71 protein-coding genes, 1 tRNA gene and 1 pseudogene (1 of these 73 running past the window's edge) are annotated in these 106,674 nt (G+C 52.6%); 46 read left to right on the top strand and 27 right to left on the bottom strand.

Annotated features, from left to right (window positions below; all coding sequences use genetic code 11):
- The 3 genes from SH668x_RS18705 to SH668x_RS18715 form a co-directional block, all read right to left on the bottom strand.
- Positions 1-911: the 5' portion of a hypothetical protein gene (locus SH668x_RS18705; protein ID WP_437186585.1), read on the bottom strand. Its footprint begins 154 nt before the window's first position; the window shows 911 of its 1,065 coding nt (coding positions 1-911); it begins with the start codon at positions 909-911; its stop codon lies off the left edge, out of view.
- Between the two features lie 102 nt (positions 912-1,013).
- Entirely contained in the window at positions 1,014-1,598 is a 585-nt protein-coding gene (gene lspA / locus SH668x_RS18710; RefSeq protein ID WP_437186586.1) for a signal peptidase II, read from the bottom strand.
- 102 nt (positions 1,599-1,700) lie between these two features.
- Positions 1,701-2,786, bottom strand: a complete 1,086-nt coding sequence (locus tag SH668x_RS18715; RefSeq protein ID WP_437186587.1) for a vWA domain-containing protein — start codon at positions 2,784-2,786, stop codon at positions 1,701-1,703.
- A gap of 233 nt (positions 2,787-3,019) precedes the next feature.
- Between SH668x_RS18715 and SH668x_RS18720 the strand changes: the two genes are divergently transcribed.
- Both SH668x_RS18720 and SH668x_RS18725 read left to right on the top strand, forming a co-directional pair.
- Positions 3,020-3,361 carry a hypothetical protein gene (locus SH668x_RS18720; protein ID WP_437186588.1) on the top strand — a complete coding sequence of 114 codons (342 nt, stop codon included), beginning with the start codon at positions 3,020-3,022 and terminating at the stop codon, positions 3,359-3,361.
- Positions 3,362-3,515: 154 nt separating this feature from the next.
- Complete coding sequence (locus tag SH668x_RS18725; protein WP_437186589.1) at positions 3,516-6,470, top strand: MMPL family transporter; 2,955 nt, start codon at positions 3,516-3,518, stop codon at positions 6,468-6,470.
- Between the two features lie 86 nt (positions 6,471-6,556).
- On the opposite strand, the gene SH668x_RS18730 is transcribed toward SH668x_RS18725, so the two are convergent.
- The 5 genes from SH668x_RS18730 to SH668x_RS18750 form a co-directional block, all read right to left on the bottom strand.
- Positions 6,557-7,282, bottom strand: a complete 726-nt coding sequence (locus SH668x_RS18730) for a DUF1559 family PulG-like putative transporter (RefSeq protein ID WP_437186590.1) — start codon at positions 7,280-7,282, stop codon at positions 6,557-6,559.
- A gap of 76 nt (positions 7,283-7,358) precedes the next feature.
- On the bottom strand, positions 7,359-8,318 hold the full coding sequence (locus SH668x_RS18735; RefSeq protein WP_437186591.1) for an aldose 1-epimerase: 960 nt from the start codon (positions 8,316-8,318) through the stop codon (positions 7,359-7,361).
- 181 nt (positions 8,319-8,499) lie between these two features.
- Positions 8,500-9,384: a hypothetical protein gene (locus SH668x_RS18740; RefSeq protein ID WP_437186592.1), complete on the bottom strand. Its 885-nt coding sequence runs from the start codon at positions 9,382-9,384 to the stop codon at positions 8,500-8,502.
- A gap of 345 nt (positions 9,385-9,729) precedes the next feature.
- Positions 9,730-10,881: a BON domain-containing protein gene (locus SH668x_RS18745; RefSeq protein WP_437186593.1), complete on the bottom strand. Its 1,152-nt coding sequence runs from the start codon at positions 10,879-10,881 to the stop codon at positions 9,730-9,732.
- Between the two features lie 344 nt (positions 10,882-11,225).
- A complete protein-coding gene (locus SH668x_RS18750) occupies positions 11,226-11,750 on the bottom strand; it encodes a hypothetical protein (RefSeq protein ID WP_437186594.1) in 525 nt (174 codons plus the stop codon).
- A 184-nt stretch (positions 11,751-11,934) separates the two neighbouring features.
- Between SH668x_RS18750 and SH668x_RS18755 the strand changes: the two genes are divergently transcribed.
- A complete protein-coding gene (locus SH668x_RS18755) occupies positions 11,935-12,315 on the top strand; it encodes a hypothetical protein (RefSeq protein WP_437186595.1) in 381 nt (126 codons plus the stop codon).
- 24 nt (positions 12,316-12,339) lie between these two features.
- Here the strand turns inward: SH668x_RS18755 and SH668x_RS18760 are convergent, their stop codons facing one another.
- Both SH668x_RS18760 and SH668x_RS18765 read right to left on the bottom strand, forming a co-directional pair.
- Positions 12,340-13,122 (bottom strand): hypothetical protein, encoded by a 783-nt coding sequence (locus SH668x_RS18760; RefSeq protein WP_437186596.1) that lies wholly within the window; start codon positions 13,120-13,122, stop codon positions 12,340-12,342.
- 116 nt (positions 13,123-13,238) lie between these two features.
- On the bottom strand, positions 13,239-15,425 hold the full coding sequence (locus tag SH668x_RS18765) for a hypothetical protein (RefSeq protein ID WP_437186597.1): 2,187 nt from the start codon (positions 15,423-15,425) through the stop codon (positions 13,239-13,241).
- Between the two features lie 470 nt (positions 15,426-15,895).
- Between SH668x_RS18765 and SH668x_RS18770 the strand changes: the two genes are divergently transcribed.
- Positions 15,896-18,901, top strand: a complete 3,006-nt coding sequence (locus SH668x_RS18770) for a hypothetical protein (RefSeq protein WP_437186598.1) — start codon at positions 15,896-15,898, stop codon at positions 18,899-18,901.
- A gap of 267 nt (positions 18,902-19,168) precedes the next feature.
- Here the strand turns inward: SH668x_RS18770 and holA are convergent, their stop codons facing one another.
- A complete protein-coding gene (gene holA, locus SH668x_RS18775) occupies positions 19,169-20,185 on the bottom strand; it encodes a DNA polymerase III subunit delta (RefSeq protein WP_437186599.1) in 1,017 nt (338 codons plus the stop codon).
- Between the two features lie 164 nt (positions 20,186-20,349).
- Here holA and SH668x_RS18780 point away from each other — a divergent pair, with 164 nt between their 5' ends.
- The 5 genes from SH668x_RS18780 (at position 20,350) to hisD (ending at position 28,503) form a co-directional block, all read left to right on the top strand.
- Positions 20,350-21,657, top strand: a complete 1,308-nt coding sequence (locus SH668x_RS18780; protein WP_437186600.1) for a hypothetical protein — start codon at positions 20,350-20,352, stop codon at positions 21,655-21,657.
- 238 nt (positions 21,658-21,895) lie between these two features.
- Positions 21,896-22,831: a ketopantoate reductase family protein gene (locus SH668x_RS18785; RefSeq protein ID WP_437186601.1), complete on the top strand. Its 936-nt coding sequence runs from the start codon at positions 21,896-21,898 to the stop codon at positions 22,829-22,831.
- A 415-nt stretch (positions 22,832-23,246) separates the two neighbouring features.
- Positions 23,247-25,133: a DNA primase gene (dnaG, locus tag SH668x_RS18790; RefSeq protein WP_437186602.1), complete on the top strand. Its 1,887-nt coding sequence runs from the start codon at positions 23,247-23,249 to the stop codon at positions 25,131-25,133.
- Between the two features lie 34 nt (positions 25,134-25,167).
- On the top strand, positions 25,168-26,847 hold the full coding sequence (gene rpoD / locus SH668x_RS18795) for an RNA polymerase sigma factor RpoD (RefSeq protein ID WP_437186603.1): 1,680 nt from the start codon (positions 25,168-25,170) through the stop codon (positions 26,845-26,847).
- Between the two features lie 294 nt (positions 26,848-27,141).
- Entirely contained in the window at positions 27,142-28,503 is a 1,362-nt protein-coding gene (hisD, locus tag SH668x_RS18800) for a histidinol dehydrogenase (protein WP_437186604.1), read from the top strand.
- Between the two features lie 41 nt (positions 28,504-28,544).
- Here hisD and SH668x_RS18805 read toward each other — a convergent pair whose 3' ends face one another.
- The 6 genes from SH668x_RS18805 to cutA all read right to left on the bottom strand — a co-directional run bounded on the left by SH668x_RS18805 (position 28,545) and on the right by cutA (position 33,886).
- Complete coding sequence (locus tag SH668x_RS18805) at positions 28,545-29,849, bottom strand: ABC transporter ATP-binding protein (protein ID WP_437186605.1); 1,305 nt, start codon at positions 29,847-29,849, stop codon at positions 28,545-28,547.
- A gap of 74 nt (positions 29,850-29,923) precedes the next feature.
- On the bottom strand, positions 29,924-30,763 hold the full coding sequence (locus SH668x_RS18810) for an ABC transporter permease (RefSeq protein WP_437188585.1): 840 nt from the start codon (positions 30,761-30,763) through the stop codon (positions 29,924-29,926).
- Between the two features lie 243 nt (positions 30,764-31,006).
- On the bottom strand, positions 31,007-31,993 hold the full coding sequence (gene argF / locus SH668x_RS18815; protein ID WP_437186606.1) for an ornithine carbamoyltransferase: 987 nt from the start codon (positions 31,991-31,993) through the stop codon (positions 31,007-31,009).
- Positions 31,994-32,178: 185 nt separating this feature from the next.
- Positions 32,179-33,153, bottom strand: a complete 975-nt coding sequence (locus tag SH668x_RS18820; protein WP_437186607.1) for a 3'-5' exoribonuclease YhaM family protein — start codon at positions 33,151-33,153, stop codon at positions 32,179-32,181.
- Between the two features lie 205 nt (positions 33,154-33,358).
- Positions 33,359-33,431, bottom strand: a tRNA-Lys gene (locus SH668x_RS18825).
- Positions 33,432-33,559: 128 nt separating this feature from the next.
- Complete coding sequence (gene cutA, locus SH668x_RS18830) at positions 33,560-33,886, bottom strand: divalent-cation tolerance protein CutA (RefSeq protein ID WP_437186608.1); 327 nt, start codon at positions 33,884-33,886, stop codon at positions 33,560-33,562.
- A gap of 152 nt (positions 33,887-34,038) precedes the next feature.
- Here cutA and SH668x_RS18835 point away from each other — a divergent pair, with 152 nt between their 5' ends.
- The 7 genes from SH668x_RS18835 (at position 34,039) to SH668x_RS18865 (ending at position 40,187) form a co-directional block, all read left to right on the top strand.
- Positions 34,039-34,629, top strand: a complete 591-nt coding sequence (locus SH668x_RS18835) for a 50S ribosomal protein L25 (protein WP_437186609.1) — start codon at positions 34,039-34,041, stop codon at positions 34,627-34,629.
- Between the two features lie 59 nt (positions 34,630-34,688).
- On the top strand, positions 34,689-35,267 hold the full coding sequence (gene pth, locus SH668x_RS18840) for an aminoacyl-tRNA hydrolase (RefSeq protein WP_437186610.1): 579 nt from the start codon (positions 34,689-34,691) through the stop codon (positions 35,265-35,267).
- A gap of 48 nt (positions 35,268-35,315) precedes the next feature.
- Positions 35,316-35,720, top strand: a complete 405-nt coding sequence (gene rpsF, locus SH668x_RS18845; protein ID WP_437186611.1) for a 30S ribosomal protein S6 — start codon at positions 35,316-35,318, stop codon at positions 35,718-35,720.
- A 198-nt stretch (positions 35,721-35,918) separates the two neighbouring features.
- The gene (locus SH668x_RS18850; protein ID WP_437186612.1) at positions 35,919-36,437 is read left to right on the top strand and encodes a single-stranded DNA-binding protein; all 519 of its coding nucleotides are present in this window, start codon (positions 35,919-35,921) and stop codon (positions 36,435-36,437) included.
- Positions 36,438-36,528: 91 nt separating this feature from the next.
- A complete protein-coding gene (rplI, locus tag SH668x_RS18855; RefSeq protein ID WP_437186613.1) occupies positions 36,529-37,041 on the top strand; it encodes a 50S ribosomal protein L9 in 513 nt (170 codons plus the stop codon).
- Between the two features lie 237 nt (positions 37,042-37,278).
- Entirely contained in the window at positions 37,279-38,634 is a 1,356-nt protein-coding gene (gene dnaB, locus SH668x_RS18860) for a replicative DNA helicase (RefSeq protein WP_437186614.1), read from the top strand.
- Between the two features lie 233 nt (positions 38,635-38,867).
- Entirely contained in the window at positions 38,868-40,187 is a 1,320-nt protein-coding gene (locus SH668x_RS18865) for an outer membrane protein assembly factor BamB family protein (protein ID WP_437186615.1), read from the top strand.
- Positions 40,188-40,236: 49 nt separating this feature from the next.
- On the opposite strand, the gene SH668x_RS18870 is transcribed toward SH668x_RS18865, so the two are convergent.
- Both SH668x_RS18870 and SH668x_RS18875 read right to left on the bottom strand, forming a co-directional pair.
- On the bottom strand, positions 40,237-42,549 hold the full coding sequence (locus SH668x_RS18870; protein WP_437186616.1) for a DNA translocase FtsK: 2,313 nt from the start codon (positions 42,547-42,549) through the stop codon (positions 40,237-40,239).
- A gap of 296 nt (positions 42,550-42,845) precedes the next feature.
- Positions 42,846-46,067 (bottom strand): annotated as a pseudogene (locus SH668x_RS18875) (excinuclease ABC subunit UvrA); the annotation flags it as partial.
- A 97-nt stretch (positions 46,068-46,164) separates the two neighbouring features.
- Here SH668x_RS18875 and SH668x_RS18880 point away from each other — a divergent pair.
- The gene (locus SH668x_RS18880) at positions 46,165-46,668 is read left to right on the top strand and encodes a hypothetical protein (RefSeq protein WP_437186617.1); all 504 of its coding nucleotides are present in this window, start codon (positions 46,165-46,167) and stop codon (positions 46,666-46,668) included.
- A gap of 92 nt (positions 46,669-46,760) precedes the next feature.
- On the top strand, positions 46,761-50,678 hold the full coding sequence (gene hrpA / locus SH668x_RS18885) for an ATP-dependent RNA helicase HrpA (RefSeq protein WP_437186618.1): 3,918 nt from the start codon (positions 46,761-46,763) through the stop codon (positions 50,676-50,678).
- Positions 50,679-50,754: 76 nt separating this feature from the next.
- On the opposite strand, the gene SH668x_RS18890 is transcribed toward hrpA, so the two are convergent.
- The 3 genes from SH668x_RS18890 to SH668x_RS18900 form a co-directional block, all read right to left on the bottom strand.
- Positions 50,755-53,226: a heavy metal translocating P-type ATPase gene (locus SH668x_RS18890; protein WP_437186619.1), complete on the bottom strand. Its 2,472-nt coding sequence runs from the start codon at positions 53,224-53,226 to the stop codon at positions 50,755-50,757.
- 132 nt (positions 53,227-53,358) lie between these two features.
- Positions 53,359-54,585 carry a TlpA family protein disulfide reductase gene (locus SH668x_RS18895; RefSeq protein ID WP_437186620.1) on the bottom strand — a complete coding sequence of 409 codons (1,227 nt, stop codon included), beginning with the start codon at positions 54,583-54,585 and terminating at the stop codon, positions 53,359-53,361.
- Between the two features lie 317 nt (positions 54,586-54,902).
- Positions 54,903-56,123: a phosphoglycerate kinase gene (locus SH668x_RS18900; RefSeq protein WP_437186621.1), complete on the bottom strand. Its 1,221-nt coding sequence runs from the start codon at positions 56,121-56,123 to the stop codon at positions 54,903-54,905.
- A 354-nt stretch (positions 56,124-56,477) separates the two neighbouring features.
- Here SH668x_RS18900 and SH668x_RS18905 point away from each other — a divergent pair, with 354 nt between their 5' ends.
- Positions 56,478-57,968 carry a leucyl aminopeptidase gene (locus SH668x_RS18905; RefSeq protein ID WP_437186622.1) on the top strand — a complete coding sequence of 497 codons (1,491 nt, stop codon included), beginning with the start codon at positions 56,478-56,480 and terminating at the stop codon, positions 57,966-57,968.
- A gap of 95 nt (positions 57,969-58,063) precedes the next feature.
- On the opposite strand, the gene SH668x_RS18910 is transcribed toward SH668x_RS18905, so the two are convergent.
- Entirely contained in the window at positions 58,064-58,468 is a 405-nt protein-coding gene (locus SH668x_RS18910; RefSeq protein ID WP_437186623.1) for a thioredoxin family protein, read from the bottom strand.
- Between the two features lie 221 nt (positions 58,469-58,689).
- On the bottom strand, positions 58,690-59,043 hold the full coding sequence (locus SH668x_RS18915; RefSeq protein WP_437186624.1) for a gamma-glutamylcyclotransferase family protein: 354 nt from the start codon (positions 59,041-59,043) through the stop codon (positions 58,690-58,692).
- 85 nt (positions 59,044-59,128) lie between these two features.
- Here SH668x_RS18915 and SH668x_RS18920 point away from each other — a divergent pair, with 85 nt between their 5' ends.
- From SH668x_RS18920 to SH668x_RS18960, 9 genes are all read left to right on the top strand, one after another.
- Positions 59,129-59,557, top strand: a complete 429-nt coding sequence (locus SH668x_RS18920; protein WP_437186625.1) for a hypothetical protein — start codon at positions 59,129-59,131, stop codon at positions 59,555-59,557.
- A 71-nt stretch (positions 59,558-59,628) separates the two neighbouring features.
- Positions 59,629-60,156, top strand: a complete 528-nt coding sequence (locus tag SH668x_RS18925) for a hypothetical protein (RefSeq protein WP_437186626.1) — start codon at positions 59,629-59,631, stop codon at positions 60,154-60,156.
- 89 nt (positions 60,157-60,245) lie between these two features.
- On the top strand, positions 60,246-61,376 hold the full coding sequence (locus SH668x_RS18930) for a DUF1559 domain-containing protein (RefSeq protein WP_437188587.1): 1,131 nt from the start codon (positions 60,246-60,248) through the stop codon (positions 61,374-61,376).
- Between the two features lie 82 nt (positions 61,377-61,458).
- On the top strand, positions 61,459-62,589 hold the full coding sequence (locus tag SH668x_RS18935; RefSeq protein ID WP_437186627.1) for a hypothetical protein: 1,131 nt from the start codon (positions 61,459-61,461) through the stop codon (positions 62,587-62,589).
- 288 nt (positions 62,590-62,877) lie between these two features.
- The gene (locus SH668x_RS18940) at positions 62,878-63,759 is read left to right on the top strand and encodes a polyprenyl synthetase family protein (protein ID WP_437186628.1); all 882 of its coding nucleotides are present in this window, start codon (positions 62,878-62,880) and stop codon (positions 63,757-63,759) included.
- On the top strand, positions 63,760-65,694 hold the full coding sequence (gene dxs, locus SH668x_RS18945) for a 1-deoxy-D-xylulose-5-phosphate synthase (protein ID WP_437186629.1): 1,935 nt from the start codon (positions 63,760-63,762) through the stop codon (positions 65,692-65,694).
- Positions 65,695-65,929: 235 nt separating this feature from the next.
- Positions 65,930-66,748 (top strand): DUF1338 domain-containing protein, encoded by an 819-nt coding sequence (locus tag SH668x_RS18950; RefSeq protein ID WP_437186630.1) that lies wholly within the window; start codon positions 65,930-65,932, stop codon positions 66,746-66,748.
- 375 nt (positions 66,749-67,123) lie between these two features.
- Positions 67,124-69,193 (top strand): hypothetical protein, encoded by a 2,070-nt coding sequence (locus SH668x_RS18955; protein WP_437186631.1) that lies wholly within the window; start codon positions 67,124-67,126, stop codon positions 69,191-69,193.
- Positions 69,194-69,240: 47 nt separating this feature from the next.
- Positions 69,241-70,536 (top strand): glycoside hydrolase family 15 protein, encoded by a 1,296-nt coding sequence (locus tag SH668x_RS18960; RefSeq protein ID WP_437186632.1) that lies wholly within the window; start codon positions 69,241-69,243, stop codon positions 70,534-70,536.
- An 85-nt stretch (positions 70,537-70,621) separates the two neighbouring features.
- On the opposite strand, the gene SH668x_RS18965 is transcribed toward SH668x_RS18960, so the two are convergent.
- Both SH668x_RS18965 and SH668x_RS18970 read right to left on the bottom strand, forming a co-directional pair.
- Positions 70,622-73,816 carry an efflux RND transporter permease subunit gene (locus SH668x_RS18965; protein ID WP_437186633.1) on the bottom strand — a complete coding sequence of 1,065 codons (3,195 nt, stop codon included), beginning with the start codon at positions 73,814-73,816 and terminating at the stop codon, positions 70,622-70,624.
- 66 nt (positions 73,817-73,882) lie between these two features.
- Positions 73,883-75,298, bottom strand: coding sequence for an efflux RND transporter periplasmic adaptor subunit (locus tag SH668x_RS18970; protein ID WP_437186634.1), 1,416 nt, complete (start codon positions 75,296-75,298; stop codon positions 73,883-73,885).
- 715 nt (positions 75,299-76,013) lie between these two features.
- On the opposite strand from SH668x_RS18970, the gene SH668x_RS18975 reads away from it, so the two are divergent.
- From SH668x_RS18975 to ahcY, 15 genes are all read left to right on the top strand, one after another.
- Positions 76,014-78,032, top strand: coding sequence for a hypothetical protein (locus tag SH668x_RS18975; protein WP_437186635.1), 2,019 nt, complete (start codon positions 76,014-76,016; stop codon positions 78,030-78,032).
- Positions 78,033-78,523: 491 nt separating this feature from the next.
- Positions 78,524-79,435, top strand: coding sequence for a DUF58 domain-containing protein (locus tag SH668x_RS18980; RefSeq protein WP_437186636.1), 912 nt, complete (start codon positions 78,524-78,526; stop codon positions 79,433-79,435).
- The gene (locus SH668x_RS18985; RefSeq protein ID WP_437186637.1) at positions 79,432-81,456 is read left to right on the top strand and encodes a BatA domain-containing protein; all 2,025 of its coding nucleotides are present in this window, start codon (positions 79,432-79,434) and stop codon (positions 81,454-81,456) included. The genes SH668x_RS18980 and SH668x_RS18985 overlap by 4 nt, the downstream gene beginning before the upstream one ends.
- A complete protein-coding gene (locus tag SH668x_RS18990; RefSeq protein WP_437186638.1) occupies positions 81,453-83,666 on the top strand; it encodes a hypothetical protein in 2,214 nt (737 codons plus the stop codon). Before SH668x_RS18985 ends, SH668x_RS18990 begins: the two co-directional genes overlap by 4 nt.
- A gap of 146 nt (positions 83,667-83,812) precedes the next feature.
- The gene (locus tag SH668x_RS18995; protein ID WP_437186639.1) at positions 83,813-87,073 is read left to right on the top strand and encodes a hypothetical protein; all 3,261 of its coding nucleotides are present in this window, start codon (positions 83,813-83,815) and stop codon (positions 87,071-87,073) included.
- Between the two features lie 175 nt (positions 87,074-87,248).
- The gene (locus SH668x_RS19000) at positions 87,249-88,097 is read left to right on the top strand and encodes a hypothetical protein (protein WP_437186640.1); all 849 of its coding nucleotides are present in this window, start codon (positions 87,249-87,251) and stop codon (positions 88,095-88,097) included.
- Between the two features lie 143 nt (positions 88,098-88,240).
- Positions 88,241-88,933: a hypothetical protein gene (locus SH668x_RS19005; protein WP_437186641.1), complete on the top strand. Its 693-nt coding sequence runs from the start codon at positions 88,241-88,243 to the stop codon at positions 88,931-88,933.
- On the top strand, positions 88,930-89,988 hold the full coding sequence (locus tag SH668x_RS19010) for a squalene--hopene cyclase (RefSeq protein WP_437186642.1): 1,059 nt from the start codon (positions 88,930-88,932) through the stop codon (positions 89,986-89,988). Before SH668x_RS19005 ends, SH668x_RS19010 begins: the two co-directional genes overlap by 4 nt.
- Positions 89,989-89,992: 4 nt before the next feature.
- On the top strand, positions 89,993-93,037 hold the full coding sequence (locus SH668x_RS19015) for a TlpA family protein disulfide reductase (RefSeq protein WP_437186643.1): 3,045 nt from the start codon (positions 89,993-89,995) through the stop codon (positions 93,035-93,037).
- Positions 93,038-93,332: 295 nt separating this feature from the next.
- On the top strand, positions 93,333-94,169 hold the full coding sequence (locus SH668x_RS19020) for a glycosyltransferase family 2 protein (protein WP_437186644.1): 837 nt from the start codon (positions 93,333-93,335) through the stop codon (positions 94,167-94,169).
- Positions 94,170-94,370: 201 nt separating this feature from the next.
- Positions 94,371-95,441, top strand: coding sequence for a dTDP-glucose 4,6-dehydratase (gene rfbB, locus SH668x_RS19025; RefSeq protein ID WP_437186645.1), 1,071 nt, complete (start codon positions 94,371-94,373; stop codon positions 95,439-95,441).
- A gap of 35 nt (positions 95,442-95,476) precedes the next feature.
- Complete coding sequence (gene rfbD / locus SH668x_RS19030; protein WP_437186646.1) at positions 95,477-96,355, top strand: dTDP-4-dehydrorhamnose reductase; 879 nt, start codon at positions 95,477-95,479, stop codon at positions 96,353-96,355.
- Positions 96,356-96,483: 128 nt separating this feature from the next.
- Positions 96,484-98,859 (top strand): DUF1592 domain-containing protein, encoded by a 2,376-nt coding sequence (locus SH668x_RS19035; protein WP_437186647.1) that lies wholly within the window; start codon positions 96,484-96,486, stop codon positions 98,857-98,859.
- Positions 98,860-98,886: 27 nt separating this feature from the next.
- A complete protein-coding gene (locus SH668x_RS19040; protein WP_437186648.1) occupies positions 98,887-100,203 on the top strand; it encodes a DUF1552 domain-containing protein in 1,317 nt (438 codons plus the stop codon).
- Positions 100,204-100,510: 307 nt separating this feature from the next.
- Entirely contained in the window at positions 100,511-101,839 is a 1,329-nt protein-coding gene (gene ahcY / locus SH668x_RS19045) for an adenosylhomocysteinase (protein WP_437186649.1), read from the top strand.
- Positions 101,840-102,022: 183 nt separating this feature from the next.
- Here ahcY and SH668x_RS19050 read toward each other — a convergent pair whose 3' ends face one another.
- Positions 102,023-102,886 carry a radical SAM protein gene (locus tag SH668x_RS19050; RefSeq protein ID WP_437186650.1) on the bottom strand — a complete coding sequence of 288 codons (864 nt, stop codon included), beginning with the start codon at positions 102,884-102,886 and terminating at the stop codon, positions 102,023-102,025.
- Positions 102,887-103,419: 533 nt separating this feature from the next.
- Between SH668x_RS19050 and SH668x_RS19055 the strand changes: the two genes are divergently transcribed.
- The 3 genes from SH668x_RS19055 to SH668x_RS19065 all read left to right on the top strand — a co-directional run bounded on the left by SH668x_RS19055 (position 103,420) and on the right by SH668x_RS19065 (position 105,709).
- Positions 103,420-104,190: a PIG-L deacetylase family protein gene (locus SH668x_RS19055; RefSeq protein ID WP_437186651.1), complete on the top strand. Its 771-nt coding sequence runs from the start codon at positions 103,420-103,422 to the stop codon at positions 104,188-104,190.
- A gap of 328 nt (positions 104,191-104,518) precedes the next feature.
- Positions 104,519-105,184 carry an adenylyl-sulfate kinase gene (gene cysC / locus SH668x_RS19060; RefSeq protein ID WP_437186652.1) on the top strand — a complete coding sequence of 222 codons (666 nt, stop codon included), beginning with the start codon at positions 104,519-104,521 and terminating at the stop codon, positions 105,182-105,184.
- 213 nt (positions 105,185-105,397) lie between these two features.
- On the top strand, positions 105,398-105,709 hold the full coding sequence (locus tag SH668x_RS19065; protein ID WP_437186653.1) for an HU family DNA-binding protein: 312 nt from the start codon (positions 105,398-105,400) through the stop codon (positions 105,707-105,709).
- The last annotated feature ends 965 nt before the right edge of the window (positions 105,710-106,674 follow it).

The following is a 106,674-nucleotide window of genomic DNA, read 5'->3' on the forward strand; positions in this document are numbered from 1 at the left end:
CGCGCCGCGAGCACTTCATGCTCTGGATAGACATACGGGAGCCATAACCCTTCAGCTGCCGACCGTCGATGATCCCCCTGAACTTCATACGCACAAGAAAGGAGATATTGTGGACCGCTTCGTAATTCAGGGCGCATCAATTGAATCTCTTTCCGCCACGACTCCATACTGAGCGGATCGGCATCCCGTTTCGCGATCTGAAGACGCCATAGCTGTGTCTTGCCATAAGCCGACAACACTGGATTCACATCACGGGACAGCAGCGCCAAATTTGACTCTGCTTCCCGTTGGTACGTCGGATCAAAGAGGAGAAGACTCGCCCCCAGCATTCGTTCAACTTGACGTTCCGATTTCAACCACGGAATCATCTCCTGACGAATGCGATCACTCACCGTCTGCGGCGCCCAAACCAAGGGAGCAATGCCCCAATGTCTCGTCAGAGGATCGCTGATGGCAATTTCTCGAAAGCTCTGCAGGGCACTGCTCAAATCGTCTTGCCGCAGAAAGCACTTCACGAGCATCGCCAGAATCTCGCGCTGAACCCATTGTCTCGGTTCGACTTTGAGGGCTTCCTGAAAACTGACAATTGCTTCCGTCGTCTTTCCTTCCTGAAACTCTTCCAGTCCCCGCTGATGTGCAGGAACATACTTCGTCTCGATTCCAGAGATGACCGAAGATGCGAGACGTTGTGATCCCGTTGTGCTACGAAAGATCAGGTCGCGGCCGGTGTAGTCGACAACTTCCCCGACGATGATGACAGGTCCAGATGCTCCTTCGGGGATGTAAGTAACGCGATCCTCAGCCACGCAAAGTGAAGCAATGAACAACGGCACAAGCTGTGCAAAGAACCGCCAGAAGCGACCTCTCTGCATCGACAGTGCAAGTTGGGGAGCAGCAGTCTGCATCTTCATTCTGCTCGAAGCTGTTTACTAGTGATTTAATTCCCCTGCACAGCGGCTACCGGGTACGATTCCATCGAATACGCAATGTCACCGGCGCTGTAACGTGCTGGCTCACTCGACTGTGGTCGGTTGAGAACTTGTCGTCCCGGGATCAGTCTGTTGTGTTTTCCCCGGTACTTTGGATCGTTCGCCAAAGATTAACGGAATGGCCATCAGGATGAATCCCCCCGTGATTGCCATATCCGCAATGTTGAAAATCCCGGTGCGAACGCCGCCAATCCCGAGATTCAGAAAATCGACAACGTAACCAAAACGGATTCGGTCAATCAGATTCCCGACTCCTCCCACGACGATGAGGGCAAGGGGGAGAAAAGTTGCAAAGTTCACAGATCTTCCAGCGAGCAGATAAGCCGCAAGCCCCAGAAGTACCAACCCGTTCAATACAGTCAGGATGACAAACCGTGCTTCGTCTGGGAAATTGGAAAACAAACTCAGAAACGCTCCATGATTCTCCGCGTACTGAATGCGGAAAATGTCTCCGAGATAGGACCAGGGGGGATGGTCCTGAATCGGCTTCAAATAGCGAATCGCGTAGAACTTGCTGACCTGATCAAGACCGACGCCAACAAGTGACAGTCCCAGCAGCCACGCAATACGCGATGCAAACGAAAGATCTTTGGTAGTCGCGCCTGACATGAAATCGGGGTTCCTGCTGGTCTCAAACTGTTGCGATTTACTGGCGGACACCCTCTAAGGAAGCTGCCTCAACCGACTAGGATACAGTGAATCGAGTGATTCTCAAAAGCCCGCTTTCAGATCCCGGTACACATACTTCCCAGAATTTTGCTCTGAAAGCGTTCTAAGAAAATTTGCGGACCCAACAAGCTTCGGTTCAGCTCCTCTGCCAAACTGAATGCAGTGGATGGACGCTTTGCTGCGATTTTCTTTACGAATCTGCGCCAGGTCAGCAGCGCTCAGTGCATTGTCAGTCGTTCCATCGGTCAACACATAAACAACGTCTGGATTGAACTTCAGTGCTTCCAGAATCGCGGGAAGATGATTCGTTCCGCCAGCCGGCGTCACCTCCCTCAATTGATCACTGACGAGTAGCCGTTGAGGGTCTGTCCCGCGGAAGACGTCGTATTTCCCTCGCCGGGTGTTCAGCACCACGTGCTCGTTATTATAAAAAATGACCTGAAAATACTGGTCAGATGTGAGCAGTTGCAGGCTTGCGAGTAATTCCAGCTTGGCAGCGTCCAATGCACGCTGTTCCGCCATGCTGAAGGAGCGATCGATCACATAAACGAACTTCTTGCCGACCGCTTCAATTCCGTGAAAGCGAGTTCCACCGCCCGTTCCAATTCCCTTGTCGGGTCCTCCAGTTCCAGACTGACCGCCCCCACGTCCTCCACTGACACTTCCATTCCCGGGAAGAGAAGGGCGTACAAGGCTGTTCATTAAAACGTCTTGAGATCCGATGGACGGTCCTGTCCCGATCACGGCTCTGGGCTGAGACACATCGGGCAAACTGAGCGGAACAGGTGGGGTCAGTGAGAGATCAGGCTGCGGAGTAATCTCAGCAATGGAGTTCTGCCGGTTTGACGAATCCGACGCGACTTCCGAACCGGAATTCTCACCCCCCTGATTTCCCGAATCGCCGCCGCCAGCGATCTGCCGGATCCCGACGGACCGAAACGGTTCTCCACTCTCCCCTTTTACCTTCGCACGACAACTGGGAAGCTGCGACAGAATGACAATCAAGACCGCCAAAAAAACATGAAAGACGATCGACCCCATCCAGGTCGGAATGAGCAGCCAGCTTGGCGCGGAATTGACTAGAGCGGTTTGCTGCGTCGGCAAGTGAGGCGCAGGGGACGAAGACATGAATGTAGTTCCTTTTCCCAAGTCTATCCGGCACTAGAAATCAGGGTCAATACGAGGGAACAGGACAAACAAAACACGAAGAAAGGGAAGAATAAATTAAATGGGAACTTCCGAGAGAAAGAGGCGACTGTGAAATATTGCCGATTTCCAATCGCTCAGGCGCGTTCACAAAAAGGAGTTCTTCCACCGCCCCCGCAGATCTTTTATGCTCCAACACCTCAAATGGAAGCAGCATGATCCCAACACACGGAATCCGATTTGACCAGACGCAGTTCTGGATCACCCACAGACGACGTGAGTACGGCCCGTTCGATTACGATTGGAGCCCGGACATGCAGGGATTGGAGTTGCTTTATCAGGGAATCAAGTTCGGAGAAGTCTGCACCGAAGGGGAGTTGTTTGCAGACATGCGTGAGTTTCGCCTCCCGCTGCGAGTCGTCGAAGTCGCTTGTGTCGTCATGGGATGCATCGTTATGGGGGTCGGGGGCGGCTTCAGCGAAGAGGAGCGCAAAGGAATTCTTGTTGATACACTACACGAATTCGATTGCGGTCGATTTGCCCCACGCATTAACTGAATGAATTTCTCCATCAATCGACGCGACATGGAATTCCGTCGATTCAACCCGTTTCTCCCTTGAGACGGACGGAAGAACTGAGTTACCATCAAATCAATGGTTCTCAACCCAATTCGATTGAGCGGTCCTCAGGATGAGGACAAGAAGACCTTTCATGGAACGGACGCCTGGCCACAATGAAGAGAAGGGACTGCTTCGGCGTCTCATTCATAATCTGACTGTGGCAGTCATACGACGCCCCGTCGCGACGATTACATTCTCTCTTATTCTCGGTCTGGTCAGCGTCGGCTTCACCGCCAGATTTCTCACGTTCAAAACAGACCGCGCCGATCTCATCGATTCCGGTGCCGACTTCCACCAACGATGGCACAACTTCAAGAATCTGTTCGGTGACGACTCGGACATTGTCGTTGTTGTCGAAGGGGATCGAGAAGAAGTGATTCAGCCAGCCATGGATTGGCTGGGACAACGTCTTGAATCTGAGCCCGACCTCTTTACTCGAGTTCTCTACAAAGTCGACCCCAGTGGACTGCAATCCCGGGGACTTCAATATCTGAGTCCTGTTGAACTTGAAAAAGCAAACCAGCGACTGGAAATGTACGGTCCAATTCTCGCCGGTCATTGGAATCGCGCAGGACTCGAATCGTATTGCCGACGCCTTGCGGACTACATTAACGTCACCCATGCCAATGGGTCCGAAACAGAACATGCAGGTGCGGTTTCGCAAGCCCGTGCACTCGTGCATAGCCTGTCTAACTTTTTACACGACCCCAACTCGTTCACCTCACCTTGGCCAGAAGTGATCTCCGCGAATGCCTTCCCCGATCGCGAGAAGATGCAGGCGCATTACCAACTCACTCCGAGTGGAAAGATGGGGTTTGTCCTCGCTCTTCCTCGATCCGGGGCTGACAACTTCTCCGGAAATTCTGCGTCACTGAAAGCTCTCGACGAAATCGTCAACGAAAGCCGTCAGCAATTCCCCGAACTTCGCATCGGCGCGACTGGAATTCCGGTCCTCGAAGCGGAAGAAATGGCCCGTTCTCAATGGGACATGACGATTGCCTCTGTGATTTCGACAATTGGCGTCGCATTAATCATGCTCTTCGGATTCCGCGGATTTCGTCACCCGTTTGTGGGGATGGCGATGCTCGGCATCGGCTTCGCATGGACCGCTGGATACATCACCCTGAGTGTCGGCCACCTGAATATTCTCTCTGTGTCCTTCGCAGCCATTCTGATTGGACTCGGGGGAGACTATTCCATGCACTATCTCTCTCGGTACGTCGAACTTCGACGAGAAGGATACGGGCTGCAGGAGGCAATCCTTCTTTCTGTCGATGAAGTCGGCACGGGAATTATTACAGCTGCAATCTCAACGTCTCTTTCCTTCTTTTGCGCCTCGTTCACAAACTTTCTGGGTGTCGCTGAACTGGGAATCATCGCCGGTGGCGGCATCATCCTCTGCGCAGTTTCAACGCTGATCGTTCTGCCAGCCATGCTGACATTGATCGACGCCAAGATTACCCCTTCAAAGATTCCCAGCCCGTTCACGGGAGTCATGCTGCGAAATGTGATCAACCGATATCCGCGAGTCGTCACATGCATCTGCCTGGCAATTGTGGTCGGGATCGGGTCACAGGCATTCATCTGGAAAGATGGATCGCTGCAATCCCGAGTCAAATATGACTACAACCTGCTGAACCTGCAGGCCAAAGGGCTCGAAGCCGTTGATCTGCAGGAACGCATCTTCGCCGAAGCCAATGGCTCACTTCTCTTTGCAGTCTCAATTGCGGATTCCCCGGACAATGTTCGACTGCTGAAAGAGAAATTCCTCGCTCTGCCGACGGTATCGCGTGTCGAAGATCTCGCGACGTATATGCCCGCTTATCCCGCATCGGAAACCGGGCTGCTCGTTCAGGCCATCAATGCCCGCCTCAGCCGCCTGACGGATCTCCCCAGAGAGCTTCCTCAACTGAATCCGCTGACACTCGGACAAGGATTAGAAGCTCTATATGAATCATTAAAAGTCCTTCCAGACCCCTCTTCACAAGTCGCAGCGGGGACTCTCGATAACATTCTGAATGCTATTGAGCAGCTATCGCTCGAGCAGCAAATGCAGATCTTTGGTGGGTATCAGCAAGGACTTGTCATGTCGCTGTACAGACAATTCCAGATGCTCGCTTCGATCTCAAACCCCGAACCCGTCTCCCCGGCGGATTTCCCGGAAGCATTCCGCTCCCGGTTCGTTTCTAAAACGGGGGAATGGCTCGTTCGCGTTTATCCAAACTCGCAGATCTGGGACGAAACACCACTCCGCAAATTCGTGGAGGATGTTCGCTCGGTTGACGCGGAAGTCACTGGAACCCCACTCCAGAACTATGAAGCTGCCGGCCAGATGCAGGAGGGCTATATGGTCGCCTCCATGTACGCACTGGCTGCAATTTTACTCGTCTTACTGATCGACAGCCTCGATCCCGGCCCGATGATTATCTCCTTATTATCTCCGTTGGTCGCAGTCGGATTGTGGTTCATTCTCGCACGCGATTCCGGAGTCGAACTCAAGCCGATGTGGATGGTGGGGATGTACGTCCTGATCACCTTCTGCGTGGCCGCCATCTTCGATCACGCCAGCGTCAGGAATACGTTTGTCGCAATGCTTCCTCCTGCACTGGGACTCCTGCTGGTCTTTGGCATCATGGGAATTGCAGGATTGGAGCTGAATCCTGCGAACCTGATTGTTCTCCCCCTGATCATGGGAATCGGCGTCGATGAAGGGGTTCTGGTGATCCACGATTACAGATCCCAGAAAGGGAAATATCTCGTAGGGCCGAGTACGATTAATGCCGTATCGCTCACCACGACGACTTCCATCGTCGGATTCGGAAGTATGCTCATCGCGTCTCACCAAGGGCTTGTCTCCCTGAGCATCGTGCTCACACTGGGAGTGACAACCTGCCTGTTCGTGTCGCTGATCATGCTTCCAGCATTGCTGAAATGGGTCTCACTGAAACGAGAACGCAATCAGCCCGACTCGATGGAAGACGATTCCAATGCCAATTCGGAAGTTCAGATTGTCGTTCCGATGATCCAGACCCGAAACGCAGCGTAACGACAACCAGATCCAAATTCGTTCGCTTCCAACGAATCGATAGACGTCGACCCGTTCCTCTCGAACGGATCACTGCAAGCGACTTGTCATGGGGAAGAGATGCTCAGGAGTTTCTCCACCTGACCCCGTGGAATTCCTCTCCCAAAGACCCGTACAGATCCATCGAGCATCAAGTACTGCGTCGTTCTTGTTCCGCGACTTGATTCCGAGATCCAGCCAGCAACCTCTTCGAAACTCACATCATCCGGGCTCGTCCAGACCACATCAGACTCCGGGTCAGCGACGATCGAAATCGTGTTGGACAGCGTATTGGTCACCTGTTCGTATTGTAGAGGTGTCGTTCCGGGCCAAGCCCCTTTGTCTCCAACGATTGCCAGAGTTTGTGTCGCCCCCACTCTTTTCCCAGGGCGAGGATGCCGGAAGCTTTTTGGAATCTTGTCGATCAGTTTGGAATTGGAATCGCTGTTCCAAGGCTGCGCGAAGTCGTACTCTTGATAGAGCTCATTTTCTCCGAGATATGGAAGAATCAGAACACGCCAGCTATGCATCCGAGTCCCCGACTCATTCGAAACGAACGCCGGCGGCAGTGAATTGTAGTCCTCATGATACTGACGTAACGCTTGACCGATCGTGATCAATTGTTCGCGGGTGGTCCAGCGGATCTTCTCTTCCACTTTCTGCCCCCAGACGTACGCGACAATGGGAGCAACAGTCAACGCGATTAACGAAACCAAGATGACCCAACCCCATCCAGATGAGCGCGGGGCGGGTGATTGATCGTCAGTCGTCGGAGGGAGAGAGGGAGCGTGCATCTCCCAATTCTAGTCTCACGAGCGTCTCATCGCGAACCGTTACGATGGACATGGTCCTGTTCGCAGATTTCGGAAATCAGGCGTATACGGGACTGACCTGCAGCGCACACCATGTTTGAGCAATCTTCCCCGGAGGCAAGACCTTTAACCCTTCGCTGCAGTCCCGACTTTTCAGGTTGATCGCATCCGTAACGCATGTGTACGGTTCCATACAAATCGCGTGACGATCGTTCGGGGTATACACCACCATTTCCCGGAAGTGCTCCGCGTCACAAACCTGACTCAGCTCGATTCCCGCTTTCTCATCGATGATGGACGTTCTGACAGTTCCGCCGTCGGAATGCCAACCGGTGTAGACATTGTCGAACCGCTCGACGCCATAGCGGGCCCCATTGCGAATCGGAGCCTGATTTTCGACAGGGAGTCGGCGACCTGTCGGCAGGTAGTCGACAAGTTCCCATTCTTCGCTCACCAGGGCTGTGGCCAGACAGTCTGTCGGAGCGCTCTGCTCACCAAACGGAAGCCGAAAATAAGCGTGCGTCCCCAGTCCCCAGGGAAGCGGCTTCGTATCCGGGTTGGTAATCCGAAACTGTGTTTCCAAACGGTTCTCTGCGACGCGATAGCGAACATCGATAATGAAATCCGCTGGCCAGCAAGAGAGACGGTCAGGAGCGTCGACGGAAAGGTGAAACTGCCCTGTGACCGATTGCTTGGTCTTTTCAATCACCCGCCACGGGCGATCCAGGCAGAGTCCATGAATGGCGTTCTTGGGATCTGTCGTGATTGGAAGTTCGTATTCCACTTCCTCCCAAGCGAACTTTCCATCCCGGATGCGATTGGGATATGGGAAGAGCAGGGGGATCCCGAAGCTATTCGGCGAAGCATTCCCCGTTTTCACGTCCACAGGCGAGTCGATCACCGAGATCTTTTTGCGATTGATGACCGCTTTGAATTCGAAGCAATTGAACCCCAATTGTGGGGCAATACTCGCTGAGGCACCGCTCTCTGGATCTGTAATGCGAATCGCTTTGATCATAGTGATCGCATTCTATCAGCAACTGCAAAAACCGGCAGTGGGAGACGACGGCGACTCGGTAGATCAGACCAAGTTAAGCAGGGAGGCTCGAAACAACCTCCCATAATCTCCCTATCTTCTCAAACCACCAGACTCACAAGCAATTTGAGTCCGAAAGGCCAGTGGTTCCGACTTGAAGGGACTACCGTAGGATGATCGAGTTCTCGCGGGCATTCTGCTGCGGGGACGCATCCGACTGCTGATCCAGAATTCTTGTGTAAGAAATCAGTGCAGGGTTCCAAGGCGCTGTTGGCAACCAAGGGCCAATCACCTTGTCGTGTTTTGTAAACATGTAGACCGTCTGTTTGTTTCCGGTCGGGTCCATCAACTGGACAGCCTGAGGCAGATAGGTCTCTGGGTTGAGCAAAACTTCTGCAACCCGGTATTCACGTTGCTCAGCGGGCATCTTGGGGTATGCCACAATGTGAATCAGTTTCTTCGGGTCATGAAGTGAGCCGAGTTCGAGCAGGTATCGTTGCTGCATCTTCTTCGAATTCATCCCGAACAAAAACGGGAGTGGACCGTCAGAGATATTCTGTCCCTGAAACTGTGTAGGGATCTGAATCTGATGGTATTCCTTCTTCGCGATGTCGATGTCGCGGATGACTTCCCCGTTACAGATCCAGGATCGCAGCTCATCTGGCTGACACACGTATTCGACATCGGCTCTTTTGAGCTTCTGCCCTTCGACATCTTTGTTCGGTGCAAAATCCATTCGGCCCTTATCGGGACCTTCGAACCAGTACTTCCCGGTTGAGCATTTCGCGACCTGAAACGCCTGATCGTACATGATCCGCTTGAACTCGCCTTTACTGCGTGTCACTTTGGCGGATTGTATTTCCCAGGTTTCCAGAATCTTGGTGAGTTCGGGAGAGAGCCCTACCTGCACGTTCTGATCTGGCAGGCGCTGAACTTGCGGAGCAGGACGTTGATCTTGCGCCTGTGCCCAACTCGATAAGCTGAGACCGCAGACAAGCAACCAGGCTGACGCTCGACTGGTTAAAGTCAGGTTTCGCAACATCGGCACAAATACCTTCCATGTGAAACTGCTGTTCCGAGGGCCCATCCTTGGGACTTCCCTCTCCAGTCGGAGACGAAGACATCTCTACCGGTCGAGGCCGAAACTGAGCCGAAGTCTAATAGCACTTTCAGAACCGTGAAAGATCGGTTTTTTCAAATGTCCGGGCGCGCTATTGGAATCCCTCGAACGTGTTACGTGAAAATCGCACGTTCAGCAGAACAACAAAGTCGTTTTAATTTGTAAGACTTTCATCTATGAAAAGACCTCCCGGCGAACACCGGGAGGTCATTATCATTCGACCGCAAACATAAAGTTCACTGCCTCACTACGTTCCGCTTGTTCCGGCACAAATTAGTGCCAGTTGTGCGGATTCATGAACCACCACCACTTGTCGGTGCGGGAATCAAATTTCAGGCTCCACGAGCCATCTTTCCATTCCAAAGTCGATTTACGCCAGTCAGCAGGAACCTGCGGGTATGGGTAGTACGGTCCGATGTACGGCCACGCACTTGCGTCATACTGAGTTGGGTAAGAAATCGCTGCAGAGTTGTCTGGAGCAGCGTAAGTTGGCCAAGCGTAGTTTGGCAGATTCGGCTGGTTGTACAGATGGTGTCCACCTGTCTGCTGAATGTTGCCGTACTGTGGCATCGGACCGCCTGGGCCTTGTTGTGCCATCATTGCCTGGGCCTGCTGCACTGGCATCCCAGCGAACGCTCCGGGTGGAACCCCTTGCTGAGGAGGTGGTCCGTAACCCTGTGGTGCTTGTGGGTAACCCTGTGGTGGCATGCCGTAACCAGCTGGGACAACTCCGGGCTGGCCCTGCATCTGCTGGGCCACTGGGCGACCATTGACTGTCAGCTGATTGAGAACCTGATTCACACCAGGGACGCTTGATGCTGCCCGGTGAGCTCGCTGCGCCTGCTCAGCACTGTCAACAGCACCGATGAGGCTGGCAACCCCTGCTTTGTAGCGAATCTCAATGTCGTAGCCGTTCAGACCAGCTGAAGTCATCGATTCAGCAATGTTCTGGGCGACAACCTGATTGCTCATTGGCGCAGGAACTTCGTTGTTCACGCGTTGAATGCGAGAATCAACTTTTCCAACCATGGCAGCATTGGTCACCATCGCAGCGTCATGTGCTGCTGAACGCTGTGCGGCTGGAGCAGCCACTGCATCCATCACGACGAGCTTGTTTTCGACGGTCTTCACGCCGGGAACGCTGCTGACAACGCGTGTCACCATCGCTCGCTGAGAAGCATTCTGAATTTGCCCCTTGATGGTGGCAACTCCAGACATACATTCAATCTCGACGTCTTTGTAGACGAGCTGAACTTGTTTCAGAGCTGTGGCAACATCTTGGGCGAGTTGCGCATTCTCTGGGGCGGACATCTGAGCGGCCGCGTTAGCACTCCCAGTCGGGAATTCGCGTGGACCAGCCACCGTGAGACTGGGAACTGCCGCCAGCAGCCCGAGGCTCAAGGCCCATTTCCGTGGCAGAAGCATGGACTTACTCCTTAAGTCGTTGTTGTGTGTTCCCAGTTAGCCTTCAGTTGGAAGACTAAATCAGCTGGTATCTCAGCGAGGAACGGATCGAATGATGTCGTGTTCATCGGTAAGACTGTCCGGCCTGAATGAGTTAATCTGCATTTTTTAGTTGAAACAGTTAATCCGATCACAGCAAATCAACAAAACAGCAAAGACAGGGACTCTGGGGTAAGCGGTTTTTGACCGTTAGAAGACGTCACTGGCCGCACGTTCACAAAAAAAGAGCCGCAGCTCATCCTGAGTTGCGGCTTTTAAAAAACTGCGTTTTGGTTGCAAGTGAGTCCCTTGGCCTGCAAGCCAGATTACTTCTTGTCGTAGTTCACAAAGAGGACCCCCTTACGCTCTGTGACTTTCACAGCGTAGTCCCCGTAGTCGAAAATCGTGCGATTGCGCCGAGGCTGGCACTCCACCGTCTCACATGCACATGGTGGAACGCAGATCTCGATCAGAACTGATTCACAGTGGTCACACGGATTCGGCACTGCCACAATTTTCTTTACGGCACAGGGAGCGATGTTACGCGCCTGGATCACCTTCACTCGTGGATACAAGCCGAGAGTTCCACCATCGCAACTGTCGCAAACAAAGCACCCGGGCTGAACAGTCACAGGAATTCCATGACCTGGAACGACGATCGCTCCATTCACAACGATGTCAGGTTCAGGTTGCAGTGCTCCAAGCTGGGAATGCAACACTCGTGTCGGGACTGGGGCGTACTGCTCGTCTGCTGATACGATTTCGCCGATCGCTGGTGCCACCATCGGTGGACGAGCGAATGCCGTTGTCGCAGATGCGATCACCAACGCCATGGCAAAAAAACGCTTCATGAACTTCTCCCATGAGTACGGATTTTGGTGTGAACCTCGACGATGAGTCTTTGACTTCAAGACTCAATTTTAATAGCCGTCGAGCCCTCACCCCTCCTTGGTAGTGTGAACTTTGAGTCTCACACAATCGGCACAATCATAGTGAAACCAAGGTGTCGCTGACAGTAAACTTGAATAAATCAGGATGAATGGACATCTTTCATTTGAAATTTTCCTCACAATTATTCCACGCAAGCTCACCATTACTTTCACCCTCCCCGTCCTGACAGGACAGGTCACCCAGGATGAAACTGATCTGACCATCAACGGGAAGAGTGACGAGAAAACTGAGCAGTACACCAATCACAGCCGTCGCAACCGGCGGGAGGAGATCGCATCAACGCCTTCAAACTGGATACCATTTGACGATCTCGTTCTGGCGATTGGGATCAGTCCCCACCTCAAAAGCGTACAAGCGGGTTGGGCACGTCGAAGAAAAATTAGGGTGATCGCAAAGCTGCACATCTGTTCCAGGCGACATCGGGAAACGACGCTGATCCTCCCTACTTTTCTGCCTTCACTTTAGGAGCGCCCCGCCCCAACAGAATGGCTAATTTGCCAGTGGCAAAGCGGGAGCCTGAGGGAATTTCACCGCCGGATCGAGTCGTTCCTCAAACTCTTCATGTGGCTCCAGATTGATCGATTCAATCATCTTGCGCACCCAAACTGGGACGACCTGGCTCGATGCTCCCGAATCTCCAGTGGCGAAATCGAGTTCATTCTTCCAATGAAGATGGTCGACTCGCAAACACACCAACACGTCCCCACGCTTTCCTGTGACAACCCCTTCCACCAGATGAAAAACCTGGCTATTTTCCTTCGCAACCTCAAACGTAAAAATGACTTGCTGATTGCCGACCTTGAAGATCTCCTGATGAGTTTGTTGAGGATCCACAATCAGCTCAGTCCCCCCGGACGCCTCTTCCAGCATCGTTTTCCGAATATGCCGCCGAATCGTTTCGTCAGTTGAAAATCGTGTGCTGACTTCCAGCAAGGTTAATACGCCGTCTCCGACATATCGCTGATAGTAGGCGCCTCGCAACCTCACAAGAAACGCAAGGTTCCACTCAATCGCACCTTGCGGTTGAAACACTTCGGGAATTTCGATGTTGATGATTTCCCGAGTCAGCGATTTGGCCAGATCCGGGTTCTCGCTCAGACTGGGGCGGAACCACCACGCTGCAATTCCGCACAGACAGCACGAAATCAGCAGAAGTGTCGTCACAACTCCAACCAGAACAGCCAGAAGCGGCCGAACTTTCGACTCACGATGTTCGTGATTCAGCGCGGTTCGCATCTTCTCGCTGGGCGAAAGTTCCTTCGAGTCACTCATTTGCGGAAAGTTCACATACAGGAAAACAAAAAGACGCTTAACAACACAGTTTTAGTGTGCCGTTAAGCGTCTGGAATTGCGAACGAATAGATCGGAAATCCGATCGATTCCTCACACTATCGCATTGTAATCACCAACCAACCGCCTTCAGCAGTTAGGTCAGTCACAGAAAGTGTGATGATTCTGTCATTAGGAGTCGTGACGTTGAAGCTGCGTTTGACAGACTTCTCTGGCAGAGCGCTCTGGATTTTCTGTCGCATCACATTCGCACGGGCAACCTGAGCTGCCACATTGCTTGGTCGTTCAACAGGCTTCACTCCGACGTTTCCACGGGACAGGACAATCTTGTCTCCTTGAATGGTCGGTGTGAACGGGACGGAAATCACCTGAGTTGGGATATCGTCGCCGTTATCTCGCTTGAGACCAGCTTTGATGAACAGTGTGACGACGCCACCATGGATGGTGAATCGAACAGCGTCCTTTTCAGCGAATACCAGCGTGTTGCCAGCGACTTCAGCGTTTTCTTCAGATGGAGTTGGCTTTGGAATTTCGACAGGTCGGCCGAGAATCTCGGTCAAACGATCCTGCAGCAACAGACGGACTTCATCTTCGGTCATGGTCTGTCCGTTGAGGCCGAGACGATCGAAGGTGTGATTCAGCAACGATTCATGAATTTGAGCCACAATTCCATCGGCAGGAACTGTTGCAACTGGAACTGCTTCAGACCCAGCGAGTTCAGACTTCTCCATCACACGTGCCCAGAGTCGCAACTCTGTGTCAGTTGATGTGAGGGCCATCGTGCTCGGATAGAGATTGTGCTTACGGAGCGGACCATAAGTCTTTGTTTCGAGTTGCTTGGTCGCATTGCCAAGTTGGTCGTTTGATTCTGCTTCAAGCTGAGCACTGACTTGCTGAGTAATCTTCTGAACAGCAGCAGCATTTGCTTGAGGACGGAGCTTGTCTGCTTCTCGAATTGCAATGTTGTTTGCAACGCGACCGAAGATTGGAATTCCGCTGAACTTGGTTGCTGCACCAACGGTTTGGGTGTTGGCGTAAGCAGAAACCCGTCCTGGCTCTCCAAAGAAGTTGTGACCATCAAATGTCACAGTCTTTGATGCAACAAAGCGATGATTTCCAACAGAATGGACAGTCGCTTCGTGAGTCACGCCGTTTGTGTTGGCGTAGACAGAACCGGAAAGATTCAGATTGAATTTCGCGTTGGCACCGCTTGGAAGCAGATCGATCGTCGACACGATATCAGCACACTGATAGCCGTAAATCGATGCCTGCTGAAAGCGATCGCGAATCTGGCTCTGCTCGCGACGTGATTCGGACATGAATCTGTTCAAGAGTCCTTCGGATACAGAGACACGAAGGTTGTAGTTCAAAAAGCTCTTGGACACTGCGCTTGCAACTGCTGCTCCGCCATCTGGTGATTGAGCCTGAACTTCGCTCAGAATCTGGCGAACATTCGCCTCTCCTGAGACTGTTGGTTCGGCGCGGTAAGCGGCAAGAGCTTCAACAAGTTTGGCGTAAAGTGCTGTCAACTGAGCCGGCTGAGCAACTTCTGGCTGAACAGCAGCATCGCGAACTTTGCGGAGTGAATCTTCGACAGCCAAAAATGCTTCCTGGCTGACAAAGTCACGAACTTCAGCTCCATAGCTTTCACGATTTCCGAGCTTGGTCAGGATTTTTTCGACGGTCGCTGGAGCACTTTCATCAGACGCCTGAAGATTCTGCAGATCGTTCAGTTGAATCCAGGAAACCCAGTCAGAGCCGTTGTGATAGCTCTTGAGGAATTCAGCGAGCTGATTGGCGGAGTCGTGCAGGCCAGCAACGGCTGGCTGAAGTCGCTCATCGCGTGCTGCTGATGGTTCGGCAGTCTGAGCATCCAGAATTGCCTTCGCGAGTGTCGCTTCTGGGCTCAGCTTGGAATAAAGGGACTGCAATGGCTTGTGAATGGAGCGATATCGTGCATCAGCGAGCGCTTTCTCGATTGTTTTAACCTTGACCTGAAGTCGGTCGACAGCGGCTCGTTGTTCAGCAACTGGCTTTGAGTGTCCCTCGTAGAAATCCTTGACGAAAGTCCCCGTTTCGAGAGTCCACGCCTTCCAGGTAGGATCAATCGACTCTTCGAGACTCTTGAAATCGTCCTCTGTAAGTCCTTGCGGAGCAGAGGACGGGAAAATGCCGTCCAAGCCAACAGCTCCCGCTGCCGGTTCATAACCCCATGAACTCGAAGCTGCCCAAATAGATAGGCAACTGCAAAGGACTGTCCAAGTCATTGTCTGGCGCGTGCGCATTTCCACTCCAATTTTGATGCAAACCGTAGAGGTGTCAGTCCCTCAGTCCCGGCTCACACGTTCTAAATTTGTATCGACAGACTCATCATCGATTGTCGACACGGGTTGTTTAATCAGACAAGTGAGCCCAAAGTTCCCTAACAGTCGATCGATTCAACCGACAGCGACAATGCAGACAGTGTATTGCCCCCAGATCGTGTATTCAAACACCGAGCAGCGCGAATTCAATTCCATTTCGGCGAATTTCGCCAATTTGCATTCGACTTTACTGGCAAAGCACAATTTTGCTATGACTTGGTTGGCACTTTTGCATTTCGATGTTTTTTAACAGAAAAATGCCTAAAGATTTCTTGCCCCTCAGCCGGGACAAGCCGTCAGCAAAAAGTGTGATCGTTAGATATTCAGCACGCTCAAAATCTGGCAGTTTGAGTGTTTGCAATGAGAACAAAGAGGACGGGAAAGGACTCCCTATGCAGAACCTACTTCTGAAGATTCTGGTTCTGAGTGGCGTAATCGGCGGAAGCTGCTTCGTAGTTTGGCAAGCGCATGACGGCTTATCCAAAGCTGCGAAGAATTCCGCAGTAGAAGGATTCACCCCACTTTCCGAGCGCCCTGACTTAGTGAAGCAAGCAGAAACCGAAAAGGAAGCTGCCCCGGCCTCTTCATGGGATCAGAAGATCCAGCTGACAAGCGGTGAGGCTCCAGCCAAAACCACTGAAGCGCCAGCAGATGCCCCCGCATTCGAGCCGACACTAGCAGAGAAACCCGACAGCCAATCGGGGACGCCAGCAGACGACAGCCCGTTCGCAGGATTTGCGGAGTATGATCAATCTTCCGCTCAAACAGCCAAGATGAGAACGAGCGGCGCCGGGACACAGAATGATTTTCCGGAATCTGGCTTAACACTCCCATCAGTTGCGACGGCAAACGTCGAAACTGACCTTCCAGAACAACAGGAAGAACTTTCTCCGCCGACTCAAGAAGCGGAAGAAAAACAAATCGTCCAATTCTGGGGAGAGGACACCCCAACGCCGGCTGCGACTCCAGCAGCTGCGCCGGCCGAATTCGCAGAACTTCCAGACCAGGAAGTCCAATCCGAAAAGCTTGCCAGCTCTGAAGAACCTCAGAACGAGGGTGTCCTCGACGCATTCGCAGCCGCAACAGACACCGCCCAAGAGGCTGAAGTCGAAAGTGATCCGTTTCTCGCGCTGCAGGCGCCCGCACCAGCGGCAGCTGAAATGCGGTTCGGTCCATCAACGAAATCGGCTCCTGCAGCACTTCCTGAACTCCCAAGCGCAACTCCAATTGACGCTGCGGCCAAAGGGAACGCAGAAGTTGCGGACCGAGATGTTCTTCCGACACCAGCCGCCCCAGGTCGACTCCAACTTGGGTCCAGCGCAATTGAATCCAGCGTCGTTCAAGCTGAGGCAAACGAATCGTCCTCGACTTCCATTGAGACCGTTGGCGGATTTGAAGAGCGTCAGGCTCCTCGTCCTCTCGCAACCCCAGAAGCGGCTCCACTCATGCCGCTTGAGATGCCAGAACTTCCCGCCAGAGGAAAATCCGCGGCTGCTGCTGCACCTGAATTGCCAGCCTCCGGAGAGGCAGACCCCTTTGGAGCTTCGGTCGCCCCAGCACCGCTTCAAGTAAAGGCGGACGATGTCCTCCCAGCGGCTTCACCTGCTCAGACTGAGGGGTCAACTACGTTCGCAACGATGGATTTCCCATCGCTTCCTCCGCAAAAGACCGCCTCTCCTCAACCTTTGCCAGATCAAATTCAGCAGGTTGCGGAACAGGTACCCGCGACGATGCCCCCTCTCCCTCCTGCGGAAGATGTTCTCCCAGAACTCCCCACACCAGTTCCATCATCGACTTCAGGATCGATCCCTGCGAGCACTCCAGCAAATATGGATCAGGATAACCTTCCATCCTTTCCGGGTACCACACCGTCCGGAAACGCGGGCCTCCCTGAGCCAGTCCCACTGACACCACAACCGACTCGATCGAGCTTGCCGACCCTGGATCTCAGCAGTCCCCCTCCCGCTGGATCCATGGCGACTCCAGAACTGCTGAACGGAACCGAACAGTTCGACATGAATGCCCCAAATGGACCGCAGTCACCTGAATTGAAGATCGAGAAGATCGCTCCCAATTCAGCTGAAGTCGGTGAATCGGTGATCTACTCAATCGTGATCCGAAACGTTGGTGGAAGCGAAGCTAAAGATGTCGTTGTGGAAGACCGTATTCCCTTTGGAGCACGCCTTGAGGGAACGATCCCACAGGCGAATCTCTACGAAGGAAAGTTGACCTGGCAACTCGGCACTATTCCTCCGAATGAGGAACGAAAAATCCAGCTGAAAGTGACCCCAACTGAAGCAGGACAGATCGGAAGCGTCGCCACAGTTTCATTCGCATCATCCGTGGCAGCAAGCATTAAAGTAACGTCACCTAAACTCGAAATCAGCATGAGCGGCCCTCAGGAAGGGGTCGTCGGTGAAGTTTTGAACTTCCGGTACACATTGCGAAACGTCGGCCAAAGCCCTGCGAAATCAGTGTTCCTGCGGACAGTCCTTCCTCAAGGACTGGAGCACCCAGGCGGAAGCGACCTTGAGTACGAGAGCGGCGCGATCGCACCGGGATCAGAAAAGGTGATTGACCTTGCGGTACGTGCAGCGACCAACGGCGTTTATACCGTCCACTCGATGGTCACTAATGATGGAAAAATGCACGCAGAAACACGATCTGACGTCAATGTGATCAAATCACGACTTGAGCTTACTCGTACGGGGGCAGAAAATCGTTTTGCCGGACGCCCTGCGACGTTCCAACTCAAAGTGACGAACACGTCAAACGATGTACTCCGCGGAATCACTGTGCAGGAGAAAATCCCCGAAGGGGTAGAATTCCCCGCGATTCAGGGGGGAGGCCGCTACGACACTGCAAATCGACTTCTGACCTGGAAAATCTCAGAGATTGGCCCCGGGCAGGCTGCGGAGATCAACATGATTTACTCTGCGAAGAAAGCCGGCGAATACGCGGGAACTCTCGTCGCAGTGGATGACGCTGGAAATCGCGCGGAACTCCGAACAAATCTGGTTGTGAAAGGATTCGCAGACCTTGCTCCTGATTACACCGCGGAAACACGAACTGTACTTTCCGGAGAGCCGATCACACTCCGATTGAAATTAAAGAACACTGGTTCTGAATCGGCAAAGGGTGTCGTCGCCAAATTCTCTATTCCACAAGGAGTGGAGTTCGATTCCGCGAGCGGACCGGTTTCCTATCAGGTCGTAGGAAACGAATTGGTCTTCGAATCGCTTGAAACCATTCCTGCAGGTCAGGAGGAGCTATTCCACGTTTCACTCCGCGCGACGCAGCCAGGAAACGCAAAGATCACTATGTCGCTTGAAACAAAGGATTACAGCCAGCCGCTCTTCCAGGATCAGGTGATTCGAATTCTAGGATCGGGGAACTAGCCCTTGTTTCAGGGGAGCGTGGTGGCGAACGATGGCAGCAGCACTTTCAAAACCTGTCGTTATCGCCTCCGGAATGCTTCACTTTCATGAATGGCTCCCTAATACGAATTTGTGGAGATTCCGGCCTGCCGGGAGCAATGGGTATCACTGCCTGAACCAGAGTTTTGCTGCAATCGCTGCCACGGCCCCTTGCCAGAGGGGCCGGCAACGAATAAGCGGGAACCCGTCGGCTCTGTGTTACGCCGAAACTCCGTGTTTCTGCGTGTTTCATGCGATCTCAATCGCTGCACCACTCAGCCAAAGGACCAACTGCTCAAGCTGTAACGCTTCCGGGAGTCGACTCCCACCTTTGAGTCCGTAATCTGCATTCGCCAGCGTTTCCAGAATTGCTTCTGCACGATGACGCTTGATTCGGCGAAGGTACTTTTCCGCGGCTGCAACATCACGGGGAAAGACTCCCGCATCCCGGAGCGCCTGCTGGATGTTTCCGCTTTGACGTGACCCTTCGACTGCAACTGCGAACTTTCGAAAGACGTAATTGATCCCCCCCAGAATTTTCGGTGACGGTTCCCCAGCGTAAATCAGTTTCCCGAGTGCCGTGAGCGCCGCGGCCGGGTTTCCATCGCGAATCGCATCGATCATCACCCAAGTCGTTTCCGCGCGCCATCCCCCTACGAGTTTCTCCACGTCGTCCACAGAAATCACTGGAAGATCACCCACGTACGCCACGAGTTTCGACAACTCCTGCTCCAGTAGTCCCATTCCAGTGCCAGCCAGCTCGACCATTCTGCTGGCACCGTCGCGGCCCAGCTTTTTGCCGTACTCATCGGCAGCACGCTGAACGAGCCAGTTTTCCAACTTGATCCCGTCCAGTTCGGAACAATCAATCGCGATGCCATCGGCGTCGACCTTTTTTGCAAGTCGCGTGTTTTTTCTCCACGTCTTCACATCAAGAATCAGCAGGGCGCGACGACTCGGCTTTTCCGCGTAGTTTTCGAGTGACGCACGAAACTCGGTGATGAAGTCGTCAGCGTCTTCGATTAGCACCAGTTTCTTATTGGAGAACATCGACACCTGTTGCAACTCGTCGCGGATCGTTTTGTATTCCAGGTCTTTCCCAGAAAAACGCATCAACCCCAAGGAGTCATCATCCGTTTTTCCCAGAAGATGACGACTCAACAGGGTGAGAGTGGACGATTTGAGATGGCGCTCCGACCCGTGTAAGACCACGAGCGAAGCGGTTTCGACTTCTTTGATTTTGCGTGGGAATTCAATGGCGTGCATGGACTCAGATTGACCCAAAGAAACTAAACGTCGTACATTCCTGCCGCGCCATTGCCATATGGAGCGGCAGGATGAAGATGTACTGTACCAATCAATCGCAGCGTGAAACATCCGACGCTTTAAACATCAGCCTGAATCTCCTTTAGTCGCAGCAGTAAAACGAGATGAGTTCGCTCACCGACCTTCCCATTATTCCCGAGTCGGAAACAGGATACTGTTGTCCCGGTGAGACTCGACCTATTGGAAGAGCGGTTCATCTGGCGCGACTGGCTGCCGGACATCGTGCCTGTTCTCAATGCGTTCACCGAGCAGATATCCAAACGCTGCCAAAGCATATTGCTCAGCGAACAGCCTCTCGCTTATCCCGGACCACGACATCGTTTTTTTCGGCAAACGGGATTCGAGGCATCTACATCAATCAACTGACCCGTCGCCACGTCTCCGAAATCACGGAACGCGTTCTGCAAATTGCTGATGAAGACCGTGCATTCAACAGCGAACTCCCTTATCGCGGCCCACTCAGAGTAGTGACGGGTTACGATTCTCGAACGATGTCAGCCGACCTCGCCGTCGGCATGGTCTATGTTCTCCAGCGATGGGGATGCCGTATCGCTGATGTCGGTCGAGTCAGCCGACCAGCTTTCGATTCCGCTCGTGATCAGCTTCACCCCCACCTTGGGATCTATCTCACCGGAGGAAGCGAACCGCACTCGTGGAGCGGATTAGATCTGATTGATGAGACAGGCCTTCCGTGGAGTTCCCCCGGAAAGCTGGACCTATTGAGAGAGAAACTAGCGTCCCCTTCAAGTCGACTCTCGCGGTCGCAGGGACGGTACGAAGCAGTCAACCTGCAGTCTGACTACGAATCCTCGCTGGAATCGCTGCTACACGGAATTCGACCGCTGCGGCTCGTCATCGCCGCCCCGGATCCGCTTGTACGCGCCAGCCTCAAAAGAGCCTTTGACAACACCTCCTGCAGCGTCCAGTTTCTCGCAGGGAATGTCAGCGCATTCAACGGAATCGACCGACTGCAGAAAACACTTGTCGATGTCCTGTGCGATCAACGAGTCGACGCCGGTTTTCTGATCGGTCACGATGGCCGAGAATGCCGGATATTCGACGAAGGGGGATACGAACTGACGTTACCGGAGACGATCTCGTTGCTACAGCGAGGTCTCCCTGAAACAGATCATCGTGTCTGCATGTTGAATTTCGATTCGGTCAGCGAAGGTGAACTCGCTCACGCGACTCGACTCTCGGGAACAGAGGCAGATCTGCTTCGACATCAACAGGAACACGAAATCCCATTAGCAGTCGATTCTTCTCATCGATTCTGGTTCTTCGGTGAACGTCCCGCATGCGATGCCATTCAGACCATGGCAAGAATGCTGACGATACTGAGTCAGTCGGATCGCCCGGTCTCCAGCTATCGGCGTCAAAAAAAGTCGATCGCTCGAACTCTCGTGCGTTAGCCCCTGTCTCCGGGGCGCGGCGATTGGCGGTATAAACTCATTAAACGCTGCGTTTATCGCCGCCGGAACGCCCGATGCTCGCGAGAGACGCTCTCGTTGACATCATCAGTCCTTACTCGACTTACATTTTACTGCTCGTCATCATGCCGAGGTCGGCGGGTGTGATCAACATCCCCTCTCCGCGGTGGAATCTCGCCGCTCCGAGGGAATGAATTCTTGAGTGAGAAGCGAAACAACAATGAGAATTCTGATTCTCGGTGCAGGGGCGGTCGGCGGCTATTTTGGAGCGAGGCTGATCGCATCGGGAAAGGACGTCACATTTCTTGTGCGGCCCGCCCGTGCACAATTGATTGCCGAATACGGCCTGCGTATCTCCAGTCCATCCGGCGGCGACCTTCACCTTCCTGAGGTCAAAACTGTCGTTGCCAGCAAATTGGAGGGGCAGTTTGATCTGGTCATCGTCACTTGTAAGTCGTACGACCTTGAATCGTCCATGAAGGACATTGCTCCGGCAATTGGACCGGGAACCATCATTCTCCCGCTGCTCAACGGACTTCAACACGTTGAGATCCTTGAACAACGCTTCCCCGCCGCGACTGTCCTGGGAGGATGCTGCTTTATTTCTACTCGAGTTGAAGCTGACCACAGCATTACCCATTTGAGCGACGTTCACAGAATCACGTTCGGTGCCAAATCCTCTGCAGATGAGCAGGCTGCGCGGCGAACCTTTTTTGCTCTATGCGAGTCCGAATTCGAAGTCATCAACAGCGAGAACATTCTTCAGGAGATGTGGGAGAAGTGGATATTCATTGCGTCGATGGCAGGTCTCACCTGCTTGATGCGAGGAACCATCGGTGACGTCGTCGTCAGTGGCGGTGCATGGTTATCAAAATCGCTGCTGGACGAATGCAGCGAGATCGCAGGCCAGAACGGATATCAACCTCGCCCTGCCGCCTACGACTTCGCTTTGGGACACCTCACAAAGGCGAACTCTCCGATCGCAGCGTCCATGCTGGGTGATGTCGAAAGAAACAGCTCAACAGAAGCCCAGCACGTTTTGTTTGATCTGCTGGCCCGAGGGAAGGGGACTGACGAATCGGCTCATCCTCTATTGAGACTCGCGTGGCTCCATCTGGAATCGTATCGAAACAGACGCCTGCGAGAATTCGCCTGAGGGTGAAAGTGACCCTTTGATTCCCCTTGAAATTCGTGGAATCAAGGAGAGCCCATTTTCTCAAAAACCAACTGTCGAGCTTCCCTCGCGCTGGGGCTGGCGACTTGAGGATATTACAGTAAAATTCAGTGCGAATGGTCATAACGGTCTCAGAGACACGCGAACCTCTAACTTCAGCTCCTAATTTCAAGTTCATTCCGATCAAACGGTTGCGTCCTCAAACACTTTCGGGAAACGCGAAGAGAAAATTTGACCGGCACTCCCCAGCGTGTAGACTCCACAAGCTGAATTGTGACATGTCGCGGACAGGAGTATGATACACCTGTTCACTTGCCAAACTGCCACACCGGGGAAACAAATTGTGTTGGCATGTTCTGCGTTTCACTCATTCGTTTTGCTTTGATTCAGGTCACTTGTGTCGTCACAGTTATCTCAGGAATTCCGCGAGACGGTCCGCTCGCAAACGGACTTGGTCAGCCTGATTGGCGAAAGCATCGCCCTTCAACCGCGACACGGCGGGCGACAATACGTCGGCCTCTGCCCATTCCACGACGACCACAGCCCATCGCTGAATGTTTACCCAGATCGCCAAACCTTTAGATGTTGGTCCTGCCAGACAGGTGGCGATTGCTTCACTTACGTGATGGAACGTGAAAAAGTGCCGTTTCCGGAAGCGCTGGAGCTTCTGGCACGACGGGCGAACCTTCCAATTCCGCAGAAGATCGCCAAATTCACGCCAGGCGAGGAAGCCAGCCGCGCCAAGCTTTTGGAGATTCTGCAATGGGCAGAGAATCTTTTTCATAAAGCATTGTTAGAGCTTCCCGCTGCGGAACCAGCCAGACGTTACTTGGCTGAACGGGGATTCACTGACGAAACAATCAAGAAATATCGGCTCGGGTTCCATCCCCCCTCATGGACATGGGTTCTCGAGCAAGCCACGACGAAGTACTCCCCGAAGCTACTTCTGGATGCCAGATTAGTCGGGGAACGCGATGGACGTCATTACGACAACTTTGTCAATCGGGTGCTGTTTCCGATCTGTAATGAACGGGGCCAACCGGTTTCTTTTGGAGGAAGAGTTCTTCCAGGAAGCACAGACCCCGCAAAATACTGGAACGGCCCGGAGAGTTCGGTCTTCCACAAGAGCCGACTTCTTTACGCGATCGATAAGGCGCGAGACGCAATTCGTACTCTCGACCAAGTACTGGTAGTTGAGGGTTATACGGATTGCATCACTTGTCACCAGCACGGCATTCAGAACGTTGTGGCGACGCTAGGGACCGCTCTGACAGATTCGCATGTCACGGCGCTGAAACGGTTTGCAGGTCGGGTCGTATTGATCTTCGACGGCGACAGAGCAGGGCAGGACGCAGCAAGAAAAGCGGTCGAACGATTTCTCGCACAGGATGTCGACCTGCGAATTTTGACATTACCAGACAAACTGGACCCCGCTGAGTACCTCACTGCATACAATGCCGACGAGTTCCAAAAGCTCATGGCACAGGCCCCTGAAGCATGGGAATTCCAGTATCGCGCCGCGCGGGCAGAGCACGGCGCAGAGACGATCCATGGACGCCAACGCATCCTGGAAGAAATGATTGGTTTACTGGCTCAGGTTCCCAACATGACGGGGAGCCTTCGCGAGTCGCTGTTAATTGCAAATCTTGCACAAAGACTCATGGTCACAGAGGAGGTCGTTAGAGAAAGATTGAAGAACGTTCGGGCCGACGGACCGAAGCGATTCCGCACTGAAGAATCAGCAGGACAGCGTCCGGAAATGTCTCGAGAAGTCATGCGAATTCTCGCACGACGATTCACACGAGACGACCGTTTGGAATACGACTTGCTAGAACTGGTGTTGGCGGCGCCGGAGTTTTTCGGCTTCGCAATGGGGACCATTGGAGACCAGCCCCTACGGAATCCTGTTCTCTCGCAGATCATGGAATTCTGTTTGTGGGAGATGGAAGAAAATGGAGAGATCACGCTCGCTGGTCTGTTAAGCCGAGTTGAAGACCAGCAACTGAAAAGCCTTGTGGTCTGGATGGATGCACAAGCGGTGGCAAAGGGAATTGCCAAAAAAGTTCGAGAGAGCGATTTTGACGATGACGGCTGCCCTTTGCTATTGAAGACCTCTCTCGCCAACCTAAAGTGGCGGGAAGAAGAAAAGCGTCAACAGCATTTGTCAGCGCAGTTATCACAGCAACCGGACGGAGCAGGTCAGCTCGATGAAGCCACGGAAGCTTCGCTCAGGCAGGCAGCGGAATTTCACCTAAAAAGAGCCACCAGAAAATCCACCGTTTGAAGCCCGCTGTGCCGGCTTCTATTGGAGAACCAGAATGCATCGTTCGGATGATCGGCTGCGGGAACTGACAGAACTTGGACAGTTGCAGGGATTTCTGACCTTCACGCAAGTGAATGAATACCTTCCTGACGAAGCGGTCAATCCAGACAAGATTGATGCCCTGTTGGTCATGCTTGAAGAACTCGGTCTAACCATTCGGGACGAGAAAAAAGCTGTTCAACAGCCTGTCGTCACCAAAGCAAACGGGAAAGCACCTGCCCCTCGCAAGCTGCAGACCGTCAACCTGAATGGCATTCTCGAAGAGACTGGCGGGGGACGTAGCATTGACGACCCCGTCCGGATGTACCTGTCACAGATGGGCGAAATCCCTCTCCTCACCAGACCGGAAGAGATTTCACTCGCCAAGAAAATTGAAGTAACTCGCAAGCGATTTCGTCGGACGCTTCTGGAGTGTCATTTCATCTCGGTTGATGCGTACGAAACTTTACTGAAGGTGGAACGGGGAGAGTTGCCGTTCGACCGGACCATCAAGATTTCGCTCACGGAGTGCACCGAGCGCGATCAAGTATTGGGGCGCATGCCTCTCAACCTCCGGACTGTGAAACAGATTCTCGATCAAAACCTGATCGTCTTCGCGGAAGCGACCAGTTCAGAGACATCAAAAGACCAGCGGATTCGTTGCGAGCGACAACTGGAAGACCGCCGCCGTAAGGCAGCGACATTGCTCGAAGAAATGAGTCTGAGAACCAATCGTCTCACGCCACTCATTAAGCGTCTTGAACAGATCTCGAAGCGAATGTTGGATCTGCAGGCGGAAATTCATCGGCTTCGTCAGGATCGACAATTCAAAGAACGCCGTGCGAACTATGAGCAGGAACTCGCAGACCTGATGAAAATGACTCTTGAAACGCCAGAAAGCCTGGCGGCTCGAGTTGTCGAGATTCGCGATCGTTATGCAGCCTATGACCAGGCGATGCGTGACCTCTCAGCCGGAAACCTTCGATTGGTTGTTTCGATCGCCAAAAAGTACCGCAATCGTGGCATGAGCTTTCTGGATCTGATTCAGGAAGGGAACACCGGCCTGATGAGGGCGGTCGATAAATACGAGTATCGCCGGGGGTATAAGTTTTCGACCTACGCCACATGGTGGATTCGTCAGGCGATCACGCGAGCAATTGCAGACCAAGCCCGCACAATTCGTATTCCCGTGCACATGATCGAAACGATGTCTCGATTGCGTCGCGTCAGCAAAGCACTGGTTCAGGAACTTGGACGTGAGCCGACAATCGAAGAAGTCGCACAGCGAACCAATTTGAGCGTCGATGAGGCAGCCCGAGTTCTGAAGATGTCCCGTACTCCTGTCAGCCTTGATAAGCCGATGGGGGACAACGACGACACCATGTTTGGTGATTTCCTCGAAGACACGAGTGAATACAATCCGATCAGCCAGGCGACTCAGGAGATGCTCAAGGACAAGATCGACCAAGTCCTGAAGACTCTGACATATCGTGAACGAGAAATCGTCAAGCTCCGATATGGTCTGGGCGACGGTTACACCTATACGCTTGAAGAAGTGGGGCGGATCTTCAAAGTGACTCGTGAACGTGTCCGCCAGATCGAAGCGAAGGCGGTCCGGAAACTTCAGCATCCTGCACGATCCAAGCAGCTGCAGGGCTTCCTTGAACGACTGTCACTATCGCTTGGTCAAAACTGATACGTGACCATCCCAGCACGGGCGCCTTCTCCAACCAGGGAAGTTGCTTGTTAAAAGGGGTTCCTCAAGAGTCTCAACGTGAATTCCGAATCAGGGGTCGCTCATATTCTGGGCTGCCCCTGATTTTCATTTGTAAAGTCAATCACTGACAGGGAATTGTCAGCTGCAACCGTTGAGATCCAAGCCGAATCAAATCACAATGCGGAGAGAAAATTCACAACACGATTCGGGCTACTCAGCGTCCCCGATCGCGATCACATCATTGTGATCTGCTCAACGACTGGAAATAGCGTTATGGCTTTGAAGATTTCGACGATCGACTGTGCACACAGCAACGCTGCTCAACTCTTCGCAGATCTTCGCCAGAAGCTGAGTCCGCAAGGAAACGTCGTCTCCCCCGCTAGCCGTCAACGCACCATTGAACTCTTTGGTGAGCCGCTCACCCCGCAACAGGTTGTCGAGCGAATCTGCCACGATGTTCGTACTCAAGGGCTCCCGGCACTTCTGCATTACACTGCAAAACTCGACAAGAAAGAGCACAGCCCTGAGTCGCTGCGAGTGAGTCTTGATGACCTGAAAGCGGCTCACGCTGCAGTGGACGAATCGTTCCTGAACACGATTCGCGCTATTCGAGATAACATTCTTGAGTTTCAGCAAGCGATCCTGACACACGACGTTTCCATTCAGCGGCGTGTCGATGATGCGCGAGTCGAACTCCGGCAACGCTATCTGCCGTTACGTCGCGTCGGAATTTGTGTTCCCGGCGGCGCAGCCGCCTACCCGTCGACAGTTCTGATGACCGCGGTACCAGCGATGGCTGCCGGTGTTCAGCAGATTGCGGTTGTGGTCCCGCCCACCCAATTCGGCGCCTACAACACCGACATGTTGGCAACGTGCCATGAACTGGGAATCACCGAAGTTTACCGCGTCGGGGGAGCTCAAGCTGTTGCGGCATTGGCCTACGGCGTTGAAGGAATCCCGCGAGTCGACAAAATTGTCGGCCCCGGAAATCTGTTTGTCGCCTTGGCAAAGAAACATGTTTTCGGCGAAGTGGATATCGACAGCATCGCTGGACCAAGCGAAGTTGTTATCCTCGCCGACGAGACCGCAAACCCAGCCTTTTTGGCCAGCGATCTCATCTCTCAGGCAGAGCACAGCCCCGGTTCAGCCGTCCTGATCACGTGGCACGCTCCATTGATTGATCAAGTTCATACGGAGCTTGAAAACCAACTGAGCAAGCTGGAACGTGGTGACCTCGCCCGCACTAGTTTGGAAGACTACGGCGCCATGATACTCGTGCGTGACGAAGACGAAGCTGCCGCGTTCGCAGACGAACTCGCGACAGAACACTTGCACATTTCGACCGATAATCCAGAGCGACTACTGGCCAAAGTCCAGAACGCTGGGGCAATCTTTCTTGGACACTACACACCGGTCGCCCTCGGCGATTACGTCGCTGGCCCGTCCCATGTCCTCCCAACGGGTGGAACAGCACGTTTCGCCAACGGTCTCTGCGCGAACGACTTCCTGAAGCGTTCTTCAATCATCAGTTACAACGAAGCCGCATTGCGATCTGATGCAGAGTTGGTTCAAGCGATGGCAGACAAAGAGGGGCTGACGGCACACCGCAACAGCGTCGACATTCGCCTTCAGTAGTGCGAGCGGGCCGACACGTTCAATTGAGCAATCAACTTCAGTCACTCTTCTGAAACAGGCAAAGCTGCCAGTTCACGTTCAGCCCCCCAAGCGGGTCGGAACAGGCTATCGAAGCCCCGCTTATTCTCGATCGGATAACGTCGACCGAGACCCGTAAAGTTTTCCAATTCGAAAACTAACTCTCCGAGTGGAAGTCGATGAATCGGTTTGTCATTCATCCGATGAACCGTGAACGCGATCCGATAGCGACCGGAGGAGAGAGTCTGCGCAGGAATTCTCCACCGTTGTGTCAATCGGCATGGCTGAATCGTCTCCGCAACTCCGGTTTCAGCGTCGTCGAAAAGAGATAATGCGAGCTCTCCGCCATAGTCGGACAGTAAGCGAAACCCGAAGGCAAGCCCATCTGTCGGCTTGTAGATATCGAGTATCCCGCCGACCTCCAACTCGAGCCCCGCGTCCCAGACATCTCTTCCACCGCTGGGGCGAACCCAGACTTCCTGCAATTGCACCTCATCGTTTCCACTAGGCCCGTGCCAGTGCGTCACGCTGCTTCCACCGGAATTCTTATAGGTCTGAATCACTTGATGAATGGGCCCGATCGACGTCACGTGACCATTCTCGATCAGTACTCCGCGGTGGCAGAGTGAAGCCATCGCAGTCGAATTGTGGCTGACCATGATGATCGTGCGCCCCGAGTTCGTGGAAAGATCTTCCATTCGCTCCAGGCATTTTCGCTGAAACGCAGCGTCCCCCACGGCCAGAACCTCGTCCACGATGAGGATTTCCGGTTCCAGAAACGCTGCGACTGCAAACCCGAGACGAACTCGCATCCCGGAAGAGAATCGTTTGACCGGCGTGTCGACATACATGCGGCAGCCAGCGAAGTCGATGATGTCATCCAGGTGGCGCGCAATTTCATGTCGACGCATTCCGAGTACAGCCCCGTTGAGAAAAATGTTCTCTCTCGCGGTCATCTCGGGGTGCATCCCCGTTCCAACTTCCAAAAGAGAAGCAATTCTCCCCTGAATGCGAATGCGACCTGTCGTCGGGGCTGTAATACGGGATATGAGTTTCAGCAACGTCGACTTGCCCGCACCATTCGTGCCGATGATGCCCAGAATCTCTCCCTCGTAAACGTCCAAATTGACGTCTTTGAGTGCCCAGACGAAATTGGATTTGGAACTCTGGTCGCGGTAATTTGTTTGCCCAATGGGTGCGTGCGGATCTTCTTTCCCACGAACTTTCGCCCACCAGCGATTCAGATCATGACTCAGCGTACCCGTCCCAATTTCACCAAGACGGTAAAGTTTCGACAGATTTCGGATTTCAAGGACTGTTTTCGACATGCTGTTTGAAGACGTTGAAGTCACCTCTGGGGCATTTCACTGAAAGTTACCGCGAACTCCTCTCACCGCAGGAATCACACGGTATCCATGAAGTCCTGCTCCGTTCGATTAAAGATCAATACTCCAGAAAACAAGACCAGCAGAGTGAACAGAGAGGAATAGACCAGTCCAAGTAGAGAAACTTCGCCGACCCCCAGAAATGCATGACGAAAGGCCTCCACAATATGGCTCAGCGGATTCCACCAAAGGATGTTGCGAACAGGTCCGCGCATCTCACTCATTGGGTAAATGATTGGAGTCGCATACAGGAGCAGTTGTACGAGGAACGGGACGACCATATTCAGGTCGCGGTACTTCGTCGTCAAAGAGCTAAGCGTAATCCCGAATCCAAGCCCCATCATTGCCATGAGAAAGGCCAGATAAGGAGTCGCGATCAGCCAGAGATTAGGCGAGATTCGATCGGTAAACAGCAGGTACCACAGATAGAACGCCAGAAACAAACCTAACTGAATCAAGAACTTGATCATTCCGGATATCACGAGCGACAAGGGCATCGCCAGTCGAGGAAAATAAACCTTCCCGAAGATCTCGGCATTCAGAGTGAACGTAATGGATGTACGAGTCAATGTCTCGGAAAAGTAGTTCCAGATGACGATCCCTGCCAGATAAAACAATGGCTGAGGGAGCCCGTCTGTCGAAAATCCTGCGATGTTTCCAAAGACGAGGATGAACATCAGCATCGTCAGCAACGGTTGCAGCACATACCAGATGGGACCAAGAATCGTCTGCTTATAGAGAGTGACCATGTCACGCTGGACAAGCATCAACAACAGGTCCCGATATTCCCAAAGCTGTCGAAAGGGAAGATGAAAGAGACCTCGCCGCGGAAGAATTTCGAGCGTCCAATCGGTCATCGAATCCGGCCAACTGCCAGTCAACGCTGATCGATCGGGTTCAGGCGGATTGTCCGAGCCAGTGGGGGCATCGGTGGAGTGCATTGCTCACCCACTCAATTCTTGGGAATTTGCTGAAATTCTAGGGTCTCCCTTACCAGGGAAAAGAACTCCGATCGAAATGCGACAACTCTCGCTCCAGTATAGGCCTGAAACGAGAGTTGTGGAAATTCATCGACCGAATCAGCGGCAATACAGCTGTGCCTACTTCTTCACCGAGCGTTTTTTCTTTTTCACCGGCTTGGCAGCCCGTGAGGCAACGCGCGACGATTTCTTCGCCTGCTCAAGCAACCAGACCATGACCGCTTTCGCGAGGTGCATGCGGTTCTCGGCTTGTTCAAAAATCACGCTTCGCGGATCATCCATCGCCTCTTCGCTGACTTCGAGTCCACGCCGAGCGGGGAGACAGTGCATGAATTTCACCTTCGAGCCCGCGGCGTCCAACAACTCTCGATTGACTTGGTAGCCAGCAAATTCCTGGGAGCGTTTTTCCTTCTCCGCTTCTTGCCCCATGCTCGCCCAGACATCGGTATAGATGAGGTGAGCCCCTTTAACAGCATCAAGTGCATCGTAGCTCTGCTCGAGCTTCAGCTTGGGGAACCGATCCCTTGCCTTGGCAATGAAGTCGACCGGAAGCTCATACCCTTTCGGAGATGCAACAGTGAGGCTTGCCCCAACATGGCCGCATGCCAGTGCGAGCGACTTTGCGACGTTATTTCCGTCACCGACGTACACAATGCGTTTCTTGGCAGAAGCACCAGCGACTTCTTCCAGAGTCAGGATATCTGTCAGTGCCTGACATGGATGAAAATCGTCCGACAATCCATTGATAATGGGACAGCCAGCGTGCTTTGTAAACGTCTGAATCAGTTCCTGCGAGAATGTACGCAGCACGATGATGTCAGAGTAACTCCCCAGCACGCGAGCGATATCTTCTGGTGTTTCTCGACCGTCTAAGCCAGCTTCCTTCGCATTCAGAAAGATGCTGTGGCCACCCAACTGGTTCATGCCAGCTTCAAAGCTGACTCGAGTGCGCAGTGACGGCTTTTCAAAAACCTGCGTCAGCACCTTACGTTCGCACAAGGGAGCGCGATTTCCCTTTTTGGTCTGCGCCTTCAGCTTGACTGCCAGATTAAGAATGTCGCGAACTTCCGCGCTCGTAAGATCAAAGAGAGAAGTGAGATGCCGCATGAATCAATCTTCCGGTGAAAATAAGCCGGTTTAAATCGACCTGTATAAAAGTTCTACTGAATAGCTTTCGAACGAGAACCCAGAATTGCAAGTTCAGATTCGAATACCAGAGGAATCTGAAAAAAACCAGTGTTTTTGGCCGTCAAAATCACTTCAACTCCAAGCGACCTGAACGGTTAAAACGGCTAGTGAGACCAATCGCCATTCCCACCCTTAAAGAGCTTCCGCTGCATGCTGGCCTGGTAGGGAGTCCAGTTAGACCCTGAGTTCGGGTCCGACTCGATCAGCGAGATGAACTCATTCGTCTTTGCGTCCAAATTATCGAGATGATGCAGTGCAATTGCTTCTGGAGTCATCGGTAGCTTTGGACTGCCGAACTCGTAAGTTCCGTGATGGCTCAAAATCAGATGCTTCAAACGAATTGCCAGTTCCGTTGGGAACGGGCGACCTGTTGTCTGCTCGGTGAGCCGGATCTTGTCGTTGAGCTTTTCAACCCCAATTACAAGGTGCCCGATCAACTGCCCCTCATCTGTGTAGACGAAGGTTGTGTCATAACTAAGTTCCCAGATTTTCCCGATGTCGTGCAGAAAAGTTCCTGCAAGCACGAGATCGTAATCGACCTTCGGGTAGAGAGGAGCGAGTCTCGTGGCACCTTCAGCGAGAGTCAGAATGTGCTCCAGCAGGCCACCGTGAAAAGCGTGGTGCAAACGAATGCCTGCAGGGGCAGCTTTCAACCCCTCGACGATTTCATTGTCACCCAGGAACGATTCAATCAGCGATCGAAGCTCAGGATTCTTAATAGCCATGAGCAACTCAACAAGACGATCAAACTGCTCATCGGTGTTGGCATCACTCTTCGCAACAAAATCGTCTGGCTCCACGCCTTCTGCCAGATCAATACGGGTCATAATGAGCTGCAAGTTCCCCTGGAACAACTGCACCTTCCCTTTGACCTTCACGTAATCACCGGACCGAAGATGCCCTACGGTTGATTCAGTGACATTCCAAAGCAAACCCGAGATTTGACCGGTTTTGTCTCTCAACTGGGAGAGGAGATAGCTGTCACCGTTTCGATTCGCGCGGAGTTGGCGATCACCAAGAAGATAGACTTCTTCAATGTTCTCCCCGTCCTGAAGCAGATTCACGAATCGACGCGACATGGTCCAACCACCCTTGCACTCAGGCGCCACCGTTTTCGACGTGATGGCAACGTCGCCAAAACTAGCGGGGTCGCTGAACATATTGCCCAACGAAACCACAAAAATTCTGACGAATGAAATAGCAATCTACAAAAGCAAGAAACGCCAGAAGCCATTCCAGGCTGCGGCGTTTCATGCACTTCATCAATAACTTCAAACTATTGAGTGCCCCCACAAGGACTCGAACCTTGGACCAATTGATTAAGAGTCAATTGCTCTACCAACTGAGCTATAGGGGCGTCGACTCCCACCTTAGCGGCGGAAATGCGAAGGAACGATTATAACCACAATTTGCGTCCACACAACCCATCGACACTTCCATTTCCCGGAAGTTCACCATAACACGAAAAATTCAGGGCACGCGAATCTAACCATCCATCCTCATCGACTGACGAACCCACATTGCGTACTCCTCGCTCCCTCCCACAATCGGCCAGACCACAACACACGGATTCTCGTAGCTGTGCAATTCACGAACACGAAAGCAAACCGACTCCGCCAACTCTTCAGTGACCTTTAGCAGAACCGGAACTTCCAAATCCTCGCGAAGAACGCCAGCCCACTGATACATCGAAATACAAGGAGACAAAATATTCCCACATGCCACGATTCCCTCGGAGAGCAACTGCTTCAAAACAGCGGCAGCTTCCTCCTGACCTGGAAATGTGACGTAAACCGTTACGATTGAGTGCATTCAGTCGCTTCAAAAAAAGAGAGACTTCGAAGTCTTGAAATCAGAGACGGGAACTACTAACCTTCGGAACTTTCCGCAAATCGGCCGGGGAGAATCCGTCACGATATTGCATTGCGGAAAACCATTGTCAAGAGAGAAGAACAGCCCTTCCCATGTCGCAATTCGTGAAAATCACCGGCACGCCCCGCACATCGTTGGGTTCGACAGCCACTCGCCGCCTGCGTAACGAAGGCCTTGTTCCGTGCAATGTTTACGGACACAAGCAGGCCGCAGCTACAATTTCTGTCACCAGCGACGCAATTACCAGCGTCGTCCGTAGCGGATCCCACGTCGTCGAGCTGGAAGTTGACGGCAAATCAGAAAATGCGTTGGTGAAAGACGTTCAGTGGGACACTTTCAGCACAGGGATCATTCACGTTGACTTCCTTCGCGTCGATGTGAACGAACGAGTCAAATTGGAAGTTCCTCTCGTACTGCGTGGAACACCACTGGGTGTTTTGGCTGGTGGTGCACTCGACATCACTCACCACATGGTTGCGATTGAATGTCGCGCAATCCAAGTTCCAGATTCAATCGCTGTTCGCGTTGCTTCACTGAACATTGGCGATTCTGTTCACGCCCGCGATCTGACAGAACTGCCAGATGGAGTGACGATTCTGACACCTGCAGACGTCGTTTTGATTCACGTGTCGGCTCCTAAGAAAGCCGAAGACGCTGCTCCAGCTGAACCTGCTGCGAGCTAGTGAAGCAAACATGAATTCGACCTGCTTAACGCCGGTTGAATTGTTGCCGGAGCGAAACGGTGAAGATTGTTGTCGGACTGGGGAATCCAGGACGAAAATATGCTGGAACACGCCACAACATAGGTTTCGAAGTTGTGCAGGTTCTGGCCGAGCGGAATTCGGGGGATCGCTGGAAAACCCGTTTTGAAGCCGAAACCGCAGAAATTCAGCTGGGCGGCGAGCCAGTGTTGCTCGTTGCCCCGCAAACATTTATGAATCTCAGTGGACGTAGTGTTCGAAGTGTCGTGAACTTTTTTAAAGTTCCACTCAGCGACCTCATCGTTATCTGCGACGATCTGAATTTAGAGACTGGCCGAATTCGAATCCGTGCAAGCGGTTCCGCGGGAGGCCAAAAAGGGATACAAAACATCATCGACCAGTTGGGAACGAACGAATTCCCGCGGTTGAGGATCGGAATCGGACGCCCGGCGACGACTGCTGAAACGGTCAATTACGTTTTACAGACATTCGCAAAGTCGGAACGACCTGTTCTGGAGCAAGCTGTCGATCGAGCGGAATCCGCTCTTGAAGTATGGGCAGCAGAAGGAATCGGGGTCGCTATGACCCGGTTTAATCGCAGCGAAGACGCGAGCGAGTAGACCAGACAAATTCAATTTGAGAAGAACTTGGTTTGAAGGGGATGTATAGTGGCTCTGCGACTGTATGAGTGCATGTTCTTGCTGGATAGCGGTCGCTATGCGCAGGATCCAAGCGGGACTGAAGCGATTCTTCAAGAGTACTTGGAGCGTTGCAAAGCTGAGATTGTCGCCAAAGCTCCTTGGCAAGAAGGAAAATTGGCTTACGAGATCGACGGTCACCGCAAGGGTTTGCACTACCTCGTCTATTTCAAGATGGACGGATCAGAGGTCGAAAACCTCAACCGTATCTGCAAACTGAGCGATCTCGTGATCCGTAACCTCGTCATTGAGCACGATGAAAAGCTCTTCGACCTGATGATTCAGCAATTGACCGTTGGCGGTGCACATGGCGAAGAAGAGCCATTGCCAGTCGGCGCTCCAAACCCAGTCGGCCGCGACCGGGATCTAGAGTAATTGCTCGTTGGTTGAATTCTCGGGCGGTTTTCTCCAGAACTCCGCCCGACAGGTTTTCTCTCGCACGATCGGGTGAAACTTGTCAGAATTAAAGTCGAACGAGATTCAGGTTCAGCAAGTAGCGGATTGGAATTCTGTCCGTTTTAACGACACGGGATGGTTCGTCTGCGAAAGTTGGCAAGATAACTAGGGACAGTCATGGCAAGTTACAACAAGGTCATCCTGATCGGTAATCTCACTCGGGACCCCGAAGTGAAGTACACGACCGGGGGGACGGCTGTTGCTGAGATCGGCCTCGCTGTGAACCGTACCTGGTTTGACCAGAAGTCAAATGAGCGAAAAGAAGAAACGACTTTCGTCGACGTCACCCTGTGGGGCCGACAGGCGGAGGTAGCAGGCGAGTATCTGGCAAAAGGCCGTTCGGTGATGATCGAAGGTCGTTTGCAACTCGATTCCTGGGATGACAAAGAGACAGGAAAGAAGCGTTCCAAGCTGCGTGTTGTCGGTGAGCAGATGCAAATGCTCGGTGGCCGCGGTGATGGTGGAGGCGAAGGCGGCGGTGGTCAACGTAATGCCGGAAGATCTTCTGGCGGGCGTGGCAACTCCGGAAACTCGAACTCCAACGATTCAGCTGATTCCTACTACGATTCCCCACCGTCGGGGGGTGGCAGATCAGGGGGCGGCTCGAGCTTCTCTGACGAAGACGTCCCGTTTTAGACTGAATTCAAATTTCAACTGATCACAGCCAGGCCCCTTCGGACTGGATAAATTGACCTGAGTGAGTATAGATCGGGTCCAGGAGAGAAACATGGTCGTCCAGCGTAAACACGGACAGAAGATCCGTTCCAAAGATCGTCAGGGTGGAATCGAGCTCCTTCTCGCCGAGAACGTCGAAAGCCTTGGCAAACAGGGCGAAATCGTTCGCGTTAAGCCAGGCTACGCTCGCAATTTCCTCGTTCCGCATGGTCTCGCAACCATCGCGACAGAAGCAAACAAGCAAATGGTCCTTCGCCATCGTAAGCGACAGGAAGAACTTGTTGTTGCTCGTCGTAAAGAACTTCAGCAACTCGCAGACAAGATCAAGTCTTACAGCGTGACTCTCGAGGCCAACGCGACAGACGAAGGTCATCTCTACGGTTCAATCAGTCAGGCTGATATCAGCAAGGCTCTCCGCAAGGCTGGTTACCCTGTGGAAGCTGAACACATCAAGACCGAAGGTCTGATCAAGAGCCTCGGTATGTACACCGTCGTTGTTGAACTGGCACCTGAAGTTGTTACAGAAGTCAAGGTCTGGGTCGTGCCAATGGCAGCGATCAAGTAACTGAACGTGACCGGCCTTTCCGATGTATTTCGGAAACTCGAACAATTTCTGATTCACAACAGAACCCGCTGGAATCTCCAGCGGGTTCTGTTCATTATGGGCGAATGTACTTCTCTGCACGGTCTTGGAGACCCAGTTTCTGGTTGTTTCGGCCTGAGCGTCTAAGAGATTAATTGAGTTGAAAGTTCGTGAACGCTCCCGTATTCCAAGGATTGCTGTTCCGTTCTGGAGTAAGTGATGGCGAGAGAAGCATCTGGTGAGTTTGTCGGGAAGATCCCCCCACAGGATCTCGAAGCGGAAAAGAGCGTGCTGGGAAGTATTCTTTTTTCCAGCGAAGCGTTCGACGAAGTCATCCACCATCTGCAATCCGATTGCTTCTACGCGGACGCACATCGCCGAATCTTCAAATGCGTTCACAATATGTATGAACGCGGGATGCGTGCCATCGACGTCGTGACCCTCGCTCATGAGCTCAAAAAGCAGGGTGACCTCGATGAAATCGGCGGCGCTGCCTACCTCAACGAAATCATGGGAGCGGTCCCGCACGCAGCCCACGCGGACTATTACGCCCGAATCGTTCGCGACAAGTGGATGCAGCGAAGTCTCATTGAAGCGTGCACAGAGTCGTTGAAGGAGGCTTATCACGGCAGCGACGAAGTGTCCGAGATACTCGCGAAAGCAGAACGACGCATTTTCAGCATCGTCGAGAACCAGGAAAACTTCTCGAGTATCGCGATCGACGACATTCTGGACGTGACGTTCCAGCGAATTTTCGAGCGTATGGATATGGAGGACACGGTCAGTGGACTCCCGACCGGTTTTCACGGACTTGATGAATACACATCAGGATTTCAGCCAACAGAACTTATTGTTCTCGCTGCCCGTCCTTCGATGGGTAAAACCGCTCTCGTCTGTAATTTTACGCTCGCAGTTGCGAAGGCCAATAAAGGTTGTCTGCTCTTCAGTCTCGAACAGTCAAAAATGGAGTTGGCTGAACGTCTGCTGTGTATTCATGCCAAGATCAGTGGTCACAAGCTTCGAAAAGGTGAGCTGGACGAATACGACCAGAACACGCTGATGGAGGGGGCCAATGAGATGAGAGCAATGCCGATTTTCATCGACGACGTCGCGGGTCGTACGATGTCACAGATCGCAGCGATATCTCGCCGGTTGAAACGTCGCTCCCAACTCGACATCGTGATTATCGACTATTTGCAGCTCATTGAGGCTGAAGACAAGCAGATGCCTCGCGAACAGCAGATTGCGTCGATCACACGTCGTTTGAAGTTTCTTGCCAAAGACCTGCACATCCCTGTCATCGCACTGGCGCAGTTAAACCGTGGTTTGGAACAACGCGAAGATAAACGTCCGAAGCTCTCCGACCTTCGCGAGAGCGGTGCGATCGAGCAGGACGCGGACATCGTCATGTTTCTGCATCGACCCGAGGCGTACGATCCGCAAGATCGTCCCGGAGAAGCGGATCTCATTGTCGCCAAGAACCGTAGCGGTCCCGTTGGAACGGTGGAACTCGTCTGGTTGCGAGACATGCTGCGATTCGGTGACAAGAGCCCGATCAGCATCGACATTGCCTAATGGGAAACGAGAACACCGAACACTCGCTCCCAGTAGAATCACCCTGAATTGATCTCAGTCGGTTGCTTGAAAGCCATCAGAACCCGCGTCGCGCGATTGCTGCGGTTACCTTCAAGCACTGTGAACTGGACTAATTCACTGGGATTGATGCTCGACAAACCAGGGCAAATTAACGGAAAATAAAGGCTGGCACACCAGACGAGCCCGCCTTGGCAGTTTTCCGGAATCCAAGCATGCCCCGACTCCTCCCCGCGATCCACTTCGTCGCGATGACAGGTTACATCAGTTTGTCATCTGTGGCTGCCGAACCTGTCCAAATGTCTTGGCCCGACCGCTACGGACCGACCTACAGCGGACTCGCTGCCCCTGAGGAGTCCGTCGACCTTCCAGTTCAATGGGATGAAAGATCCGGCGAGAACATCGAATGGAAAATCGCTCTACCGGGATTTGGTCATTCAACACCGGTGATCGCTGCCGGAAAAATCTGGCTGACCTATGCCACTGAGGACGGGACGCAGCAATCCATTCTGTGTCTCGACGAACAGACAGGCGAACCGCTTCACGATCAACTCCTGTTCTCAAACAGCAATCCGGAACCGCTTCACAACAAGGTGAACACATACGCATCCCCCTCCTGCGTGCTGGAAGAGGATGCTGTCTATGTTCACTTTGGAAGTTACGGAACAGCCCGCATTCGACCAGATACCTATGAGGTTGTCTGGCAACGCACCGACATTCCGTGTCGCCATTTTCGAGGACCGGGATCTTCGCCGATTCTCTTTGAGAACCTGCTCATTCTCACCTACGACGGAATCGACCAGCAGTTCGTCACAGCCCTCGACAAGGCAACCGGGGCTACGGTTTGGCGAACAGATCGATCAACGAATTACGATGACCTCGACCAGGACGGCCAGCCTCGAGGGGAAGGAGATTACCGCAAAGCCTACGGAACTCCCGGCCTAAAAGTGGTAAACGGACGGACGCAACTTCTCTCAGTCGGCTCCCGAGCGGCGTTTGGATACGACGCTCTGACCGGTGAGGAGATCTGGACGATTACGCACGATGACTTCAATGCCTCTGCGCGCCCGATCAACTACAAGGAATACGCCCTAATCAACACCGGGTCCGGAAGCTCGAATCTTGTTTGCCTGCGTCTTGATGACACCACGCTAGGAAACGTGGATAAATCGCACGTGAAATGGAATCGACCGAAGCAGAATTCCGACTTATCCAGCCCCATCCTCGCCAATGGCCTCGTCTTCATGATCCTCGGCAACGGCGTGACGGTTTGTGTCGATCCGGAAACAGGTGACGAAGTTTGGAAAGCAAGGATCGGAGGAACTTATGTTGCGTCTCCAGTCTCAGCGAACAATCTCGTCTATTTCACCAGTGAAGAAGGTGTTACCACCGTTGTCCGAGCCTCTGATCGGTTCGAAGAAGTCGCCAGCAATCATCTTGAAGAAGGAATGAGGTCCTCGCCAGCCATCGCTAATGGAGCACTTTTCCTCAGAACCTTCGGACATCTCTACAAGATTTCACAGAAAAAGCAGTAAGCGACACAGCAGGAATCGAGTCGGGGTCCATGACGGGTTGAATCCCGGATCATTTCCGGGAACTGCTCAGCATCTCTTTGCGGTCTTCCCAATCGTCCATCGAGCAAATCACTTCTCGGGACTTCGAGCCCTTATAGTCCCCGACGATTCCATCTTCTGCCATGTGGTCAATCATCCGGGCAGCACGGCCGTAACCAACTCCGAGCGCTCGCTGCAATAACGAACAGCTTCCGCGCCCTTCCCGAATCACCACTTCCACTGCGCGATCATACATGTCATCGCGTTCGCGAGGTCCGTCTCCTCCACTACCGGCCTGCATTGCTGCCTTGGTGGCCTGCTCAATCTCAGCGGAGTAGCGTGTCGGGTATCGACTATAGAAATCGATGATGGAGTTCACTTCATCATCGCTAATGTAAGTTCCTTGAGCACGCGTCAGCGCACTGGTCCCCGGAGCAAGATACAGCATGTCCCCGTTCCCAAGCAGTCGCTCCGCCCCCATTTCGTCGAGAACGACGCGACTGTCCATCCGGCTCGCAACCTGAAAGGAAATTCTCGCAGGGAGGTTGGACTTGATCAGTCCGGTGATGACATCAACTGTTGGTTTCTGCGTTGCTAGAACAAGATGAATTCCCACAGCCCGCGACTTTTGAGCCAGACGGACAATGTGTGACTCCACTTCTTTCCCGGATGTCATGATGAGGTCCGCCATTTCATCCGCGATGATTACGATGTAAGGCATCCGCTCCGGAATGGCATCTGCTTCCGCGTCATCAGGATCAATTTCGAGGCGATCGAGAACCGCTTCCTTTCCGAGAGCGTTGTAGCTGTCGAGATGCCTCACTCCCACTTTTGCCAGCAGGTCGTAGCGTTCTTCCATCTTGTCGACTGCCCAGGCCAACACCGCTTCTGCTTTCTTCATGTCCGTGATGACCGGATTCATGAGGTGCGGAATCTTGGTGTACGGACTCAGTTCGACCATCTTGGGGTCGATCATCAGCATTCGGACATCGTCTGGAGACCGGGTCATCAGAATGGATGAAATGAGTGTGTTCAGACAGACGCTCTTTCCCGTTCCTGTTCGACCTGCGATGAGCAAGTGTGGCATCTTGGCCATGTCGACCACGAGCGGTCGCCCGCTGACATCTTTCCCCAGGAAGAGAGGAATGCGCATTCCCTCTGACTGCTCGCGACAGGCTACGATGAGTTCTTTCAGACGAACAGTCACCTGTTTTTCGTTGGGAACTTCGACGCCAACCGTGTTCTTGCCGGGAATCGGAGACACCACCCGAATCGCCGGGACGCGCAATGCGATCGCAAGATCATCCTGTAGGTTGGTGACCTTTGAAAGGCGGAGACCGCGTTCGAGTTCGAGTTCGTACTGTGTGACGACCGGTCCGGTGTCGATCTCTGTCACTTTGACGTTGAGACCAAACTCGTTGAAGGTTCGCTCCAGAGTTTCCGCCGCAGCCTGTGCCTTCTCCGCCAGAAATTCGAACGGGAACTCCTGTGCTTCTTCCAGAATCTCCATTCCGGGAAGGGGAACACTTCCAATTGGCGGGAGGACGTCGTGTTCTTTCTTCCGAACTTCAGTCGTCGAAGCTGGACTCTGTCGACTTCCGAGCGGGCGATTCACCTTAAACCCGCTCCCTGCCAGTCGGGGAGCATCCGCTTCGCTCTCTGCAGGCACTTGAGGAGGCGCGACGATCGAACGTCGTATAATCGCTGGCGACGATGTCTCGACTTCCACTGGAACTGCGGATCGAACGAGCGCCTCTGGATGTCGCGGCTGGCGATACAGTAATCGAACGGGCCAAAAAAGTACTCGGAATGGCAACGTTACAAACTGCATCACGAGTTTCATGAAGAACGTCTCGGTTGCGAGCATGAGCCCCACGACGAAAAACGTTCCGACGATGACAACCGAACCCACCGTCGAAAAATTATCGGTCAGAAGCACCTTCCCCCAAGCACCAATGTAGCCGCCGCTTCCAATCAAAGGAGACGACGGAAAGTGCGGAAAGAGAATCTGCAGCAGCAGACAGACTGCAATCAGCATCGCAGCGACGCCAATAAAGCGGATCAGCGGATCACGAATCGGGTTACGCGAGAAAAGCCCCATATCGATGAGGACAACGCTCCCCAACACAAACCACGCTCCCAATCCGAATGTAGTAAAGAGGATGTGGGAGATTAAAGCACCCGTCGGACCACAAAGGTTCAAAGGGACAGCGCGCACCGGGTATACGAGCGTCGAAGGGGGATCCGACGCGTCATAGCTGAACAAGGCCAGAGCGGTGAAAACTGTCATCGCGAGGAGGCCAAGTGCCAGCAGGTCAGTTTTGAGACGCTGGTAATCAATCATGTTATTGGGGCGACAATCCCTGCCGCAAAACGCGTCCCAGCTACTGAAATCAAGTCCACCGACTCTGAAGTGGTGTCCATTCCAACCCTAGTAATCCGGGTCGTTCGGGTCGAGCTTTTTTGTTCGACGATATCACTTTTTCAAGACATCGCCGCTGACTTTCGGGGTCTCGCCATTTGCGTAATGTGTGCGAACACAGCAGGGTTGCAGTGGTACCCACAGTTCTTCGGAACCCTCCGCAACTAGCGATTATCCCGAACAATCCGGCATCAGGTGTCGCTGCGACCCTCTAGCTATTACTTCGAAAGTGTGCTGGCAAACTCTTTGAGGAAACTCTTCATCTCTTTCGCTTTCACATGATCTGCCGTGGTGATCTCGATACGAATCGCATCTTGACCACTTCGGTGCGGAAGAATTTCCCGACTTGAGCCAAGACTGGCGATTTTCCCCAAGGCATACTGGCCAGTTTTTGTGTACAGCGACAGATAAATTCCGTCTCGACGTTTCGTTTGCAACTCGACAGCAGTCTCCTTGGAACCTGTGTTTCGATAGGGAACAATTGTTTTGTTCGTCCAATCCGGTTCCAACATCGGAAAATTGGAATCGATCAGTTTGAAGAGTTCTTCGAGGACTTCGACTTTCCAATCAACTCGTTTGGTTGAAGGAAATCCCTTTCGTGAAAGGTGCCACTTTTGACCGAGGACCTTCCAGGGACTGAGGTCTTCAATCGACTGCCCGCTCTTTTCAACCTGCCCCAGATATGCCTTGGCAGCGGTCGTGATGAACTGACGGAATTGAGGCGTGTCGATCTCCTCTTTCCAGTGAACATCCAGAACAACCTCTTGAAATGGCCCCTTTTGCTGATTGACCCGGACGCGATCACTTCGATTGTAAATCTGCAACTCATCCAGCTCGTTGACCGACTTCAATCGAATCTGTTTCTGCAAGGACATTTCCTCAAACGTCCCTTTAGGAACCCTGAAATACATCCGCAAAAGCCACTCGTCTCCGGTCAGTGCATGGAAGAACCAGCCAGTGCCGGACTTCTTCTCAGCGGTCATTTCCACATGCGCCTGATCGTTCCAATTCGCAGGTTTGATTCCCTCGATCTTGCTGATCAGATCGACAACGTAACTCAGCGCAGCTCCTTCCCACCGAACCGATTTCCCGTTGCGAGCAATCCGCTGTTCCGTGTGCCATTTTTTACCGTCGGTCTGCCACGGTGAAGCTGTCGACTTGCCGACGCTGGCGATATCGACATCTCCCTTTTTCTTCTTCGCTGCCTCAGCGACATTGAAGATTTCGAGCTCAGCACGCTCATCGTTTTCGAGAACTGGTTGCAGTAATTCGCCTGTCCAACTTCGGAAATGACTGGTCAGTTCCGAGTCTACTTGGCTCTTCTTACTGGCTTTCCTTTTCACCGGTTTGATTCCTGTCAGATATCGCTGCGACTGGGCGACAACATCTTCCGGAGTGCCGGTTGCTACAATCCACCCGCCACCGGTTCCTGCTTCTGGGCCCACATCCACAATCCAGTCTGCGGTTTTAATCACATCGAGATTGTGTTCGATAACGACGGCTGTGTTTCCCTGTTCGACCAGACTATTGAGCACCTTGAGAAGTTTCGCGATGTCGTCAAAGTGGAGTCCCGTGGTCGGCTCATCCAGAAGATAGAGCGTTCGCCCAGCATTCGGCTTTGCTAGTTCCGCAGCAAGTTTCACTCGCTGCGCTTCCCCGCCGCTGAGCGTTATTGCAGATTGTCCGAGTGTTAAATAATCGAGGCCAATCGCAGCGAGAGTCGCGAGCGGAGCCCGGATTTTGGGGATGTTTTCGAAGACTTCGAGAGCCTTGCCGATGGAAAGATTCAGCAGGTCAGCAATCGAATGCCCCTTGTACTTGACCTGCAGCGTCTCCTGATTATATCGCTGCCCGTGGCATGTGTCGCACTCCACCCAGACATCCGGAAGGAAGTGCATTTCAATCTTTTTCTGCCCCATCCCTTCGCAATCTTCGCAACGTCCGCCCGCCCGATTGAAGCTGAATCGCCCCGGCTTGAATCCGCGTACTTTGGACTCAGGGAGCTTGCTAAACAGTTCACGAATCGGATCGAACACCCCTGTGTATGTTGCGGGATTTGATGCGGGTGTCGCACCAAGTGGTGCCTGATCAACGGCGATCACCCTGCTGATTTGATCGGCCCCTGACATGGAGTCATAAGGACCAGGAATTTCTCCCTGCTTCCGTAGATGACGAATCACCGCTCGCGCCAGAGTTTCCTGAATCAGCGAACTCTTCCCCGATCCAGACAACCCCGTCACGCAGGTCAACGCTCCCAATGGAATTCGAAGATCCACATCTCTCAGGTTGTTTTGTCTGCAGCCAGTCAGTTCCAGCCATGCCCCACCGGGAGGCTCACCATAAGCTTCTTTGACGAGGCTCAAATCGTCGATTGGAGGTGCCTTGTCGACGAGTTGCTGCATCCGGCGACGAATCGGAACGGGAATCGATTTCTGACCTGAGAGATAAGCTGCCGTGAGAGAATCTTTGGGATCGCGGATTAAATCACGAGACGATCCCTCGGCTGTTACGGTTCCCCCGAACCGCCCCGATCCAGGACCGAAATCGTACAGGCGATCGGCCGCCTCGAGGACCTCTCGATCATGCTCCACCAGCACAACTGTGTTTCCAAGGTCGCGCAGTTTTTCGAGTGCTTGAACCAGCTTGCCATTATCACGTGGGTGCAGGCCGATTGTTGGTTCATCCAGAACGTAAAGGACACCTGTCAGCGCGCGGCCAATTTGTCCCGCGAGCCGAATTCGCTGGGATTCTCCGCCCGATAATGTCGGCATGCCGCGATTAAGAGTCAGATAATGTAATCCCACTTCAACCAAAAACGACAACCTGTGAATCGCTTCATTGAGGAGGTCGCCCGCGATTTTCTTTTGTTCTTTATCGAGCTTGATCTGTTTGAGAAATTCCAGCACTTCGACCAGCGGCAATGAACACAATCCGGGGAGAGTCTGCTCGTGGAGTCTCACAGCAGCAGCGTCATCGCGAATCCGTTCCCCATGACAGACTGAGCAGGGGCGTTCGCCCACCAGATCCTGCAATCTCTGTCGGTATGGATACGAGACTCGAGACGCTTCCTCAATCGCGGGATAGATCCCCTTGTACTGCATTGCAATGGGATGTTTAAACCCGGGCAGCGTCACTTGAAACTGCTGTGAGCCTGTTCCCTGCAACACTAAACGCTGCTGGCGCGGTGCCAGCTTATACCACGGCAGGTCGAGCGGCAGATCAAGGTCTCTTCCCATCACCTCAATCAATGCGGAGAACACGGGAGAACTTGCAGGGCGCGGCCAGGCGGCCACCGCACCTTCTCGCAATGTGAGATTCGGGTTGGCCACGATGACACTTTGATTCGTACCAACCTCAGTCCCCAACCCCTCACAAGCCGGGCACCACCCGAGGGGGCTGTTGAACGAAAAGTTCTGCGGCGTCAGTTCTTCAAAGCTGCGTGACATAAAGAAAACTGTTCGCTCTTCTCGGTGAAAGGGTGCAAGATCTCCAACCAGAAGTTTAACAACGTGTGAACAGACGGACAGTCACGAACCAATGAAACGAATCCCACGTCGACCAGCGGTTCAATTCAATCAACCGTCAAGGATGCTTGCCCCACACCGCTACGACGAACTCAATTCCTCTCACCACGACCCCAATGTTCGTAACACACTATGCAATAGAACCTTACACACAACACAGACCACTCAACAAGACACCAATGACAAACTGACCATTCCACTTTGGTATTTTGAAGAGAAAATGCCAAAGTGGAGCATTCACGCGGTGCAACGCTGCCGTCAGTTCAGACAACTCCGAGAAGATTACCTGCGAAGAGTGACGAACCCGACAGCCCGGACACATCCACTCATTGAAAGTCTCTTCAGGTCCCCGATGGTCAGTATCACCAAGGCTGCCCGCGACTTCGAAGTCTCATACAAAACAGTCCAAAGGGAACTCGACAAGTTGGTACAGATCGAAATTCTCCAGGAAACCCCCAACTGGTACCCCAAAGTGTATGTCGCCCATGAAGTTCTCTCGATCGCCTTCGGGAATTGATCGACTTCCTCACAACACGTCATCGGTCAGCGAAACGTGATTCATGTGAACCTGTTTTCTTCTGAGTGCGTCCCCTCTAAACTGGGGATCCAATGACAGAACCACAGCCGCTATCTCTGGAGGAACTTGCCGCCCGCATTGAAAAGACGATGCTTACGGATCGTCACCGGCTGCGCAAGTCCTATTCGAGCATTCTGCACTTCAAAAAGCAGAACAAACCTTTCGACAAAAGTTTGGAAAAGCTGACGGGCGACCTAGATCGGTCGCACCAGCGGTATCTAAGACGCGCCGAGTCCATTCCTAAGCTGAAATACGACGATCAGCTTCCGATTTCTGCTCGCAAACAGGAAATCATCGACGCTGTCCAGAAGCATCAGGTCATTGTGGTTTGTGGAGAAACCGGGTCTGGAAAATCAACGCAACTCCCCAAGATCCTGCTGGAAGCTGGACGTGGCATTGCCGGGATGATTGGACATACTCAGCCACGTCGAATTGCAGCCCGAAGTGTTGCTGATCGAGTCGCTGAAGAACTGGAATCCCGAGTCGGCGATCAGGTCGCGTTCAAGATTCGATTCACGGATACGAGTTCGCAGAAAACGCTCATCAAGTTAATGACAGACGGGATCCTGCTGGCGGAAACTCAGTCAGACCGATTTCTCAATCAGTACGACACCATCATTATCGATGAAGCCCACGAGCGGTCGCTGAACATCGATTTTCTGATTGGCTACATCAAGCGAATTCTTCCAAGTCGTCCAGAACTCCGGGTGATTATCACCTCAGCAACGATCGATGCCACTCGTTTTGCGACATTCTTCGGAACGGAAGAACGCCCTGCGCCTGTGCTGGAAGTCTCCGGGCGCACATACCCGGTTGAGATACGATATCGCCCTCCTGTTGTTGATGAAGAAGAAGGGGACAGCGAGGTCGACTGGCAACGGGCTGCTGCCGATGCCTGTGAAGAACTGATCATTGAAGGACCGGGAGACATTCTCGTCTTCATGCCGACCGAACGGGACATCCGGGAAACCGCCCGAGTCCTTGAAGGTCGCAAATTAAGCAGCAAGAGCGAACCGATCGAGATACTGCCGCTCTTCGGCAGGCTTTCCGAAAAAGAACAACATCGAGTTTTCGAGAAGCATCATGGACGTCGCATTGTGATTGCGACCAACGTGGCCGAATCATCATTGACGGTCCCGGGAATTGTCTACGTTGTCGACCCCGGAACTGCTCGGATCAGCAGATTCTCCGCTGCGTCACAGGTCCAGAGACTTCCGGTAGAATCCATCTCGCAGGCGAGCGCCAATCAACGGGCAGGGCGGTGCGGTCGTATCTGCCCGGGAATCTGCGTTCGACTCTATTCCGCCGAAGATTTCACATCTCGCGATGCATACACTCCGCCGGAAATTCAACGCACGAATCTGGCGTCTGTGCTGCTGCAGATGAAAGCCCTGAATCTCGGGAGCATCGAAGATTTCCCGTTTCTCGAACCGCCTAGCCCTGCTGCGATTCGTTCCGGATTAAAAACGCTATTCGAATTGAACGCTGTCGACGAAAACGAGCAGCTCACCCCCTTCGGGAATTCGATGGCGAAGCTGCCCGTCGATCCGCGGATCGGTCGAATGATTCTGGCCGCTGAAGAAGAACAGTCGTTGGAAGAGTTGCTGATCATCGCGTCAGCACTGGAACAGCGGGATCCTCGAGATCGTCCGTTGGACAAACAGCAGGCTGCCGACTCAGCCCACCAGAAATTCAAACACGAACGCTCTGATTTCCTCTCGCTTCTAAAACTCTGGGACTTCTACACAGAGTTGGAAGAGAAGTTGTCCGGAAGCAAGCTTCGCAAAGCCTGTCTGCAGAATTTCCTCTCTTTCAACCGAATGAGAGAATGGAAAGAACTGCATCGCCAGCTTCGCGAAATCGCGATCGATCACAACATCAAACCGACTCCTCGCAGAAATAACGAGGACTCGATTCACCGGGCAATTCTCACGGGTGTGCTTTCAAACATTGCACTGCGAAGTGAGACACATGAGTACACTGGATCAGGCGGGCAAAAGCTGTTTCTGTGGCCCGGCTCTGTGGCATTCGCCGGGAAGCCGAAATGGATCATGGCGGGAGAACTCGTAGAAACGACCCGTCGATTCGCACGCATGGTCGCCCCGATTCAGCCGCAATGGGTCGAACGAATCGCTGCACATCTCATCAAGCGCAACTACAGCGAACCGTACTGGGACTCCAAGAGTTCTGCTGTCAAAGCCTTTGAGAAGATCCTGCTGTTCGGTCTGCCGATCGTCGCCCGAAGAGAGTGCCGTTACGGCAATATCGATCCGAAATTCAGTCGGGAAATGTTCATTCAGCGTGCTCTGGTCGAGGGAGACTTCGAAACTCCGGGGCAGTTCTACAAGCACAACGCGGCGCTGAAAGAAGAAATTAAAGACTGGCAGGCCAAGCTGCGTCAGGGAGCGCACTTCGTCGGAGACGACGCGGAATTCGACTTCTATGACAAGCGGATCCCCGCTGAAGTTTTCGATGGCCCGCTCTTCGAGAAATGGCGGAAGCAAGTCGAAGTGCATCATCCAAAACTGTTGTGGATGAGTCGTGAAGACTTGCTGGTCGATGACGACGCTGCACCGCGACAAGCAGCGTTTCCGGATCAACTCAAAATCGGCACGATGCGAGTTCCCCTCGAGTACCACCTCGAACCGGGAGCCGAGGATGATGGCGTCACGCTCGTTGTCCCGCCAGAGGGTTTAAATCAGCTCTCTGCCGAGAACCTCGGTTGGCTCGTCCCGGGTTTATTGGAAGAGAAAATCACAGCGTTAATAAAAACGCTCCCCAAGAACCTGCGAATTCTCTTCGTTCCAGTTCCAGAAACCGCTGCAGAGATCACGAGAACGCTGGAATATGGAAAAGGGGACCTACTCACAAAACTCGCTGAGATTCTGCGTCAACGTTCAGGTGAACACGTTCCTGTCGACGCATTTGAGCCGTCTCGATTGCCAGAACATCTGAAGTTCAATGTGCGTGTCGTGAACGACAAGGGTGAAACGCTCGCGTCAGGTCGCAACATCGTCGAGTTAAAGGCGAAGACCAGCGAGAAGAGTTCCGAAGCCATTCAGCAGGTGAACGATCAACGTTGGCAACGAGATCAGATCACGAACTGGAACTTCGGGAGTCTGCCCGAGCAAGTTCAACTGAACCGCAATGGGATCACGGTTGTTGCGTTTCCAATGCTTGTGCTCAATGATCAAGGGATTTCACTCCGGCTCGCCGATACGCGACAGGCTGCCGTCGCGGCTACGCGTCGGGCGCTCGTCAAGTTGTTCCTCCTCAGCGATGAAAAGAAGATCGCTGAGCAAGTCAAAAACTTGCCGAAGATCGATAACCTGTCCATGCAGGCGATGTCGCTCTCAGACGGCAAATTCTTCCGCCATCATCTCGCCTGGAGAATCGCAGAGGCAGCACTCTTCCGCAATGACACGTTTCCTCGCGATGAAAACGAATGGAACGCAAAGCTGAAACAGGCACGTGGGCTCATTTCCATTGCATCGCAGGACTTGATCGCGGTTCTCGGACCGATGTTCACGGAACTGAGTCACGTCCGTAAGCTCATCACGAAGCAACATCCTCCTGCACTATCGCCACTGATCAATGAGTTGAAGCAACAATATCAGGAACTGACGGCGCCGGGATTCCTCGCAAATGTCCCGTTGATGTGGCTGCAACACTACCCCCGTTACCTGCAAGGGATGGGGCATCGATTCGAGAAAGCAACGGCTGGAGGATTCCAAAAAGACCGCAAATTGTCGGAACAGGTGGCCCCGCATTGGCGGAGAACCGTGCAGGCGCGTGAACATCTTGGTGACACGTGGATGTCGCACCCGCAGCTAGTGCTCTTCCGATTTCTCATCGAGGAATTCAGGGTCTCGCTGTTTGCACAACACCTGCGAACATCCGTCAGTGTGTCTGAAAAACGTCTTAACGAACTCTGGAAAGAAATCTCTTAATATGGCGGAGGGTTCCAGTAGGAATCCGACCCCGGCACCCTGCGTCTGCTGACGTCGATCATACTTCGACTCCAGCTTACAACGCAGATCTGCGCAGTCGAAGTGCGTTGGCGATCACCGAAACTGAACTCAGACTCATGGCGGCGGCAGCCCACATCGGGTTGATCAAAATGCCAAACAGCGGGTAAAGGACGCCGGCGGCAACTGGAATTCCGATGACGTTGTAAGCAAATGCGAAGACAAGATTCTGACGAATATTCTTCATCGTCGTACGGCTCAAGCGAATCGCTTTGTCGACTCCTCGAAGGTCGCCGTTCAAAAGCGTAACTGAAGCGGTTTCCATCGCCACATCGGTCCCGGTTCCCATCGCGATTCCAATGTCGGCGATCGCCAGGGCAGGAGAATCGTTAATCCCATCACCTGCCATAGCAACTGCCGAACCCGACGACTTCATCTCCTCAATCCGACGAAGCTTTTCCTGTGGGGACAGCCCTGCATGTACCCTGTCAATTTGAAGATTCTTTGCGACCGCCTGAGCAGTCACCGCGTGATCTCCCGTGAGCATCACGACTTTGAGCCCAGTCTGGTGCAGTCCTCGAATAGCATCGGGAGTCGAGGCCTTAATTGGGTCCTGAATGGCTAATATGCCGGCGAGGTGTTGATCCACTGCGACGAGTACGACAGAAGCTCCTGATTCCCTCATCGCCAACGCCTGCGAAGCGACTTGATCGAATGCTGCTCCGGATTGTGACTTCAAAAATTCCGCAGTTCCAATCGAGATTCTTTTCCCTGCCACGCGGCCGGAGACACCACCTCCGGTCACGGTCGCGAAGTGATCACAAGAAGGGATCTGAATTCCTCGCCCTTCCGCTGCTTGGACAATTGCGTGAGCAATTGGATGCTCGCTGAACCGTTCGATCGCTGCCGCAAGCCGCAGAATTTCTTCTTCTGAATGGCCACCAAGTGGGACGATTTGAGTCACTGACGGCTTACCCACAGTCAGCGTCCCGGTCTTATCGACGGCAATTGTGTCGACCAATTCGAGTCGTTCGAGCGCCGCTGCATCTTTCACCAGCACCCCTTCTTTCGCCCCGCGTCCAACTCCAACCATGATCGACATGGGAGTCGCCAGCCCCAGAGCACAAGGACACGCGATGATCAACACGGAAACGGCGCTGACAAACGCGTAAGCCATTCGGGAATCAGCAGGTCCCCAGACCATCCATGCAACGAATGTCAGTGCACTGATCAGCATCACGGCAGGAACAAAGATCCGGGCGACAGAATCTGCCAAGCGTTGAATTGGTGCCCGACTTCGCTGGGCTTCCCCAACCAGTTCGATGATCTGAGACAACGTCGTGTCAGTGCCGACCCGTTCCGCTCGAATATCGAGGGAGCCGTCCTGATTCACCGTACCGCCGACGACCGAATCTCCGACGTCTTTACTGACTGGATTCGGCTCACCCGTCAGCATCGATTCATCGACAAAACTATTCCCACGTACAACGATTCCGTCGATGGGAATGCGGTCCCCTGGAACTACACGAAGGATGTCCCCCAACCGGATATCGTCAACACTGATTTCTTCTACATCGTCATTTCGCAAACGCCGCGCAGTCGCTGGCACGAGCGAAAGAAGTTCCCGGATCGCTCCTCCCGTTCTCTTCCTTGCAAGAAGTTCCAACACCTGCCCGAGAATCACCAGTGTGATGATCATGGCAGCGGCTTCAAAATAGAGTGGAACTGATCCGTGTTGATAAAACGCGGACGGGATTACCGAAGGAAACACGACAGCAACCACGCTGAAGAGATACGCTGCCGCTGCCCCGACGCCGATCAGGGAGAACATATTCAGATTGCCGGTCCGGAATGACTGGACTGCCCGTTCGAAAAACGGCCATCCGCCCCAGACGACGACCGGCGTTGCCAGCAGGAGTTGAAGAGATCCGAAATAAGACGTCGTCAACTTGTGTTCGAGATGAAGTCCTGCCATCGGTGCCATGCTCAAGACAAACAACGGCACCATAAATATCCCGGAGATGACTAATCTCAGGGTCATCGACTTCCATTCCGGGTCGACCTCTTCTTCAATCGCGACAGTCTTCGCTTCAAGCGCCATTCCGCATTTAGGACAGGTTCCGGGAGTCGATTGCTCCACTTCAGGATGCATCGGGCAGATGTAAACAACTTGCCGCTCTGCCCTCATTGTCGCGGGATTGCGTTCCAGAGCCATTCCGCAAATCGGGCAAGCAGCAGGGACGTCGCTCTCCGCCTCAGGGCACATCGGGCAGATGTACTTGGCTTTCGATTTCTTGCGAGGTACGCCAGCTTTGGCACCATCGCCATGACAGCAACTGTGCTCTTCAACTCGCTGTTGAGGGAATCCCAGCTGAACAAGGCCGTCGTTCATGTAGACGGGCGAAGAATCACGAGACAGGAATTTCGCACGGCAACTCGGACAGCAGAAGTAGTATGTCTGACCGTCGCGCTCCCCTGAGATGGCATTGGATTCATCAACAGTCATTCCGCAGATCGGGTCGATCGCCATATTCAATCCAATTTCGATGGCACGCTGACAGGTTTGTGGAACTATTATTCGCAGCGAACCCGAGCAGGACAAAAAAAAATACCGGGGGTGTTGAAGCCCCCGGTATTCTCAATGAATCGTCTTCAGAAAAGATTATTCTGGTTTGGCAGCAGGTCCAAGCAGTTTTTCCAACTCTGCTTCGAGAGTCGTTCCATCGGATGTTCCCTGGAAACCACCCACCTGAACGGTGACAACTTTCCCATCGCGATTAACGAGAATCATGGTTGGGATGCCAGTAATGCCGTAGAAAGAAGCAGTCTCGTTCTGGGTTTCAGACTCTGCGTCCGCGTCCTGAAAGAGGTTAACCCACTTGACTTCTTTTTCTTTGATGAATGACTCGAGCTGATCTTTCTCGGAATCGAGGCTGATTCCAACGATCTCAAGGCCCTTGTCTTTGTAAGCTGCATAGACTTCCTGCAAGTGTGGAAGTTCAGCAACGCAAGGTCCGCACCATGTCGCCCAGAAGTCGACAATCACAACCTTGCCCTTGTACGAATCGATATTGAAGTCTTTGCCTTCAACGGTTTTCCCTTTCACAACGATCGGGTTGCCTGGAAGTTCCAGACGGCGAACTGTTCCTTCAAGGCTGCTCACGAAGTCTTTGAGATTCTCATCGTTCTTCGCTTTGATCGCATCGCCAATCGCTTTGAAAGCCGCGAGAGTGTGTGTGGAACCTGATTGCTCAAGTGTTTGTCCAGTCATCAATCCCAGCTGAACAGCGAACTGAAGATCACCGTTGTCGTCACCAGTCTTGGCAGCTTTGATGATGTCGACAACCTCAGCAACAAATGCTTTTTGAGCAGCTTCATCGGCTGAACCGAGCTTCGACAGTTGGTCCTGATACTTGAACTGCTTAGCAAGGAGCTGAGCTGCAGGTCGTTTGTTCTCAGACAAAGATTTTACAAATGCATCTCGCTTTGCAACGACTTCCTTGTCACCGAATTGCTCCATCGCCCCGAACAATTGAAGGCGCAACGCAGCGACGCTTGTAAACAGCTCGTCACTGACTTCACGTGACAGGACTTCAGCAACGGCACCGTCGATCTTGGTCAGGTGTGCCGCGACCCCTTCTGGATTTGGATCTTCTGGTGGAGTACGGACAATTCGCTGCAGGAACAGCATGAGTTCCTGATCGTTCGTGCCCTCTGGCACGGCAAATGGATCTGATTCCACTTCTGCATCAGCAGCAGCTTTTTGAGTAGCTGCAGGCTTGGCTCCCGCCGCAGGCTTTTTCTGCGCATAAACCTCGCTCGGAGAAAGCGACGCAGCAATACCGACCAGACCGCCGAATGCGGCGACGTATGAAATTCTACGAAGCATGGTTCTTTCCTGCAGGGAGTCCTGGCGTGTTTTGTTGGAGTTCACGCGGTGGAATCCGGCCATGGGGATCAGTGTGGAAAATAGTCGGCAATTGAAATCAAACCGATTCGAAGTCGCCAACGGAGGTCTTTTCGCTTTTCACAAGATGATTACAGGCTTGTGATACTTCAACGTAATGATGTCTGATCATACGTGGTCAAAACCACAATGAACAGGATAAACCATTCGGACTTCATACGTTGTGGTCCAGAGACTGCGGGCAAATTCGCGAAATCTCTGGACCTCAACTTTCAAACGGCAGTCGTTTTCAGAAGCGTTTACGCAGCGTCATCGAGAATCTCAACTGGCGCAAACCGTTTGCCTTCCAACATTTCCAAACTTGCGCCTCCCCCAGTGCTGACGTGAGTCACCTGATCGGCGAAGCCAAGTTGCTGAACAGCGGCAGCACTGTCTCCACCGCCGATGATGCTAATGGCGTCGGAATCGGCAATTGCCTGCGCGACAGCCCGTGTCCCTGCGTCGAATGGTGTCATTTCAAACACACCCATCGGACCGTTCCAAATCACAGTCCCGGCGTTCGCAACCAATTCGGAGTAGAGCTTGGCTGTTTCAGGTCCAATATCCAGACCTTCAAACTCGGCTGGAATCTCCCCAGCTTTGACCACAACCTTATTACAGGTGCTCTTGAAATCATCGCCGCAATGAGTGTCGACCGGCAGCACTAATTTCTCACCCCCAGTAGCGATGAGTTCTTTCGCGAGTTCCACTTTATCCTTCTCAACAAGGCTCTTACCGACATTGCCGTTTGTTGCCAGAGAGAAAGTGTAGGCCATCGCTCCGCCGATCAGCACTTGATCGCAAACCGTCAACAGATTCTTGATGACTTTGATCTTATCCGAGACCTTGGCTCCCCCGAGGATCGCCACGAATGGTCGCTTGGGAGCGGCGATCGTATCGCTGAGGTACTGAATTTCCTTCTCAACCAGAAACCCGCAGACTTTTGGCTTGTCTCCCATACTTTGAGGCACGGCGTACATGCTGGCGTGGGTTCGGTGACATGTTCCGAAGGCGTCGTTGCAGTAGATGTCTCCAAAAGCAGCCAGTTTCGCGGCGAATTCCTGCTTCGCAGCAACCTGTTCCGGAGTCCCTTTTTCGTCCTTCAACTCTTCTTCAGGATTGAAGCGAACGTTTTCTACAACGACCACGCCGCCTGGTTGCAAAGCAGCGACTTTGGCTGTTGCATCTGGACCGACTGTGTCAGCAGCAAATTCCACAGGCTGCTTGAGAAGTTCGCCGAGCCGAACTGCAGCAGGTCTAAGGCTCATTGACGGGACAGCCTTGCCGTCTGGTCGTCCGAGATGGCTCATCAACACGACGCTTCCGCCCCGCTTGAGAACCGATTCGATCGAGGGAAGCGCCATTTCAATTCGGCGATCATCGGTGATCTGCTGCTCGTCGTTCAAAGGGACGTTGAAGTCCACTCGCATCAGAACTTTTTTCCCTTTTACGTCCACATCAGCAATTGATTTCTTCGCCATCTCGACACTTTCTACAACGACACAAAATGAGTTTCAGTGACTCCGGAAGCATGAGCGCTTCACGATAAACCACAATGGAATTCGGGCTGAAATGAAGCAAGACATATCCAATGAACTTCGCGGAAGTCTTCACTGAACATTGCGCACGAGATCGTAAGGCACCGAGTGCAGGCTGCCAAGGATCAACCGGTTTTGGTTATCATCTCAGTGAATCCTCCCGGGGCAATAGCGGTTCACTTCGCAGTCTGTCGTATCGACTCGCGAGCCCTGCAGGAATCATCATCTAAACAGCGTGTGATCTGTTTCTGACTTCGCATATGACTTTTCCTAGCTTTTAACCTGATTGATTTGTCTATGAGCGCACCTTCAATTCGAATTGAAAAATCACCGTTGTCACAGATCGACGCCGATTGGCTTGTGGTCGGAGTCGCAGAGGAGACTGAGTTTTCACCAGAAGTGAAAGAACTGGACAACGCGTTGGGTGGAGTTCTCGAGAAATTGCGAGAACGAGGAGACATTAAGGCCAAGGCGGGAGAAACCACATATCTTCCGACAACAACAGGCATTAAAGCGAGCCGACTACTCGTCCTAGGCCTCGGCAATGCATCAAAGGTCACTCAATCAAGCTGGGAGATGACCGTTGGGATCGCGGCCCGCCGAGCCGCGGCCACAGAGAATCAAACGATTGCCGTCGCCATCCCAACAAACATCAACGCCGAGCTTTGTGTTGATCAGTTGGTCAGCACGACAGTCATTTCGACGCTTGTCGGTTCCTCTGGATACGCCCTCTATAAAGCAACTCCAGATCGCTTCCCATTTAAACAAATCATCGTCGCCACGCAGAACGGGGGTGAAAAGTCGTTAGAGCGGGGTCGAGTGCTCGGAAACGCGGTCAATCTGACCCGTGAACTCGTGAATCGCCATCCCGAAGACATCATTCCTGTGACATTCGCTGAGCGGGCAGCCAAAGAGGCTCAGGCAGTCGGACTCCAATGTGAAATCTTTGATCTGAAGCGATTGCAGGAAGAGCAAATGGGATCGCTTTTGGCGGTTGCTCGGGGAAGCAAACACGAACCGCGTGTTGTGATCCTCAAGCATCAAGGGGGAAGTGCCGAACAGCCATACCTGGCCCTGTGCGGAAAGGGAGTGACTTTCGATTCCGGCGGTTTGTCTATCAAACCGAGCGATAGCATGGTCACGATGAAAGGGGACATGGCTGGGGGAGCAACGGTTTTGGGGGCAATGACCGCTCTCGCAAACCTGAAGGCACCGGTCAACGTGATCGGTGTCATCGGACTCGTTGAAAACATGCTCGGCTCTCACTGTTACAAGCTGGGTGAAGTTCTGACAGCCCGCAACGGTGTCACGATTGAAGTTCACAACACCGATGCGGAAGGTCGCCTCGTTCTGGCAGACGTTCTGTCTTACGTCGCAGAACAAAAGCCTGCGCAGATCATTGATCTGGCTACACTCACAGGGGCCTGCGTCGTCGCGCTGGGACCAGACATCGCCGGGGCATTCAGCAACGACCAGACATTCTGCGATCAGGTTTTGGCAGGGGCGAAACAAGCCGGGGAAGAACTCTGGCAGATGCCGATGTACGACAGCTTTAACGACCAGTTGAAGTGTGATATCGCTGATGTGAAGAACGTCGGCACTCGCTGGGGCGGTGCAATCACCGCCGCCAAATTCCTGGAGAAGTTTGTCGACGAGATTCCTTGGGTCCACCTCGACATTGCCGGCCCAAGCTACGCAGACAACGCGAAACCCGGCCGGGACGTCGGCGGAACAGGAATGGCTCTCAGAACACTGGTCGCTGTGGCTGAAAATCTGGCATCCAAATAAGCAATCTTCACTTCGAAACTCAAAGCGGTCAGGAGGACTTTGTGAGTCCTCCTGACCGCTTTGCTTTTTGCCTGCCGGCATTGGTTATTCGTTAATCATTCAATGGAATCGCGAGCGTACCAATGAATCCATCGTTGTAGTTCCGATGCTGATCGGAACGTTCCAGCTTGCGCCAGCAACTCGCCATCCTTGAATAGGAGCACATGCGGAATCGATCTTACCTGATAGTGAGCCGCCAACTTCGGTTTGTCCTCGACATCAATCTTGATCAATCCAAACTCAGCGCGAATTTCTGCAGGTGCGGTCGCAATCATATCATCGAACCGCAAACAGGGAGGGCACCATTCGGCCCCAAACTTCACAAGGAGTGGCCCAGTGGAGTTCTTAACCATAGCCCGGAACTCGGGATCGTCAGCCAGCGGCGGAAGCGAATGTGCATGCCGCAGGGACAATAGCAGCATCACAAACACCAGTGCGGCAAAGACTTTCCAGATTCCCATGGAACCGCCCCTCAACCGCTCAAATTTCCACCAGCCAGTTACTGAACGAACGGTGGCGCCCCCTGCAATCACTGAGAATTATGATCCAGTTTCGGCGATCAGATCCCAGAAAAATCTCGATACTTCCATAGGAATCCACACAAGGACGTCAACGTTTTCCGAACTTATCGTCATAGTGGCTAGAGGCATATGAAATTAGAAGAAGTTTGCAGCAAAACCCATCAAACCCAGACCGGACCACAATCACGCAAGCCCAGAGTAGTTCGACAGTAGAAATAAGCCTCGGCTGGCCCCCGCGTTTCATCGGCGAGATGTATTGCTTTCCGCTCGTATTCGCCCTCTTCGACTTCTTCAATAATGTCGAGTTCTGCCAGGCACTCTTCTGAGACCTCCCAAAGTTCCCCCTCGACAGCGACTCCATCTCCGGGTGCATCGATCAGCCCGGGATAATCGCCGATGTTGACAAGCCGGTAACGCGGCACTGTCGTAACATTTCCGAGGAACACCTGCTCAGAAATGGCATTGTGACGACAGAAATTCCGTTTGAGTGTTCCGTAAATAAAAAGCGTTGGCATCCCCCAATCTTCGCAGCGACTTCTTGAACTTCAATCCACTCAGCATCAGACCCAGCGATTTCTCTGGGGCGTTTCGCTTGATAGAATGGCGTTAACAGTTGTCATTTCTGAAGATCCGGATGTCGCGAGCTTCAGGCAGAAGTTTGAGAGAAGTCGAATGGCGAAATGCGATCAGGGCTACTTGTGCGAAGTCTGCGGAGTTGACGTTCCGAACATCACCGTGAGCGATCTTTATTTGCGATATGTGATCGGAGAAGTCGACAGCCGCCAACTCCTCGCAGCTCCAGAACGGCATATTCGCTGCAATCCAACATTAGCACAATTCATTGTCTGCAAAGAATTTACGCCTGTCGAAGCGGAAGGCCCATTCGCCAAAAGCCACCTCGACGCAATTGACGTCGAACGCCGCGAAGAACTGGTCACTGCCGGATGGAAAAGATTGCAGGAAGTTCGCAAACTGGGATTGGCGATTCCAGACTATCCGCTGGAGCAATTTCGTCGAAAGTCGAACTGATTTGAAGTCGGAGCAACCTTTCCCCTATTTTGCTGTTACATTTCAAAGCTTTCTCAACGTAAGTCTCCTTCATGTCAAACGCAGTACTTCAACCAATTGCAGGTGTTCCGGCCAACCAGGAGGTTGAGGTCGAAGTATTCTACCCGTCGATCGGAGCAACTCGCGGTGGCAAACTGATCGGCATGCTGATGGGTCCGATCTGCCGAATCGAAAATACAGCTCTCCGGCTAGTGGCGCTCATTGCCGCGGGAACGGTTCTCTCCCCGCTTGCTGTCGCAATTTTCGGACTGCTGAAATTGCGGGGACAGTGTTTCGTGCTGACGACACATTCAGTCTTCAGCAGACCACTTATTGGCGGAACAGAAGGCTACCGAGTTCCTCTCGCCTCCATCGCCGACACGAAAATTGCCATCGCAACTGGTCACGCGTTCTATCACATTGGAGACCTGACTTTGGTCGATTCCCAAGGTATCGATCAGCTCACGATCACAGGGGTGAAGAACCCCGAGCGAGTCCAGCACATCATCGAACAAATTCGACTCTCTCGAGTGGCAACAGACGAGTCGATGAGTCACCTTCGCCAGCGACATCGAGCGTGAGAAGATCTCAATCAGAATTTCAGCGAGATGCGCCCCAGCCCCATTGAGTAAAGAGATCTGAATTCAAAAGGAATACTGAATTGACTCAAGTGAAAATCACTGGAGCAGGGAAATTGCGGAATCGCCGCGCAGCGTTCTCTCTGATTGAATTACTGGTCGTCATCGGGATTATCGCCACCCTGGCCGCGCTGGCTCTTCCCGCCGTTCAAAGATCGCGAGAACTGAACCGCCGGTCTCAATGCAGCAACAATCTTAAACAAATAGGAATGGCACTTCATTCCTACCATGAGACGCACAAGGTGTTTCCTCCCGGGCAGATCGCTAACGGGTTGCACATGCAGACCGACACCGTCGCTGGAACCTACGCCTCTCCGACGGAACCCAAGGCGATCGCTGCCGGAAACAAGTCAACTCGGTCCGGCGAGCACGGAACTAGCTGGATGTTGTTCATACTGCCCAACCTCGATCAGGCAGCTGTTTATAACTCTTGGAAATTTACAGCCAATGTTCGTCGCAACGGAGAAGAACCTGCGTTGGCCACCGAAGCTGGAGCAATTCCGTTCCCAGCCAAAGCTCATCTCTCCGGATTTTACTGCCCGAGTCGCCGTAATTCGATCGACTCACGATACGCCAATACAGAGCGAGTTGACACTCCCTTAGGCGAAACAGGGAACTCCAAATGGACCACGGGCGGAAACGACTACGCTGGCTGTGTCGGATCCGGAATCGCATTCAAATGGGATGACGCAGCAGCCCGCCAAACTTATGCACTGAACCCGAATCAGTTGGCCTTAGTGACAAATAGCAGCGGCGTCTCTCTCTACAATCAGCACACAGCTCATCAGGGAATTTTCGGAGTCAACAGCAGCACGAAGATTGAGAACATCCGCGATGGATCTGCGAATGTCATCATCGCTGCAGAGAGACGAATTTTCCAAGAACCAGCCCCAAACGGAAACGGTTCTACAAAAGTGACCCGCACCAGTAGCGATGGATGGGCATTCGGTGGTCCTGCGACTCTCCTCTCGACGTATCACGCGGTTCAACCGCCCGGCGCGCAGAACGGTTATTACTTTGATGAAGCAGGGAGCGAACACCCATTGGGTTTGAACGTCATGACTGCCGATGGAAACGTTCGCTTCATCAGTTTGAATATCGACCTGCTCACCTGGCAGAACCTCGGCAACATGTCCCAAGGTTCACCGGTCAAAGCATTTTGAGTAAACTCGATGAGTTCGGAGTGATCTACGGGATTTCGGTGCGTCACCTCTTCTTCAATGCAGATTTGAGAAAGATTCAGAAATGTCGATCCGCTATGAATGTGTAGAGTGCGGCTCGGTACTGAAAATTAAGGAGTCACTCGCTGGCACCAGTGGCAAGTGCCCGAAATGTCGTCGAAAGTTTGTTGTTCCAGAAGCAACAAAAGAGACGACGAAAGAACCTGCTGCCGAGAACGAAGCCGCCATCGACGAAGCTGCTGCCGAACCCGCTGCCTCCTCCGAGGAAACCGCCGAGCAAGTCGACTCGTCTCCAGTCGCTCCGCCGCCTGTTGCCCCCAAAGTGCGGGAGAAACCGTCCGCTCCAGTTCAACCATCCGATCCAGAGCCCGTTGTTGCCGAAGCTGCTCCTGCACCCACTGCGAGTCCAGAAGCAGAGCCGGAACCTGAGGAGCAAGGTGACGATTTTGATTTGGACTCGTTCCTTTCAGATGAGAGTGCCCCCGGAGCAAAGTCGAGTGCAGGGCTGAGTGCACCGCCTCCTGCAGCCGATGCGGCGCCCGCGGGTCCGGTGCTGGACAAATTCGGGCGAAGGATGTTTTCCCCCTCGTCCACGGCCAAAAATCCAGCTGACGCTGACATGGGAAGCACTGCCACCATCTCTGCAGCAGGAGCCCGAGAAATCGCAGCCAGCGCGAACGGGACTGGAAAAACTTCCCGTCGATTTGGAATCAGTTTCGATCTTAAAAGTGCAGCTGCGCAGCTCAAAAAATATTCTATTCACATCGTCCTCGGAACAATCGCGATTGGCGCAATTGCATGGCTGTCAAACAAAGTGATGGCTGAACGTTTGCCCGTTCCCAAATTGGCTGAAATCTCAGGGAAAGTGACTCTCGACGGAAAACCGCTGCCGAACGTCGTCGTCCATCTCACTTCGTTAGCTGCAGCAACAGGGGACGCAGAAAGCCAAAAACTCGGCGTCATGAAATTCCGTGATTCCATCGGCGTCACCAATGAAGCGGGCGAATATCGTCTGGAATACCTGCCAGGACATCCGGGTGCCCCAATAGGGCGAGCGCGTCTTTGGATCGAACCGGTGAACCCTGCTGAGTTCCTCAAGCTTCCAGCCAAAAACACCGTCGCTGGAACCGACATTCGCGACGTCAAGCTGGTCGGTAACGAAGGTAAGTTCGATCTGGACGTGAAGACTCCATAATTCACGCAAAAGAAAGAGTTCCGACTGGTCCGACGGTGATTAATGAACAGGGTCCCTGATCGCTCGAGGATCTCTCCTTGAGAAATCCCCCGGAGGCCCCTGTTTTGCCTGATGCTTTCAATATCTGCGGATCAACATCTGTTGAGGTGGACTGTCATTTGAGTCAGAAAGTCCAAGTTTCCAAGTCAATGTAAGACGTAGCTTCATTGACGGAATTATCGCCATTTCAGTCCAATGTGTACAATAACGTCGAGAGCCTCTGTTGACCCCGTTTGCAGCGAACATCCCGTGAACCTCCACGCCTATCTTTCAGACCTGCGTCACCTGATCGAGCAACGCTTGCAAGCGGATACCGTGTTCTCATCGGCTTGCCCAACGCGTCTTACGGAGTCGATGCGTTACAGTCTCCTTGCTCCGGGGAAGCGAGTGCGCCCCTGTCTGGTGTTAATGGCCTGTGAGGCTGTTGATGGAAAGATTCAGGATGCTCTCCCCGCCGCCAGCGCCATCGAGATGGTCCATTGCTATTCATTGATCCACGACGACCTTCCAGCCATGGACGACGACGACCTACGTCGTGGACGCCCGACAAATCACATCCAATTTGATGAATCAACCGCAATTCTGGCGGGTGATGCACTTCTGACATTGGCATTCGAAGTTCTGGCGAAAGACCTGAAACCTGCTGAACTGGCGGCCCAGTGCGTACTGGAACTCGCTTTGGCCGCCGGCAATTGTGGAATGGTGGGAGGACAGCAGGCAGACCTGGAAGCAGAAACGAATCCACAAATTACGCTGGAAGAGCTGGAAGCAGTTCATCGAAGAAAAACAGGAAAGTTGCTGTGCGCCGCATTGCGGATGGGTGGACTGATTGGAAACGCAGACCCTCAAACTCTACGCAACTTAACTATTTACGGGGAATCCGTCGGTTTGGCCTTCCAAATAGCGGATGATCTCTTGGATGTCTGCGGCGAACAGGACAAAATGGGTAAGGGTGTCCAGAAGGACGCCGATGTCGGCAAACAGACTTACCCGTCTCTGCTTGGGGTCGAAGAGAGTCGACTTCGAGCTGAGGATTTAATTCATCGCGCATGCGACGTCATCGCACCACTTGGCGAACGCGGTCAGCCACTGATCTCGTTAGCCCGTTATATCATCGAGCGAGACCACTAAATGGAATATGAGCTTCTCCCTCTGATCGGATCTCCTCGCGAGCTGCGTAGCATGACACACGAGCAACTCGTGAAGCTTGCTGCTGAAATTCGTGAGGCCCTCTGCGAAGTTGTCGCAGACCGACCGGCTCACTTTTCCAGCAATCTGGGAGTTGTTGAACTCTGTCTGGCTTTGCACTCAGTTTTCGATTTCTCACGTGATCGACTGATTTGGGATACTGGCCATCAGATCTATCCACACAAACTGATCACTGGTCGATTCCCAGAGTTCCACACGATTCGTCGTAAAGGGGGCCTCATGGGCTACCCGAACCCGATCGAAAGTGAATACGACCTGTTCATGACGGGCCATGCCGGTTCCAGCGTCTCGACCTCTCTGGGTCTGAAAGCTGGCGATGACTTGATGCGCCCCGAAGAGGATCGAAAATCCGTTGCCGTGATTGGTGACGGAGCCCTCCCGAGTGGTGTCGTTTTCGAAGCCTTCAACAACGCGGCCGGGCTCAACAAAGACCTGCTCGTCATTCTCAACGACAACAAGATGGGAATTTGCCCACGCGTCGGTGGAATGGCTTCGTACCTTGATAAAGCTCGCGTCGCCCCATTCTATAACGGCCTCAAACGTGACATTTCCTGGCTGCTGAACAAAGTCCCTCTCGTCGGCACTTCTGCAGCGGAAACCATCGGAAACTTCAAAGACGCTGTGAAGAACTTCATTCACGGTGGTGTGCTGTTTGAGGAGATGGGGTTCCGCTATGTCGGTCCTGTCGATGGGCACGATCTGGTTGCACTCAAAAAATCTCTCGAACTCGTGAAAGAGATGCGAGGCCCGGTCCTTCTGCACGTCTTCACCGAAAAAGGACAGGGATTCGCGCCCGCATTGGCCAATCCAGTGAAGTTCCACACTCCAAGCCCCTTCTGCCGCACGCCAGAAGGGGACGAAGTGACCTTCACAAAGAAGGGATCCGCACCGGCGTATACCAACGTCGTCAGCGATGCCATCTACACAGCGATGAAAAGGGACAAGCAAGTCTGCGTTCTGACAGCAGCCATGTGCGAAGGGAACAACCTCGGAAAAATTCGTGAAGAGTTCCCCGATCGCTTTTTCGATGTTGGAATCTGCGAAGGGCATGCCGTCGCGTTTGCTGCCGGGATGGCGAAGACCGGGGCCCGCCCGATCGTCGATATCTACAGCACCTTCCTACAGCGAAGCTTCGACCACATCTTCCAAGAGGTTGCTCTGCAGAATCTCCCTGTGACATTCTGCCTCGATCGAGCCGGACTCGTTGGGGCAGATGGGCCAACACATCACGGAGCATTCGACAACACGTACATGCGGACGTTCCCGAATATTGTCGTCATGGCACCGGGCGATCAGCGGGATGTCGAGGCAATGCTCGATTTCTCACTGACCTACGATGGTCCGACGTCAATTCGCTATCCAAAATGTAACGCCGAATTGATTTCACGCCCCGTGACACCGCTGGAGCTTGGAAAATCTGAAGTTTTGCGTACAGGAGAAGATGGTACGTTCGTCGCCTTTGGAACGATGGTGACAACATGCCTCGCAGCAGCAGAGAGACTCGCTAAAGATGGCCTCGATGTCGGCGTCATCAATGCAAGATTCCTTCGCCCTCTCGATACCGCAGCCATCTTCAAAGCAATTGAAAACGGCTTTGTAATTACCGTTGAGGAAAGCACCCTCAACGGGGGATTCGGAAGTGCCGTTCTAGAAGCCGCGAACGACGCTGGTCTACCGACTCATGGCATCAAGCGTCTGGGAATTCCGGACTATTTCATTGATCACGGTGAACGCTCAGAACAGCTGAGCGAAGTTGGACTGGATGTCGCCGGAATGATGGCTGCTGCACATCAACTGGCAGCCCGTAAAGCAAAAAGCAGTACGCAAGACTCTCTGTCGGTCGGTGATCGTTCGTAAGGCAGTCCTGTACAAATCACTACTAGTTTAAGTCTCTTGTTGAATTGTACTTAAGAAGACATCACGTCCTCTCAAGTACAGTTCGAGACGGCACTTCCATTCGCTGCTCATTCAATCCGCTCCGGATCGAATGAGTGATCCATTGTTAATGGGCCTTTTTCGGTCCGGGATTCGCTGCCTAGAGTACTACGCCCGTTTTGAGTGACCGACCTTTATTGAGTTAAGGAGATTCACGATGTCTAGACATCAACTGGACGAGCTACTTCACCGACTGTGGATCGACTTCACTCAGATCAACTCGCAGGCCCAGGTCATTCACAAACTTCTTGAAGATCGCGGGGAAGCGGCGGTTAACGATCACATTGCTCTCCGCACCTTCGCCGATCCGCGAATTGGCGTCGATTCGATCGCCAGACCGTTCGTTTCTGCAGGCTACAAGAAGAAGGGCGACTACCGCTTCGAGAAGAAAAAACTCGCTGCGCAGCATTACGAACATCCGGATCCTCAGCTCCCCAAAATCTTTGTCAGCGAACTTCTTGTGCGTGATTTCAGCAGCGATCTGCAAAGAATCGTTCTTGATCTGATTGACCAGGTTCCTGCGGATATGCTCGATTGCCCTGAGCTTTGCCTCGCTGGCCGCCTCTGGAATCTTCCGATTAACAATTACGAGACACTCGCAAAGGAAAGCGAGTATGCTGGCTGGATGGCAGCGTTCGGGTTTCGGGTGAATCATTTCACAGTGCTCGTCAATTCTCTGACAACCATACAAAGTCTTGAAGAGTTAAATGAGCTTGTGCTTCAGGCGGGTTTTCCACTGAACGTTGAAGGTGGAGCGATCAAGGGGAGTGCAGAGGAACTGCTTGAGCAGTCTTCGACGATCGCCTCGAAGGTCGAGGTGGAGTTCGCCGACGGGAAGCTTCTCATTCCCGGCTGTTACTACGAATTCGCGAGACGTTACGCCCAGGCAGATGGAACCCTGTTCAGCGCCTTTGTCACTACGAGCGCCGACAAGATTTTTCAAAGCACCGATCGTCAGGCCTCACCCACAAGCTAGGCAGAGTTCATTTCCGCCTCAGGTTCTATGAACGCTAGGCGATCACAATAGCGGAAGTTTTCAGGCGTACTTCTGCGGGCAAGACTCCCTCGATCTACCACAACACATTTCCATTTATACACTTCTGACGTCGAACGGTGTGGCTCATCAAAATGGCGTCTATCAGACGAAATTCGTATTGCTCCGATTTTCAAGTAGGCGAATCTCAAAAGGTCGCTTACCATCCCGGGAGCAAAATGCTGCTGACTTTCACTCGCATCTCTGTTTTTTCGGAAGATCGACAGTTCTCTTGCTCAGTGAAAAGTTGCCGAAATTCTTGAAGTCGTCTGGTCAGGGCTGGACCAGACGTCAACGCTGTAGGACAGGGAGGTACACATGTCAAAACCCGAAACTGATGTCGTCATCGAACAGAACGCAACAAAGCCGAAGCGAAAAGCCAGCCGACTCGGGTTCTGGTTTCTGATGCTGTTTGTCATCGTTTGCGGAACTCTCTTCTGCCTGCCGCTGATCGCTAGCCAACTCTGCCGTTCGCCGGAATTCATCTCCATGATATCCGGGCAGCCAGCGGGAACAGTCGCAATTGGAAATGCCGCATTTGGCTGGCAAGCTCCCATGCAGCTGACCGACGTCTCCTTCAAGGATGAGTCTGGGAGTCCGGTCGTGAGTGTGAAATCCGTCACCTACCAGCGGACCTTTTGGGAACTGCTGACTGGAAAGTCCTCACATCTCAAACTCGACCTCGACGGGCTTCAGCTAAAGATTGCAGTCCCCGCACCGGGAACATCATCTAATGAGAAACTCGATCTTTCTGAATCGCTGAACATGGCCAATGAGACGAAGATTCCCTCCGCTCCTCAGCCTATGGAATTGAACCTGACGAACTGTTCCATCGAATTTCAGAACGCAGAACGTCAACCGGTCGAATCATGGAAGGGCATCACTGCTTACTATCGACTGAACAAAACGGACGAGAGTACGCAGGAAGTGAGGGTCTCCGTACCTGCCGATCCTGCAACCTCACAAGGGCCGATCCAACTTCAGGCGCTCTGGACCAAAAAGGCCGATGCAGAAGGAACTGAGACTCTTCAGATCGAAGGGGGCGGGCAACAGGTCTCCCTCATCGCAGCGAATCTTTGGCTCGAAAAATACCTCGGCAAAGATCATGGTCTTGAAACTTGTACTGGAAGTCTTCAGGGTGAGTTCCTCCGGAACGTCTCGCACGGGTGGAAAGCGAAAGCGAAGTTGCGACTTCAGGACAAACCTGATCAAAGTCCGGTTCAGCAGGTCGCATTCTTACAGAACCCACCCGGTTCAGTGGATCTCGAAGTCGATGGCGAGTATTCGAAACCGGCTGATGAACTCAGCATCTCCAGACTTTATCTCTCAGCGGCAAACGCGGCCGTCGATCTCAAAGGAAAAGTGTCGCAGGTTTCGGGACCTCAGATTCTGAACGTGCTCGCGAATGTTCGCGCTCCCGGTACTGCAATTATTGATCTTCTCCCGGCTGAGATTCGTGAAAAAGTTGAGATTGAGGGGATTCAACTCTCGCAGGTCACCGTTGATGGGGCATTGGCTCCGAAAGAAGGGGAGCCTGCCCAACCACTGTCCTACTCCCTCATCGCAAGTTGGGACCGCGTTGCTGCCTATGGCCTGGAATCACGCAACGGGAAGATGAAAATCAGCCTGAGCGAAGGTGTGGTTCGCGCAGAACCTCTCGACGTTCCTGTCAGTGGTGGACGACTCATTTCGCTTCCCGCCTATGACACCCGAACCGAACCACCAACGCTCCTGTTTACGCAGGGCGTCATCCTCGAAAACGTGAATCTGAGCGAAGAGATCTGCCGCGACTGGCTGTTGTATGTCTCACCAACACTCGCAGATGCCACCCGGGCTGATGGACAGTTTTCACTCTCGATGAACGCTGGAAATCTTGTCATCGGTCAGTACGAAAAAGCATCAGTTGGAGGGGTGCTCCGCATTCAGAATGGCCAGGTGCGTCCCGGTCCCCTTGCCATGCAAATCGTGCAGCAAGTCGAGCAAATCCAGCTTATGCTGAACCGCCCAAATGAACCACTGGCTGAGAAGGCCTTCATCCAGATTCCAGAGGAAGAGATCCGGTTCCAACTGCACGAAGGACGCGTATACCACGAAAACTTCGCCGCCCTTATTGGTGGAATGCAAATGACAACTGCAGGTTCTGTCGGTCTGGACAAGACTCTGGCAATGAAGGTCAATCTCTATTTGCCTGAGAAGTGGTTAGATCCGAATCGACCAGTCTTGAAAGCAATCGCGAGTGAGCCAATTCCATTCACGGTCACAGGAACGACAAGCGACCCCAAAATCGATGCTCGGGCGACTGCGGAGTTTGGCAAGAACATCGGCGTTAAAGCCGGAATTGGTTTGATTGAAAAGCTGATTGAGAAAAGGCAAAACAAGAATCGCTAGCAATTCGCAGTTGCGATTCGATCGGGCACCTAATCAGGCAGAAATACATGTCAACGGTCCGTCCTGGAATGACTCCAGATCTCTCCTTGAGCGACTTTCCAACTGAGCAGGAAGTCGATCAGGTGATTGCCTACCTCGAAGCGCAGGGAACCTTTCAGTTTCCCACGATTTCCACAGGACTGTTCTCCGCTGCGGCAGCCGAAAACCCGGAGTTTCGCCTGACAGGCTATCAGTACATCTGGACGCGGGATAATTGCCACATTGCCCACGCGCTGTGGATTGCTGGCAAGAAAGAAATTGCAGCCAAGGCTGTTCGATCTTTGTTGACCTTCTACTCCAAGCACGCCTTCAAATTCAGTGCGATCATCGATGGCGAGACGAATTCCACCGACCCGATGAATCGCCCCCATATCAGGTTTGATGGAGAATCGCTGAATGAAATCGAAGTCCGCTGGGCACATGCGCAGAACGACGCTTTGGGCTACACGCTGTGGCTGGCCTGCAAGCTCATTCGTTCCGGCGACCTGATTGCCACCGAGTCGACGTTGCAACTCTTCAATCTGTTCGTTCGGTACTTCGCCAAAATCCGTTACTTCGAAGATGAGGATAGTGGTCACTGGGAAGAATCCCGAAAAATCGAAGCGAGCAGCATCGGCCCAGTCGTCGCTGGACTTCAGGAGCTGAGATCACATCTCTCAGAACAACATTCCAATGAGGTTGACCTCGTCCTCTTGAACGAACTGATCGATCAAGGCTGGCGCTCCCTGCACGAAATTCTGCCTGCCGAGTGCATTCAATCGGACCCCACAAAGGGGAGACGATACGACGCTGCACTTCTCTTTCTGATTTACCCGTTGAAACTGATCACTGGTGAGCTGGCCACCCAGATCATGGACGAAACCGTTGAACATCTCGGCGGGCCGATCGGGATTCGACGGTATAACGGCGACTCCTATTGGTGTGCCAATTACCGGGAGCTTCTGTCAGCAGAGGTCCGGACGACTGATTTCAGCGATGACATGAGCGTTCGAGATCGCCTGCTCAAGCCGGGCGAAGAGGCTCAGTGGTGCATCTTCGATCCCATCCTGTCAGTCATTTACGGAAATCGATTTCAGGAAAGTGGGCAGGTTGAAGACGCACAGAAACAACAGCTCCATCTCAGAAGAGCGCTGAAGCAACTCACGGACGACAAAGGGCGGTTCCCAGCCAATCGATGTCCCGAATCCTACTTCCTTGAGAAGGGTGAATGGATTCCCAACGACATCACCCCGCTTTTGTGGACACAGGCCAACCTGCTGCTCGCACTTCTGTCGATGCGAAAGAGTGCTGCCATCAAGAAGTAAGAGATGAATTCAAACTAGCAAAAAGGGGTGCACTCCAGATTTGGAATGCACCCCCTCTGTTTTCAAGTCATCTCAGAACATTCAGTCAGTGGACTGACGTCACCGGCTCTGCATGTCCTTCTCCATGTGCCAGTTCGTCAACGTGTTCTGGCTTCTTTTTGTTCTTCGAGAAGAGTTCCGAGATCGTCTGCATGATCACGTAGAAGACTGGTACGAAGAAGACGGCCAACACGGTCGCTGCAATCATTCCTCCGAACACCGCCGTTCCAAGAGATCGTCGGGCTGCTGCACCGGCACCGGTCGCAATCACCAACGGGACGATCCCCAGAATGAACGCGAACGACGTCATGAGAATCGGTCGGAATCGAAGTCGGGCAGCTTCCGCAGCAGCATCTCGAATGGAACGCCCCTGATCACGTAACTCACGAGCGAACTCAACGATCAGAATCGCGTTCTTACTTGCTAACGCGATAATCAGAACGATTCCGATCTGCGTATAGATGTTGTTATCCATTCCGCGAAACGCCACAGCAGCGACGGTTCCCAGCAACGCCAACGGCACCACAAGAATCACGGCGGCTGGCAGGAACCAGTTTTCATACTGAGCTGCGAGCACCAGATAAACCATCAAGACCGCCATGCCGAAGACATAGAAAGCCTGTCCACTTACACGCTTTTCCTGGAATGACAATCCACTCCACTCATAGCCCATTCCGGTCGGGAGCTTTGCGTCAGCCATATTCTCCATGACCTGCATTGCCTGACCGGAACTGACCCCCATCGCTGCATTCCCTTGAATGGTCACAGATGGATACAGGTTGTACCGGGTAATCATCTGCGGGCCGGTCTTCATGCTGACGGTTGAAATAGCTCCGAGAGGAATCATCTCCCCCTTGATATTGCGAACTTCCAACCGTTTGATGTCCTCCGGCCGCTGACGGAACTTCTGATCCGCCTGTACTTGCACCTGCCAGGTTCGACCAAATTTGTTGAAGTCGTTGACGTAAACAGACCCCAATGAGGCCTGCATGGTCATAAAGACATCCTGCAGCTGAATCCCCAGACTCGATGCCTTCTCGCGATCGATATCGACATATAGCTGAGGCACACCGGCACTGAATGAACTGGAAAGCCCTGTCAGGTGAGACTGCTTTCCTCCTTCGGAAATGATCTCGTTCGCCACTTGCTGCAACTGCAACAATCCCAGGTTTTCTCGATCTTGCAGACGGAACTCAAATCCCCCCGCTTGTCCGAGCCCTTGAATTGGAGGGGGCGGAAACGCAAATACCTGTGCTTCAAGAATGGAAGCGGTCTGCATGTACACGTTCCCGAGAATCGCTTCGAGCGATTTCGAAGGGTCCTTCAAACGATCCTTACGAGGCTCGAAATTCAGGAAGATCGTGAATGCGTTTGGAACCGTCCCGCCATCCATCAACGACATTCCCCCGATGGTGAACCACTGACGGACACCCGGTGTGTTCGAGAGGATGTTGTTCAGCTTTTCGATAATGACTTCCGTTCGCTCCAAAGACGCAGCATCGTCCAATCGTCCGAACACGATGGCGTAACCCTGATCCTCAGTAGGAAGGAAGCTCGAGGGAAGTTTTGTGAACCAGTAACCGGCGCCTCCTGCGATCAGCACGAACAACAGCATAAAGACTGCTGAGTAGGGAAGAATCGCTTTGACAATCCGGTAGTAGATCGCCTCAAATCCGCCGTAGACGTAATTAAACCCCCGATAGAAGAAGTTCTTCTTCGCTGGAGTCGGGCGCAGGTACAGGGCACATTGAGCTGGCTTCAGCGTGATCGCGTTCACCGCACTAATGATCGCTGTCGCTGCAATGGTCAAAGCGAATTGCTGATAGAGTTTCCCGGTAATCCCCGCCATAAATACTGTTGGCACGAACACCGCCATCAGCACAAGTGTGATCCCGATGACCGGCCCCAGCACTTCGCCCATCGCTTTAATGGTGGCCGTGCGAGCATCAAGCCCACCACGATCGATATGGTGCACGGCGTTCTCCACGATCACGATCGCGTCGTCGACCACGATACCGATCGCCAGAACCAGACCGAACAGCGTCAGCATGTTGATGGAATACCCCATTGCCAACAATGCTGCGAATGTTCCAATAATCGTCACGGGGACTGTCGTCGCGGGAATCAACACCGCTCGCCAGTCTTGAAGAAAGACAAGAATCACGATGAGAACCAAGACACCTGCTTCGATCAGCGTCTTGTAAACTTCCTCAATCGACTCTTCCACGAACTCTGTCGGATTGAAAGGAATGTCGATCTCCACACCTTTGGGGAGATCCTTCTTCATGTTCTCGACTTCGTGAATCACCGCTTCAGCGACACTCAGAGAGTTCGCTCCTGGAAGCTGAAACACCGCGACCCCGGCCGCAGGCTTCCCGCTCACTTCCATCCAGGATGCGTAGGACTGCGACCCCAGTTCAACTCGGGCAACGTCCTTCAATTGGGTAATCTGAGCACCCGTTTTATCGTCACGCAACGTACGAATGATGATATCGCCGAACTGCTCGGCATCGGTGAACCGCCCCTGAGTTGTAACGGTAAACTGATTGTTCTGATCGCCACTCGCTGGTCGTTGTCCAATCTGACCCGCCGCCACTTGCACGTTTTGGCTTCCGATGGCGGCAATTACCTCATCAATGGTCATGCCGCGAGCTTTGAGTTTGTCCGGATCAACCCAGACTCGCATTCCGTAGGCACCGCTTCCGAAGACCTGTGTCCCGCCGACCCCCGGAATACGGCTGATGATGTCCTTAATACGAATCTCAGCGTAATTACTGAGATACAAGCCGTCATACGAGTTGTCTGGACTTGTCAGACCAACCACCACGATCATGCTTGTCGATTGCTTCTGTGCGACAACCCCGAGCCTTTGCGCTTCCTGTGGAAGACGGGGAAGAGCCGAAGCAATTCGGTTCTGTACTAGAACCTGCGCCTGATCGAGATCAGAGCCCACCTCGAACGTAATCGTGAGCGTGTAGCTACCGTTGTCGGAACAGACCGAGGACATGTAGAGCATGTTCTCGACGCCGTTGATCGACTGCTCCAGCGGCCCCGCAACAGTGTCAGCGAGTACCATGGCGTTCGCACCGGGATAGCTCGCAGTCACCTGCACCGTGGGCGGAGTCAGTTGTGGATATTGCTCAACGGGCAACCCAAGGATAGAGACACCACCAATGATCATCGTGAGAATTGCGATGACGTTGGCAAAAATCGGCCGGTCAATAAAAAAACGATAGATCATCTTCAGTGGCACTCAGTTTGAGTGAAAAATTCAAGACCGCACAAAGTCAGCAATTGACCTGAAAACCTATTTTGCAGCTTCGCCAGTCGCAGGCGTCTCCGATGTCGCTTTCGAATCCGACTCTTCAGGAGCTTGGGGCTCTTTCGGTGCAGCGGGCGCCCCTGGTCCCGGCGGTCCCGCTTGGGCTGCTTTCGCCTGCTCTGCGAGCATCTCCTCAAATTCAGCCTGAGTCATTGGAGTCACTTTCAGCTGAACGCGAACCTTGAGTAATCCATCCTTCACGATTCTCGATTTCTCGTCGAAATCGCCTGCAACCACACGCATTCCGTCAACGGTGTCTCCCAATTCGACAGACCGACGTTCAATGACGTCCTGGTCGTTAATGAGATAGACAAACGCGCCCGCCTGGTCATATCCAATCGAGGACTCGAAAACGAGCATCGCTTTGTCGTTGGTCTCCGAAGGGATCCGAATTCGCACGAACATCCCGGGCATCAGCATTCCCGGGTTTTCGAACACACCACGAATTTGAACTGTTCCCGCATCCGCTTTGACGCTTGGAGAGACGTAGTCAACCCATCCGTTGAAGACCGGCTCCGTGGTGTCACCAATGGTCATTAACACTGGAATCTTCTTTGGATCGTCCTCACCCGTTTTGCTGTACTCAGGGTAGGTTGATTTCAATCTGAACAGGTCCGCTTCGTTGATCGACACATAGGCGTAGATCGAGTCTGTTCTGACGATTGATGCGAGTACGTTATCGCTGTCAGCTTTGACGTAGTTTCCCTTATCAACAGTGCGTCGGTCGATGAAACCATCAATTGGAGCGTGGATCCGACAATATCCAAGATCAATCGTCGCCGCTTGAATTTCAGCGTTGGCCAGTTCAACAGCACTCTTAGCACTCAGGATGTCCGTCTGATAATCAGAGTTCGCTTGGTCGAGCTGCGCTTTGCTTGTCAGGATAAGGGCTTCCCCTTTTTTCAGGGCTGCTTCCGTGCGATCAAACTCCTGCCGCGATGTCGCGTTCTGCCCCAGGAGTCCCGAACTACGCTCATGGGTCAACTTCGCCAATTGCAATTCAGACTCATTCAATTGAAGTTGTGAGAGTGCAATTTCTCGGGCTTTGGATTGTTCCGCTTTCTTAAGATTCGCGTTTGCTTCATCAAGCTTGGCCTTCGCCAAATTCAATTTAACGATGAAGGGCTCCTCATCGATCACGAAGAGCAGATCACCCTTTTTGACGAAATCCCCGTCCTCAAAATTGCGTTCCAAAAGGATTCCGGCGACTCGATTACGAAGTTCCACACGTTCGACAGCTTGCGTTGTTCCGGTTTGAGAGACATAGCTCGTTACTGGCTTCACAATCGGAAAATCGTAAACGGCAACTGGATCTCCTGATGGCCGATAAGCATTCGGAGGGGAGCAGCCGAAAGAAAACAGGAGAGCAACACTCAAAGCCGTGATTGAAATATGTTTCATGAGAGTACGACGTGAGAGTTCAGAGACGTTGGTTTGTTCAAAATGAAGAGGGCACATCACTGGCCGAGTATCCCTAAAAGTACAGAGACGAAGTCGACAAAACTTGCCTCACTGATCGCAGTTTGCAAATCCCAATGACGTACTTTTGCGTCAGATCGCTGAAAGTCGAAACTCGCCGGTCAACCTGACTGCACGTCTCTCGTTAGTCGAACGAGCGAAGTTTGAATCGACCGAAAATACATCCCACCGACAAACTATACCGAACAGAGTAGTTTTTAACAGCCATGCGAGGTCTTCATCAAGTCTTGCGCGATGAATCGATCTGTCACACGATGTATATGGAAACGAAAACCTTCTGAGACGGAAACGGTGATTGGGTTCGGGAATATCTCAGAACTGAATTCAGTAAACGGCGAAATTTCACATAAACCTCTTTAAATACTGAGAAACTTGGCGAACGGGATGATATAAGGTGAAAGTCCGCTGGGTGATGAAATCCGTAAAATTGATTTGCGTCTGCACCTCACCAGGGCACCTCATCACAAAACAACAGAACAACTGACCACCAAACGCCTTAAGATCGAACATCACAGAAGATCAGTTCAAGCAGCGAACGACACGGCGAATCCGCATTCCCGGATTTGCACACCACTTTGGAGCTGAAACAGCCCTTACTTTTCGATCTTTTTGCTCTCGATCTGACAGGAACCTCGGCGTGATTCAGACGAAATTCGCGAGAAGTCGCTTCTCTAACCATCAAAATCGTCGGGCACAAATGATCGCTCAGCAGTCTATTATCCGCCTCACGGTACACTTAACAGTGTTCTTTTCTCTCGCGTTCAACGTCGCTGTGGCACAGAGGAACGAGATTGCCGAAAGATTCCAGCAGCTAGATACCGACAAGGACAAGTCACTGACAATCGACGAATACCTTGTCGGATCAACGAGCCCAGAGCGTTCGAAACGTGATTTTCTGGTCTTCGATATCAACGGCAATCAGCAGCTTTCGCTCGCAGAGTTTTCCGCTATTCCCAGTGACTTGAATGCTCAAGGACGGGGGGAAATTGAAGACCCCTACGACGATCTTTTGACAGCGGCGATCGACTCTGCAGAACAAATCATTGCTGATTGGAAAAATGATCAAGTGCCATCCAACGAGCTGACTCGGGTCATCACAGAGCTCGAATATCTCTATGGAGATCAGAGGTATTCATATAGTCAGGCCTTCGAAAATCAACTGCGGCGCCTGAACAACAGGAATTCTCTATTTGTTTCTCGACTCACCGCGAAAGAATTCATTTCGGAACAATTCGGAATTACCTACTACGGACATGACCTGCGATTTTCAGATGGCAGACTGGCGCCCATCTCGCGATTTCTAAGAGCAGACCAGAATGTTGATCAGAAACTCTCTCGGGACGAATTTCTGATTGCGTGGCAGGATGCGGGAGCGAGTGCACTCTTCGATCAAGCAGATGCCGACCACGATGGCGAATTGACACTGTCCGAGCTGACTGACCCCAACTGGTCCGGGCACGATGATCCAATTCTGAGGTTTCTCGCCGCAGATACAGACCTCAATGGGTTTCTCAACCTGGAGGAATTACTTCAAAGCGAGCCAAAAGAATTTTCGGCGCTGGCGAATATGACATGGAAAGCGTTTGATAGCGACAAAGACAATCAATGGACCCTCTCGGAATACAGGCTATCGCTTTTCGGCAATCGGGGACTGGACGCTCGCCAGCAATTTACCGATTCAAACCGATCATGGTCCCTGGAGAAGTACGAGTTCCAACCTCTCAACCACGCGGAATTCTCGCTGATCTTTAATTATTACTTCTACCGGATCGACCAAGACGAAAGTGGCAGACTGGAGTCGAATGAACTGGAATTTCACAGACTCCCAAGCGACGCGTTTTACACGATCAACCTGGACGGATCAGGACTACGCAAAGTCTATCAATCTGATGAATATTCAGGGGCGGGATCGCCCTGTGTCTCTGCTGATGGCAAAAAAGTGATCTTTGACCGTCATCGTGGAAATGAGACCTACAACCAATATCGCGCAGCCTATTTCCTGCTCGACGGCGAAGAAGAAGGGGACCTCTCACATGGACTGATGCCAACGTGGTCGCCTGATGGCCAATACTACTCATGCTCCCGGTATAAGAATGAGACAGGGGAGTACGGAACCTGCATTATGAACGCCGATGGAACGCTCCATCAGCATTTGTCCACTGATACCTGGGGCGCACAATGGTCCCCCGACGGACAATCGATCGCGTGCATTAAAGGGGGCGATTCGATTGCGGTCTATGATGTTGCATCTGAAGAGTTTAAGACCGTGATGGACGCCAAAACCCATAAGTTGGACTCCCTCTGGTACAATATGTGTTGGTCTCCCGATAGCAAAATGCTCGCTGGACGTGTCACACAAGTAAACGGTGGGGATGCTATCGCGATTATCAACATGACAGATTCTGCCCCGAGAGTTCGTCTGATCAAGCCTGCAGCGTCATTTGATAACGACATGGCTTGGACTCCAGATGGGCAGCACCTTATTTTTTCTATGCATCACGAGCGACTCAATCGGACACGACTGTTCCGCCTTCCTATCGAAGGCGATGCACAAGCGGTAGAGATTCCTGGCATTCCGGAAGAACTCAGTCTGAACGCCGTCTGCACTCGTCCGAATGGTGAGGGCATCGTCTTCCGAGGAGTTGCCATCCCTTAAGCGAGCGGGGTCCACCACACTGGGGAAAATCGATTGAACAAGGAGCGGATGGCTGTTGCAACGCCATTTGTCATGCGACGCCATCCATGCGCATGGGAAACAGGTTCACCCTCAGCTCAAAGTGATAATCCCGTGGAATTCCCTCCTTCGAAATGCGAGTTTCTCAGCAGCACACGAAGGAGTGCAGCGTATATTTCGAGATTTTTCTCGCACGTTTTTCCACGACATCGCTCGAACAATCGGATTCCTTCTGGAACAAAAGTGATTGGGTGTTAATCTAAAACTGAAACCTTTCCTTGATCATTTCAGTAGAACAAACTGGAACTTCTCGCGCCTGGGGTGCGTCGGAGTATCCGTAACGTCGCTCAATCAACTTCAATTCCTGGTTCGCCCTGCACGTTTCAATTGACAATTAAAGCATGAGAAACTGACTTAACTGCCGACACGCGTGTACTCTGAGTATTCCTTCGCATCGTTTTTGAATGTGATTTATGATTCCAGACAGTCGGCAGCGTCGATTCCTAGATCCGCAGATTCTCTCACGCTTATCAGCCATCCCCCTATTATCACGTAGGTCGATGCTTGGAAACGTCTCAGGAATTCACGCAAGTCCTCACCGGGGTGCCAGCGTCGAATTTGCTGAATATCGCCGCTACCTGCCCGGGGATGACCTCCGACGCCTCGACTGGCGTGCCTATGGACGTTCTGACCGATTTTACGTGAAAGAGTTTGAAGCCGACACGAATTTGCGTTGCTGCCTGATTCTGGACACGAGCGGGTCCATGAACTTCGGCTCGAAAGACGTGACAAAGTTCGAATACTCCCAGAAGATCGCGGGCTCACTCGCTTACCTCACTTCCATGCAGGGAGATGCTGTCGGACTCTCCTGTATCGCCGAGACAATTGTTCGAACGATTCCTCCGCGCAGAACACCCTCTCACCTGCGTGGTCTCTATGACATTCTGGAAAATGCGACCCCGAAAGGAGACACCCAGCTCGTCTCCCGGTTGCACGAGCTTGCAGAAACGATCCGACAACGAGCGTTTGTCGTCATCATCTCGGATCTGTTTGTTGACCCCGCTGGACTTCGCTCCGCTTTCGAGCACTTACAGTTCAGAAAGCACGACGTGGCCGTCTTCCATCTACTCGATCCGCTGGAACTGGAGTTCCGCTTTCAGAGGCCGATGCGGTTTCTCGATATGGAAGGGGGAGCTTCGGTGTTTGCGGAGCCGAATGACATCTACGACCGATACCAGATGGCGCTCACAGAGTATCTGGCAGCGATCAAAGAGATCACTCAAACCAGTGCGATTGACTATCATCAGGTACGCATCGACGAGCCTTATGAGAACGTCCTGAGCCGGTTTCTGATCGCCAGAACGAAAGGGCGAGCGAGCAAATGAGTTTTCTACAGCCCTGGATGCTGGCGTTCCTTCCGGTCATTGCACTACCGGTCATCATTCACCTGATCAATCAGCGGCGGTACCGCACGATTGAATGGGCGGCGATGATGTTTCTTCTGGCAGCAAATCGAATGTCGAAGGGCTATGCCCGAATTCGACAATGGCTGATCCTGGCGGCCAGAACACTTGCCATCGCAGGATTGATCTTCGCGATCTCCCGACCGTTGACGAGCGGCTGGCTGGGATTGGCTGCCAATGGTCGCCCGGACACTACGATCATTCTAATGGATCGGTCCCCCAGCATGTCGCAACAGGGGCCATCTGGCGGATTATCAAAGTTGGTTTCGGGACGGGACCAACTGATTTCATCTCTGGGTCTGATCGGTTCACAACGATGGGTCGTAATCAACGGAAATTCCGCCGCCCCGGTTGAAATTGAAACACTCGATGCCCTGAATAATCTCGTCACTCCAGAAGGGGTGAGTGCAACATCCGATCTCCCGGGAATGCTGCAGTCCGCCTTGAAATACATTCAGGATAATCGCACTGGACGAACGGAAATCTGGATCTGTTCTGATGTCAGTGAATTGGATTGGAATGCAGAGAGTGGTCGATGGCAATCGCTGCGGGATCTCTTCTCGAAGCTTCCTCAACAAGTTCGTTTTCATCTGCTCGCTTACCCTGAAGTCGCACCGGCGAATTTTTCCATTCAGGTCACTGCAGCGAATCGCGTCCAATCCTCCACAAAAGCGGAACTCCATCTGTCAATTCGGGTCACACGCTCGACTGCAACGGAAACCCCTGTGTCAGTCCCCGTGCAGATCGAGATCGATGGTGCGAGATCAACTGTGAATCTGGATTTCAGCGGCACGGAAGTCGACTTAAAAGATCACGTAATCCCCTTGGAAACGAGTCAAACTCGAGGTTGGGGACAGGTCTCCCTTCAGGCAGATTCGAATCCGGCAGACAACCAATATTACTTTGTGTTCGACACCCCGATTCCGCGAAAAACGCTGATCGTTGCCGACTCCGACGAAGCGGCACGCGTATTGAAGCTGAGTTCTTCCATCTCGCCTGAGAGTGCTGTCGGGATGAGTGCGGAAACGGTCACTCGAGAGAATTTCGGATCTGTCGATTGGGAACCGGTCGCGTTGATTCTCTGGCAAGGGCCTCTCCCCACTGGCACGGACGCTGAGCTGCTTTCCGCTTTCCTGAAACGCGGGGGAGTTGCCGTCTTCTTCCCTCCGGAAGTCCCGGACAACTCGAGTTTCGCCGGTCTTACCTGGGGAACTTGGCAAACTCCTCCGGAACCGATTTCTGTCGCCTCATGGGTCGGCGATCAAGATCTATTGAACAAAACTAAAAATGGACAGGGGCTCCCCCTCGGCCAACTTCAAATTCGAAGACACTGCCAGATCGAAGGAGTTCAGATTCCACTGGCCAAGCTCATGAACGGCGATCCGCTGCTCCTGCGTGCAGAAACGGAACTCCGGAATGTTTACTTCTGTTCGACGACGCCTGATCGCAGCAATTCAAACCTGGTGCAAAACGGAATTGTGCTGTACGTCATGATTCAGCGTGCACTGGAGAAGGGGGCGGCGTCTTTGGGAGCAACCCGGCAATACATTGCTGGGGAAGTCCCTGCAGGATCGACAGCAGACTGGTCACGTTTGGCTGGCGAAAAGGACTCAATCTCCACCGAGTTCCCCCTGCAAGCTGGCGTTTACAAGGATGGTGAGCGGTTTCTGGCAGTGAATCGAAGCTCACTGGAAGACCGCCCGAAATCGCTCAACGATGCTCAGATTGCTGGACTGTTCGAAGGACTCGAATTTAGCCGAGTCGATCAGGTCGCGGGGAAGTCGAGCCCGTTGCTCTCGGAGATTTGGAGATTATTCCTCATCCTGATGGCGGTTGCACTGATCACTGAATCATTACTCTGTTTACCACGAGTTGCTCCCAAAACACAGACTCAATCACCCTTCGCTGGGGACAAACGAGTCACGGAGGCGGTATCAGCATGACACCCTCTCAAAATCTCGTGTTTCTGACTGATCCGGTAACGGCCTTCATTTCTGTCACCATCCTGCTCATCACAGCGGGAGTCAGTATCTATTCATGGCGACGCGGGGGCTATCAACGAATCCACGGGCTGCAGGAGACGCTGCGAGTCCTCATCGTGGTGTTCGTTCTCGCGCTGCTCAATCAGCCGGAATGGGTCGAGGAATTCCATTCGGATGAGAAACCGACGATCTCGGTAATCTGGGACCATTCCGGTAGCATGGAAACCAAAGATGTTCTGCCCGACAACGCCACATCCGGAGAGGCGCAACAAGCGAACGCAATCAGTCGATCGCAATCCATCCAGAGCCTTATCAAGCCCGAAACATGGTCGCAGTTTGCAGACAAGCTCGAGATCAACTTCGAACCGATCGCGTCAAATGATGAGAGCCCCGGTAGCAATCTCTATGAACCGCTATCGAAGGCTCCGGAACGCCTGAAGAATCTGTTGGGAGTAGTGTTGATCTCCGATGGAGACTGGAACACTGGAAAGCCGCCAGTTGAGGCAGCATCCGAATTAAGAATGAAGGGCATTCCAGTCTTTACAGTCACCGCAGGAAACTCTTCACGACTCCCTGATATCGATTTGGTGAATGTGGATCTCCCGACATTCGCAATTGCCGGAAAGCCGGTGCGAGTTCCATTTACGATCGAAAGTTCGCTCCCGCACGAGTACCACACAACAGTGTCGTTCACCACTTCCGAAGGGGACACTCTCACAAAAGATGTCCGGGTCGCTCCAATGGGAAGGACTAGCGATGCACTGACCTGGAGGCCAACCAAGAATGGCGACTTCACAGTCAGTGTTGAAGTCCCTCGACACGCCAATGAAACGATCATTGAGAACAACACAAAGACGGTTCCCATTGCCATCAGAGAAGAAAAACTCAAAGTTCTGGTCGTCGATTCCGTCCCTCGCTGGGAATATCGATATCTCAGAAATGCGCTGTCTCGCGACCCCGGCGTCGATGTCTCCTGCATGCTCTTTCACCCCGGTCTGGAAAAGGCGGGAGGGGGATCTCAGGATTACATCAAGGAGTTCCCGAATAGCCTCGAAGAACTCTCCAAGTACGACGTCGTCTTTCTCGGGGATATCGGGTTTGGAAGCGATGGATTGACGGAAGATCAATGCCGACTTGTCAAAGGATTGGTCGAGCACCAAGCCAGCGGCCTCGTCTTTCTCCCCGGTGCTCACGGTGCCCAGCTATCGCTGATGGAGACGGAACTCAAAGATCTTTATCCCGTGATCGTGGATGAGACACAACCGGGCGGATGGGGCTCCCGGACAGCGGCCAATTTTGAATTAACCGAACGGGGGAGATCCAGTCTCCTCACCAAACTTGCTGATACGGCAGAAGACAATGCCATCGTCTGGGAGGGGCTCCCGGGTTTCCAATGGCATTCTGCCGTTCTACGAGCAAAGGCAGGAACTGAAGTTCTCGCAGTCCATAGCGATTCATCGAACGAATTCGGCCGAATCCCTCTTCTGGTGACCAGAACATTCGGTGCCGGAAAGGTCCTCTTTATGGGAACTGATGCAGCCTGGCGCTGGCGTAAAGGTGTTGAAGACAAATACCACTATCGATTCTGGGGGCAGGTGGTCCGCTGGATGGCTTATCAGCGAAACATGTCAAAAGGGGAGTCGATGCGGCTTTACCATACGCCCGATCAGCCGCAGGTACGCCGTACAATCGCTTTTCATGCTCACGTGATGGACGACGCCGGCGGACCACTCCTGAACGGGGAAGTGATGGCGAGAATTCAGTCTCCCTCTGGAAAAATCGAAACCGTCCGGTTTCTGTCGGCTGGAGATGAATGGGGAGTCTTTCAGGGAAGCTATTCCCCTCAGGAATCCGGACAGTACAAAGTCACTCTGATTAGCAACGAATCGAAGGCGACTCTCGAGTCTCAGTTTTTTGTGCAAGGGGATGCACTTGAACAACAAGGGAAACCAGCCCGCCCTGAGGTGCTCGAAGAAATTGCAAGAATCAGTCGAGGGAAATCACTTCAGCTGAATCAGCTCGAAGAAGTCCTGAACTCCATCGCGGAGCTTCCATCCCCTCCGCCCGTCGTCAGAAGACTACAACTCTGGAACAGTCCTTATCTGGCAGGAGCCCTAATTTTCCTCTTAGGAGGATTTTGGATTTGGAGAAAGCAATCCGGTATGATGTAATGGGAAAACTCAATCAATGAAAATTTAATATTTCACAAAACTGCAACCTGATCCACGTCCAGACGAGACGGTTGTGTCGCCGAAATTAATGTGTTCACGCAATTAATTTACGTAACTTCTTCAATGCTACCGTGAGGGAGCAGATCATGTCAGTCCGACGTCCCCACCTGATTGATATCCCTGAATCACTTCGACACCAATTAATGGTGTTTCGCCGTCGACTCTGGTCGATCAAGCTGGTTGAGGCTGTCGCTGCCACATTGATCATTTTCTTTGTTGGCTATCTCGTCACATTCTGCCTCGACCGGTTCATCGATACTCCACGAACGGTTCGCTGGGGGATCTGGGGAATCGCTGCTCTCTCAATGCTCCTGATTCCACTCGCATGGCAACGATGGGTTTATCGCCAACGGAAACTGGAACAGATTGCGAGACTCCTCAGTCGTAAACACCCCAGTATCGGCGACCAGCTATTGGGGATTATTGAACTCGCCCACAATGCCGATGAACAAGAACGATCTCCCGCACTCGTCAAAGCGGCCATCAAGCAGGTTTCGGAAGAGGCTGCAACGCGAGACTTTACGGACTCTGTTCCGAAACCACGGCATAAGCAGCGGAGCTGGGGAGTTGTGGCACTGGGTGGGATCGCAGCACTGCTAATGACAGTGACTGCTTCGGCCGCCCAGAACGCTTGGGCTCGCTATCTCGCTCCATGGAACAACACATCCCGATTTACATACGCGGACGTTCAACAGCTTCCCGAACGAATTGTCGTTCCAATTGGAGAAGCATTTTCACTTCCGGTTTCGCTCTCTTCCAATACGCAATGGACCCCGCATTCCGGGGCAGCTCATATCAGCGGGCAGGAGACTGTCAAAGCGGAATTCAGTGACGGCGTTTACCAATTCCAGATGCCTCCACAGCTCACAGCCAGTACTTTGCAGTTGCGAGTTGGTGACTACATCCAGGACGTGACGATCGAGCCAATGATCCGACCTGAGCTGACCCAACTCGGAGCCGAGATTGTTCTCCCTGCTTATCTCGAACGTACGGCCGCGATGAAGAAAGATATTCGTGGCGGTTCAATGAGCGTTGTCAAAGGGAGCTCGACAACAATCACTGCGACAATCTCTCGCGATCTTGATTCCGCGACAGTCAACAAGAATGCCAGCGTTCCATCGGGGCCGCAGTTTTCATCAACACCTCTCGCACTCGCAAGCGATAATCAGCTGGAACTGGACTGGAAAGACAATTTCGGATTGTCTGCGTTTAGTCCATTCAAACTGACGATTGCAGCCTCGGAAGACGCTGCTCCGACGATCGTCACAGAAAAACTCCCAATGCAGCGTGTCTTGCTCGACAGCGAAGTGCTCCCCTTCCAAATTCGTGCTCACGACGACTTCGGTGTTAAGGTTGTAGGGATCGAATGGGTGGGACTCGATCCAAATGTCGAGACACCAGCGAAAGGCGAAAAAATCCTCGGTGCAGGGAGTAGCGACGCTGAGTCACTGGAACTTGCTGCCACGTTTTCAGCCAAACAACTGGGGATTGCACCACAGCCGATCGGAGTGCGACTCTTTGTGGAGGACTATCTCCCGGGACGAAGCCGAGTTTACTCGCCTCAAGCGACCTATCAGGTTCTCGATGCTGATCAACACGCAATTTGGGTGACAGCACAATTGACCCGCTGGCACCAACAAGCACTCGAAGTACGTGACAAAGAGCTTCAGCTTTATGAAACCAACAAGCAGCTTCGTTCCCTCTCTGCAGAAGAACTGACCGATCCCGACGTCATCAAAAGGATTGAAAGCCAGGCTGCAGCTGAACGGGCAAACGGTCGCAAGCTTTCCGGCCTAACCTCGAACGGGGAAGAGATTCTCAAGCTGGCGATGCGAAATCCCGAAATCGGAGTCGACCATCTCGAACGATGGGCCGAGATGATGCAGGTGCTCAAAGACATTTCCGGGAACAGAATGCCCTCAGTCGCAAATCTGTTGAAAGAGTCCGCCAAGCCGGGACAAGGGACACAGAATCAGTCCACACCAAGCCCTCAGGCTGGTAATAATCTCGCGAATGTCAGCGGCAGCGGCGCTCCCAAGAAAGGGGAAGCACCTCCCACAAAACAAGCCCCATCCCTTGTCGACATTGAATCAACAATGGGAACGTCTCCACCAGAAGATCCGAACAAGCCAAAAGATCCAACCGAGAGTAAAGGATCGAGCCCTCGACTCGGACTGCCAACGACAATGCTGGCTGGGAATGGTAAGGCTCCTCCTCCAAATCCAGATTCGCCTGCTGCACAGAAGGTGAATGATGCAGTGAAAGAACAGCTCGATCTGCTGGCCGAGTTCGATAAAATCGCGAATGAACTCAACGAGTTGCTCTCCGAAATGGAGGGAACCACGCTTGTTAAACGGCTGAAAGCGAGTGCACGTAAGCAGCAGCAAGTCGCCAAAAAGCTGGGCACAATGGTTCCAAATTCCTTCGGAGTCTCATCCAAGAAGCAGAAACCCAATCTGGACACATTCAAGGATCTTGCCTCAATTGAAGAAATCAGTAGCCAGACCGTTTCCACAATCATGGATGACATGTCTGCTTACTACGACCGCAGCAAACTGACTCGGTTCAAAGCAGTTCTCGATGACATGAAGGCGCAGGATGTCACAGCTGGCCTCAGAAACTTGGGGAGCGACTTGAAGTCCGAAAATGGGCTCTCCATCGCGCAAGCAGAATACTGGAGCGAGAACCTTGATCGATGGGCAGAAAATCTCGTCGATGCTTCCAAATGTGGAGCCTGCAAAGGGTGCAAATCCAAAGGAAGTCTTCCTCCATCGATCGTTCTCGAAGTCTTGAAGATCATCGAAGCTGAAACCAACTTGCGGGAACAAACCCGAGTGGCGGAACAGGCCAAACCTGCTGTCTCGATGGAAGTGCATCAACAGGACGCAGACAACCTTTCGAAGTCACAGGAAGAACTGCAGATTCGAATTGACGACGTCGTGAAGCGAATTCTGGAACTTCCAGACGCTGAGGCAGACTTCGGGAAAGAAATTCAACTTCTCAATGCCGTCTCGCAGGTCATGAAAGAAGCGACGGGAATTCTCGCGACCCCAGAAACAGGCGCTCCTGCAATCGCCGTTGAAACAGAAGTCATCGAACTCCTCCTTCAATCCAAGCGATTCAATCCTAATGGAGGAGGTGGAGGCGGGGCGAATCCAGGTGGCGGAAGCACTGGAACGACAAACGATTCCGCTCTCGCACTTGTCGGCTCCGGCATGAATGAAAAAGAGATCCGGGAAGACTTGGGAACCATCCAGGAAACTGGAACGTCAGGCCCTTCACTTCCCGAAGAATTCCGATCAGGCTTGGACCAATACTTCAATCAACTTGAAGGACAGACGAAGTGATCGTTTGTGCCAGGTACTGAACACGACGTTCTTCAAGGCCCCCTTGAACATCAGCGCGATGCTGTATCGTCGCTGAAACCACGAGAATTGAGAGTTCTGACAGATGCAATCAAGTTCCTCAAGATGTCGCAGCGAGACGGCAACGTCGCGGGAATGCATGAAAGAAGACTCTGTGATGACGATACGCTGCATTCATCCACGACAAGTGATCGTGTTTGCGTGTGTACTGACCTGCTTCGTATTCATGAAACCAGAGCAGGTTCGTGCGCAGGGTGTCTTCCAGAATCTCCTGAAAGCATTCTCAATCGAAAAACAGGCCGAACCTGCTTCAGTTCCTATGGTGATGCCAAGGGTTGTCGAGGATGGTGAAATCGACCCCAGCCATGCTCCAACACTCTCGGCATTATTGAATGCCGAACTTCACCTGTTAAATAAGGTATGTAAGCCGACAGCAGCGCAGCTTGAAGAGATCAAAGCTGAAGGAACAAATGCACTCAGAGTGATTTCCGGGCAAATCAGGATGGGCACCAATACCAATGATAATGCGGCCGCTTACCGTGACCTCCTGACTGATGTCCTTCTCAAAAAATCGCAAGAGATTTTTCCAGAAGAAGTGGCCCAGCAATACAAAACAGAGCTGGAACTTCGTCGTGAGGAACGGAAGACCGCTGGTGCTACACTTGCCATGCGACAAATCGACCTCAAAGCAACTCTCACAAAGGAACAGCAACAGGAGGTCGTCAAAGTTCTCATTGATGCGAAGGATCAAGGTTGGAATAAACCGATCGCGATGCTCCTCTATCCTCAGTACTCGCCGTTGCCAGACACGATCACCCTTAAAGGGACATTGACGGATCGCCAAATGAAGATCCTCTCCGAGTCGGCACAAAACGGGAGAATTCACTTGGGGTGGGAAGGAGAACTCGGGTTCGGCGGCCACTTCGCTTCTGTTCGATTGCCTGATGTGAGCAGCGCCGTCAAAGAGACGGAATCGAAGGCGGCAATCGGGGAGTCCAAGCAATGATGTTCCTTTCATCTCATTTCTCGAGGACGTGTCGCTGGATGCAGATTCATCGAATGAGGTCTCAGATTGCCTTAGTCCTCCAAGTGCTCACGGTTTACGCGGTCACGAGCGTGCACACCTGTTCTGCACAGAATGACTTAATCATGATGACGCCCGAGATGGTGTTACAGAATATCTTCTCAAATGCGAGGACGTTTGAAGAGGCTTCCGCAAAAGCAAACGCAGCACTAGGCGCGAAACTGGACTTTCTCAGCGAATCCTTCGATCTCACGCCGGAGCAGAATGCGAAATTGCATACGGCTGGCCGAGGAGATATTCACCGGTTCTTCACGGATTACTCAAGCGCGGTCGTCAAGTTAAATAAGTCGGGGCTCACTCAGCAGGAATATTCCGATTTCTACGTGGGGTCAATTTATCCGCTGCAGCAGAAGTACGTCGCTGGACTCCACAACCGTCAGTCACTTTTTGACCGAACAATCGCATCCACATTGACCCCTCAACAATACGAAGTCTATCTCCAGAATGACCTCGATCGAAGACTCCTCCATTACCGGGTCATCATCAAAGCGATGATCATCAATTTGGACGGGCAATTGCCGATGACCGCCAAACAGCGCGCGGAGTTGGAGGAGGTCATTCTCTCAAAAAGCACTCCTCCTGAAAACGGAATTCCCGACGAGATGCAATTTCAAGTTGCCCTTTACCTGATCTCGAAAATCCCCGAACAGGACTTGAAACCGATCTTTGACGACGCTGAATGGACTGCATTCAAAGCGTTTCGAGCCCAGGGGGCCCACAACGGAATTGCAGCTCAACTGGGATTGACCGACGAATGAACGACCTTTCCGGAACATTCGCCCGAGTGGCCTTCGCCCTGACATTTCTCGTCGGTTCAGTTTCGTACTGCGAGGCTCAATCGCCAGAGTTCTTTACAGGCGATGCCGTCCCGCGTGACATCCGTGAGATGTACGAAAAGGGATTGACTTACCTTGCGAAGACTCAGACTGAAGAGGGGAACTGGCAGGACTCCTATGCGAACCAAGGGGGCGAGGGGTTGGCGATCATGTGCTTTCTTGCATCCGGAGAAGATCCGAATTTCGGACTCTACTCTGGAAACATCAAACGGGCACTCCGCTCGATGATTTCCAAGCAGAACGCCGAAACAGGTTATATCGGCAACAGTATGTACCTGCATGGGTTCTCGATGCTGGCCCTTTCCGAATCATACGGGGTCGTGGACGACCGTAATCTCTGGAGTGGCTCCAAAGAGTCGCCAAAACGTTCGATCGGCCAGGCCCTTGAACTCGCAGTTAGAACAGCCATTACATCACAGAAGAAAAATCCTCTCGGGTCGTGGCGGTATTCTCCGGACGCCACGGATGCGGACACCTCAGCTGCGGGTGCCGTTCTGATGGGGCTTCTCGGTGCTCGCAATGCAGGCATCGAAGTTCCTGATGAATCCATTGAACGGGCCATCGCGTACTTCGTCAGTATGACAGCCCCTTCGGGACAGGTAGCCTACAGCGGAGGCTTGGGCGGATTCGATGAATCGATGGCTCGAATCTCCATTGCAGCACTTGTCTATTCTGTCGCTCGCCGCAAAGACCTTCCGCAGTTCAAATCGACACTTACCTACATCACGGACAAGGTGGAAGGCGGAAGCCCCGGGCATGGGGGAATTGAATACCAGAATTATTATCAGGCTCAGGCACTTTTTCAGGGGAACGTTCAAAGCTGGGAGAAGTGGAACAAGAATTTGGTCCGCCACTTGAAAACCGTTCAACAAAATGACGGAAGCTTTCGTGGTTCTCACGGGAACTATGTGAGTACAACTTTGTCTCTGCTGGCACTTGCCGTGAACTATCGCTTTCTTCCGATTTATGAACGGTGATCATATGGCAGTTGCCTTCCGCTCTTTCATTACCATCTTTTTCTTGTTTGGCGTCGGATTCCATTCAGCAACTGTCTTCGCGGAAGATGGCACAGTTGTCAGCGGCACCTTGCGCACAAAGAATGGAAGCATTTTGAACGGGCGGTTTCATCCTATCGCCAAAGAAGGATTCGTTTCGTGGCAGAGCGATCAGTTTGCGCAGCCATTCGAGTTCCCCGCTCATAAGGTTGAATCCGTTCAGTTCCCGGATGCTGCGGGCAACACTCCTCCTCAATCAGGTTTTTTGTTCGAGTTCCACTCCGGAGAGCGACTTTACGGCGCGCTTAAGACTTGGGAATCAGATCTCGTCCAGATTGAAACGTCTGAGTTCGGCGTCGTTCAAGTACACCCGGGTACTATCAGTCGACTGTCAGTTCTCTCGGAAAGCCCTCAGGTCGTTTTTCCCGGATTCGCGGGGTTAACGAACTGGCAGTCGCAATCAGCAGGGTTGGCGACTTCAGGTACTGAAGAGCTCATCAGAAGGAGATTTGGGCAACGCCCCCAGACTGTCACTGATCAAAAACCAAACAAAGAGTTATGGACCACCGAAGGGCTGGCGGTCGTCACTCGTCAGCCAAATGTCGCTCTCTACCGAGACGTTGGGGTTCCGTCGAAAGCCATTATTGAATTTGAGGTCTCCTGGCGCGAGCTACCTGATTTCGTGCTCTGGCTGGCGACTCCAAACCCTGAAGCCGATTCTCCGCTGGACCAGGGATGGAAGTTTGAAGTCTGGGACGACACGCTGCACGTGCTACGGGAACAAGATCGCGTCGCCGACATCGCAGTTGTTGAAAAACTGTCTCCGAACAAAAAGCAAATCAGCCTGATTGCTTACATCGACTCCGACGCTGGCACTCTGTCGGTTTATCGAAGCAATGGGGAACCGATCGCTTCCCTCAAGATGCCTGAAAACCCAGTCCAATCCAGGAAGCCGAAGAAATCAATCGGAACAGGTTTCCGCCTCGTCAATCGTCATGGAGACGTCCGTCTCGACAGGTTAAGAGTTTCTCATTGGAATGGCGTGCTGCCGCAGCACAGTCAAGCTGAGTCGACAAGACTCACGCTGAATGATGGAAGAGTCTTGAATTCCAACATTTCATCGCTGCAAAACAATGAATTCAACTTTCAGCAGCAGGACGATCAGGAGACCACACCCCCGGTTCCGCTCAAAGAGATCGCAATGATCGACTTCGGCAAAACTCAGGCAGAGACGCCCACTCCTAATACCACAATCATTCTTCAAAATGGGGTTCGAGTCGCGGGAACGGTTCTGGAAACTCAAGATGGGGCGTTGAAATTCAAGAGCGAATCAATCGCTGCGCCACTTTCAATATTGCTGAAGGACGTTCGTTTTTTAGGAGCGAGTAAATTTCAGCCAGCTGAACAGAATGACGGCAGCTTGACCCCGAAAGACGTCACTCGAGGGGAGCTGGTAATCAATGACCAGCGTATTCATGGCTGGCTGGGAAAAGGAGAAGCGACCGCTGACTGCTATTGCCTGAGCTGGCATCCAGTCGAGGCAACAAACTCAAGTGCACTTTTGTTGAACGCCGCCGGCTACATCGTTTTTCCTGAAAAAATGCCGCTATCACCAAGCTCGAATGATGGGAATCAGACTCAGGCGAACGCGGTGCCACGACAGCGTTTTGGCAAGGCGTTGTTGAAGAATCTGGATCAACCGCCAACCGCTCCTCAGATCGATCTCACTTGCCAACTTCACTTGAAGTCCGGTGATTTTTTAAATTGCGAAATCGCTCATATCGACGAATCTGGAGTGACAATCGCTTCGAACGTTTCTAAAGCACTCCTGATCCCTCACGATCAAATTCGAGCAATCCAATTCTCCAAGTCCAAGAATGAACCCGATCTGGAGGCGGCCAAGAAACTCCGTTTGCTGACACTTCCACGACTTCAAAAGACATCACCACCGACTCATTTGCTTTGCTCACTACAGGGAGATTTTCTCCGTTGTCGACTGCTCGAGATGGATGGAGAGAAAATCAAAGTCGAAGTCCATCTTGAGGAGATGTGGATCCCCCGCAATCGAATCGCGCAAATCATCTGGTTCCATACGAGCGAGATTGAGGAAGCGAAGCCATTTTCACCGGAGTCTGCTCTTCCACAATCGAACTCAGGCTCCTCATCGATGGTTGTCCGTCTCCGCGTTGGAGCCCAGGGAATTAACGGACGAGCGGAAGCCGGAGTCGAATCATCCAATTCTCAGGGGGCGCCACTCCAGACAAGTGGAGAAAGCTTCGGGGAGGTAGACACCACAGGGAAATTCAATGGAAGCGTTCTCGTTGTCCGCCGAGACGGTAGTCGACTCTCCATGACTCCGCGATCAGTCAATCAGGACATCATTGCGGGGGATCACGTGGTGCTGGGAGAATCACAGGTGAACCTGAATGAGATTCATCAAATTTTCATTGGAGGGCAGATTTCCTCACTCAGCTCTCAACTTCCATTCCAAAGGTGGAAACTTCAGTTTGCTACAGAACCATTGATTGCGCAAGACCAAGGGGATGGCGATGGGGACTCAGGGACCTCATCAGCGCTGGTGGGTCAAGACGCTCCTGAGATCAACTTGAAAATGGTTGGCGGAAGTCAGTTCAAGCTCTCGGAGCAAAAAGGAAAGGTGATCGTTCTCGACTTCTGGGCCACGTGGTGCGGCCCCTGCCTGAGAACGATGCCACTGCTTCACGACCTCATGAAAAACTACGATTCATCGCAGGTAGAACTCGTTTCAGTCAACCTTGAAGAACCTGAGGAACAAATCAAGTCGACGCTGGAGCGCCTCGGACTGGATTTCAAGGTTGCGATGGACATTGATGGAGTCGCAGCGGCCCGTTACGAAGCGACTTCAATTCCGCAGATTGTCGTCGTCGATCAAACCGGGAAAATCTCACATCTGTTCGTCGAAGCAGGTCCCAGCATGATCGAAAAACTCAAGGGAGCACTCGACAAGCATCTTGCCCCGGAGCCCGATCAAACAGAAGTGAGTTTCAAGTAACTCATGTGGTGAACACAATCACGCACGCCCCGAAATTAGGAACCTAATGAACTCGGCGCGTCTATTGCGGCTATTCCTCTGGGTCCCATCAAGGCGACAAATGGGGGATTGCAGCCCAGAAAATGCAACAAAACATCACAATCCCCGCATTTGAATCAAACACACCCGATTTGTCGTGGAAACCGGGGATCGGGGTAAGACGTCGAGATTGCAACTGAACCAATCTTTCCTCAGGATGTACGATTCATTCGTTTCAGAAAAATCACATCCCTGGTTCGAAATTGGTTACCTGTTCATGGATACGCAAACAAGCCAAGCCATTTCAACGCCGAAATACACCCAGGCTTGGTATCAGCAGATGCTGGCAATTCTTGGCGAAGGCCCTTGCCGACAATTGGGCATCTACGGTATCCCGGAAGGTTTTGTCCTCTCCGTCGTTATCCCTGTTTACAACGAACGGGTCACATTTCCGGTGCTCCTTGAGCGAGTCAGGGCTGTTCCGATCCCCAAGGAAATCGTTCTAATCGACGACTGCAGCAAGGACGGAACTCGCGAGATCCTCCAAGGGCTGACGGACGGAAAAGGGGACGACCCACTCAATAAAATCGTGGTCGTCTTTCATGATGTCAATCAGGGAAAAGGGGCCGCGGTCAAAACTGGAATGGGTCGGGCCACCGGCGATGCGATCATCATTCAGGACGCGGACCTCGAGTACGATCCCGCGGAAATCCCACGCCTGTTACAGCCGATTGTCGAAGGACGCGCTGACGTTGTCTTCGGAAGCAGATTCCTAGGTGATCAGCCGCACCGAGTTCTCTATTTCTGGCACTATTGCGGAAACAAGTTCCTGACAACGCTCTCGAATTGCTTCACCAATCTCAATCTGACGGATATGGAGACCTGCTACAAACTCTTCACCCGAGAAGTGATTCAGGAAATTCAACCGAAGCTCGTCCAGAAGCGATTCGGAATTGAACCCGAAATTACATCCCGAGTCGCTCGCAAGAAATATCGGATTTACGAGACTTCGATCAGCTATAGCGGTCGTACGTACGCTGAGGGGAAGAAAATCGGCGTGAAGGATGGATTCAAAGCACTTTGGTGCATTTTCCGATACGGACTTTTCGAATAAGTCCGTGAAGTTGAACAATCGATCCATCTGAACGCTCAGCGAATGCTAGTGTTCCTTCAACAAAGGACTGAAATCCAGTTCCAGGGTGAGTGTCGCTTGCGCATCGGCTTCTGACGCAAAATCCACAGAGACATTCCATCGTGAAGTCTCTGCTCATAGACAACGTCTCAACGGAATTCCGCAACTACAACGGTGCTCGCCTTGTCTGTATCCAAAAGAATTGTTGTGACAGGAGGGGCCGGATTTATCGGTTCGGCCTTAATCCGTTTTCTTTTGAACAAGACGAATCACGAAGTCCTGAATATCGATGCACTGACCTACGCAGCGAATCTCGATAACCTGAAGTCTGTCGACAAGTCGCCAAGGTATCGATTTCTCCATGCGAACATCTGCGACGAGACTCTAATGCAGAAGGCATTCGCAGAATTCCAGCCAGATGCAGTGATGCACCTCGCTGCAGAGAGTCATGTCGATCGCTCCATTGATGGGCCGAAAGCGTTTCTCGAAACGAACATTATGGGAACGTATTCCCTACTACAGGCTGCTCGCATTCAGTGGAAAACTCTCTCGGAAGACAAACAGCGACAGTGTCGTTTCCTTCATGTCTCCACTGACGAAGTCTATGGGTCGCTGGGAGCAGAAGGGTTCTTCACAGAGAAAACTCCTTATGCCCCCAACTCGCCATACTCGTCCTCAAAAGCCTCTTCCGACATGCTGGTCAGGGCATGGCACCATACATTTGGACTACCGACTCTGATCAGCAACTGCTCCAACAACTACGGCCCATTTCAATTTCCCGAAAAATTGATTCCAGTCATCATTCTCAACGCCATGAAAGGGGTGTCCCTCCCCGTTTACGGTACCGGAGAGAACATTCGCGATTGGCTTTTCGTAGATGATCACGCCACGGCGCTGTACCAGATTCTCGAAGGAGGTTCTGTTGGCGAAACCTACAACATCGGTGGAAACAACGAGAAGCGGAACATCGATCTCGTGCGGGATATCTGTCGAATTCTGGACGAGTTGCTCCCGGACTCCCCGCATCGGCCGCACGAAAACCTGATTCGCTTTGTTCCCGATCGCCCCGGCCATGACCAGCGATACGCTATTGATTCCTCCAAGATTCAAGACAGCCTGAACTGGGAGCCATCCGTCACCGTCGAAGAAGGATTGCGGTCCACCGTCGAGTGGTACTTGAACAATCGAGACTGGTGGCAAACGGTTCTCGATCGTGGATTTCAACAAGATCAGCGTCTCGGCACTACAAAGTAATCCGCAGCAATTTGCATGAGGGACAGGGTTCGGGAATGGTGATTGTCTTTGGAAAACAGGGACAGGTTGCAGAGGAACTCCAGCGGCTTTCCTCCAGTACGCAACTCCCAATTCGTGCCTATTCCCGTACGGACTGCGATCTGATGGATACACTTCAGATCAAACAGGTTCTCGAAAAAGCCCCGCCAGAGTGTGTCGTCATCAATGCTGCTGCTTACACACACGTAGATCATGCCGAGTCAAACGCAGATGCTGCTCATCAACTGAACGCAGTCGCTCCTACGATCATCGCAGAGCAGTGCAGAGAATTCGGCCATCGGCTGATTCACATCTCAACGGACTATGTTTTTAACGGGGAATCGAAACGACCCTATCGAGTTGACGATGCAACCACACCGCTTGGAGTTTACGGACAAACGAAACTCGACGGGGAAATCGGGATACTCAAGGCCAATCCGCAATCGTTAATCCTGCGAACGTCCTGGGTCTTCAGTCCATATGGCCGAAATTTCGTAAAGACGATGCTGACTCTTGGTTCGCAACGAAACGAGCTTGCCGTTGTGAATGACCAACATGGGGGGCCCACCGCGGCGTCTTCCATCGCAGCAACTTGTCTGAAGCTGGCAAAGCAGATCAGACAGATGCCTGAACACTCCCCGGATTGGGGGATTTACCACTATTCAGGTAGCCCAGAGACGACTTGGTTCGGATTCGCTGAAGAGATCTTCCATGTCGCGGGGCTTGCCGTAGTGGTTCGCCCGATTTCGACCAGTGAATATCCGACACCCGCCAAGCGTCCCACTCATTCTGTCCTTGATTGCAGCAGGTTGAAAGATGCATTCGGCATCTCGCAACCGAACTGGCATCACGATTTGGCAGAGACAGTAAAAACAATTCGAAAATCAATGAACTGACATGGATCTGTTTGACCGAGGGTCCAAGTTCCTGTTACGATTTTGATTGCACGTGTTTTGCGTTGTTTTCCTCAGCGACTCTCCAAAATACTGCTCCCGCCTCAAACTCATTCAACCATGAACTCGCCATGTTCATTTACAAACGCAACCTGGTTGGCTGCGCAGTGCTGTTGTGCACGCTGGTTACCATTGCATTCGGTTTGAGTGACACGATTTGCCTTGCTCAAGAGGATGGCGAACATTCAGAGAGCTTCCTCAAGGGAAAAGCGGTTTACACAAAGCTCTGTGCACATTGCCACGGGGCAGCGGGGGAAGGGACGCCTGATTATTCGATCGCGCTGACCGGCGATAAGTCCGTCCTTGAACTCACCGATCTGATCGATCGCACCATGCCTGAAGGGGAGCCGGAACTCTGCTCTGCCGAAGAGGCCCGTGATGTCGCCGCATACATTCACAATGAATTTTACTCGCCTCTCGCTCAGGCCCGAATCCGCCCCGCCACTGTCGATTTCTCCCGCCTGACGGTTCGTCAATTTGAAAATTCCGTTACAGACGTTCTGCGGAGTTTCCAGACTTGGGACTCCACATCCAAAGAGAACGGACTCAAGGCAGCCTATTACAACCTGCGCTGGTTCGACGAGAAAAAGCGAGTCATCGAACGTACCGACCCGGAAATATCATTTTCGTTTGGAGCGGAGAAGCCGGCAGGATTTCCCAGTGAGCCTGACACCGAGAAGAGGGCTGCTGACGACATTCACGATGAGCTTGAGTTCTCGATCCAATGGACCGGTTCTGTCTACATTCCGAAGACGGGTGATTACGAGTTCATTCTGGAGTCCGAAAATGGCGTTCGGCTGTTCCTCAACGACAACCAGAAAGAATTGATCGACGCCTGGGTCGCATCGGGAACAGAAACCTCGCACCGGGGAACGACTCATCTCCTCGGCGGACGTCGATACGCGATTCGCGTTGAGTTTTTCCGCTACAAGCAACCAACCGCTTCGATCAAACTGAAATGGAAACGTCCCGGGTTCGCTGAAGAGGTGATCCCGACCCGCTTCTTGTTCAAAGAATGGGCTCCTGAACTGTTTGTGATCAACACACCGTTTCCACCCGATGATCGAAGTTCCGGGTATGAACGGGGAACAACGATTTCAAAGGGCTGGAAGGAAGCGGTCATTCAAGCCAGCCTTGAAACCGGTGACTACGTTTCCAGTAAAATTCCAACTCTGGCAGGGCTGGGAGAAAACGACGAGAACAGAGCCCAGAAAATTCGCGATTTCAGCATCCGCTTTGTCACAACGGCATTTCGTCGCCCCCTGAGCGAAGAGCAAATCCACGAACTCATCGACCGCCAATTAACAGGGGTCTCGGAGGAAATCGGCGTCAAACGCGTCGTCTTGCGAACTTTAATGTCTCCCGCGTTCCTGTATCGGGAGCATGGCCACCAACAGTTTGATCAGTATTCGATGGCATCATGGCTTTCGTTTACGCTTTGGGATTCGATTCCCGATCAGGCGCTGCTCGACGCGGCAGGTCGTGGCGAACTCGAAACCGAAGAACAAATCTCACAGCAAGTCGAGAGAATGCTGGGCGATTATCGCAGCAAGACTAAACTTTTGGGATTCCTCCAGCAGTGGCTGCGACTTGACCACATGGTCGAGATTGTGAAAGACCAGAAAGTTCATACGGGGTTCGACCACCAAATGGTCTCTGACCTGCAGGCTTCGCTTGAGCTATTTCTGGATGAGGTGATCAACAGTCCTGAAGCTGATCTGAAGCAATTCTTTCTGGATGACGGGCTTTATCTGAACGGGCGATTGGCGACCTATTACGGGGCTGACCTTCCCGCTGATTCTCCACTCCAACGGTATGTCTTTGAAGGTCAGGCCCGATCTGGTGTACTGACACATCCGCTTCTGCTGGCGGGGTTTGCGTACGACCTGGAGACTTCACCCATCCATCGTGGAGTATTCATTTCTCGCAGCTTACTTGGTCGTCGACTCAAACCGCCCCCAGAGGCTGTCGCTCCACTCGCTCCAGATTTGCACGCAGGATTAACAACCCGCGAACGCGTGCTCATCCAGACCAGTCCGAATTCGTGCCAGACGTGCCATACCATGATCAACGATCTGGGTTTTTCGCTGGAACATTTTGACGCGAGCGGCCGATACCGAAGTCAGGACAAGAACCAGGAAATCAATGACGCAGGATCTTATGTCGATCGATTCGGGACAGAGACGAGTTTTCATGGCTCACGCGAACTCGCGGAGTTTCTCGCCTCTTCCCCGGAAACTCGCGAAGCATTTACGGAACAGCTATTTCAATATCTCGTCAAGCAGCCAGTACGAGCGTTTGGGCCTGAGGAATTGAGTCGACAGACACAGCGATTTGCTGATTCTGGAACGAATATTCGCACCTTGATGAAGAACATTGTCGTGTCATCCGCACTGGGTGCCCGGCAACTCGAACGACAGAAGTCGACGGCTTCTGTTAACCACTAATCACTTCTCCAAGATTGGAGCACAGCCATGATTCATGCATCATCTCGACGAGGATTCCTGAAGCAACTCGGGATGAGTGCGGCTGCGTTTCCATTCATTTGCAATCTTCCTAGCCTTGGGTTTGAAAACTCACAGGCTCGAAAAAAACGACTCGTCATTCTCTTCAGCCCCAACGGTGTCGTACGCAAGAATTTCTGGCAGGATGAAGCGGGACCGCTTGCAGAATTCAAAGAAATTCTTGCACCGCTCGAGCCGTACAAAGATCGCACGCTCCTCTTAAATGGGGTCTGTGACAAGATTCGGGGAGACGGAGATGCTCACATGCGTGGAATGGGCTGTCTTCTCACTGGAATCGAACTCTTTCCGGGGAATATTCAAGGGGGATCCGACACACCGGCCGGGTGGGCCAGCGGAATTTCGATCGATCAAGAGGTCAAAAATTATCTTCAGTCACAGGCAGCGACGAAAACCCGCTTTGGATCGCTGGAATTCGGTGTCGTTGTACCTGAACGTGCCGATACCTGGACCCGCATGGTGTACGCAGGAGCGAATCGTCCGATCGCCCCGATCGACAACCCATACCAGATGTTCAAGAAGCTGTACGGAGGAATGAAAGATCAGGAGAGCCTGAAGAGCGTCCTGGATCAGATTTCCGGCGACCTGAAGAAAGTCGAATCTGTTGTCAGCTCTGAGGACCAGAAACTCCTCCAGGAACACGCTGAATTCGTTCGGCAAATGGAACTTGAAATCGCAGCAGCCCAAAACAGTTCCAACACGCACGCTGTCCCTGAACTCGATCCGGGAGTTGTCGTTGCCAACGATAACTTACCGCAACTGTCCCGCATGCAGGTCGACCTGATGGTAAACAGTTTCGTATCTGACTTCGCCCGAGTAGCGACGATGCAGTTCACACACTCAGTGGGACAGGCACGAATGAAGTGGCTCAATATCGACGAAACGCATCACACTCTCTCCCACGAACCCAACAGCAACGAAGACGCACAAGAAAAGCTGACGAAGATCAACCGCTGGTATTGCGAGCAACTCGCTTACCTGGTGAAAAAACTGGCGGAGACCCCCGAGCCGGGCGGAGATGGCAGCCTGTTGGACAACACGACCGTTGTTTGGACAAACGAGCTTGGGGAAGGAAACTCTCATACATTGAATAACATTCCATTCGTCCTGATCGGGAATGGGATGGACTTCAAAATGGGGCAAGCCCTGCAGTTGGACGCAGTTCCGCACAACCGCCTACTCATGTCGCTTGCTCACGGAATGGGGCACCATATTCCGCACTTTGGAAATCCAAATTACTGTGCGGATGGTCCTTTAGACTTGAGCTAGCCCCAACGGCGGCGGTCGCTCAGCTCAGTGGACTACCGTCGCTTGAAAGACCAGCGAAACTTGCATTGTTGTCACGTCGCAATTGGCGACGAACCCATCAACAATCGCCGACAAGTTGACACCCAGCAATCCGTTCGGGCTGATACTCCGTTGTTCCTGTACGGGCCGCCGAGTAGCGATTACTGTATTTGGTTCGTGGCAAATGCTGCCACAAGGGTGCAGCCGTATCTGGCGACCATTTTTGAGTGAAAACCTGTGCGGCCAGTGAAACTCTACTGACCGTCACAAGACAGAGGAAACAGGACCAATGGCTGTTGTCGAAGCACTTCCATACAAAGTCAAGAATCTTGGACTGGCTGAACTCGGCCGTAAGGAAATCGAACTGGCAGAATACGAAATGCCAGGATTGATGTCCCTCCGCAAGAAATACGGCCCCAGCAAGCCACTTAAGGGTGCTCGTATTGCTGGTTGCCTCCACATGACCATTCAGACTGCTGTTCTGATGGAAACACTCGTCGAACTCGGAGCTGAAGTTCGCTGGTCTAGCTGCAACATTTTCTCGACACAGGATCAAGCTGCCGCAGCGATGGCTGCCGCAGGGATTCCGACATTTGCCTGGAAAGGCGAAACTGAAGAAGAGTTCAACTGGTGCATCGAGCAGACACTGTTCTGGCCAGATGGTCAGCCATTGAACATGATCCTGGACGACGGCGGCGACCTCACAGTGATGGTCCACGAGAAGTACCCACACCTGATTCCAGGGATCAAGGGGCTGACAGAAGAAACAACCACTGGCGTTCACCGTCTCGCACAGATGTTCTCCGCTGGGAAACTCGGCCTTCCAGCGATCAACGTCAACGACTCCGTTACCAAGAGCAAGTTCGACAACCTCTACGGTTGCCGCGAATCACTCGCTGACGGAATCAAACGCGCTACGGACGTCATGGTCGCAGGTAAGGTTGTTGTGATCTGCGGCTACGGCGACGTGGGTAAGGGCTGTGCCGACGCGATGGACGGATTCGGAGCGCGCGTCATCGTCACCGAAATCGACCCGATCTGTGCATTGCAAGCTGCAATGGAAGGATATCAGGTCACGACCATGGAAGAGGCAGCCTCATTTGGAGACATTTTCGTCACCACAACTGGCTGTATCGACGTGATTACCGGTGCTCATCTCGACAAGATGAAGCACAACGCAATCGTTTGCAACATCGGTCACTTCGACTCTGAAATCAACATCGCCTACCTGAAGAATCGCAAAGATATTCAGCGTATTCGCGTCAAAGCTGACTCTGACGTCGGTGGACCAGTCGACAAGTTTGTGTACCCAGACGGGAAAGCGGTTCTCGTTCTCGCCGAAGGCCGACTGGTAAACCTCGGCTGTGCAACAGGACACCCATCGTTTGTGATGTCGAACAGCTTCACAAATCAGGTCATGGGACAGCTCGAACTCTGGAACAATCCAGGCAAGTACGAAATCGGCGTTCACGTTCTTCCAAAGGAACTGGACGAAGAAGTGGCCCGCCTTCACCTCGATCAACTTGGAGTCAAGTTGACCCAGTTGACACAGGCACAGGCAGATTACCTGAACGTGCCAGTGGCTGGTCCATTCAAGCCAGACCACTACCGCTACTAATCGACCCGTCTCCTGAATCTGGCGTTGCTAAACCGACACCAGACTTTTCGGAGACAAACACTTCGCGAGCCTGCTTGCAAGAACAGACGATCGATAAAAAAAGAAAAGAGCCCTGCATTAACGCGGGGCTCTTTTTTTGTGGTGCTCGCAATCGCACTTCAGAAACTCAGCAGAAAGGCGTCGCTACGAGTAGTACGGTTCTGCTGGGATACCGGTCTCGTTGAGCACTCGCTGCACGATCCTGTCGACTTCCTCGTCGGGTAGGGGAGTCACATAACTCTCGGCCGGCGGACGTGCGACGGTGTAAACCTGAACGAGCTTGATCTGACCACGTGCTTTTTGAATCTCGTTCAGCCTGTTGATGAACTCAGTGATCTCATTTTCATCTGGAGGCACCTTGTTCACCTGCATGAACAGGCTTTGAATGACAATTGGTCGAACTCGAGAAGCGAGGAGCAGATTGTCAAGAATCCGTTGAAACGGAATCTTCGTGCGTTCCACCAGCTTGTAATAATCCTCAGTCCCGGCATCGAGCTTGGCCCAGATCTCACCGTTGTTCTGATCGAGGATCTCGAGTCCTCGTTGCACTTTCTCGCGATGGAACATGCTGGCATTGGTAATCAGCACCATCTTCACGTTCGGGAGGTCGTGCTTTTCCTTGAGTCCAGCGACCCGCTGCATGATCTCGTCGAAGTTTTTGAAGGTCGTCGGCTCCCCATCACCCGAAAACGCGATGTCATTTAATCGTCTGACATTTTCCGGCAAGGAAGCGAACTTCAAATCTCGATAGATTTCACCAGTCGATACGAAACTGAGCATCTGATCAATTTCGGTGAGAAGTCGGTCAAGCTCGACAAATCGGGTTTCGGCCTCACTTCGACGATCGACCTGACAGTAAATGCAATCGAAGTTACAGATTTTGTCCGGATTCAGGTTCACTCCGATCGAAATTCCCCGGCTTCTGCGGGAGACGACGGGGTAGACGAACTTGTTCTGTTCGTAGAGACGTGAGTGAAGGTGGTGCTGCGGCAGAGAAATAACAGTCATCCATATCAGGATCGACGGAATTGGATGTCGTTCAGACACACGACGGGACGATCATGTTCATTCTAGTCGGGGAACCACGGTCGTCGATGGGATTCCGCCCCAACAACAGAATTGATTCCGCCAGATCGCCTCTCACAACAGTGTGGCGATCCGGCAGCGATAAACGCAACGTTTGAACGAGTTTTTGTCGCCATTCGCCGCCACATACGCCTGAGAGAAGGGCTGAATCTGAAACAACTGATGTTAATGTCAAAAAAATATCCTTTTTCTTCGACGCTGCACACAGAGAATCAGGGTTTGTCACCTGCTGAAAACTCACACCAAACAACATCCCATCCATTGCCTACGACTCCCCATAACACAGCGAAACTCTGGAACATTCCCATCCAATGCTGTTGATTCCGACTCATTTTCGCTGACGAAAACGCGAATCTTCAGTCGGCCATGACTCGACGTCAGCGAACCGAATCGAAATACTGTGGGTGAATTCAATCAACGATTCTCATCGTCCTTCACCTCGAAAGTCGCTTTGCATGTCTGCTTCCCGCGTCGCGAGTCCACTTCGCATCCTTGCAATTCACGCTCACCCAGATGACCTCGAACTTCAGTGCGTGGGAACATTGGCGTTATTGAAGCAAAAAGGTCACCACGTCGTGATGGCGAATATGACGCCGGGTGACAAGGGAAGCGCAGAACTCGGGCCGGACGAAATTGCAGCGGTTCGTCGCCAGGAAGCACAGGATTCTGCGAAACTCCTCGGCGTCGAATGCCTCTGCCTTGAATTCCGCGACCTCTGCATCGACGTGAACGACGAAAGTCGCCGTCGAGTCACTGAGGCGTTCCGAATCGCCCAGCCTGACATCGTCATCACCGCACCACCTGTCGATTACATGAGCGATCATGAAATGACGAGCCGGCTCGTTCGAGATGCCTGCTTCACCGCTGCGGTTCCGAATTACTACACAGGCCAGCCTGACCCAGCACCGCTGACCAAGGGAATTCCGGCTCTGTACTATGTCGACCCAATCGAAGGAATTGATTGGTACGGCGAAAAGGTGAAAACCGATTTCATCGTCGACATCACCGAAACATTTGAACTCAAACTTCAAATGCTGGCGTGCCACAAGAGCCAGCGTGAATGGCTTCAGCGTCAGCATGGGATGGACGAGTATCTCGACTCATGCCGTCGTTGGGCAGGAATTCGTGGTGCAGAAGGGGGCTACAAGTATGGAGAAGGCTTCCGCCAGCACTCCGGTCACCCATACCCGCACGACAATCTGCTCCTGCAGGCGTTGAACGGCTAATTTGCCCTTCGCCCAGTGAAGATTGGCAACTTTTTCCAACGAGGCAATGTGGAACAATTTCCGTTCCACGCTGCCTTTTTTGATTCTGGTGACATTCGAAAACAATTCTACGGAGTTCACCAGGGATCTGCGATTCCACTCGGTGGTTGCCTACAATTTGCCGAAGAAATGAGCACTCGAAGCATCCAGAATTCCACCAGAGCCTCATGTAAAACTGGGCAAAAAAAACAATCAAATCGAGAGGTAGACAAGCTCTCTCCGGTTTCTCTAGGATGCGCCGAGTAAATCGGACAAAAACAGAAAAACTTGCAATAACTGGAATTCAAAGATGGCAGACGGCGGCGTCAACATTACATGGCATGAGCACAAGGTTTCGAGCGACAAGCGTCGCGAACTCATGGGCAACAAGGGTGCCGTGATCTGGTTCACCGGACTGAGCGGTTCCGGAAAGAGCACCATCGCGAACACCGTCGACCACAAACTGCACCAGTTGGGCAAGAAAACCTACGTTCTTGACGGCGACAACATTCGCTTCGGCCTGAACAAGGACAAGAAATCACTGGTCGAGAAGGCAGGCTTCTCAGAAGAAGCTGGTGCACGCTTTGGCGTTGGCTTCTCCGCCGAAGATCGCATGGAAAACATTCGCCGAATTGGCGAAGTCTCCAAGCTATTCTCAGACGCTGCAATCATCACTTTGACCGCATTCATCTCCCCTTACCGAATCGACCGTGACAACGTCCGCAAGATTCTGGCGGAAGGCGAGTTCATCGAGATCTACGTCAAAGCGTCGCTGGATACTTGCGAAAAACGAGATCCCAAAGGGCTTTACAAGAAAGCTCGTGCAGGCGAACTCAAGGGATTCACTGGCATCGACGCTCCTTATGAAGAGCCAGAAAATCCAGAACTGGTTCTGGACTCGGACGGCAAGGGAATCGAAGAACTGGCAGACGAAGTGATCGCCTACCTGGACGCTAAAGGCTACCTGAAGGCTTAGTTCCTTGGAGAGAAACTCTCCATGCACACGGTGCAGGTCTGCTTCAAAGAGGGACGTTTCCTCGCGTCGACCGCGGAATTTCCGCGAAAAATGTCTGCTTTTGCTGACTTTCGATGCGTTGGTTAATTGACAACCCTTCAGAAGCGGACTCTACTAAGCCCAGCATTTCAGCTGATCAGCGTCCCATTTGATGCCATTTTGAAAGGAGCCACGATGGCCGACATTAAGCCATTGACAAAGACTCAGATCCTGTCCGAACTTTCCGAGCGCACAGGCATTGCCAAAAAAGACGTTGCCGAAGTGATGGAAAAGCTCGAAGGCTTGATCGAAGAAAGCCTCGGCAAGAAGGGTGCAGGGGTCTTCACACTCCCAGGTCTTCTCAAGATTGCGATCAAGCAGAAGAAGGCAACTCCAGCTCGCGTTGGACGCAATCCACAGACTGGCGAAGAGATGCCTATCGCTGCTAAGAAGGCTCGCAAGGTCGTCAAAGTCACTGCTCTCAAGAAACTCAAAGAGATGGTCTAATTTACATCGCGCCCGCGATGGTCAGCTTGGTGCCCTGCTGAATGCACCGCTGTTCACTGAGATCATGAGATTCAAACAGACACCCCGACAATTTTGTTGGGGTGTCTGTTTTTTATAACCCCGCAGTCTCACACCAGCTCTGCCGCCCCGTCTTTGACTTCAATCAACGACAAACCCCGCACGACGGCAACAGTACGCTTCCGAATAACTCCACCCCACACAAGCAGCTCACAGACCGGATTACCCGCTCAATTCAGGTTCACTGGCTTCGCACTGAAAACAGCGCCCCTCGACAACTCTACGTACTTGAGAGAAAGTGGCGTGTTTAGATGCCGACCGCTGAACTGAAACAGTTCGCATCCCACATTCCACTCAGATCGCACGCGAAGGCAATGCAGAGCCTTTTCGGTAGCCAGCCGAGCTGGCAAATCACAACACCAGTGCATCCTGTGCTCAACGCATTCAATCGCGATTTGAGTTGGAGTCAGCAAGGACGCTCCCATGCTCACAAGAAACCTACTCAAAGGGTTTTCAACGCGTTTGACGTGGAAAAATGCTGTCAAAGCCCGAAGATCCACAAGCAGCTTTCGTGACCGTTTCATCTGCCACAATCGCTCTGTAAACACCTTGTCGACACGTGCCAATCGTTGTGAAAAATTTCTTTTTGTCGCAATCGTTGATTGTGCAAGATGATTGTGATTGGCACAAAAAAATGTGCCTGTTCGAGGGTCCTTTTCGCTTTGACTCGCGAGCTCTCAGCAGTACGATCAGCCCTGTTGAGTCTATTATCCATTCCGAGCTTTGGACCCCTCTCGTCCCGGCTCAGTGTTCAGTTGCTTTCCCCGCTCTCACTACTTTTCCTTGTGCTATTGTGGAATGGCGCCAGCGTGTTGAGCCCAGTGTTCTCACGCTAACAATCAAGGTTGGCATGTGGTCGCGGAGTAGCACACAAGAAGGGTTGCAAG

The sequence above is a fragment of the Planctomicrobium mucosum genome (assembly GCF_051466335.1).
In the GTDB taxonomy this organism is placed as follows: Bacteria; Planctomycetota; Planctomycetia; order Planctomycetales; family Planctomycetaceae; genus Planctomicrobium.

Bases quoted from the DNA above. Each gene is read 5' to 3' on its own strand.
- SH668x_RS18925 (WP_437186626.1), top strand. From the start codon at position 59,629: ATGTCAAACGCAGTACTTCAACCAATTGCAGGTGTTCCGGCCAACCAG.
- SH668x_RS18780 (WP_437186600.1), top strand. From the start codon at position 20,350: ATGAGTTCGCTCACCGACCTTCCCATTATTCCCGAGTCGGAAACAGGA.
- SH668x_RS19005 (WP_437186641.1), top strand. From the start codon at position 88,241: ATGATGACGCCCGAGATGGTGTTACAGAATATCTTCTCAAATGCGAGG.
- SH668x_RS18970 (WP_437186634.1), bottom strand. From the start codon at position 75,298: ATGAAACATATTTCAATCACGGCTTTGAGTGTTGCTCTCCTGTTTTCT.
- SH668x_RS18915 (WP_437186624.1), bottom strand. From the start codon at position 59,043: ATGCCAACGCTTTTTATTTACGGAACACTCAAACGGAATTTCTGTCGT.
- SH668x_RS18950 (WP_437186630.1), top strand. From the start codon at position 65,930: ATGTCTAGACATCAACTGGACGAGCTACTTCACCGACTGTGGATCGAC.
- SH668x_RS18920 (WP_437186625.1), top strand. From the start codon at position 59,129: ATGGCGTTAACAGTTGTCATTTCTGAAGATCCGGATGTCGCGAGCTTC.
- argF (WP_437186606.1), bottom strand. From the start codon at position 31,993: ATGCGGCATCTCACTTCTCTCTTTGATCTTACGAGCGCGGAAGTTCGC.
- SH668x_RS18730 (WP_437186590.1), bottom strand. From the start codon at position 7,282: ATGCACGCTCCCTCTCTCCCTCCGACGACTGACGATCAATCACCCGCC.
- holA (WP_437186599.1), bottom strand. From the start codon at position 20,185: ATGCACGCCATTGAATTCCCACGCAAAATCAAAGAAGTCGAAACCGCT.
- SH668x_RS18835 (WP_437186609.1), top strand. From the start codon at position 34,039: ATGTCGCAATTCGTGAAAATCACCGGCACGCCCCGCACATCGTTGGGT.
- SH668x_RS19050 (WP_437186650.1), bottom strand. From the start codon at position 102,886: ATGACTGTTATTTCTCTGCCGCAGCACCACCTTCACTCACGTCTCTAC.
- cysC (WP_437186652.1), top strand. From the start codon at position 104,519: ATGGCAGACGGCGGCGTCAACATTACATGGCATGAGCACAAGGTTTCG.
- SH668x_RS18735 (WP_437186591.1), bottom strand. From the start codon at position 8,318: ATGATCAAAGCGATTCGCATTACAGATCCAGAGAGCGGTGCCTCAGCG.
- SH668x_RS18725 (WP_437186589.1), top strand. From the start codon at position 3,516: ATGGAACGGACGCCTGGCCACAATGAAGAGAAGGGACTGCTTCGGCGT.
- SH668x_RS18960 (WP_437186632.1), top strand. From the start codon at position 69,241: ATGTCAACGGTCCGTCCTGGAATGACTCCAGATCTCTCCTTGAGCGAC.
- SH668x_RS18820 (WP_437186607.1), bottom strand. From the start codon at position 33,153: ATGTCGCGTCGATTCGTGAATCTGCTTCAGGACGGGGAGAACATTGAA.
- SH668x_RS18935 (WP_437186627.1), top strand. From the start codon at position 61,459: ATGTCGATCCGCTATGAATGTGTAGAGTGCGGCTCGGTACTGAAAATT.
- SH668x_RS18985 (WP_437186637.1), top strand. From the start codon at position 79,432: ATGAGTTTTCTACAGCCCTGGATGCTGGCGTTCCTTCCGGTCATTGCA.
- dxs (WP_437186629.1), top strand. From the start codon at position 63,760: ATGGAATATGAGCTTCTCCCTCTGATCGGATCTCCTCGCGAGCTGCGT.
- SH668x_RS18770 (WP_437186598.1), top strand. From the start codon at position 15,896: ATGCAGAACCTACTTCTGAAGATTCTGGTTCTGAGTGGCGTAATCGGC.
- SH668x_RS19065 (WP_437186653.1), top strand. From the start codon at position 105,398: ATGGCCGACATTAAGCCATTGACAAAGACTCAGATCCTGTCCGAACTT.
- SH668x_RS18905 (WP_437186622.1), top strand. From the start codon at position 56,478: ATGAGCGCACCTTCAATTCGAATTGAAAAATCACCGTTGTCACAGATC.
- SH668x_RS19055 (WP_437186651.1), top strand. From the start codon at position 103,420: ATGTCTGCTTCCCGCGTCGCGAGTCCACTTCGCATCCTTGCAATTCAC.
- SH668x_RS18715 (WP_437186587.1), bottom strand. From the start codon at position 2,786: ATGTCTTCGTCCCCTGCGCCTCACTTGCCGACGCAGCAAACCGCTCTA.
- SH668x_RS19020 (WP_437186644.1), top strand. From the start codon at position 93,333: ATGGATACGCAAACAAGCCAAGCCATTTCAACGCCGAAATACACCCAG.
- SH668x_RS18720 (WP_437186588.1), top strand. From the start codon at position 3,020: ATGATCCCAACACACGGAATCCGATTTGACCAGACGCAGTTCTGGATC.
- SH668x_RS18995 (WP_437186639.1), top strand. From the start codon at position 83,813: ATGTCAGTCCGACGTCCCCACCTGATTGATATCCCTGAATCACTTCGA.
- SH668x_RS18900 (WP_437186621.1), bottom strand. From the start codon at position 56,123: ATGGCGAAGAAATCAATTGCTGATGTGGACGTAAAAGGGAAAAAAGTT.
- lspA (WP_437186586.1), bottom strand. From the start codon at position 1,598: ATGTCAGGCGCGACTACCAAAGATCTTTCGTTTGCATCGCGTATTGCG.
- dnaB (WP_437186614.1), top strand. From the start codon at position 37,279: ATGGCGAGAGAAGCATCTGGTGAGTTTGTCGGGAAGATCCCCCCACAG.
- ahcY (WP_437186649.1), top strand. From the start codon at position 100,511: ATGGCTGTTGTCGAAGCACTTCCATACAAAGTCAAGAATCTTGGACTG.
- rplI (WP_437186613.1), top strand. From the start codon at position 36,529: ATGGTCGTCCAGCGTAAACACGGACAGAAGATCCGTTCCAAAGATCGT.
- SH668x_RS18870 (WP_437186616.1), bottom strand. From the start codon at position 42,549: ATGATTGATTACCAGCGTCTCAAAACTGACCTGCTGGCACTTGGCCTC.
- SH668x_RS19000 (WP_437186640.1), top strand. From the start codon at position 87,249: ATGACGATACGCTGCATTCATCCACGACAAGTGATCGTGTTTGCGTGT.
- SH668x_RS19015 (WP_437186643.1), top strand. From the start codon at position 89,993: ATGGCAGTTGCCTTCCGCTCTTTCATTACCATCTTTTTCTTGTTTGGC.
- SH668x_RS18810 (WP_437188585.1), bottom strand. From the start codon at position 30,763: ATGACCGATTGGACGCTCGAAATTCTTCCGCGGCGAGGTCTCTTTCAT.
- SH668x_RS19040 (WP_437186648.1), top strand. From the start codon at position 98,887: ATGATTCATGCATCATCTCGACGAGGATTCCTGAAGCAACTCGGGATG.
- SH668x_RS18880 (WP_437186617.1), top strand. From the start codon at position 46,165: ATGAAACGAATCCCACGTCGACCAGCGGTTCAATTCAATCAACCGTCA.
- SH668x_RS18890 (WP_437186619.1), bottom strand. From the start codon at position 53,226: ATGGCGATCGACCCGATCTGCGGAATGACTGTTGATGAATCCAATGCC.
- SH668x_RS18990 (WP_437186638.1), top strand. From the start codon at position 81,453: ATGACACCCTCTCAAAATCTCGTGTTTCTGACTGATCCGGTAACGGCC.
- SH668x_RS18955 (WP_437186631.1), top strand. From the start codon at position 67,124: ATGTCAAAACCCGAAACTGATGTCGTCATCGAACAGAACGCAACAAAG.
- SH668x_RS18805 (WP_437186605.1), bottom strand. From the start codon at position 29,849: ATGTCGAAAACAGTCCTTGAAATCCGAAATCTGTCGAAACTTTACCGT.
- hrpA (WP_437186618.1), top strand. From the start codon at position 46,761: ATGACAGAACCACAGCCGCTATCTCTGGAGGAACTTGCCGCCCGCATT.
- SH668x_RS18765 (WP_437186597.1), bottom strand. From the start codon at position 15,425: ATGCGCACGCGCCAGACAATGACTTGGACAGTCCTTTGCAGTTGCCTA.
- SH668x_RS18755 (WP_437186595.1), top strand. From the start codon at position 11,935: ATGAATGGACATCTTTCATTTGAAATTTTCCTCACAATTATTCCACGC.
- SH668x_RS18980 (WP_437186636.1), top strand. From the start codon at position 78,524: ATGATTCCAGACAGTCGGCAGCGTCGATTCCTAGATCCGCAGATTCTC.
- SH668x_RS18910 (WP_437186623.1), bottom strand. From the start codon at position 58,468: ATGGGAATCTGGAAAGTCTTTGCCGCACTGGTGTTTGTGATGCTGCTA.
- SH668x_RS18865 (WP_437186615.1), top strand. From the start codon at position 38,868: ATGCCCCGACTCCTCCCCGCGATCCACTTCGTCGCGATGACAGGTTAC.
- SH668x_RS18745 (WP_437186593.1), bottom strand. From the start codon at position 10,881: ATGCTTCTGCCACGGAAATGGGCCTTGAGCCTCGGGCTGCTGGCGGCA.
- SH668x_RS19035 (WP_437186647.1), top strand. From the start codon at position 96,484: ATGTTCATTTACAAACGCAACCTGGTTGGCTGCGCAGTGCTGTTGTGC.
- hisD (WP_437186604.1), top strand. From the start codon at position 27,142: ATGGCTTTGAAGATTTCGACGATCGACTGTGCACACAGCAACGCTGCT.
- SH668x_RS18895 (WP_437186620.1), bottom strand. From the start codon at position 54,585: ATGCTTCGTAGAATTTCATACGTCGCCGCATTCGGCGGTCTGGTCGGT.
- SH668x_RS18965 (WP_437186633.1), bottom strand. From the start codon at position 73,816: ATGATCTATCGTTTTTTTATTGACCGGCCGATTTTTGCCAACGTCATC.
- SH668x_RS19010 (WP_437186642.1), top strand. From the start codon at position 88,930: ATGAACGACCTTTCCGGAACATTCGCCCGAGTGGCCTTCGCCCTGACA.
- SH668x_RS18850 (WP_437186612.1), top strand. From the start codon at position 35,919: ATGGCAAGTTACAACAAGGTCATCCTGATCGGTAATCTCACTCGGGAC.
- rfbD (WP_437186646.1), top strand. From the start codon at position 95,477: ATGGTGATTGTCTTTGGAAAACAGGGACAGGTTGCAGAGGAACTCCAG.
- SH668x_RS18785 (WP_437186601.1), top strand. From the start codon at position 21,896: ATGAGAATTCTGATTCTCGGTGCAGGGGCGGTCGGCGGCTATTTTGGA.
- SH668x_RS18760 (WP_437186596.1), bottom strand. From the start codon at position 13,122: ATGAGTGACTCGAAGGAACTTTCGCCCAGCGAGAAGATGCGAACCGCG.
- cutA (WP_437186608.1), bottom strand. From the start codon at position 33,886: ATGCACTCAATCGTAACGGTTTACGTCACATTTCCAGGTCAGGAGGAA.
- rpoD (WP_437186603.1), top strand. From the start codon at position 25,168: ATGCATCGTTCGGATGATCGGCTGCGGGAACTGACAGAACTTGGACAG.
- SH668x_RS18750 (WP_437186594.1), bottom strand. From the start codon at position 11,750: ATGAAGCGTTTTTTTGCCATGGCGTTGGTGATCGCATCTGCGACAACG.